Source organism: Paenibacillus sp. G34, from assembly GCF_056856875.1.
The window spans coordinates 4,613,716-4,729,058 of sequence record NZ_CM166469.1 but is presented as its reverse complement, the minus strand read 5'-3'; the positions used below and the strand labels follow the sequence as shown (position 1 = coordinate 4,729,058).

The window sequence follows — 115,343 nt, the reverse complement described above, 5'->3', positions numbered from 1 at the left end:
TGGTTTGTTTGGGATTGCACTGTTCGTCGAGTATTTCGAGATCGGTCTGACGATTCTTGGCGCTGCGGTCAGTCTTGCCTTCCTGAACTTGCCTGTATTGACACGGGTAACAGAGGAAGCTGTTCGAGCGGTACCAACCGAGCTTCGTAACGGTTCGTTTGCACTGGGTGCAACGCATCTGCAGACGATTCGGCAGGTCGTACTTCCGGTTGCGCTGAACGGAATCATGACAGGCATCTGTCTGACCGCAGGCCGTGCTTTTGGGGAAAGTGCCGTTATTATTCTGACCGCGGGTGTATCCACGTCCGGCGAGATGTGGGATTTCAATCTGTTATCGCCAGGCGGAACGCTGGCGGTGCATCTGTGGTATATCCAGTCCGAAGCTATTGTGCCGGATGCGGAGCAGATTGCCCAGAAATCTACGGCGGTGCTGATCTTTGTCGTGCTGCTTATCAATATTTTGTTCCGTGTGCCGCTGTGGTTTAATTCGCGTAAAAATCAAATGTAACTTAAAGCCGAAATCTGTGTGGGCAAAACGGTATGTCTGTTATAAAAATCGTATATTCTAATTCATCGCCAGGAGGGCACATGGTGCAATCGATTATTGAAACGAATAAGCTGAACTTATTTTACGGTACCTTTCAAGCGCTGAAAGAAGTATCTATTGAAATTCCGGAGTGCGCCATTACGGCATTTATCGGTCCATCCGGCTGTGGCAAATCCACCTTGCTACGCACTCTGAACCGTATGAATGACCGTATACCTGGTACACGAATTGAGGGAACCGTAGCTGTTGGTGGAACCGATATTTACAGTGGTGATGTGCATGTAGAGACACTGCGCAAGAAGATCGGTATGGTCTTCCAGTCACCGAATCCTTTTCCGAAATCCATCTATGACAACATTGCATTCGGACCAAGACAACACGGGATTCATGGCAAAAAAAAGCTCGATGAGATCGTCGAACGCAGCCTGCGTTCCGCCGCTCTCTGGGATGAAGTCAAGGACAACCTGAAGCGCTCAGCGCTTAGTTTGTCAGGTGGACAACAGCAACGTCTATGTATCGCTCGTGCTCTGGCCGTGGAACCGGATATTCTGCTCATGGATGAAGCGACGGCTTCCCTTGATCCCGTCTCCACCTTCAAGATTGAGGAATTGACGCATGAGTTGAAGGAGCGTTACACGATCGTGATGGTTACCCACAACATGCAGCAAGCCGCGCGTGTCTCCCAACAGACCGTGTTTTTCCTGAACGGTGAAGTTGTAGAATATTCCCCTACGAAGAGCATGTTCTCCGAACCCGTCGATGTGCGCACACAGGATTATATCAGCGGCCGATTTGGTTGAGATGGTGCTGCTTAAGCAGTAGACGAGAGCCTTTCAGATGTGGTCTGAAAGGCTCTTTTGTCGTTTACATTTTCCAGGGGAGACGAGGGTACTTGTAACGAAAAACGGTGTTGTTCTCATGTCTAACATAAATCCATGGAGGCGGGACGGGGGTGCCAAACGCTTTGTATAAAGTTGTTCCGTCATCACTTGTTGAATATGCTTCTATGTTGTCCAGAAAATCTTTCCCGTGCATCTTTCCTTGATAAGACAAGGTCTGCCCCTGCGTGCTAATATGAGGTGCACCTGAGATGAATCGGTAGGTTGTATTGATCAAGCCAACCTTTTGGGAGGATAACATCATGAATTCGCTCAGGAGTAGTATGCTGATGAAAAGTATGAGAATTGCACTCTTGATCCAGCGTTTTTTCTTCATTTTGCAAACCTCCAGTATCATTTTCGAATTTAAAAATTTGTTTGAGCTAAATACTTGTTGAACACTTAGCTCGTAGATAAAACCAACCGATATATAAACAAGAATCACAATACTTTCGTTTGGGGTTGAAGATCATTAAAATTTGGATGGTTGTGCCTTCACATAAGGCGATGAGAATCGGGCTTGAATCTTATGATCGGGATAGTGACAGGATGGAGGCTTATATCAAGGGAAAGAACGAGCATTGGGAACCGCCAGTCTTTGTAACGCAGCGAAAGGGTAACAAAAGTGATTGCATTAAATACTTGATTACCTTTCTGGTTTTCTCAAGAAAAGCAAAGGAGGTTCTCACACCGTTAATCGGCAAGGATGTCGAATTTCTCCCATTAATCCATGCTGAACAAGAAATGTTCGCTGTTAAGGTGAACCGGATACAAGATTTTATTGATATGAGTAATCCTGTTGAGCGAAAGACGGGATACGGTTTTTTCTCAGAATTCGTACATATTCTGCCGGAGCGTATTGAAACAGATGCACACTTGTTTTGTTTACCGCAGCATCATCACCTTCAATTTTATGCCACAGATACATTTAAACAAGTGGTGGAGGAAAATAAACTTAAGACTTTTGAATTCATTGAGCTATGGGATACAGAAAACACAGAGGATATGCGAAAAGAACGTCTAAAAGCCTATGATACATACTATGCAGACATTGCTGCAAGACAGCAGGTGACTTATGAAACGGCAAGAAGCATCGTTGAAACAGGGACCATTTGTCGTCATGATGATCACATTTTAATACAAAAGAGCGGGATGTTTCTGATTGGAAAAATATTGGATAATGAATCGATTCAGTGGATAAGCCCAAAGTATATCCCGCCGATTTATTTAGTGTGGCAATGGTATGTATATGAGGCTAATGAGCTGGAGAGAGTGAAACAGGAGTATTTTGCAGAAGTTTCTTATAAATTTAACGGGCCTAGAGGTAACAAGGTCTTGTTTAAGGACGAACACCTGGAACAAGCTATTCGGTCAAAGCTTCAAGTGTTTAAAGAAGATTTGACGGATATTAATCTGCTGGAATTGAAAGATATCATCAGCTATTACTTCAAAGGACCAGTGTATCATCTGGAAGGCATTCAGTATGCCAAAAATCTGCGAAGTTACAGTGTGGAAGAAAATCCTAATTTTGATCTTGCTGAGCTCTGTTATCTGCCTGAGAGTGTCGAAACATTATGTGTCAACAATATGAAATTAAAAAGTATATCGGAATTGACCAGGTTAACCCATCTGTCTAATCTGGAAACCATTCACATTGAAAATAACAAGCTGGTCGATTTGTCTCCATTGTTGACGTTTCCTCATCTAGACTGGATCAGAGCCGATTACAACCAAATAGAAGACATCACGCCACTTAATCAGCTCAAGAAATTACGTAATTTGATGTTGAGCTACAATCCAATCAAGAATATTCATTTGTTAGCTTTACCAGAGCTTCTCAACTTGCGTATTGAGGGAGTGCTTACGGAAGATTGGGGGTTTTTGCTGACACAGTTTCCAAAACTGGAGAGTGTATGGATTACAGAGAATGGCATGTCAGAGGCTTCACGCAAAAGTATGAGAGCAGTCATCAAAAGTAAGAAGTTTGAGATTGTATGGGAATTAGTTGGTGGAGGTAGCAGGTGGTATAACAGGAAGAAATAGAAGTGAAATTTCTGCTAGATTTTTAGACAGTCTCTTTTTCTCTTTTAAAGATTTATACAAGGAGTGTATGAAATGAAGTTTTTATTTGAATTAATGTTATCTATGCTCATGTTAACGAATGGTTCTACTGGTGAGCCGATAACCCGAGAGGATATCCAAGCCTATCTTACATTACATCAGTTGAAATATGCAGATGTTAAAATTGTGAATGATCATTCAGCACTTCTGGTTAGTGTAAAAGGAGAACATGCCAGGGCTTCTATACTTACTAAATCATCAAAGAATACACTTGTGTTGCGGCCTAATGAGTATGTGTGGAAAGAAGATGAGGAAGGCGTCTCTGTGGAACAGTTGGGAGAATATCTATGCATCGCTATCCATGACAAAGCACTCAGTCATGAGATGGATTTTGTTAATATTATCTATACAGACGATAACATGGTTGAGAGGAAAGACCGTTATTATTTTAATGGAAAACAAGCACTCATTATTCCAATTCCCTTACAAAAGGAACACCTTGTTGTAGCCGTTTACGGCAACGACGGTTTCATCCATGATATGATTAAACATGTACCGCAAGCATGGAAGTAAACCATAGGGGACTGAATGAAACATGAATAAAACGGAGCGACAGCTCGCTATTACGTTGGAACTACAACGAACAAAACTGATCAGGGCGGAGGATCTGGCCGCTCAGTTTGAGACCAGTGTTCGTACAATATATCGCGATATCCAAGCTTTAAGCGAGGCCGGCGTGCCCATTGCAGGTGCTCCGGGTCATGGGTATTCTCTGATGGAAGGGTACTTCCTGCCACCGGTTAGTTTTACTGCGGAGGAAGCCGTGTCGCTGCTCATGGGAGCGAAGTTTATCGAACAGAGATGGGATACCGCGTATGGTATTCAGGCCAAGTCTGCACAGCGCAAAATTGAAGCCATTTTACCAGAAGCCATTCGTAAACAATCCTCACGTGTACAGGAAACGATGCGCGTGCTTCATCCGATGGGACCTGATACAACTGGCATGGTGAGAAGCTACCTTAACGATATACGTAACGCGATTCTGGAGCAACGTAAAATCAGCTTGATGTATCTGAAAAAAATGCCGGGATCAGACGGAAAACGCTCGAATCAGCGTGTGGTATCTCCTTATGGACTCACCTTGGTGCGGGAAAATTGGGTGTTGATCGGCAGATGTGATCTGCGGCAGGATGTTCGTCATTTTCGTTTGTCCCGCATGTCGGAGCTTTCTGTTCTGGAAGAAAAATTTGGTCTGCCGCCAGATTTTGATCTGAATCGGTATCAGCCGCCGGATGATCGTAACGAACATGTGCTTGTTCGAGCAAAATCAGAAGTTGCTGACAAAATGATGGAGACTCTTCATTTTTATATTGACCGTGTGGAGGAACACGAGGACGTGGTTCATTTCGACTTTCGTGTCCGCTATCCTGAGGAAATTCTGCATCATCTACTTGGTTTGGGTGGAGATATCGAAGTGATGGAGCCGGAGTCCCTGCGTGTACGTATGAGGGAGATGGCGGCAAATATCTTGAAGCACTACTGACATACCCTTGTCAGTAGTGTTTTTTTATACTGGAATTATTCAAGATGAAGAGGAGCTGTATGCAGGATGACAAGCACAAATGAAATATTAAATTCTTTCGAGACTACAGTAGAGAGGTATGTAGCAGAATTAAATCTTCTAAATATGGATGAGTTACTACGAAAAGAGGATGAAGAGGAATGGTCGATCGGTCAGATGTACATGCATTTGATCCAATCTGCGCTGTTCATGCAGCTGCGTAACATTGACCATTGTTTGGATAGTAATGAGCACACCGTACATTCAGATGAGGTGAAAACAGAGCTGGGCAGTCAGGTATTCGAGGCAGAACAGTTCCCTCCTGTTCGGGTTAAAGTACCCGCTTCTCCGCAATATACACCATTGCAGCCGGAAAATAAGGAACAACTGGCCCAGGGACTTCAGCAGGTTGTGGATCGGATGCGAGCTACAGCAACTGTTCTTGCTCTAGAAGAATCGGCCACAGGCTCTAAAGTTCTTCATCCAAGGTTGGGAGCTTTAAACGCTCGGGAGTGGTTCCATTTGATCGATATGCACTACAAGCATCACTTTTTACAGCTGGATCGCTTGAAAATGAATCTGGTAATGTAAATCGAATAGTCAATTATATAAGTCTAAACATCTATGTGCACTTTAACGAGAAGGCTTTATACATTTGCAATTTTTACAAACAGTATGAAAAGAAGTGGCTCATAAATTGTTTATGAGCTCTTTTTGTGCGCTATAGATCAAGCTGGATTGAATCCAAATCGCAATAAAGAATTCAATGGCAGGATGTGATATCTAAAGCAGGGGATAGTTAAGGGTTGTCGAATGAAGTAGTAATACTTCAAAGGAGTTGTCAGTTTATGCGGTATGATCCGGATGTATTAACGGCTCAGGATGTTTTTGAATATGAGTCTCATGAGGTAAGAAGTGTATTACGGTCTGTTAAATATAGCATAAGGGTAGGAGACCTTTTTTTTATTATTACTCCTTACGAAGATAAAATGTATGTTGTAGAAGAGATCGAGGAACATTATGACAGTTGGACTGTTATCTATAATGGAGGAAGAAGAGTAGCAGAGAAAGATGTATTTCCCCTATTCACTGTAGGTTCATTAATAAGCATGTTGTCTTATGATAATGATTTTGATTTACGGACTGCTGGAGCTAAGTGGATTGTAATTATTGATCATTGCCATGAGTATGCTTCAGAGGAAAGTGAGCTTCTTGTTACATTTTTATGGTATGTGCTTGTTGATTTAAGTGTACGTGGACTAATTAGTCGTGATTAAGCAGACGAGAGGAAGATACCTGTGGCAGTCCAGAATACCAATCCTAAAGTAGATACGTATTTAAGCAAAATCAAAACCTGGAAGAATGAATCTGTGAAGCTGAGAGAGATCATCTTAGACTGTGATCTGACCGAAGATTACAAATGGATGCATCCGTGCTACACCTTGAACGGGAAAAATGTAGTACTGATTCATGGCTTCAAGGAGTATTGCGCCATAATGTTTCTCAAAGGCTCTCTGCTCAAAGACCCCCATGGTATTCTGATTCAGCAAACGAATAATGTGCAGGGAGGTCGCCAGATTCGTTTCACTAACCTGGAGCAGATTATCGAGCAGGAAGAGTTTCTGAAAGCTTACATTCGTGAAGCGATCGAAGTGGAACAAGCGGGTCTGAAAATAGAAAAAAAGGAAGTAGAACAATTCGCGGTTCCTGAGGAACTTCAACAACAATTCGATGCGAATCCTGCCTTCCAGGAGGCATTTGAAGCGCTAACCCCTGGACGCCAACGGGCGTACCTGTATCACTTTTCACAGCCAAAACAATCCAAAACCAAGACATCTCGCATCGAAAAATGTATGCAACCTATTATGGAGGGAAAAGGGTTGAATGACTGATGCGTAAGTGAGCGTGTGTATGCTCATAAGTATTGATAAATCATTTTCCTATAATCGGCTGTAGCATCTCGAATAACTCGATTCCTCACAACTTGTAGCCCCACTTCGTGCCCTGTAACTCTAAGCTCTAAATGCAAACGATCTCCACGGAGCTAATTTGGTGGATTTATCGCGTGATAAAATTCTAACGATCCTCAGGAACGCTATTTAAGCCAAAATAGGCTTCCAATCCTGAAAAAAGCTGAATTTCATCAAAATAACGTCCATACGGATCGTTAGATTTTAAAACTGCCCGAAACAGGGCGAATAGGCTTTCCTGTGATCGTTAGAATTTTTCAGCTAGCTACGGCCTTCTTTTGAGACCGACTTGTCCCGCTTCGCAGTAATTTGCATACGCGACCAGCCACTGGAACTTCAAATAACCGGACTCAGTGCGCCACATTCTCGGGAAGAGCCGCAAACTGTACCAGTATCTGAGAGTAGACCCTGAGATGTACACCTACCCCACCAAACCAGCCAAACCGGGACTGGTACAGCAAACTCATGGTGGCATCCCCATCCTGATTGAACTGTGGGAGATGCCCTGCGCTTCGGTAGGCACGTTCATCGTATCCATCCTTTCTTTCCTCCTGGCAGTAGGGCATGAGGTGAGATCGACGGCAACGGGGGATATGGATTGGTAAATAGTTGAACATCGTGAGTCCGTAGTTTTTACGGCTCTTTTTTGTTGTTTGCTATTTCAGGGGGAAATGATTCAAAGCGTGACGCTTCGAAGCTTTGTGTCCAACAGCCATGGTTGCATGTATTTATACCAGTGTTATATTAACAATACAAGAGATTAGTGATGAAGGATGAGCGTGGATGATGAATCTGGAAATCAGAGAGTTTATATACAAGCATTATTTGAAGAAAGGTCTGGAGCTTGAAGAGAATCAGGTCACAGATGCTGGCACAATCTATGCATTGGATGTCTATCAAGTATCCGTTAGAATCAGGAAGAGAGTAGCCCGAATTACAGCCATGATGATAGAGGACGAGGAAGAGCGGAATTTAAATGCTTCTAGCGACATGGAAGAGAAGGCCATCCATTTATTTTACAGTACGGGTGTTCGAAAAACAGATATGGATTTGAAGCGAAGCGGATTATTGGAATCGGATATACAAGTGTTGTTGCACCGAGGTTTTATTATTCGTATGGTACAATATGAACCCGATGGAAAGACGGAAAAACGAAGTGGATACAGGATGGGCTACAAGTTATACCAGCTGCTGGAACTAAAAAAGGTGCAAGAAGAAGAAGAAAGCCAGGTGTTAGTTGAGGCTTGGTGCAGTGCTTTAATAACTGTGCTGAATGCTGTAAAAGAGAACTCGATCACTTCCCCGGAAGCTTCACCGAAAGTGAGTGAAATAGATGAGTACCGCCAAGCCTTCTGGCGTTTTGTGGAGAGGTTCGTTGCAAAATTGAAGCAAACATCTGGCGTTAACGAGATAGCAGACTCTTTAGAGATAGATCGTTCAGCCTGGACACATAAGAAACTTTTATTGTATGTCGAGTTTGTTGTAGCTGTTGCCGAGATTATAGCCATCAGGACCTCTTTTGACTGGAAAGAGATTGGGGCGCGACATTATCGTGCGATCGGTGGCTCCAAACGTTTTGATATACACAAGCTTTCTTTCCTGGAGCAATTCGAGCAGAATCTCGGATTTCCGTTGCATGTCATCGGATTGTCCAGTCAAGGTGTGATTACGCCTGTCTATTTTGCAGGTCAATTAAGTGGAACGGGTGGATTTCAGTATCCACAAGGTTTTCTGCATGCGACGACGGATTTGACGGTATTTAGCACTCATTTCTATACGACATGTCGTGTTCTCTGGATCGTGGAAAATCGTGCGGTTGTTACACGGATGGTAGCGGAGCCTGATTTCTTAATGCGTTCAGATAGTTTGGTGCTCGGCATAGATGGTCAACTACGAAGCGGACACCGTAAGTTTATTGCTGATGTGCTGACTCATTCCAAACATTTGGAGCAAGTTGTGGTTTGGTGTGACGTGGATGATGCGGGGTTAGTTATCTCCAAAAATGTGCAATCCTTATTGCGGTCTCACACAGCTTTAATCCCAAAATGGATTCTTCCAATTCATTCCGCCGATCAAAGGGAGCAATTCCAGAGCGAAACTCACCGTTGGGATTCTTTTGAGATTGAAATGGAGAAACGGCTTGCTCTTGGGCAAGATGGAGAGCAGGAAGCCGAGATGGGAGGTATGGAGCGTTGGATGAGCTGGTTAGCAGCAGTAACAGTATGATCTCGATTCTGGGCGCCGATACGCCGGATCATCTGCAAAAGGAAGCATTAAGGGATATCGTCAAGCTGGCTGGTGTGTTGACTGAACTGCGTGAATATTTCGAGGAGCCCTTGAAAGTGTTGGGGGTTCTGAAGATGTTGAATCTGATTCAGCGTGAAGCCCTTGGACTGGATGAGCCATTGGAGGATCAGGAGGCTCTTTTCTATCGCTTTCGGAATCGTTATGGGACTGAGCCTAATATTCCGATGGAGCGTCTGCTGAATGTGCTGCAAAAATATAACTGGATCATTCGCGGTAAGAAACGCCTGACGATGATGGATGCGGGAAAACGCATGATGGATATGCTCATCCGGCTTGCGAATGATTCGCTTGCATATTACATGCAGGATGAGATTGCCCGTTCCTTGTTTCAAGCCAAGCGGGATGCAGACCTGAGTGAGGCTTATGACGACAAAGGTATCTCAGGAGGTAACCGACTTGCAAGCATGATTCGTAATGTTGAAGATGCTGTAGACAAATTAAAAGAACGCCAACTGGAATTTCTTGCGGATCGACATGCGCTGCCACAGATTCAGATTATTGTGGAGCTTATGCAGGAATTAGATGCCCGGATGGATGAACGTCTGGAACGATTTTCTACATTTGAAGAAGGTCTTTCATTTGCCCCGATACTGAAGCGGGGGACGGAAGTGATGTTCGAAGGGACTCAAGTATCGATGGGCACGTTGAACAAGTTTTTGAAATTTTCACATTTGCAGCAGACGGAGGTTGGACAAGAGATCTCTCCACAAGCGATTCGTCAATTTATTATTCAATCGTTTCTCAATCGTTCGGATTCGGAATTGCCGAGTGGTCACGAGATTTTGAGTTTTCTGGAGCAGGATCGTATTCCCGGCGAGAGACTGGATGGGATGTGGGTCCCGGTTCAATTTGCTTCTCCCATCTCCAACCGTCAACTGACCGATACCGTGCACTATCTGGAGAACTATGTCCCTTCTACGGAGCCTGTTTATGAATATGCTGAGCCGCAGTATATTCAGGCAGAGGAATGGACGGAAGAGGAGCTGGAAGCCAGGTTGCAGGAAGTGGAATGGCATATGACCAAGACGAACATTCGAACGGATGAAGTGGAGCGTGTACTTGAGGAGAAAGAGCGTTTGGGATTACAGGAGCTGTTGCTGGAGGCGGGATCGCAGCATTGGTCAGATGCAGTCAATGCATTGCTGGCTGTCGCAGCACTTACAGGTGCTCAGAAAGCGTCGATTGACGAGGATGCAGAAGTGAAGCCCGAAGGTTTAACGGAAGAATCGGTTCAAGACAAGGAATGGGAGATTGTAGAGAAAGGAAGGGGTACATATGCCGTTCGACGAACTGGAGGAGTCACACAGTCAGCTTCCACTGGGGGCGATGGAACGACTGACCGCGGTACTGAGCCCGGATGAGGAATATGCGTTTGTGCAGATCATGTTTTCTTCTTCTGCATCCGTGCGAAGTGACAGTTTTGGATTGTCCAAGCGCGAGGTAATGAAGATTTTGAAGTTAAAGCAGGAGGATGAGCAAGGACTCGTTTCTTTTTTGAAAAGGGTAAATCAATCCATCAGCCGTTATTTTCAGGTCGTCTATGACGAACGCAGAGACCGGATCGTGGCCCTGATTCATGTCCCGGCCAGACAGGCCAGAGATTTGCTTTCATCTGAAAGCCTTGCGCTGTTGATGTTCATTTTTTATCATCAGGAGGTATTACAGAACGAATATACGTTATTTGCTCAGTTGCTCGAAGCCTTCGGGCATGAATCGCTGGACGTGCGGCGTAAAATTCTGATGAATCTGGATGCGCTAATGAAACTGGGAGCCGTTGTAAAATACGAGAATCCCTCCAACGAGGAGGCGTACGCGCTGACAACAATCGGAAGTCGTTTGTTCTCGGATTCGTATTTGAAGCGGTTTGCCGAATTCAGTCATTCCCAGCAGCTTCATATGGATGATGTGTTGAAGTTTTTTAAACGTTACAATCTGACGGCAGGTGCAGACTCATGACACCTTGGGCTATTCGTTTTAGCGGCATTCGGGATTTTGTAGATTTCCAGCTTGAACTGGGTGACAGACAAGATCATGTTTTTATTGGTGGATCTAATGGATCGGGTAAATCGACAATCAGCTTTTGCATGGGCGCTGTGCTCGCTTCACAAAAAGTGCTAGTAGATGGTTTGCGTTCTCGAAACTTGCCGCCTGATCAGGTCTGGAGAGCAACGATTGAACTGGTGTTTGAGAACAAGGGAAATCATCAAGTGGAAGCTGCCGATTATGTGGGCTTTAGTCTGCATATGGAGCAAAAACCTGGAGATCCCGTGAAGAAAGAGTTTTGGATATGTGAAGGCGAAGAAGCGTGGAACTGGCATAAGGAAACACGCTATACCGTAGGGGATAGCACCAACCATCTTCATGAGTATCGCCATCAGTTGCAGCATAAGTACAAAGTAGACCCTGACACGTTTTATCTGATCTGGTACCAGCAAGATGTGAATCAGTTCGCAGTGATGCGCCCTGAGGAACGATTCCGTATTTTTAGCGAGATGACGGGTATTGACCGGATGCAGAAGCATTGGGAGAGTGTAAAAGAAGAGCAAAAAGAAGCGCAGCAAGCGTTACAAACAGCAGAAAGCAACCAGCATCAACATAAGCTGAATTTGGGTAATTGGCAACAGGAGAAGGATCGTTTACTCAGTCGTAATGAACGGCGCTTGCTTGGTCTTCAACTTACGTTAACGGCTTCTGCTACGCTCCGTGAGAAGTATGAACAGGAATATCTCAGGCTGAAGGACAAGTTGGAAGAGATTGAGGATCGTCATGGTGAAGAAATCGACAGATGGATGAAGCTGGAGCATGACCATAAACGTTATGACGAGGAAATGAAGCAGCGCACTCTGGAAAAGGAAGCCATGGATCATGTGCTGGATGAATTGGAAAGCCAGGTTAATCACCTTAATGAAGAACAGGAAGCACGGGTGCTGGAGCACCGGGAGTTAGCGGATCAGCTACAGGAGCTGCAGGAGCGCATTAAGAATGTACCCTATGCAGAAGCAGAGGTAAGAGAGCAACAGCAAACCCATCAGGGTGAGCTGGATCGGTTGGAGCAAGAGCTCGTAGAAACGAAGCAGGCACATCTTTATGCGGACGAAAAGTGGGATGCGTTAACGCAGGCTTCGGCTAGGCTTAATTATGAACTCAGGCAGCATGAGATCAATCTGAAAGAAGCCGAAGCGATGGTTGCGCAGTATGGCTCAAGCAGCAATCTGGAACTGGAAGCGCAGCAGTTAGAGAAGAAACGAATCGGATTACAGGACGAGCGGCGCAAGCTGGAAGATACGCTTCAATTGCTCCGTCAGGAGAGACAAGCATTAACCCGGGATGAGGTCAGAAGCCTCAGGCAGGATACATCCATTCGAAAATTGGAAGAACGGGGATTCACGGTATATACGTTAAGAGATCTTCTCGAGATGGATGAACATTCACCACTTGAACTGGAAAAAAGGCTGGAGCCCATCAAATATACGTTGTTTGTGAATGGGAAAGGCTTCCGAGCGCCAAACGATCTGTATCATGTCGAATTGCCAAATATAGTTCCCGAAAGAGCGCTTGATGTGTTGGAGGAGCAGGGACTGAGAGTCAAGCAGGGGCTGGATGATGTTCGGTATGCGGCGGCGCAGAAAGCGCTCTGGTGGATTTATACGCTGAGTATGAGGGTGGAGGATCAGAAGTCTGGTCTGCAGAATGGACAGTTGCTGGATGCATGGGGCCGCCGGGGGCCGCAGGAAAAAGAACAGTGGCTATTGAATCCGCGCGGCGTTGCGCTCCGATTAAGACAAACGGCCGAAGAATTACTTAAGCTGGAGCAGTCTCTGCACGATATTCATCAGCAATATGATATATGCGAAGAGCGTTTGACGATGATTCGATCCATACTGCATCAGATCCGGACTGCCGAGGCGATCATCGCGGATGTGGCTCGCAGAGATTGGGCCAAGCAGGAATCGGAGCGTACGGTGGATGAATTGCAACGCTGGAAAGAGAAACGGGATCAGCTCCAAACTCAGCAAGAGGCACTAGGTCAGCCTATCGTGATGCTGCGGCTAAAGCTCCAGACGCTGCAAGAGTACATGAATATTTATCATGAGGCACGTGATCAAAACGTGGAACTGGAACGTCTGCGGCAATTGGGGCATGAACTGGAGCGTAGCAAGTCAGACCTTAAACAACTGAAGCGCAAGTTAGAGGACAAGCTGGCGGAGAGTGATCAGCTGGAACGAACGCTGGAATCTACGGCCCGAAGACTTCGGGATAAAGCGAAATTTATGACAGCAGCCCTTCGAGTTCTGGATGATCTGAAGCTGGAAAAGCAGCAGGTGAGCGAGCGCTGTGGTGTGGCTGAGCAAGCTTATGCGGCCGAACAACAATTTTATTTGAATTGGGCAGAGCAGCTTCCCGCTGTATTGGCAGCTATTACAGAAGAACAACCGGACTTTCCCATGAAGATGCAATGGAATGAAGCAGAGGCGCGACATGAGAAAGAAATGGCTTTAACGCAATTACAGCTCGCTTGCAGAGAGACGGTAGATGAAAATGCACTTGAGAACTATGAGAAAGTGAAGCAGGAATATGACCGTGGAGCCCAGGAAGTGCTGGAGGCGCGTTCACTTTTGCAACAGCTCGAAGAGAGTCTGGAGAACTTGGAGGAAAAACTGATCAATACCATTCATTATGAAGTCAGACGAATCCATCAGCGCTTTGTGCAGTATATGGACAAGTTCTCCTTCGATGGTGAAGTCAGCTGGGACATGCAGGAGCAGAAGCAAGGGAATGTAAAGTATTACCTGCATATCAAAGCCCGAAAGCAAGGACATCGAGGCACATTGGAAGAGATCAGCATGAAGGGCAGAAGTGGTAAGGTGGGCAAGGGAGTATCCGGTGGTGAGGAATCATTAGGTTCACTGCTATTTGCACTGTCCCTCATGAAAACCATTGACGCGAATCCGGGTTACATTATGCTTGACGAATTCGACAGTGCTTTGGACGAGAGTAGGAAATCCAAAGTATTTGAACTGTACCGTGATGAATTGGCACGCAAAATGATTATTTTGTCCCCCAAATCCCACGAGTCTGATTATTTGAATTATTTCAGCGAAGCCTTCGCCGTGTACCACGACGCCAGGATTACACGCAGTTCATTAATTCGACTCAAGAAAAAAGCTGGAACGGTGTAAGGGGAACATGGTCATTCGTTGTGCTTGATCTATAGGATAGAAAGATAGTAGTATGAATAATGCATGACCACTCATTTGGAGAGTGGTCATTTTTTGTTGACAGAGACGTGAAGGCTATGATGAGCGTATTGGGCCAACTGTTCTCACCACACATAATTAAGAACCTCATCTACCTCTTTGATGCGTGTGACAGAGGGATTCTGGATCAGATTACCTTTGACCATAACCATTGACATGTTGGATAAAGCTTCGATCTGTTCTAGCGGATTGTGATCCAGTACAATCAAGTCGGCCTGTTTGCCGATATCCAACGTACCCGTCAAATCATCGATACCGAGAATTTTGGCATTCGTGCGGGTGACCATGTCGATGACCTCTTTATTGGTCAGTTTGGTCTGTCTCATGTAGTGATCCATTTCTCTCCACATATCATAGTGGGTCACGTAGGACATGGCCGCATCGTTTCCAATTCCAATAGTGATGCCGTTGTCGATGGCCTGTTTCACCCCTTTGAGCATGGAGTCGTAGACGAGTCTGGCGTTTTCTTGGACCGTTGCACTTAACTTGGTCACACTTGAATCGAGCGAAGCGGATGGATAAGCGGCCTGCAGGGTAGGGATTAATGCGGTGTAACCATGAAGAGCCTTGGGGTTATTTTGATACAAATGAATAATCTCGTCATCCATCTCAGCCCCATGCTCAATTGTATCTACTCCCCCTTGAAGCGCAACGCGCACACCTTCCGTGCTCTCCACATGAGCGGCAACCTTCATTCCAATCTTGTGCGCTTCATCGCAGACCGCTGCGACCTCGTCCACCGTCATCTGCAGACGTCCAGCTTCGCCAACCATCTTGGCATCCGTTACGCCGCCCGTCACACAGATTTTGATCCAGTCCACACCGTTCTTCACATTAATTCTTGTATTTTTGCGCATTTCCCAAGGTGAGTCACCCTCCAGTGCCAAGTAAGGAGCACCATGTCCACCTGTCACACTCAGGAAAAATCCCGATACAAGCAGATTCGGACCTACCCACTCCCCGCGGTTAATCTCATCTCGCAGCTGCACATCGGTATAAAAGAATTCGCCCACACTGCGCATGGTTGTCACACCCGAATGGAGTGCGGTAAGAGCGTTGCGTTTCATGCGTTTCTTCAAAACATTTCGACCGAATCGGGTATTCAAAATCCGATGATAGGCAAAATTCAGCAATCCTTCACTGACGGAGAGGGTGAGCGGTTTACCATCGGCAAACAGATGTACATGTGCATTGATCAGCCCTGGCATCACATATTTACCGGTAAGGTCGATTGTTGTATAGTGACCGGGGATATGCAGTTCCTGATCTGGAGCGATGTTCTCGATAAGTCCTTGTTCGTTGACGAGAACCGTTATGTTTGGCTGTAATTTACGGCTGGAGTCGCCGTGGATCAGGTTGACATTTTTCAAAGCATAAGCGGTGTTCATGGTGTGTTCCTCCTTGGGTGTGGGTGGTGTTACATGATGTTACATGTTGAATCAGTTGAGTGATGCGGTTCTGTACTATTTGTTTTCTCTGTGCAAAGTGTTCTTGTGGTCTAAAAGTGAATTTATAATTCATTTTTGGGTTAAAAAAATAGATCAACTTGCCTATGCTTATTTTTTTGCGTGCAAATCAGAGGAAAGTACAACTGATCTGCACGCCGTGCGACGAGTAATGATCTATAGTAAAAGGTGGGGTCTAGACTGGCTGGCGATCAAGCACTATTCCTTATTCGTTCAAGCTTTTCATGCCGTATAGTCGGTATACATACAACGCTTCAAAGATTTGCTTGCGGCTGTCCTCGCTCATGTCTCGTTTCAATAAATCCAGATTCATGTCGATGACGTTATGTGCCAAAATGTTCAGCAGAATCAGGTTCTCCTCGGTGCCGATCTCATAGTGTTTGTATTGATTTTTGAGATAGGCTTTCTTCGTTTCAATCATCAGCTCAACCAGCTCGTTCTTGGCGTTGGTGTAGATGGTACCTTTGTTCTTTTCAAAAATAATAATGATCTGATTCCGATACTTCCGCAGCACATCTATTTGTTCTTGCATAAGGAGGGATCGCTGCTCACTGTTCGTTTCCTCAAACGCGTTCTGGTTATCAAAATGAATCGTCTCCACCAGTACCTTTTTCAAATAATCCACCAAATCCGGCGGAACAACGGCGTAGAATAGCTCCTTCTTATTCTTGAAATAGGTATAGATATTGCCGACCGATATATTGATCTCATTCGCAATATCGTTCATTTTGGCATCCGCATAACCCTTCTCAAAAAAGACCTTAAGCGCCGCGTATTCAATCTCTTTCCTGACTTCGTCTTTCTTGGCCTGCACCATCGGGAACGACTCCTTAAAAGTGAATAGATGATTCGTTATTAGGATAGACCTTTTTGGAGGGGGTGTCAAATGGAGAGTCAGTTTTAAAATAAAATTCAGCAGGTGCGTAGAACTACATGGATTAGTACTTTACTTTTAAACATTAAATGACAATAAGTCGGAATAGGTTATCTTGATTAAGAAGGGTTTTTAAGGAAATGTGTCGAAATAATGCAGTTATAAGGACAAATAATATGTTTTTATTTGTTTTTCTTGAGTATAGGGGGAGTTAAAGTTGATAGAAGGAATTTCTCAAAACTATCATGGCATGTTTAATTCGTATTACCATAGAATTAAGTCTAGTGTAGATAGTATATGTGAGGAGAATCAATATAAAAGATATAGTCATGGTTTTGCTCATTGGTATTTGTATTTTATTGAAGGAGTCAGTGCCAACGAGATAGCTGAATCAATTACAGATGGGCATAATGATTGGGGGATAGACGCTGTAATAATTGATTATGACAAAGAGATAATAAAATTGTACCAGTTCAAATTTCCAGATAAAGAGGAAAATATTCTTAAAAAAATTTCTCAAGAGGATATTTCCAGTTTTTTGAGGGGTTACAATATATGTTCAAGCGGAAACGTACCAAGTAATTTAAATGAAGATTTAAAAAGTAAAGTTGATGAGATAAGTGAAAGTAATATTTTCACCTATCAATTAACGTTTGTATCATATACTGATAATTTAAGCGAAACAGCTGAATTCACTTTGGAAACAGAAATTGAAAAAATTAAAGGAACAGGTAATGATGTGAATTTTTCTATTTACGACAAGACCTATTTAACAAATGTTATTTATGAGAAAGGTAAATTAAAAGAAGAGTTTACCGTTGAATTAAAACAACATGGCACCAGCACGGGAATTATGCTAGATGAAGATTCAAGCTCGTATACTATACATGCGTCTTTAATGGAACTTGCTGATTTATGTGAGAAATATGGTGACATTATCTTTGATGAGAATGTAAGGTTATTTCATGGAGTAGAGAATAAATTTAATAGAGGCATAATTGAAACAGCATCGGGAGAAGATGTTAGTCATTTTCACTTATATAATAATGGTGTAGTAATAGTTTCACCTAATGTAAAATATGCTGACCCAAGGAAAATATTGAAAGTAGTAAATCCAATGGTTGTTAATGGTTGTCAAACTATGAGTAGTCTGTTGGAAGCTAAAAAATTAGGAACATTAAGAGATGGGTTTGTTCAAGTTACTGTCATTGAAATAAAAGATACAATAGTAAAACAAAATGTATCAATTTATTTAAATTCTCAAACAGAAATTAAGGATAGTTATCTTATTTCTAACTTTCCAATTATAAGATCTTTAGAAGAAGATTTGAAAGAATTAGGATATGTTTTCGAGAGACAAGCCAATAAACTTTCATTATTGAAAAAACAATTAAACCGTAAAGAGAAGATTGAACTCTTGGGAGCAAATTTTAGTAAGGCCATTGAACTCGATTTAGCAGTACAGCTTCAAGCTAGTTTTTATGAGAATTTAGCACCCATGGCTAAACTAAATAAGGCAAAACTATTTGAGAAGAAGCAACTAGAAGTTATCCTCAAAAATATTAATGCGGAAAGAGTAATTTTTGCTTATGAAATTTATAATAAAATGATGGATATAATTGGTGCTTATAGGAGCTATAGAAGGAATAAGAATAACAAAATTATAATTAATTATCTTGAAATAAAAGTAGAAGATATAAATAAGTACTCTTTCTTAAATACTGGTGATTTCTTCTTACTATCTCTTTATTCGTTAATAAGTCAGAAGAAGTTTGGTAGTTTACCACCTATAGACAAAAAAAATAAAATAAATTTTGGTGAATGGACTACTAAAGCAATTAATGAATTCGATACTATATTCAAAGATTGTATTCAGATCATCTTTGAAGAAATAAATAATAGTGAGGGTAAACAAGTCGCAACTCTTACAAAAAATAAAGATTTTCATAGAAGTTTAGTCCAAAGAGTTAATGAAAAATATATTTCTTGATAAAAAGAAGTTGAATGCTTAATTTTGTTTCTAATTTTGATACTCATACACGTACCACATTCTTCTATATCATATGTTAACCTCTTCTTATAAGGAGTGGTGACATGACAAGTACCCACGGCGAAGAGCTTGCTTCGCAGTACGCACAACTCGTAAAGCAAGAAGATGATTACGTCGATCAACTGGTCACGTGTAACAAACTCATCCTGGATGCGATGGACATTATCGCGAAACGGGCAGGGGTGTTGCATATGGACACGGTTAAACAGGCGGCATATCACCTTCATGCGATGGAACAGGATCTGAACCGCAAGTTATTTGAAGTCAGGCTGGAGAAAAGCATCTTGGCCCATCACATGAGCCAGTCTACATAACCGTTTGAACGAAAGGACAGTACAGGATCATTCCCAAGATGATCTTGCCCTGTCCTTTTTATCTTTTATCCGCCCCCAAACCATTCCCAAATAAACATTGACTTTCCACACCAATCCCCCTAAACTTCAATTATTAAAATACTTTTAAAAACTATCCTCCAATACTTTCTCGAATATCGGTCACCTCTACACATACAAACGAAAGGAGGCACGCAACAAACGATGTTACCCACATCCCACAACACCCAACAGGTCAAACGCATTAACGTTGAAATTGTAAAAAACACACTCCGGTCCATGGGAGTAGGTACGAAGGCTTCCATTGCAAACCTGACCAAACTCAGTGTGGCAACATGCGGTACAATTTTGAACGAATTACTCCAGACGGGGGAGATTATTGATCTGGGCCCGGATGAGTCCAGCGGGGGCAGACCAGCGAGTCGGTATCAGTTTAATGTGGACTATGCGAGTGTGCTGTGTCTGATTATTCGTACGGAAGGCGGCATTCATTCGATCACGCATACATATGCCAACCTGAACGGAGAGATGGCGGACGAACAGACGCTTGTTTTAGATGAGATTAATGTCACGGTGGTGAAGGAACTCATTGCTGAACTGATCGAGCAGCATCACAATGTGCAGGCCATCGGAATCGGGATACCAGGGGTTGCGCACAATGGGGTAATTGGTATCTGTGACGTACCAGAGTTGGCAGGTCAGCCGCTCGGTTTAAGACTCAAAGAGCAATACGAAGACATCGAAGTGGTCATTGGCAATGATATGAATCTTACGGTGTACGGACTGTACAATGAGCAGCAGTTTGAGCAAGAGAAGAATTTTGCGGTAGTAACGTTCCCTGAAAATCATTTTCCGGGGGCAGGTTTTATTATCGATGGTCGGCCACTCACCGGGAATACGCAATTTGGGGGCGAAGTGTCCTTTTTGCCGTTTGGCGTGTCACGGGAAGAGCAACTGCGCATGTTGAAAACGACAGACGGATTGCAGGAACTCGTCGTACAGACGCTGGTCTCCATCATTGCCATCATTAACCCGGCGGCCATTGTGGTGACGGGCGACACGATGGACCCGGCGATGCGAGATGGCCTGATCCAAGGCTGCCGGGATCACCATATTCCACAGGAGCATATGCCTGAGCTAATGATTCGCCGCGACACCCGGCGCGAGTATGTTACTGGGCTGGTAGCTGTAACACTCGAAAGCCTGACCTACCGCATTCAGGTAGTTGAGAAGCAGTGGTAAGGATCGGAACGTTGATAAGAAGGATGATCTCTCTTCGGATCAATGAATTGTAATAACTCTTTTATATAAAATGGACGATTTCATTAAACATGTAACGGAGAGGACAGAAAAAACCTGAAGAAGCGAAGCTAAAAGCTTTCTGCAAGAAAGCTACATCGGAAGCATAGGCTACGCCTTTATCACCGGATTTTCCCTTTAGAAAAGGGAATACAAAAAAATCTGGGGATAAAAGCGATTGGAAGGTTATTCTGTCATCGGAGTGGCCAGGTTAATGATCCTTGTTTCAACTTATATGGACACAATGGAGGAACTTATTTTGAATCAGCAAGCAAGTACACAAGGCAGCAAACGAAAGTTCAACAAGCTGTACGCCATGCAGCTGGCAACGATCTTTTTAGGATTTATCGTATTTGGTATATCGGAAAATATTAAAGGCCCAGCCATTCCGCGCATTCAGTTTGACTTCAATCTGGATGAGAAACAGCTCGGGACGTTGTTGTCCCTGAACGCTCTGGGATATCTGATCGCCTGCTCGTTCACGGCTATACTGGTTCGCAAATGGGGCATTAAGGCGGTCAGCATTATTTCATTTGCCTCGATGATTCTGTCGGGTGTGTTCATCTATGTATCGCATACGTATCCGCTCTTTGCGTCATCGTATTTCTTCATGTACATCGGTAACGGGATGCTGGAGATTGCGCTGGCGATACTCGGGGCGCGTATTTTTGTGAAAAATACAGGCACGATGATGAACCTGTCCCATTTCTTCTATGGACTCAGTTCAACGGTGGCGCCGTTGCTGGCGACAGGCGTAATGTCGCTGACGGTATTTGGGCACCTGCTGGACTGGCGTGGCATGTATCTGGTGATGTTGTCGCTCTGCCTGCTGCCGATCATTGCGGCACTGCGTAGTAAATTTCCAGGGGATGATCTTGTCCATGAAGATCGAACCTCACTTAAGACGTTAACACGTGATCCGGCCCTGTGGCTGATGGTGCTTATTCTTTCTTTTGGCGTAGTATCCGAACTGGCGGTTGGGGGTTGGCTTGTTAACTTCCTGGAGAAAGCCTACACATGGGATACGGTTAAAGCTTCGGGGTTATTGTCTGCATTTTTTCTTACGTTCTCGCTGGGGCGTTTGCTGCTTGGGCCGTTGACGGATCGGATTGGATTTGTGCTCTCGTTGATCTTGTTCTCTGCTTTCTCGGCGGTTTGCACGTTTGTGGCGCTTGCAGGTGGGGAGAGTCTAGCGATTTTCTTTGCGATATCGGGCGGAGGTATTGCGATGATCTATCCAACGGTCATGGCCTTTATCGCCCGCAGATATCCGAACGGCAGTGATACGGCAATTACGTTTACGGTGACGCTCATGGGTGTCGGCAGTGTCATTGGTAACTATGTGATTGGTTGGGTCATTGAAGGGGTGAAAAATATGTACGGTGCCACCACGGAGCTCGGCTTGCTGCGCGGGCTTCAGGCGGGATATGGATTTATTGGCTTGTGTGCTGTTATTTGCGCAGCGTCTGGCGTGGTGTTGTATGTTTATTTGAAAAGAAAACAGGAACTAATTTAATATACGTTCAGCCTGTTGAAAAAAATGAAAATAAACGTCTTTCCACTGGAAAGGCGTTTTTAATCCTTCAAAACTAATTCTAAACTAGCTAATCCGTTTCAATATTTCGTTTGCATATGCCGTCCAATCTTGGTGATCTGTATTGATTTCGATGGTTGGCAGGAGAGACAAAGCGGACTGTTTACGAAGTTCTGATTGAGTATGTAAAAAATCTTTGGCGGATTTTCGGATTTCATCTTGTGTCTTGTTTTTCCATTCGTGAGGCGTTCGGCTCTGCATTCGTTGTTCGATGTTCTCGGATGAAACGGTTAGTAATACGCATTGAGCCCCGAGCTGAAGTAATTCATTCTCAATGTTTTCGATCTCGTGTACGGGGTCTGTGGAGAAAGCCACTCTATGATTTAAATGAAACCTTTCCAATACAAAGAATATTCCTCTGGACGCATTAGATGCATCTGGACCTAAATATGCTGCCCAATCATTTAGCTTTTTTAACATGCTAATCCGCTCTTTCAACAAATCAAGGTGTTCATTGCGATTCAAGCTTTTGTATTCTCCATGGACATTGTTTAATATTTGCGAATAATGTTCACTGAGCACAATGATACTTCGCTCTGATGATTCATTGTGTGCATGAAGCTGCTTCAATGCTTTTAGAACAGAGGTCTTTCCTGCATGTGAATAACCCTCTAAAACAATTCCTCGAATATGGCTCATACTAACCTCCATCTACAAAAGTGTTATTACAACAAATAAGGAAAAAGTATATAAATACTCTTTCCTTATTTGTTTCGCAATGTATTTGCTAAATTTAACACGAACATTCCAAGTAAAATGAATAGAATCCCTTCAATTTTATAAGACCATATCTCAGATTGGATAAAGTCTCCAAAAATATCAGTGGTGTCTGATTTTACATTCTGATATTTTGCCAATACGAACATCGCTTTGTCCATACCCCAATCCGTACTTCGAGCGATGAATAGAAATCCAAGAATAAGTAAGACAAGAGAAACAATAAGTGCCAACAACGAATTTATTTTACTTTTCAAAGTCAATTTCTCCTTTGGTAATATATTCAAGCTAATGCATGCGCTATTATACTACCAATAATATAAAATTATGTCTAGTTACCAACGAGTGGTATCTTTCCAGTAAAAGTATAATCCTGCCTGTTGGGGCAGGTATCTGAAAGGGTGTTCCTAGCTTTGTAGTAATCTTTGCTTCGCCCGGCCCCATCTGTACTTCTTTTACAAAGAGAAAAGCCCCAGCGATTCGTACAGTTGCTGGGGCTTTGCATCTATCTCGATAAGTGGGTGAGTAACAAAGTGTTGCTCTGATCACCCATTGCACTTTCCTTACTTCAACAAGCCATTCACTTGTCTAAGCCGGTCTTTTTTTCCAACGTTTCAACAGCATGTATAGTCCAAACCCAATCAGGAAGATCATGCCTGCCGGGATGACATACGGTTTAACAACCTCGCCGACTTCTTCCCATTGTGCACCCAGTTTGTAACCGAGGTAAACGTAGATGGATGTGATCGGAAGCATGGCTAGAAAGGTAAAGATACTGAATTTGAATACGTTCATTTTCGCCATACCGCAAGGGATGGAGATGACGGTTCGAATACCGGGCACAAAGCGGCCATAGAAAGCAACCCCGCTGCCGTATTTTTCAAAAAATTTATCGGATGCTTCCACATGGTGGGGGCGAATGAGGAAGTATTTTCCGTATTTCTCCACCATCGGTCTGCCGCCGTAACGTCCGAGTGCATATAATGTTAACGGGCCAAATGTGCCACCAACGGTTCCTGCCAGAATAGCTAACCATAGTTTCATATCTCCGAGATATACCCAATAACCCGCCATGGGAAGAACAAGTTCAGCAGGGACAAATTCAAAGGACAAGGCAATAACCAGTCCTGCGTAGGACAAATCCTTAAAGAACAGTATAAATTGCGTGATCCACTCCGTCATGCTTTCCCTCCACGAATCTATCTATTTTTGATATAAGTAGACATCTCTCTCTTCAGAGTACCAAGGGCGAATAGCGCTTGTCAAAACTCACAGGCAAAGACCATTTATCCTTTCACCACCGCATATGTTAGCCTATACATAAGCCTGAGACAGCCCCTAGTTAGATACGAACAATCGCGGTCTAAGGTTTCTTATTTACTTATAATCGTTCTGGAGCCAATATGAATCTAGGTGACGAAGATGCTCTGAAAATGTTTCCAAATATAGTATGATAAGACTATCGCTAGATTTGCCACACAGAGCCTGAATTAGTTCTGAAGCGATCAGACGAAGGCTAGTATAGTGTTCAAGAAGACCATCCTATACATATAGAGAAGGAGAACCGAACATGAGTGTACAATCACAAAGGATCATCGATCAGATTCGTATTGTTGAATACAATGCTTCTTATGCGGCTAGCTTGGCAGATATGTGGAACCAAAGTAATGAGAGCTGGGGAGGCGGCACAAGGCAGCGGACCGAGGAAGCGATTCGTCAGGAGATGGAGAACTCCTCCAATCTGCATGTTTTTCTGGCGGTTCATGATGAAGAGGTCGTCGGTTTTTGCAGCTTTGCCCACTATCGTTTTGATGAGAATGCACTATATGTCCCGCTGCTCAATGTACGCCCCGACTACCACGGTTACAAGATTGGCCGTAATTTGATCTTAAAGGCAGTGGAGAAAACGGTGGAGGCCGGATGGCCGCGTCTGGACCTGTTCACGTGGGCAGGCAATACAAAGGCGGTTCCGATGTACAAGAAATGTGGTTTCTTTTGGGAGAAAAAAGACGATAGCGTGCATCTGATGAACTTTATCCCGACCGTATTGCGGACTGAGGCGCTAACACCTTACTTTGAAACATTAGATTGGTACGCTGACAGCACCCGTGAACTGGTGATCGAGCCGGATGGACGGCAGGAGCGAGGGTTCGATTTCTTCGATTATACGTGGCAAAAGGGAGACCTCTCCCTGCGGGCCTCTTTTGAAAAAACAGGCCGCGGGCTGGCCGCTCTCGAAACGCCGGATTACAGCATCCACACCGAAGTAGACCACCATGATCTGGTATTTGGTTCGAGTTATCCCGTGCGTTATCATATCCAAAATAAATCCGACTCCCATCTTGAGTTTAAGATTGAAGGACAGGACGACAAAAATATCCGTTTTGCTATGGATGTTGTGCGAACGTTGCAACCAGGCGAAACCATCACGGTAGAGGGAGAGTTTTACCTCGATCCGGTGACCGAAGAACAAAACAAGAATAAAACGCATCCGGTCATTAGCAGTACTTGGCTTATTTGCGGCAAGAAAGCTCAGTTCCGTCTTGGCGTTCATCCTAAATTCCCGGCGAAGATTACGCCGGTTCTCCCCGTGAAGGAACTCTATCCGGGTATTCCGGCAGAGCTAATCCTGAACGTGGAAAACAATGTGGATGCGGAAACCGAATTTGTTATGGAACTGCCAGCAGACGATTTTCTAGAGTGGACAGAGCGCAAACTGCGCTTCACAGTACCTGCGAAGGGCAAACGCTCGGTGTCCGTTCCGTTTACACTTCATTCATATGGCATCTATGCACAGGATGTGGAGGTTACCGCTATTCCAGCGGGGGAATCAGCGATTTTTTTTACAAGAAAACTCTCAGTGCTGATGAAGGGCATTGAAGGAAGATATGGCGGTGAGGCGAACGGCCAGTGGATTGCGGTGAACGGGGCCTATTCCCTTCATATGAACAAACATGATAACGTCATGTGGATCGAATACCCTGGGTCGCGTCACTCCTTCTGGTGGAATTATCCGAAGCTGGGGAAACCGTACTCGGAGGAGTTGTCCCTGAAAGAAGCCAAAGAAGTACGGATTGTTGCTGATGGAACGTATCAGGTTATGGAAGCGGCCTATGAATTGGAAAATTTCCCGGGATTACTGCTGAAGACGGTTGCCAAACTGTCCGCTAACGGAATCGCTACGTTCTCCCATGAGGTTGTGAATACACGTGATACAGCATGGGAAGAAGAACTGTTCCTGATGGATCACTTCGGTTTCTTCGGCAATCGGCTCATTCTGCCCTATCAGGGTCGTTTTGTAGATATGGGGGATGATTATGCCGGGGATCCAAACCATTGGGATACGGGACAGATTACGGAGAACTGGCTATTTTGCAAGGAAGAGTACGGAGCGTGCGGCATCTACTGGGACCCTTCACTGAAGCTGATCAAGCCCGAATATACGCTGGCATTACAGCATGAGCTTGGACGTTTGGAGGCCGGAGCTTCGGTAGCCACGAAGGAAACAGTATTTGCGCTTAACACATTTGCCAAGTGGACGGATTTCCGCGCATTCGCCCGTAAACAACCTAATGGAGTTATTCCGATGCTGGACAGTCATCTGGATGTGACGTTGAATGATGGCAATCCATTTGCTGCGGACGTACTACAGGCTGAATTGGTTGAGCGTAAGCTTGTTCCACTTTCAGGTACATTGGAGCTACACGTACAGCAGGGTAAGGAACCCAAGATTAAAGCTCGTGCGATTGAGTTCGATGCGACGGAGCAGTTGAACTCGGATAAGCTGGAGTTTTCGCCTGAGGAAACGGTAGTGGGAGCGCCGAAGGCAACGACAGCGGACCGCCTTGACCCGCAAGGGTCTGACACCCCCGACAGTACCAACCCATATGAGCAACTGAATATATGGAAAGTACGGGGCGTGTATCGTGGAGAAGATCGGATTCAGGAACGAATCTCTCTTTGGTTCCCGCAGACACGGTCTGAAGTGCTACAACGGATTGAAAAGGGAGTAGACGGTTCAGAGACGTTATATACCGTCAACAATGGTGTGTTATCTATTACGGCTGATCCGGCATTTGCTGGTGTTATACACTCGCTGAAAGTTCAGGGAGAAGAGTGGCTGGACAGCTCATATCCAGAACCTGCCGCTCGTTCGTGGTGGAATCCTTGGTATGGCGGAATGACTGTAGATATTCCAGGGATGAACGGATTTAGCCGTCAATTGGAACAAACGAGTATATCGTGGTCGGAGCAGAAGGATCAATTCGGCAATGTGTGGAAAGGTTTGAAGGTGACCACCCGCATCGAGAAACATGAAGCGAACCGGGGAATAACGGTTCAACAGCATGTTCTGATGTTACCTGGGGTTCCTGTACTCTGTACCTTGCTCGCTGTGACCAATAAGTCTGGACTGACACGAGCGAATTATGCTCTTACAGAAGGTCGTTTCTTTAAACCTTCGGATGTGTATACAGAAGGTTGGGTGGAACAACCGGGTCAAGATCGTTTTCCGCTCGGCAAAGTAGACATTGGCCTGCCTTTAAAAGATATTTTTCGGACAGGCTCGCTCTCACGTCAAAACATGCTACACGCGGTGAATCGTTACCCGAACCAGAATGCTTGGGCGTTTGCGAACAATCTGGTAACAGGACATCATGTAACACATGAGCTCACGATACAAGATGGCGAAATCGTCTGGACGGAGCCAACGTATCTTGTTCTGGGGCCGATCCCGCTCCATACGGCGGATGTGCATGAACTGTTGAAGCTAAACTTTGTAACATCAACAAGCGAAGAGGAGGCTTCCGATGCCCATCATTGATATTCACATCCATCTATCCGATATCGACAGCTTTCACCGTACCGCAATTGACCTGTCCAAAGTAGACTACAGCGCGGCAGGTCTCAAGGCAGAATTTGACCGAAATGATGTCCTTCTTGGCATCGGTATGGGGGTGAGCGAGCAAACGAAGGGGGCTTTCCCGGATTCCAGTTCCCCTAACCCGATGGGACTGGATCTGGAAGAACAGGTTCCATCGTTTCTGATGGAATGTGTAGGCATTAACCCTAACCGACTGGACGGCAAACAAGCTCAAGACGAGCTGGACCGGATCGAAGCCAGATTGCAATCGCCCGAAGTTGCAGGAATCAAGCTATATGCCGGATACTATCATCACTATGTGTATGACAAAATCTATACCCCGGTCTATGAGCTGGCGGCAAAATATAATCTGCCTGTGGTCATCCATACCGGGGACACCTATTCGATGAACGGGCTGCTCAAATATTCGCATCCGTTAACGGTGGACGAGCTTGCCTTGCAACAGCGCGGCGTAAACTTCATGATATGCCATCTCGGTGATCCCTGGGTGATGGATGCGGCCGAGGTGGTGGCGAAGAATCCTAACGTGTACGCGGATTTATCTGGGCTTGTCGTGGGGGATCGCCCTCACTTTGAACGCTTTATGAACGAACCGCTGTTTATGGATCATTTCCGCCGGGCTTTGGTCTACTCGGATCATTATGAGAAAATGCTGTTCGGCACCGACTGGCCGCTTGCGCCTATTGATTTGTATGCTGAATTTGTTCGCAGACTTGTGCCAGAACAGCATCATGAGAAAGTGTTTTACGAGAACGCGTTTAGCCTGTTTCCACGTATTAGTCAGCGTATTACGAAGCCATAGCAACCCCCAAACAAGCTCTTGCCATTCTGCTGGCGGGAGCTTGTTTTTCTTTTCGATAGAGAGATCACTGTTCCTTGAACTCACCACCATTCATTCCAATTTGTAATAAATTTAGATCATTACAATTTTTTTTGTGCAAATGCTACTTACACTGTCAGATTATTGGCTCCATGCCGATATTAAAATATCAAACTTTATATGGGTTCATACAAAATCAGGATGAATGGTGGAGGTATTCATGTTTTTTGCAAAAGCAGGACAGCGCCTAAGGAATATGTCTTTTCGGGTCAAATTACCATTAATGATCAGTCTTCTCGTGTGTATCGTACTGACCGTAACGGCTGTGCTGTGTTATAAGGTAGCCGAAGGCATTACACAAAAAAAGAGTAAAGATGAAATTCATGCCAATTCGGATCGAATTGGAGCAGGGCTGTTCACCTCCCTGCAGTTATCTAAGCAAGCCGCATTTCTAATGACGAAACATAAGGACTTTGAACAATTGCTGGCGATTCGGAGTGCGAATCAAGGGCAGGAAGATAGTTCCTTTTTCGAGGAAAATCAGACTTTAATCAATGAATCCAATGATATATTAGCTCAAAGTTTAGAAGGTATAGAGGGCGCCGTTGTGCTTATGCTTATCGATACGAACGGCACAGTAGTCGCAGCAAATGACCCGAAGGCCTTGGGTGGAGATCGAGCCGATCGAGCCTATTTCAAGGAAGCCATTCAAGGACGTCAGGTCATTAGTGAAGGTATCATTTCCAAAACGTTGGGTACACTTGGCACAGTCTTTGCCTCCCCGATGTATGATGAGAATCAGCAAGTAAACGGGGTTCTTATTGCTACGATATCCACTTCATTTTTCGTGAACCAATTGCAGAACGTTAAGATTAACGATGAAGGTAAAGTAATTGTTCTGGATCGGGTGGGTAAGGTGATGTATCACTCGGCAGATGCGGATATGGCAGGGAAACCGCTAGAAACCGGGGAATACAAGTCTCTTGTGGATTTGGCTCCAAGTGATAAATTACAACAGGGCGAGGTAAGCACAGACGAGAAAGTGGTGTTTTATTCCAAAATTCCACAATCGGATTGGACCATTATTGTTGAGGATTCTTATATAGACGTCAATCAACCATTAACAAGCATGGCGAATAAAATGTACATCGTGCTATTCAGTTCCATTGCCTTTTCAATCATTGTAGGGATTCTTCTCTCACGCGTGATGACCAGACCAGTCGCGTCCATTACTACGTTGTTTAAACAGCTTGCTGGTGGAGATTTGACGGTACAGGCGAAGGAGAAATACAGTGGGGAGTTCGGCGAACTAGCGGATAGCTTTAACACGATGGCTGAAGGAAACAGACAACTGATTGCCAGTATGAACGCTTCTATTGGTGTTTTGAATAAAAGTACAGCGGAACTGGATCAGTCTGCACAGCAGACATCTACATCGATTACCGATACCACAGCCACTGCACTTGAAATATCCCGGGCGATGGAGTCGCAGGCTAACGATACTGAGTCGATCGTGGATCAATTTATGAACGTGGGTAGCAAAATTGTAAATGTAAACGAGATGTCCCAGTCTGTCATGGCTAAAGCGGATGAAATTACGGATGCATTCCGAGATAATCATGAAGTGATTGATGCCCTTATCGCCGTTAATGATCGGAACGAAGCAGAGGTGCATAACATCTCCAAGATAACCGTTCAACTCGCAGAGAGCTCATCCGGTATTCAGCAGATCACAAGTACCATTGCCGAGATTGCAAATCAGACCAAACTTCTTGCACTAAATGCTTCCATTGAGGCGGCGCGAGCAGGGGAACAGGGCCGAGGATTTGCCGTGGTGGCCTCCGAAATACGCAAGCTGGCAGAACAGACAACTTCGCAATCCGAAGATATTCATCGCATCGTTATGCAGACGATTGAACATGTGGAGCAGAATAACCAGAGTGTACAGGCCATCGAGGCTATTGCAGAGCAGCATAAGAGCAGCGTGATGCAAACCAAGGAAACCTTTAATTTTGCAACGCGAAATATGCAAAATATGATGAATCAGGTGCAGGCGATTGCCTCCGAGATCGAATCCATCGAGCGGGATAAAGACGAAGTCCTTGGCGCTGCACAGAACTTGTCCGCTTCGGGCGAGGAAGTGTCCGCATCCATTGAAGAAGTCACCGCCACCATGGAGGAGCAGTCCGGAATGACCGAGCATTTGGCGGAGCTGGTGCAGACTATTGATGCTTTGACCAAACAGCTCGCTGAGGAATCGGCACGATTTAAAACGAGCTAGCAAGGATGGAATGAAATATACCCAACTTTAAAACTTCAATGATCTCATAAAAATCTTAGAATCTTAAAAAGCATAAAAATCATAAAAACATAAAAATCATAAAACCTCCTATCCACTATGGGGACGAACCCCTGTTTGTGAGACAGGGATCAGTCCCCATAGTGGATTGGGAGTTTTTTTATGTTGTATTGCTCACACGATAAGAATATCCATTAATATAAGGGAGATATTCTTATTTTTTGCCCAGCTCCGATACCAGTGTGAAGTTATTGATGAACCCTTCTTTTTGCAGGAAAACAGTCTCAACCTTGTCCGTTTTCATATCATAATAATAAACACCTCGCTCAGTACTTCCATTGCCTTTTTCCCCGAGAAAATAGAACCCGTTACCGCTTTTGTCCAGAAACAATTCGCTACGGGCCTTGATCGGCAGATGAAGTTCCTTTCGTTGTCCTGACTTCAGATCCACCAGACTATATCCGATGGGCAATTTGTTAATGTATTTCGCAGTTGCGATGAGAAGCTGGTTTCCTCTGGCGGATAAAGTGAGAATCTGTTCGTCTTTGAGTTTGATGATTGCACGAGTTTGCTTGGACACGGGATCAATTTCGATAACAGTATGACTTGGTGGGACCATCGGTTTTTGGGTTTGATTTGACTTTTCCATCTGCTCGTATTGTTCTTCCTCAGAGTATTGGATGGCGTATGCTTTTTCTGTTTCTGGATCATAGGCGATGTCCCATGTGGTTGTATCTGAATCTTGCTCATTCAATATCGAAATTTCATGTGTGTCTTTATCCAGAAACATGACTTTGACCGGACGTTCTCCTTTTTGCACAGCAGCCATCATTAAGGTATTTCCAGTAACATTCGGGATGATCGCATTAATTGCAAATAAATTAGAGCTTAATTGCTGCACTTGCCGTGTTTTCATATCATAAGCGAATAATTCGTCCCCCTTATTTTGGCCTTCTCCCGAATAATAGGTGGTGTCCTCGGCCAAAGAAACCACGGTCAAAGGATATTGAGAGTTATATGGCAAGTCAGACATTTTGTTGAGAGCTTTGGACTGTAAGTCGTATGTATACACATTCATTTTCATTCCATCCGTGGAATCTGCCCCATTGACGTATTCAGTGTTAGTAATCGAAAGGTATTCGTGAGTCTGCGTTTCCCCAGGCTTAATTGCTGGTGGAGGGACTTTAGTGCTGCTTTCACCGCTACTGCATCCTGAACTAAACATGACTGAGATTATGAGTACGAAAATAGCTTGGTACAGGGTATGACGTTTTCTCATCGGTAGTCCTCTTTTCTTTGGTCGTACAGATGTTTAGGAAGCTTGTAAATTAAACGTTGCAAGTCGGAGAATGGTTTGGTTATCTATCAAAAACTCATAATTTCTAGATGTTTTGCATGAAATGTGATATCTTCAATTTATTCCAAATTATTCTTGTCGGATTAAAAGGATATTATATAAATCTTTGGGGGTAAACGATGTTTTTATCTGAGCGATTACCATTAGCAGCAAGCCTGTATCCAGAGGAGGCAGCATTATTACATCAAGGTCACACGGTGAGTTATAGCGAGCTTAATGAACTTGTCGAGAAGATGAGCAATGCATTTTATGCAGAAGGGCTCCGTGCAGGGGATCGTTTTGCCTTATTAGGTGACCCGAATCCTAAACTTGTGGTCGCATTATATGCGGCGGTTGCTATTGGAGCTATACCACTCGTGCCTTCTCCATTGTTAACCGTTTCTGAACTGACCGCCATACTGCAAAATGCAGAGCCGTACATGATTATTCATGATGAACATCATCTCGAAAAAGTTAAATCCTTAATCGATCTTCTGGAGTATGGTCCACAATGGTTCTCAACGCATGAGGAAAATACTACGACCAGATCGCTGCCAAGACTTTTGGAGAGGGACTTCGCAACTCGTCCCACAGAAGTTGTTAATCAAAGTGTCGAAGATACAGCAGTATTGATTTATACAGGGGGCACGACAGGACGGCCTAAAGGGGTGATGCATTCGCACCGGGGAATGGCTGCCTGGAACCAACTCACACCATCCGCCGGCTTTGGTCATGATATCGGGCGCAGGGTACTTGTGCTCAATCTGTCACATCTGGTTGGACAGTTTCAATTGTGGGCAACGATGGCAGCCGGGGGATGTCTGGTGTTTCTGGACGAATATCCCGGGTCGGTACACCGTATTATTGAAGCGGTTGAACGAAACCGGATTACACACCTCAGTACGGTAGGACAGCTGCTTCGCGACCTTACTTATGAGGTATCTGTTACAGGTAAATCTCTGAGAAGTTTAAAAGTGATAGGGTGCGGAGGGTCGATCATATCCCCTGACACGCTTCGGAATGCAGTGTCCCAATTCCCCGAAGCAGTTATTGTGAACAACTACTCACAAGCAGAATGCGGGATGTCGATAAGCCGTCTTTTTCCTTCAAGTCATCTAGGAAATACTCACCGGCTCCGCTCCGTAGGCCGTCCCCTCGACTTGGCTTCTCAGGGTGAACAAGCTTTTGACGTTCGAATTATACATACAGATGGTAGAGATGCAAAGGTTGGCGAATCGGGTGAGATTGTAGTTCGAGGTCCACAAACGATGAAGGGTTATTGGCGCCAGATCGAAGCCTCAATCGAGACCATGACTGAAGGCTGGATACGAACCGGAGATGTGGGATGTCTGGATGAAGAAGGCTATTTATATGTCATGGATCGGCTGAAGGATATGGTTATTGTGAACGGCTCCAATGTGTTCTGCGCTGAAGTGGAACAGGTCATTATGAGCCATGAGGCAGTCATTGATGCGGCAGTTATTGGAGAGAGGCTTCGAGATGAAGGAGAAAGCGTGGTTGCGTTTGTCGTTTTACAGGAAGGTCGAAGTTTGGATCTGGCTCAGTTAAGAGCGTTTTGCAAGTTACATCTTGCCCGTTACAAATGCCCAGCACAATTGCATATTATAAAGAAATTGCCCCGGACCTCGGTAGATAAGGTGGATAAAAAGCAGCTGAACCATTATCTTGCTGTTCAATAATCTGTACGTATCAGATAAAAAATCATTCCAAAGAAACTACGGTATATTTTATATGGATATTGAAACAATTCCTTAATTTGTTACGTCAGTATAGGGAGTTTATGTAAAAATGAGATAGAAGGTGGAAATGTTGTGAGAAAAAGAAGTGAATTATTCATCTCCTGCATGTTATGTCTCTTACTTATTCCCCCAGTTGCTTCGGCTAAAGCAGCACAATTGAAGGGGCATGTGCCCCAAACCTTCAAAACAGAGAAAAATACTTCAACCAGAGATACATTTAAAAAACATAAAGTAGATGATGCTAGTACTAAGAAATGTATTGTTATTCTGGAGCCACTCCAAATACTCATTGATGAATACAAACGTAACAAAGAAAAAGAGTCAATTGAAGTAAGCATTATGCTCAAATATGACTTGAATATCTCTAAGAATGACTTTTTAAAAACAAAATTTTCTGATTACAAGGATTCAATCACAGATCAGACAGGATTTGGAGGCTATAGTTTTTTCGCCAAAATGACCATTTCAGAAATCGAGAAAGTGAGTACATGGGAGGAAATCTCCACCATCTCGATTCCATCGGATAAGGTATCTATTTATTGATTCATTAGTTAATTGAAAGAACCTTAATTTCGCGTGTTTTATACAAACCAAGCGAATTAAGGTTTTTATTTTTCCTCAAACAATTAAATATCTACTTGTTCTTCAGTGAGCCACATAAACTTATAGATAGATTGCTGAGAAACTGTTCCAATAAGGTTAAAAGTAAGCCGCTGAAGTAGACGCAGTTCTAATCTCGAAAGGGAACAAGGAAAACCATCTTTCATAACAAAAGCCGATCCAACCTCTATGGATCGGCTTTTGCAATTGGCAAATTTTTCATCCTACAATCCAATCCGCAGATTCAGACGTTACGTTGGTCACATCCCGCAGATCATGCACCTTTACGTTGCTTCCGTAAATCATCGAATCACTGCTCAGACGGAAGGAAGGGAAATTATTTTCGGATTGCAGTCGTAAATAGGGTTCAAAGTAAATTTGTTGCTGTTTATTAATCACAAACGGAAGCGAACCCGCCTCAATAGGTACATCATCGCTATCCCGCTCATTTAAAATTAGCAATACCGTAATACCATCACAGCCGCAACCATCGGTATCATAAAACAACTTGAAAAAGCCCGGCTGGTCGCCCAGTTGTTCAACCAGTCTTGCTTCTGCCTGCGGACTCACTTGAATGATCATGGCGTCGTCACACTCCTTTGTTTCCCAATGAATTCGCTTACAATTTAATATATGGACCACAATTGCCGATTAGAAGGTAAAATAATATATAAGGAAAGGGGAGATACGATGTGAAAATACGGCTACTTCATGATGAACCCATTGAACAATATGCATATTTGAATGCGATCCCCGGTGGCGAGGTCATTCAAGCTCAGCTTCCGATCTATCATGGTTCATTAGATGGCTTGCCAGAAGGAATCGATGCACTGATTGTCGCTTCAGATTTGCAGGGAATTGTACCTGTAACGGAGAAGAAGTCTGGTGCTGCATCTGACATGGAGTCTGTGGACAAGCTTTTGGGTGAGATGTTGCCTGCCTATATTCGTCTACTGATGGAGGTGGAATGGCCTGAGCTCGATCCGCAGAAGACGGGTGTGCTGTTATGTGGAGATATGTATGCCCTGCGCGGGAAAAGGGGAGCGACTGGCAATCCGGTTCCCGTCTGGCTTGCCTTCAAGGCAGCCTTCGGCTGGGTTGCCGGCGTCCACGGCAACCACGATGTAACCGATGATGCAGACGCTCATCGGTTACACCGCAGCGAGGGCATCCATTGCATGGATGGCCCAGCTGCGATCATTAGCGCTGGCCGCCCATCGGGTGGCCTTGCGCCCCACGCCGCCAAGGCGCGTCAGCTGCGTATCGCGGGCCTTGGCGGCATCATCGGCAGGCCGGACAAGCCGAACCGGCTGCCGGCAGAGCCGTACCTGCAATCCGTGCGCAAGCTGCTGAAGCAGCAGCCGGATTGCTTGCTCTTGCACCAAAGCCCGGGCATCGCCGAGCTTGGGCTCAGGGGTGAACCGCTCATCCGGCAGGCCTTGGAGGCCGGGCCGGAGACGCTGGTGTTCAGCGGGCATACCCATTGGGATACGCCGCTGGTTCAACTGAACAACGGCACACAAGTGGTGAATGCCGACAGCAAGCTGTTTATTTTCACACGCTAGGACGCTTGTGGAATGAAATGCATTTCATTCGTGATATCTTATCTGGTATGATAAGCAGGTAAATAGAGAAAAAAAGGAAGGTTCCCCCCCTATGACATCGATCACCATATATGATATTGCGAAAGAAGCAAACGTATCTGTATCGACCGTCTCTCGGGTGCTGAATGATACGGCTCCGGTTCGTGCCAGCACGCGAGAGAAGATAATGTCGATTATCGAGAAACATCAGTTTCAACCCAATGCACAGGCACGCAGTCTGATTAAGAAAGAGACGGGCACCATCGCCATCATCTTGCCGGATATCACGAACCCCTTTTTCCCCGAGGTGTTTTGGGGGGCAGAGAATGAGGCCCGGGGACTTGGTTACACGTTCTTTTTGTGCAACACAGCAGGAGACTATACTCGTGAGTCTGAATATCTCTCTATTTTGCGGGAGAAACGGGTGGATGGGATTATCTTTCTCGGCGGACGTATCAACTTACAGGTCTGTCCGGATAACATGGCACAGGAATTGATGGATATGAGCAGGCATATGCCTATTGTGCTAGTGAACGGTAACATTGCCAAGAGTGGGCTTCACCGGGTATATACGGATGAGGGAGCTGGAGCAGCTATGGCTGCAGAGCATCTGCTTGAGCTGGGGCATCGGGAGATCGCTTTTGTCGGGGGAATGAAGGAGTTATCTACCACGATGGTCAAGGTTAAAGCGGTACAGAAGAAACTGCGTGAACATGGAATTGAGATCCCGAAAGAACGCCAGTTATTAGGTGGTTTCTCCATCGACGACGGCAAGCGGGAGATGTCCAAACTTCTGGAGCAGGACAATCCACCAACGGCAGTGATCTGTGTCAACGACAATAATGCGATCGGTGCGATTAAATCGACCATTGAGTATGGCTTGTCCATCCCGAAAGATATTTCCATCATCGGTTTTGATGACACACCTCTTGCAAGTGCCGTAATCCCTGAGTTGACAACGATATCCCAGAATACGTATCAACTGGGCAAACAAGCCGTAGATGTGCTGCATGAGCTCATTAACCAAGGGAAACCGAAGAAACAAAATGTATTGGAACCTAGACTGATTATCCGCCAGAGTACAGGACCTGCCGCCCGGTAGTAGGTCTGTATCTCAAAAAAAGAAAGCGTTGACATTTCCTTGAAGTGTGAAATATAATGAGGGCGTAAATGGGACCCTTTTCCTCATGTGGAACGGGTTTTAGTTTTCCTCTTAATGAAACCGATTTCATGAAATGGGTTTCAAAATTAAACGCGTTAACGGCGTATTCAAATGATCAACATCATATTAGATGATCAAATGCATCATGAAGGAAGGAAACGACGATGGCGGATCGTGAGCAGCATTCCAGAGGCAGACGAGTTTTTTTATTTGCAGGTACAGCCTTGCTTGCCTTGGTAGCCGTAGGAGGAGTTGCTATCAATCATTATATGAATCCATCCCCAAAGGTACTTGTATTTCAGGAAGATCCGGTGCATCTGAAGCTGGAACAGTCATACGATCATTTTGAAGGCTGGGGTACGTCACTGGCTTGGTGGGCTAATGATCTAGGGGGCTGGGAGAACCAAAGCAAGGTTGATGAGGTTATGGATTTGATATTTGATCCAGCCAAAGGCTTAGGGCTTAACATCGTTCGTTACAATATTGGTGGTGAGGAAAACCCGGAGATGAATGCACTTCGTCCAGGCGGCGATGTACCTGGTTTCCAGCCTGAGCCGGGAAAATGGGACTGGGAAGCGGATGCAGGTCAGCGTTCCGTACTACAGGGTGCGATCAAACGCGGGGTCAGCATCGCCGAGGCATTCTCCAACTCCCCTCCGTATTGGATGACGATTAGCGGTTCGGTCACTGGCGCTGAGGATGGCGGTAACAATCTGCGTGAGGATCAGTATGATGCGTTTGCTGACTATTTGACCGAAGTGGTGAAGCATTATCGGGATACATGGGGCATTACGTTTCGCTCCCTTAATCCGCTCAATGAACCTTCTGCCAACTGGTGGAAGAAAGGTAATCAGCAGGAGGGAAGTCATTTCAGTACCGAGAAACAGGCTGAAATGATTAAGAAGACAGCTGCTTCCCTCCAAAGTAAAGGGCTGGATGGCACGGTAATCAGTGCCGCGGATGATAACAGCATCGATGAGACCGTATTTAATTTCAGCTTGTATGACCAAGACACGATTGATGCGGTGAAGCAGATGAATACCCACTCGTATAACGGCAGCAAAATGGAAGAACTGCGGACTCTCGCCGACAAACTAGGCAAAAAGTTATGGATGTCCGAGTACGGAACGGGTGGAACTGAGCCACATAACCATGAGGATATGACCTCTGTACAGGAGCTTGCAGACCGGATCATGTTTGATCTGAAAGTTATGCAGCCTTCCGCTTGGGTATACTGGCAGGCCGTTGAGGATGAAGGAGCGAAAAACAACTGGGGCTTCATCCATGCGAATTTTAACGGTGACGAGCAATACGAGATGACTAAGCAATACTACGCTATGGCTCAGTTCACCAAGTACATTCGTCCAGGCGCGGTTATCATTCCGACGGATGAAGGCAGAACACTTGCAGCTTATGATACCAAGGCACGAAGACTTGTGCTGGTGATTCGAAATGAGCTGTCCGCAGAAAGCAAAGCGTTTGACCTGACCGGTTGGGATGTAGCAAAAACCACCTCTGCCCAAGCGTACCAGACATCACCGGATCGCAATATGGAGAAGCTGGAGGATATCCCGGTATACGCCAATGGCATTGAAGTGCCTACAGCAGATAACTCCATTACCACCGTGGTGCTTGAAGGTGTTATGCCATCTGCAGAGTAATAGCACAAAATAACAGCGATCTGCAAGTTATTCTGGCACCGGAGTGTGACGTGTGAACTTGAACGATCTGGTTTGAATGAATGATTTACACATTAACGGAGAGGGCAGAAATAACTGGAGGAAGCGGAGCGTTCACATTTATCACCGGATTTTTCCCTTAAATAAGGGAATCAAAAAAAAAATCTGGGGATAACAGCGATCTGCAAGTTATTCTGTCATCGGAGTGTTCCGTGTAAATATGTACTTCAACAGAGAGCTTTCTTTATTCATTAAAAGAGAAGGAGGGGATTGCGTTGACAGAACCAACGTCCCTTTTGTTTCAGGAACAAGAGAATAACAAGCTTGGCAGCAAGAATGATGTCCAATCGGAGCTGACGTATGATGCGCGCAGCTTTTATCTAAACGGTGAACGTATTTTTTTGAACAGTGCAACGATTCATTATTTCCGCATGCCGAAGGAGGAATGGCGTGATGTTTTAATGAAGGCTAAGCTGGCAGGCATGAATTGCATCGATACCTATTTTGCATGGAACGTACACGAACCGGAGGAGGGACAATGGTCCTTCGAAGGGGATAACGACTGCGGTGCCTTTCTTGATCTGTGCGCAGAGCTGGGCATGTGGGTCATCGCTCGACCGGGACCGTTTATTTGCGCGGAGTGGGATTTCGGCGGTTTCCCGTACTGGTTGGGTACGAAGGATGGCGTGAAATTTCGTGAAAATAACGAAACGTATCTTCATTATGTACAGCTTTACTTCGATCAGATCATGCCTGTTATTCGCAAGCGTCAGTTGTCTGCCGGAGGTACGGTGATCCTCGTCCAGGTCGAAAATGAATACGGGTATTTGATGGATGATGAGGCGGCAAGCGCACATATGACAACGCTGAGAGACGGGATACTGAAACGAGGGATAGACGTACCCCTGATTACATGTGTTGGCGGAGCGGAAGGAACGATTGAGGGAGCGAACTTCTGGTCTGGTGCAGATGGACATTATGCCAACTTACGAATGAAACAGCCAGACACACCGAAGATCGTTACTGAATTTTGGACCGGCTGGTTTGAAAACTGGGGAGGGCCTTCCGCAATCCAGAAGACCGCATCACTGCTGGACAGAAGAATCATGGAAATTCTGCAAGCCGGGTATACCGGGATCAGTTATTACATGTTCTATGGGGGAACTAATTTCGGTGGATATGGGGGCAGAACGCTGGGTGACAGCGATATTTTCATGATCACATCGTATGATTACGATGCTCCGCTGAATGAATATGGACGTGTGACGCCGAAATATGCCGTGACGAAAAATCTGTCTTATTTTGTGCGTGCATTCGGGTTACTGCTGATGGAATCGGAAGAAATTGCGTCCGAACAGATTCAGGTAAGGCATCCGAGCGGTATATCCGTGCGCGGAAGGCAGGCAGATCAAGAGAAAATCTGGTTTGTAGAAAGTCACAAGGATGAACGTGAGACAGTGAACATTACACTTGAGGAAGGCCGTACTTTGCCGGTATCGATACATCCGGGACAGATTGTTCCTATGCTGGATCGCGTGCAAATTGCTGAACAGGTGTATTTGACTGCTGGGGCTTTAATATCCGGTAATGAAATGATTAACGGAGAACTGACGTTGTTCATCACAGCTGACAGAGGACAACGCACAGTGCTTGAATTGGAAATGGGAGCAAAGCAGGCATTGGGCGCAGGAGATGTGATCCTAAAAGACAGTACGGTGCAAGTGCTGGTTGAACAGGATTTGGCGAGAAATTCATATCGTTTTGACCTGTTTCACTTTCAGGAGCCGGGAACAATGCGTGTGGAGGCCAATGGAACTACCATTCGTTTCATCATCCTGGATCGCGAAACTATGGATCGCACATGGCGAGTGGAATCGGCCGATCGCCAAAGCCTGCGTTATGCCATCGGCTTTGACGATGTAAATGTCATGGCGTCCGGGCAAGTTCAGGGAATGCTCTCTGATCCGGAGCGTACAGTGATGTTGCTAGGTGATTGGCAAGATGGCGAACAGGCAAAGACAGGACGCGAGTTCTTTAATCAAGAAGTGGCCGCACAGCCTGAATCCGCATCGATCGCAGTAAAAGATCAGCCTGCTTGGGTGATTCCTCCTGCACCGCTGGCTCCGGTGTTGTCTAAATCTCTTGAATTCTCACGTGTTACATTAACGGCCAAGCAGCGCTCTGCGAGCGGGCATCCGATGGATTTTTCCGAGTATGGTCAGGACTTTGGTTATATGCTATATGAATGTGATTTTGACAGTGCGATGGGTGGAATAGTGAATCTCGTACTGCCCAAGCTACAAGATACTGCGAGAATTATCGTGAACGGTGCCGAACAAGCGCTTGTACGTCAGGTTGGTGCAGCAGCAGTTCCAATCCAGGTAATTCAGGGACGAAATAAACTGCAGATGCTCGTACAGCACATGGGTCGACTGAACTTTTCCCCGTATCTGGGTGAACGTAAAGGTGTGGCAGGAGCGGTGTATCTTGGTGGTCAAGTACAGGATATTCGCCGCGATTGGCAGATGGAGTCAGAGACAGGTACAGGAACAGAAACAGGAACTATTCATCTGGATGAAGTGAACTCTATTCAGGGAGGAACGGTGCTCAGCCGAAGTTTTACGATGGATGGCATGGATCGGGCGGTACTTGTGGGGGCCTTGAGTAAAGGTTTGCGTATTAACGGTATTGAAATCCCGATGCCTGCTTATCAGGACTGGTTTGCGTTCCAGACACTGGATCTGTCCAGCTATGTGAAGCCTGGAGTCGTAAATACGCTGGAAATGCCATATAGTCGGTCACCGCTCAATCGACTTGAGCTGATCACTTATCTTCATCAGGGTGAGCTTCAGGATTGGCGAATGGCAGGTACAGATGCGTTGCTTCCTGTGTCATGGGAGTCATATGATCTCTCAGGTAATACACAAGGAGGGATTTCACCGGGAGCTTCATACGGTCAGCCGGTATGGTATCGCTGGCGATTTGCCAAGCCTGTCACAGATGAACACCACCAAATAAACCTGATGCTTCGGCTAACTGGTATGAGCAAGGGAACGATCCATGTGAACGGTCATCATCTGGGCCGATACTGGCAGATTGGACCGCAGGAGGACTATAAAATTCCGGTTGCATGGCTGAAGGAAGAGAATGAATTACTCATTTTTGATGAGGAAGGCAGAACACCCGAACGGGTACGATTGCTGCTGGATGAGAAATCACGATATCCGTGGGTTATGGCGGGACAATAGAAATAGTAACTAAAACAGCATATAAAAAATAGTAACTAGAACATCATATATAAAAAAATAGTAACTAAAACATCATATGGTAATATAAGTGAAACAGATTCGAAAATAGAAGTGAAATAGATGTAATAATAGAAGTAAAGAATAGAATTGAAATTTAGAAATCAATGAAGAGCCCTGCATCTAAGATGTATGAAGCAGAGCAAGCCTGAAACAACATTAATCAGTGAATGCCTTAGGCCGCAAGGATTTCCCTCATTCTTATATAACCTGGATCACAGCAGAACTTGGTAAGGATAGCTATTACTTGGTATGGACAGCTATTAATAGATATTATTTTATCACAGGGGCTTTATATGAGAATGAGGGGATTTATGCGTGATTTTCAAGAAAGAAAGTAACAATGCTTGATCTCGATTCTAGTAAAGTAAGATACCCCTTATTTTTGTAAGCGTATACATAATATGCATATGGTGTGTAAACTTGTAGAGGAGGTGATGTTTCATGTGAATGGGACGGGAGCAGATACCGTTAGGTGCTGCTTGACTAATGCAAGTATGTTTAAACACGCTTCGTTCAGTCATAAGGCAGTTCAATATGATCTTATGCAGGATAAGGAGTTGGGTTCATGTTGAAGAAAAGGAAAGGCGCAGCGAAGAAGTGGGGCAGACTGAAGATCGCACTTATACTCACACTAGGATTGTTGATGATTCTCACTGTCGGATTCCCGAATACAGTCAAAGCAACAACAAGTGTCTATACGATGACGGCCTTTACCAACACGAGCGAGTCCAACATGTATATCTATGAATCATATAACGCGAAACATTACGGTTTGCTGAAGGGTCCAGCGTATACGCCACCTGCATCTGATTTGATTCGCGATCCCAGCATCATGAAACACACCGATGGCTTGTATTACGTGGTTTATACCACGAACTGGTCAGGTAATACAATCGGCATCGCATCCAGTCCGGACAAGATAAATTGGACGTTTGTCCGTAATATTACGCTGTCTACTGGGGCCCCAATCGCCCATACCTGGGCCCCGGAGTGGTTCAAAGACACGAATGGCAGTGTGAATATCATCGTATCCCTCTCTCCTGGCAATTATGAGAACTTCAAGCCACATGTCATTACCGCATCAGGCAGTAATCTGGCATCCACACCCTGGTCTGCGCCTGTGGTGCTTGCAGGTCTTGCTCCCAATTACATTGATACCTTTGTTGTGAAGACAGGTTCAACTTATCACGCATTTACCAAGAACGAAACGACTAAATATATTGAATACGCCACGTCCAACTCTCTAACAGGACCATACACGTTTAAAGGCACAGGAAATTGGGCCGGATGGGGTTCGTGGGTAGAAGGACCAGCGCTGATCCAATTGGATAACGGTTCCTGGCGGATTTATTTTGATGGGTACGCAGATCACAAATATTATTACAGCGACTCGGCGGAGAATTTTCAGAGCTGGAGTGCGAAACTGGAGATCACGGGTTTGTCTGGCATGGTTCGCCATATGACAGTACTGAAGGAATCCGGTCAGCCTGGTGATATCCGCAAGCTTGAATCGTTTAACGTACCGGGCAGTTTCATTCGCCACTACAACTATCAAGCTCGTATTGATTCAAGTGTGAGTCCGGCAGAGGATGCTCAATTTCGAATCGTTCCTGGTCTGGCGAATGCAATGGGTATCTCATTTGAAGCGATGAATTATCCTGGTTATTTCCTGCGCAATAATAATGGCAATATACTGCTGGTGAAAAATGATGGCAGTGCTGCATTCCGAAATGATGCGACATTCAAACGGGTCAACGGGCTGGCGAATGCAAGCTGGACTTCGTACTCCTTATTCAACAATCCAAGTCTGTATCTAAGGCATTACGACCAAGTGTTACGGCTGACCCCTGTAATAACGGCTCTCGATAAATCCGATGCCACTTTCAGGGAGGCCGTTCAATAGCTCCATTGGCATGGCAAGTGTCAAGACTTAGCGGACGATTTCAATTGAATGGTGGGTTATACCCAAATATTTTCACCAAATTGACTTATCTAAAATATATAAGGAGTGAAGCTTATGAAGTGGTTGAAACGAATGAGTGCAGTGTTACTGAGCGGAACGTTGTTGGCTGGCAACTTGGGTTCAGGGACAGAAGTGTCGGCTGCGGGAGCTTATACGGCTGTGGCTGATCCGTCGAAACAGTATCAGACGGTTGAGGGCTGGGGAACATCGCTGGCCTGGTGGGGCAAGGTGGTTGGTGAATATTCGAATCGCGATGAATATGTGGAGGAAATGTTTAATCCATCGACGGGGATTGGCATGAACATTCTGAGATATAACATTGGAGGCGGGGATGATCCATCATCCAATGTTCTTGAATATCGTAAAGCGGTTCCTGGTTTTCAACCTTCTCCAGGTGTGTACGATTGGAATGCCGACGCAAATCAGCGTTATATGTTGCAAGCTGCGAAGGCACAAGGGGTCAACATCATTGAAGCTTTTGCTAACTCCGCACCTTATTGGATGACGATTAGTGGCGGTGTCTCGGGTGCGGCGAATGGCGGTAATAACCTCAAGCCGGATTATTATGATGATTTTGCTGATTATTTGACGGAGGTTGTGAAGCATTTCCGGGATCATTGGGGCATTACATTTGATACGGTGACCCCGCTGAATGAACCCATCTCGAATTGGTGGAAGCAAGGGAATGATCAGGAGGGCATGCATTTCGACCGGGCTGAGCAGAATGCAATTCTAAGTCAGGTTCAGGCATCTCTGAATGCCAAAGGGCTAACGACCAAGCTGAGTGCACCGGAAGAAAACAATCTGGATGATACCAACACCTCTTATAAAAGCTATAGTAATGCCGTCCAGTCAGCGATCAGCCAAATTAACACGCATACGTATAATGGCAATAATCGGGCAGCAATGCGTAATACCGCAGCATCAGCAGGCAAACATTTATGGACATCCGAATACGGAGATGGAGATGCGAGTGGGCTTACGATGTCACGCATCATATTAAAGGATATGCGCAACATGGGGGCTACGGCTTGGGTGTACTGGCAGGCTGTAGATAGTGCGGAAGGCTGGGGATTTTTCAAAAATGTGCTCAACAATACGAAAACGACCAGTTATACGGTTAATCAGAAATACTATGTTATGGGGAATTACAGCAAATTTATTCGTCCAGGTTACAAAATCATCGGCATGAGTGATGCGAATACCCTTGCAGCGTATGATGCTGCATCCGGCAAAGTGGTACTCGTTACGACCAACTCGGAAGCCACCGATACTTCGGTAACCTATGATTTGAGCCGCTTCTCAAGTGTAGGTTCATCCGTGCAGGCATATCGAACTTCGGCGACGGAGAAATTACAACCATTAACGAACATAACGATGCAAAACAAAAAGTTCACAACAACGGCTAAAGCCAATTCGGTAACCACTTATGTGATCTCTGGCGCAGCCTACAGTGGCAGCACGGGGTATGAAGCAGGGGCTATTTACAAACTTGTTAACCGTAACAGTGGCCTTGTACTGGATGTGAATGGTGCTTCATCAGCTGGAGGAGCGACCATTATTCAATGGAGTGATAGCGGAGCAGTTAATCAGCAATGGAAGCTGGAGTCTGCAGGCAACGGATATTACAACATTCGGAACGTTGGGAGCGGACTGTTGCTTGATGTCAATTCCGGTTCCACACAGGGCGGAGCAGCGCTGATTCAGTGGCAAGCTAACGGAGGTTATAACCAGCAGTGGCTGCCGATTGATGTAGGCGGATATATAGTTTTTGCGAATCGTAACAGCGGCCTGACCGTCGATATCAATCAAGGATCGATGAACGCAGGAGCGTCCACCATCCAGTGGGAAGATAACGGTGGAGCGAATCAGCAATGGAGTTTAGTTAAGGTGAACTAGAAATGATCTCCCCGTTAATAGCGTGATGAACGAGGAACAGCTTGCTTTTAGCAGGCTGTTTTTCATTTCCCATACTGTGCAGCCATGGCTTGTAACTTGGTGCGAATCTGGTCACGAACCTGTGGGGGATGCGTCACATGGGCATCTGTTCCCAGGCTGAGAAAGAAACTGACCACCCATGGAGTATAACTCGTGGCCATCTGAGCGTGGATTGTTCCTGAGCCATCTTCGTTAACCTTTATGGACTGCGATAACCACACATCAGATTGACATCTTCGGACGCCTTCTGCTGACAGTAACACTTTAAGCTCTAGTGGAGTTTCCTCATCATTTCTCATGATCCATCCTTGTATGTTCTCTCCAGTCAGATCTACTTTTTGACTTTGATCCACTTCACATTGCAGTCCGCTAATTCGATCAACCCGAAATACACGATAATCTACTGCGCGAAAACAGTAGGCCTGACAATACCATAAACCATTCATTGTATACAAACCAAGGGGTTGAATTAGTCGATCCTGTGTATCGTTCGCTTGATACTGGATTTGTATGATTCTCTGTTCCAAGGCTGCATCCAGTATCTCCTTCAAGTAGGGAACATCTAGTTCATGCAGTGGTACCCAGAATGTGAGTCGTTGCTGCATGCGTTCAATTTTATGTTTGAGGTCACTGGATAAATAGTGGAAAAACTTGCGTAACGCACTTTGTACTTCATTGTTAAAAGGGAGAGATTTATAGTTCTGTAACGATTGAGCTGCAAAAAACAAAGCCATAGCTTCATACTCCGTAAAACTGATGGGAGGCAACACCTTTTCTCTTAAAACACGATAACCACCGTTAGGACCAACCTCGGAATAAAGGGGGACGCCAAGTTCGCTTAATTCTGCTAAATCACGAATCATGGTTCGACGTGATACTCCACACTCATCTGCCAGTTCTTGTACGGTAAACGTTCTGCGTTCATTCACTATCATGATTAACTGAACAAGCCGTTGTGCTTTGTGCATATATACTCCCTAGATTTAATTTATAATCATGCCATTACTTGTCACTATTATCTATTATGCTTAATTTCGAAGTCAAGACGACTTGCCTTCAATGCGTAATGCAGACACTTGGGGAGGAATAATAATGAATGAAGTAACGGTTATTGGTTTAGGAGCGATGGGGGGAGCTATTGCTCAAACATTACTGGAAAAGGGATATCAGGTGACCGTCTGGAATCGTACATCGACAAAGGCAGATTCCCTTGTTGAAAAAGGAGCGGTACTCACGTCTACGGCAGCTGAAGCCATTCGTGCTAGTCAAATATCCATTATCTGTGTGTCTGATTATCAGACTTCATATGACGTACTGGATGTAGACGATGTACATGCGGCCTTGTCGGGGCGAGTGCTCATCCAACTTACTACAGGAAGCCCTGAACAGGCCAAAAAGCAGGAAATCTGGGCAAACACCCATGGGGCTACATATATAGATGGAGCAATAGCCGCTGCGCCTACCCAGATCGGAGGATCTCATGCAACCATCTTCACTTCTGGATCGATGGAAGCTTTTGATCAAGTAAAGCCGGTTCTCGGTGCACTAGCAGGTCAGGTACCTTATTACGGAGAACAGGTTAGCGCGGCTGCTTCAATCGACCTGGCATTCCTATCCTATCTGTTTGGGTCCTATCTGGGTTTCTTCCACGCATCACGAATTCTGGAGTCCGATGGTTTGCGTATTGATGATTTCGGTTCTATGATTGCTGGAGTTTCGCCTATGATCGGCTCCATTCTTCAATACGAAGGCGAGGTCATTCAACATTCCAAATATGAAAATCCACAAAGTTCTCTTCAAATGTCCATGGTAACCGTGGGGCTGCTCATGGAACAGGCACGTGAGAAGAATATGAATAACGAGTTTCCGTTGTTCTTGCAAAACATGTTTCATAAAGCTATAGAAGCTGGTTATGGCGAACAAGACATAGCATCACTTGTGAAAACGATGCGTTAAAATGAATAGATGGCATTTATCTTGAAGAATGAATGCACATATCTATTAAACCGTTAAACCGAAATGATATAAAATAAGTTATAAACCACTCTCGGCCATTCCCGATTAGTTAGGGGATGGTCTCTTCACTCTTCTTATCTCATTGTAATCATTTTATGATATGACTTGGTTACATGAAGTTTAACGTAGTAAAATAGCAGAGGGACTATAACATACATAATTGGAAGATACATCGCAATTAAAGGAGAATACGTATGAATACATTATTTGCATTTGACAACTTTCCGCAAATGGAGACAGCGCGATTTGTGCTCCGTGAAGCAATAGACAGTGACAGTGGGGATTTGCTGGCACTGTACTCCGATGAGACTGTCGTCGAATATATGCCCTTCACGCCCTTCGAATCCGAACAGGATGCGCTGGATGAGATGAGCTGGTATAAGAAGATTTTCAAGGAACAAACGGGTCTACGCTGGATGATTGAAGATAAGGAATCTCATCAAGTGATTGGAACATGTGGATATCTGGGTTACGAAGAGCAACATCATCGCGCAGAGATCGGTTATGATCTGCTTTCATCGTGCTGGGGCAAAGGTGTGATGACTGAGGTTGCTCGTGCTGTGCTGGAATTTGGATTCAATCAGATGCAATTAAACAAAATTGAAGCGAAGGTGGACCCGGGAAATGAGGCGTCCATTCGTCTACTGCATAAGCTGGGATTCCAGCAGGAAGGTCTGCTACGGCAGCATGAGTATGAGAAGGGCAGATACGTTGATCTGGCTGTCTTCTCGAAGCTGCAGAGTGACAACTAGCCACTGTCTTCCATTTCCGTGTTCATCCCCATATTCATCTACAGATTCAACTCCCCATCCCAATCCTCATGCCCAACATGTGATGTCTTGTCCCGTGAATTGGGCTCATGTTATATTGGAGAGATGTGAGGAGATGAGAATATGAAGCTGGTGTCCTGGAATGTGAATGGGCTTCGAGCGTGTGTGAATAAAGGATTTATGGATTATTATCATCAAAGCGAGGCCGATATTTTCTGCCTTCAGGAGACGAAATTACAGGCTGGACAGATCGAGATGGATTTGGGCGAAGACGTCTATCAGTACTGGAATTATGCAATCAAAAAAGGATACTCCGGCACGGCTGTATTCAGCCGCATCAAGCCATTGTCTGTTTATTACGGTATGGAAGAAGACAGTGAGCCGGAAGGACGGATGATTACACTGGAGTATGATGCCTTTTATCTGATTAATGTATATACACCTAATGCCAAACGTGATCTGACTCGGCTGCCTTATCGTTTGGAGTGGGAAGACCGCTTTCGGTCGTATGTTTTGCAACTGGAGCAGACGAAACCTGTAGTCATCTGTGGGGACCTGAACGTGGCTCATCAAGAGATTGACTTGAAGAACCCGAAGCCGAATATGGGCAACTCCGGATTTACGGATGAGGAGCGCGGCAAGATGACCGACCTGCTTGCGTCAGGATATGTGGACAGTTTCCGTCATTTGCATCCAGATCAAACCGATGTGTACAGCTGGTGGTCGTATATGCCTAAGGTCAGAGAGCGGAACGTGGGCTGGCGCATTGATTATTTTATAGTGTCCAATCAGCTTGCACCAAGAGTAGCCGAAGCCTATATCGACTGTCATGTCATGGGCAGTGATCATTGCCCGGTAGGCGTTAAGCTGAAACTGTGAGAACACATACTTAGCAAGCAAGTAGAACCTGACAACCGTTTGTATCCCGAAAAAGGGATGCGGGCGGTTTTTTTTTACGTCATACTGTGCCTTAGAGGTAGGGGAGAGGAACTAGACTTTGGTTGGGGAAAGGACTGGACTCCGGATTGTTTCAATCCCTCCATTTCTTGGGTACGATTGAAACATACATATATTATAAGTTGAATGGTTCATTAATACAGAACGGGCAAAAGTATAGGTCTATCCCGTGTGAAAAATATGAAATGGTTCAAGCAGTTCAAGCGTAAACAACCTGTAAACAGAAGGAGGAGGGTTGGTTGAAAAAGTTCAAAGTCTTCACCCGATTCCTATCCATACTTGCAGTAAGTTGTCTGATATCCTTGACGGTGTTATCGTTATCAGTCATTTGGATTAACATACCATAGAAGCTGTATCCGTTACACAGCAGCAGACACTGAGCTCGACTAAACGAAGGAGGAATGTGCAATCAGCATACAGAAGCATACTTCAGATGTAAGAAAGTGATTTGGAGAATGACAACATAAAACAACTAGAAGGAGTGATTTCTAATGGTGAAAAAGAAAAAAGTTCTGCTGGCCTGCGCTGCGCTGGCTATGATGGTGGCTTTAAGTGCGTGCAGCAGTGCTGCTGACGAGCCCAAAGGTGAGTCTGAAAAAGTAAATAGTGAGGCAACATCTGGAACTGCTGAGCCAGCTGCCACAGAAAATACAAGCGAAGCAGCGACAGGTACAGATACAGGAGCCGCATCCACGCCGGCAACTTCGGAATCATCTGCAAATAAAGGTGAAAGTAGTGCGGTGGACGGCATGCCGGAACACTTGCCTAAAGATTTCCCATTACCAGACGATGCCAAGATTACGACAGCGACTTCTGGAGAGGATGAAGGGAAGAAGTCAGCAATGATGATCTTTACCACGGAACAGGACATGAAGACAGTATCGAAACTGTACAAAGATTATTTTGCAGACAAGAAGCTGGCAGACTCAGGACAGTTGATTGATGAAAAAAATATTGTTATTCAAGGGACCGAACCGGACACAAAACAGAATTGGTCTCTGATCGGTGGAGCACTGGCGAGTCAGGAAGGTGTCGTTGAACTTACGTTAACTTGGTCTGAATCTTAAGAAGTTACATCGTGGATAGAGAAGCATTTGTTTTGGAAATTCAATCAAAACAGAATCTTTATTCATGAAGTTGTTTATTTACCCATACCTTGTGGTGGTACAGCGTTAAAGCTGTCCCTCTGCAAGGTATTTTTGATTTACATCTGGAAACCTGACAAGTTACATGTTATGTTATATCCTTAGATAGACTTATAGACAAAAGATTCAGACAGGGAGAGGATTAAACATGATTAAAGTTGGTATCGTAGGTTACGGTAACTTGGGTAAAGGTGTAGAAAAAGCAATTACCCAGAATGATGATCTAGAGCTGGTTGCTGTATTTACACGTCGTAATCCAGAACAGATGGTAGCTGAAGGTACAGAAGTTCGCTTTGAGCATATCTCTGCGGCTGAGCAGTACATAGGCAAAATCGACGTCATGATTTTGTGTGGGGGTTCTGCGACGGATTTGCCGGAACAGACTCCTGTGATCGCTAAATTGTTTAACACGGTAGATAGCTTTGATACCCACGCAAAGATTCCTGAGTTCTTTGAATCTGTGAATGCGGCGGCTGAGCAAGGCGGACATGTAAGCGTGATCTCAACAGGTTGGGATCCAGGTTTGTTCTCCATGAATCGTCTGCTGGCACAATCTATTTTGCCTGAAGGAAAAGAGTATACGTTCTGGGGCAAAGGGGTTAGTCAGGGTCACTCCGATGCCATTCGTCGTGTATCGGGTGTTAAAGCCGGTGTGCAATATACGGTACCTGTGGAAGAAGTGATTAACCGTATTCGTTCTGGTGAAACTCCGGAATTGTCCACACGCGAGAAACATCTGCGTCAATGTTTTGTTGTGGCAGAAGAAGGTGCGAACCAGGATGAGATTCGTGAAACGATTGTGAATATGCCTAACTATTTCTCAGATTACGATACGACGGTTACCTTTATCAGTGAAGAAGAACTGAAATCCGAGCATGCAGGTATGCCGCATGGCGGTTTCGTCATTCGCAGCGGAATTACAGGTAACGGGCAGAAACAAATTATCGAATTTGGGCTGAAGCTCGACAGCAACCCGGAGTTCACCGCGAGTGTGCTTGTGGCGTATGCCCGTGCAGCACAGCGTTTGAGCAAGGAAGGACACAAAGGTGCGAAGACGGTATTTGATATCCCGCTCGGCCATCTCTCTCCGAAATCGGCTGCGGATCTGCGCCGTGACTTGCTGTAATCTTAGTCTGTAATATGCGTATAAAAATAGCACGTCCTTCGGTGGAAGGACGTGCTATTTGCGTTGTGCGCCTCTAACGCCAATGAGAAGGTTTGCTTAAATGGTCAGGTAGCAAGGTATCCGCGTTTCCCATAGCAGCGTTCAGCTGAGACTGTGTCAGGAAAATCCCGCCTCGCAGATCGGCTCCGCCGAGTTCCGTATCCCGCAGGTCTGCACCAATCCAGTCGGCATTTCGTAAATCGGCATTACGCAGATTTGCTGCAATCATGAGCGCGCCCCGGAAGCTCGCACCTCTCAGGTCTGCTCCTTGCAGATTAGCCCCCAGAAAATCCATGCCGCTGCGTTTCTTGCCTTTGGCCTTACCTTGAGCTTGTGTTTTTGCCGGAGCGCCGCTGCGTACGATCTCACTAGCCTGAATTAGCAAGGTGTTCACGTTTGCGCGATGGCTCGTGATGTCCAGTTGCAGCAGAGCTGCCGGTTCCAGATCACTCAGACGCGCTACATCTGGATAGACTTTTTCAAGTGAGGCATGCAGCGAAGACGTATCCGGCCGCATCATAACCTCTCCCATGTAACTGATCAGTTCATGAATTTGACGAAGTACAGGCAGGCAATCATACATTTCACGGGCCGTTTCGGGGTGAGTACGCCAGCTTCTGTCCGCATACGTAATCTGTGATAGCTTCTGGCCTGCACCAAAACAGTCATAGACGGTGCAACCCTTGAAGCCCTTCTGCCGAAGCTGGGTATGGATACTGCATCGGTAATCCTCCCGCAGATTAGGGCAAGGTGTGCCGCTGGACTTGTCAAAAGCGAAATCCGAGGATTTCCCATAAGGCAAGGCCACGCAACATAACCCGTAACACTGCTCGCAGTCTGCTTGCAGATGAGGATTCTCACTGGGGTTTAAAGAATGGTTAGACAACATACACACTTCCTTATCATCAAGAAAAAATTGAATTTAAATTCAAATGTACCGATAAATCATGTCATGTTCACTTTACCATTGGAAGGAAGTCACTTCAATTGAATAATAAGATCTATGCAGGGTAAGAAACTTAGTAGACTTATCGATCAGAAAGTTGTATGCAACATTGAACAACTACACTATAAAATTTCGTGGTGCTTGATACCATGCTACTTATTCATCTTCACTCTTTGTATATGTAGGAATTTGTGTCTTACTGTGTTTATTTATTAATTCATCTAATAATTCAGATTGTTTGATCACCAATGGGTGGCCTATCCCGTAAGAACTAACTAGTTCATACAAAACGGATCGTTCGTGTTCCAATTGCTCTTTGATAGAGTTACTTGACAAATCAATCACCTCTATACTAATCCTAACCACTTCTATTTAAATTTACTAATTTAGTAGATATACAAAAACTCAAAATAAAAAACCTCCAATCAGGAGGTTCTGAAGATTATAATCTTTTTTTACCAGCCGCCAGCACCATGTCCATTCGCTTTAACAGCGGTTACATCTGTTGGTGGTTTAGGATCATTGTTATCGGCCGATACCTGATTAAATGGTGTACATACTAAAATGGCTAAAGCTACAACAAAAGAAATGACAGTCAACTTCTTCATGTACCTCATTCTACCTCCCTCAAAATTGCTTTGAATCTATCTAGATCATCATCTGTGGCTAATTGCCTCATTCCTTCGAACAAACAAAAGCATCTGATCAAGTAACGATCATTATTTATCTTAGCAGAGATTGCCAAACTATCTAACAGATAGAGTATACCAAAACTAGGTCTATTAGAATTTTTATAATATTCGGCTAAATCAGCCAAGAGGATAACGAATCCATCGTTAATAACTTGGGAAGTGTATGATCCTACCTTTTTTTGAGAATTGATCTGATTTTGAATCACGTCTTGATAACGATCTATGATGTGGTCTATGTTATAAGAATATTTTAGTGCTGCCTTAACAACCTTGAATAGTCCTATAAGTAGTTCATTATCATTATTTGCTAAGGAATTGATATAATCATCGATAAGGCCAGTTTCCCCTGTCATCACTCTATAAAGCATTCGGTTAGCACTTGCCCAAATTAAAAATTGTTTTTTCGTTTGTTCAGCCTCTTCATCAGTTTCAACGATCCAACTGTGGTCCTCAAATTTATCTAAATGAAAGAATGCTTCCTCATAGTTCCCATCCTCTTCAGCAACTGTCCCTAATATTACATGGGCATATAGAATATATCCGAATAAAGCTTTTCTGGGTTCTGTTCGGTTGAGTTCATTCCCTTTCCGTTTATGTTTTAGATCGTATAGTACTCTAGCTATCCTGCCCATTTCAGAGCTCAGTTGCTTTGCCTTCTTCCACTTCTGTAAGGATACATACAAGTTAGCTAAATCTTTCAGGGCATCAAGTTGCTCTATTTCACTCAACCTTGTAACAAACGGTTCAAATACAAGAGCAAGTTCGTAGTTGAATTGCTGATCATCACCTAAAGATGCCTTGAAAATCCTATACTGGCATATGGCCAATCGTTCTGCATGTTGGTACCGTTCTTCTTCAGAGACTCTTCTATAAATGATGAGTGAAGCAGAGAGATTACCTTCCTCATAAAGAGACTCGGCAAAATCAAATAAAGAAGAAATATAGTAAGACTTCTCCAGCATAAAATCAACAACTTTTTCAATGCAAGATAACTTGTTTAATTGCGAGCACCTAATCAGAAATGGCCGTATTCTTCTCCAATCTGTTGATGGATCGAGTAGCAGCTCATCAGCATATAAATCATAGAAAGTGCCCTCTTTTAAACCCATCGTTAATGTCATTTTATCAAGTGCATTAATCGGAACTGGCTGAGAACCGTTGATGAAGCGACTAAGAGTTCCAGAATTTATACCAGAATTCTCAGCAAAATGATATATAAGTAACTGATTATGATCTATGTAGTTTAACAACTGAGAACGGATAGTTTGTTGATTTTCGATATTCAAGGAAGATTCCACCTCCATCTATAAAAAACCATTATTTATAACTTTTACTCTTTATAGGTAATCATATGGATTATTCTACCATTGGTCAATGGTTCTTGCAAAATTCTTTGTTTTCTTCAATATTGCAGAATTTGTTTTCTTCTCTAAGAAGTTCCCAACTAGCTAAAGAATAAATAATAGGAATCCGCTTATGTAACCGACCCCTGATTATGATTATTTTCTTCTGAATTTGAATTCGATCTCACTCCTAGAAGATTTGTCTTATCGCTATTATTCAATTGATAAGCGAATTCAACAATTTACGATTTCTTCTTGGCAAATATATTTCTACATTATTATTCAGTAAGATAATATAATATAATTCCCAGGCGTATTCATGCTTGCAAAAACTTTCGAGACGTAGTTCATAGTTATTATGCTGGATTGATTGGGCATAAAAATTGATGGCGTACTGGCTCATGATTTTTTAAAGCGAACTCATTTAGATTATTTGATGCTCGGAGCCTTCAGTATATAGAATAGTTCTGTGCTCATCTTTGAAAACAGTATTAAAGCAAGAGAAAATATGGACTTACCACGTATGGAGGTAGCGGAACATGAATGAATTCAAGATACGTCAAGCTACCCGGGAAGATCGGGAGCAGCTTGCGGATTTACGGGCCGTGGTGTTATATGATGATTTGACACGTTTGGGTCGATACGACGAGATTCGGGTGAGGGAGCGTTTTCGAAATACATTCCAGCCGGAACATACACAAATTTTGGAATTGGACGGCGTTTTAATCGGATGTGTGTCATTAAAACCGGGAGATGGAGAGTTTTTGTTGGAGCACTTCTACATTGATCCGGATTATCAGGGCAGGAAACTAGGCACAAAGGTGCTTAACATGTTGCTTGAACAGGAAGCAGTCAGCGGCAGAAGAGTGATCTTAAACGTGTTGCAAGGAAGTCCGGCGAAGCGTTTATACGAACGATTCGGATTTACGGTCGATCATGAAGATGAAGTGGATGTGTTCATGTCTAGAACGCACCAAGGCATTGGCGAAAGCTCGTTAGGTTAAGGATATTGCACGATAGATTGCATCGTACAAAAAAGAAGCCTCTTCTCTGCATGGCCGCTAGACGACCATTGCATGAGAAGGTAAGGCTTCTTTTTGTATGAACCATTAAAAAATGCGGTAAAAAAGGAGTTACACTACGCCTTGGGCAATCATCGAATCGGCTACTTTGAGGAAACCAGCAATGTTTGCTCCAGCAAGCAAGTTGCCTTCGCAGCCGTATTCTTCAGCCGCTTCTACGCAGCTTTTATAAATGTTTTTCATAATGTCATGCAGTTTGGCATCAACTTCTTCAAATGTCCAGGACAACCGCATGCTGTTCTGTGACATTTCAAGAGCGGACACGGCTACACCGCCGGCGTTCGCAGCTTTTGCAGGGCCAAACAGCACGTTAGCACCAAGGAATACATCAATGGCAGCCAGTGTGGACGGCATATTTGCGCCTTCACCTATGGCTTTGACACCGCCTTGAACTAGAAGGTTCGCTGCTTGCTCATCGATTTCGTTTTGCGTTGCACACGGCAGTGCGATATCACAAGGGATAGACCAGATACCCTCGAAACCTTCGGTATACGTCGCATGCGGGTGTTCTTTGACGTATTCGCTGATGCGCAGACGCTCAACCTCTTTCAGGCGTTTAACCGTATTCAGATTAATGCCTTGTGGATCATGTATGTAGCCCCCGGAGTCACTGCACGCCACAACGCGAGCACCAAGCTCTTGGGCCTTCTGGATGGCATAGATGGATACATTGCCGGAACCGGAGACTACAACGGTACTGTCCTTGAAACTTAGACCTTTGGATTCAAGCATTTCATTAACGAAGTATACGCAGCCGTAACCCGTTGCTTCTTTACGTGCGAGACTTCCACCGTACAACAGACCCTTGCCTGTCAATACACCTGCTTCATGACCGCCACGAATGCGTTTGTACTGACCAAACATGTAACCAATTTCCCGAGCACCTACACCAATATCACCCGCAGGTACGTCTGCGTCTGGACCGATGTATTTGTACAGCTCTGTCATGAAACTTTGCGTGAAACGCATCACTTCCTGATCCGATTTTCCTTTAGGATCAAAGTCAGAACCGCCCTTGCCGCCGCCAATTGGCAGGCCAGTCAGTGCGTTTTTGAAAATCTGCTCAAAGCCCAAAAATTTAATAATGCCCGAATATACCGAGGGGTGGAAACGAAGTCCGCCTTTGTAGGGACCAATCGCGCTGTTGAATTGTACACGGAAGCCGCGATTCACCTGAACTTTACCTTGATCATCGACCCAAGGCACACGGAACGTAATAACCCGTTCCGGCTCAACAAGTTGCTCTAGCAGACTGTGGTTTCTGTATTTGGGATGTGCTTCGATGACGGGGATCAGTGAATCCAGGATTTCCTTAACAGCCTGATGGAATTCATTCTCGTTTGGGTTTCTCGCGATAACTGACTCATAGACGGAATGAACATATGCTGCGGCAGTAGTAGCTTGAGATGACGTTGAACTTTCTTTAGTAATCGTGGACACTTTTTCAATGCACTCCTTTATCGTGTTAAAGTCTGTAGATACCTATTTGTATAATTTGCATAAAAGTTTGTAGTTAAATATACAGGAAAGGAAATAAAAATACGAGACAAAAATCCATAAAATGTTTTTTATGAGGCAATTAAAATGTTCTATAGATCTATCATTAAATGTAAAGAATATCGTGGAATGTTGGATAATATACCCAAAGTATAGAATTAAAACCCAAGTTAGCAGAATTGATTGGATTAATAATTTCATTTTGGTAAGATGGTAAGAAGGGCTCGTGATCGGGGCTCTTTTATTATAAAAAGGAGGACAACAGGATGATGATGGAAAACAACAAGCGAATCAACGTGGAGAACAAGGCGTGTATAGGAGGTGAAATCTACTATGAACCGTAGGACTCCACTTGACAATTGCAGAGAAATGCTGGTGAGTCAGCTGTTGATCTTGGGCGAAGAGAAAAGAACTTTTCTTGACGCTTATTTTGACGTGCGTAATCCCGAGCGTGTACAGCTCGATAAACAATTGATGGCCTATACAGAACGAGTCGAGCAATTGCTCACTGGACCGGATGAGTCTCTGAGTTCCGTAGTGTTGATTGGCAGTCAGATTGAACTGGAATATGTTGATTTTCATACTTCGGATAAGTTAACCATTGTTATGCCGGAGGAAGCAGACCCGGACGAAGGACAGATTTCATTCCTTTCTCCTGTGGGACGTCAACTTCTACTGGGGAATAAAGGGGAAGTGAGAGCCATCTCTACGCCTTCGGGTTCCATGAAAATACGTATAGCGGACATTCAATGGGCTTTTGAACAAAGTTCAGAGCCGGTGCAGGAGCTTGAGCAGGCTGATGAGGCGAAACAAAATCCGCTGCAAGGCTTGACTCAGGGAGGTGCGAATCATGCACTTTAAAGAAACGGATCTGCCAGGCATTGGACGTAAATACTGGCTACACACCCGTAGCGGGGAGCATCTTGTCATCGTGGTTCATAATGATGAGCGGCGTGATTTGTTCCATATGGAATCCGGAGATCAAGCGGAAGATCTCGGAGATATGGTCTCTCTGGTGACCCTTGACGATGATGAGGCAAGAGCCGTAGCTGCCATAGTCGGTGGCATGACGTATAAACCTCAGTTCCAGAACGAACGGGAAGTTATGCTGGAAGGGCTGCTGATTGAGTGGCTACGTATCGAACCCCATGCGGCTTGCATTGGAAAGACGATTGGAGAGATGAACATCCGTCAGGTTACCGGTGTGGCAATCTTGGCGGCTGTTGACAAAGAGAAACAGAAACAATTCAACCCTGGGCCAGAGTATGTGTTCACCAGTGGAGCGACAATTGTTGTTGCCGGTGAACGTGAACAGCTCAAGCAGCTCAAACAATGGTTGACCGACGGGCGGATGTAGCGTATGGATATGCTCATATTTGAAGTGGGGGTTGCCATTGCGCTGATTACACTTACGGGATTAATATCTGCACGACTACGATTTTCGGTTATTCCATTTTACATTCTGGTCGGTATGGCCGTTGGACCGCATGCACCACAGTTTGGCATTGTGGATTTACGATTTATCGAAAGCTCGTCTTTTATTGAATTTATGGGCAGGCTGGGAATTTTATTTTTATTGTTTTATCTGGGATTGGAATTTTCGGTCTCACGGTTATTAAAATCGGGGAAAGCCATTCTCACCGGTGGCATATTCTATGTGGCTCTCAATTTTGTCTCAGGCTTGTTGCTTGGCTGGTTCATGAATCTGCCACTTCAGGAAACCATGGTCGTATGTGGGATCATGACCAGTTCGTCAACAGCTATTGTAGCCAAGGTGCTTGTGGATTTAAAACGTACCGCGAATCCGGAGACGGAAATTATTATGGGCATGATTATGTTTGATGACTTGTTTATTGCCATTCATATTTCCATTCTGACTGGACTTGTGCTTAGCGGAGCAACTTCATTTGGAAGTGTGCTGCTGGTATCTCTCTCGGCTTTGCTGTTTATTGTACTGTTCCTCATTATCGGAAGGAAGAGTATTAAATATATAGATAAGGCATTGAACATTAAGTCTTCGGAGTTATTTTTGCTTACGATCATGACACTGCTCTTCCTCGTAGCGGGATTCTCGGAAACTCTGCATGTCGCTGAGGCGATTGGTGCGTTAATGATTGGACTTGTGCTTGGGGAATCCAGGCATGTCAGCCGAATTGAGCAGCAGATTATGCCGTTCAAAGACTTTTTTGGGGCTTTGTTTTTCTTCAGCTTTGGCCTGACCATTGAGCCATCCTCCCTCGGTGGAGCTGTAGGGATGACGCTTATTGCTGTCGTGCTGACGATTCTGAGTAACTTCGGTGCAGGTATGATCGCAGGTAAAATGGCGGGAGTGTCGAACAAGGCCTCTTTAAATGTGGGCTTTACACTGGTCTCTCGGGGGGAGTTTTCGATCATCATGGCGAACATCGGTAAGGCCGGAGGTCTGATGGCTTCCATCCAATCCTTTGCTGTGCTATACGTGTTGATTCTGGCTGTACTGGGACCAATTCTGACGAAAGAGTCTCCTCGCCTGTATGCGAGGTTTGAACGATTCCGGAATCGGGAGAAACGCAAGGAAACGGGGTAAGGGTAAGAGAAGTGCGTCGCACATTACGGGAGAATGGAATTTCTCTCAAGGTGCGGCGCTTTTTTATGTGTGATAAGCAGGACTTTAGATGTGATTTTCTGAAAATACATTTAAATATTTTAAAAATTATGTAAAATAATGTTATTCGTTGTCTATGACAATGAAGAACAATATTTAGAATCACAGCCAAAATGATAGGGAGGGAATAACACAATGAGCAAGAAAAGTAGATTCCAGCGTTTCAGAAGGTCTGCCACAGGTATACTTCTCGGTCTTGTTTTGTTTGCTTTACCTGCATCTGCTGCTTGGAATGATACATATCAAGGTTATGCTACGTACACGGGATCGGGTTACTCGGGTGGTGCTGTACTGCTTGATCCGATTCCAGCAGACATGAAGATTACCGCACTCAATCCATACCAGCTTAATTATAATGGTGTCAAAGCTGCTTTAGCTGGAGCTTATCTTGAAGTACAGGGGCCCAAAGGGAAAACTGTGGTTTATGTAACGGATTTATACCCGGAAGGAGCCAGTGGTGCTCTGGATCTCTCACCGAATGCGTTTAACCAGATTGGAGATCCCAAAGCAGGGAAGATCGATATCAGCTGGAAGGTGGTCAAAGCGCCGATTGAAGGGAACGTATCTTATCGCATCAAGGAAGGTAGCAGTCAGTGGTGGGCAGCCATTCAAGTCCGTCATCATAAATATCCTGTGCTGAAGTTTGAAGTGAAGCAGAAGGACGGCTCATGGCTTAATCTCGAAAAACAGGATTATAACCATTTCCTTGGCACGGGATTAGGTAAGGAAGAATTAAGTATTCGGATCACCGATATTCGTGGTAAAGTGGTGTATGATTCCATTCCGGCTCTGCCAAACGATGGATCAGGCGGTGCATATATCGTACCGGGTAACGTGCAGTTCCCGGATTAAATGTAATGTGGCATCAAAATAAGTATGATCATAGATGAGTCTTAAAGTCGTACACCGTACGGCTTTTTTGATGTAGAAAAAGGAGCGTACATATGAGAGAAAGCTTGCCATCCTATAGAACAACACATTTATATTGGAAGCAGTATCAGACTTTTTTTCCCGAAGAAGTCAGGTTGGATGAAAACAACTTCCCGGAAGAGGACTGGTGGGAAAGCCACGGAGTCCATGTTCATATGGACAGATTTCCTGTGCCAGAATCCTCTGTCAAAATACTGTTTATTCATGGCGCCGGGGGGAATGGCAGGTTACTCGCTCCTTATGCTCGAATGATGCAGCAACATGGATACGAGGTCATATCACCTGATCTGCCGCCATACGGTCTAAGCTACGCACTGAATGGCACGCGGTTGAACTATGAGTTATGGATCACACTGTTAGATGCCCTTATAGAGAGGGAGTATGAGAAAGACGGCAAACCTTTCGTTGTAATAGGTAGTAGCATTGGAGGAATGCTGGCCTATCATACCAGTGTAAGGAACAAACATGTGCAGGGATTGATCGCAACAACATTTGTAGATACGAGTGATGCACATATGCGTGATCAGATTGCTCCGAATCGGTTCGTCAGTCGCGTAGGTAAACGCATGATGGACCTTTTCCCTGGCGTATTAGATGCTGTACGAATCTCGGTTAAACGGGTTTCTCGAATGGATCTGATTACGAACAACAAAGATCTAACCCGTCTCATTATGAATGATCCACAGGCGGCGGCTACGTCTGTTCCTCTGGAATTATTAAGAACTTTCCTGAATAAAACACCAGAAGTGAGCCCGGATCAATTCAGTCAGTGCCCGATTTTGCTGGTTCATCCTGAGATAGACCCGATGACTCCGTTACACTTCAGTCAATCTTTTTTTGATCGTCTGACCGTGGCGAAGGAGTGTGTCATTTTGGAGGGAGCAGGTCATTTTCCGATAGAGCAACCGGGTCTGAGGCAATTGGAGGAAGCGGTTCTTCGATTTTTGCGAAAAATTCAATAGCTATGATAACGTGCCCTGATTTATGGAATGAAAATGCGGTGACTTCAGGTCAAGTGAACCGATGAATGGGGTAATCATAAATAGAGAAGAGTATGAGAATAACCCATCACATGTCATTCCATTGAATGAAAGGCAGGGATTCAACATGAAAGCTATTGTCATTGAAGCATTTGGCGGACCCGAACAATTAAAGGAAAAGGAAGTACAAAAACCGGCATGCGGTGTGAATCAAGTATTGATTCGCACACATGCCACATCAGTCAATCCGGTTGACTTCAAAATAAGACAAGGTCACTTGAAAGAAGCAGCGGATCAGCTGCCGATGATTCTGGGCGGTGACGTAGCAGGTACCGTGGTTGAAGCGGGATCAAACGTGACTCGTTTCAGAGAAGGGGACCGCGTATTCGCCCGTCCACGTCAATTCGGCACCTATGCGGAATATGTTGCTGTAGATGCAGATATCGTGGCTCGCATTCCCGAGCAACTCAGCTTTGAGGAAGCAGCAGCGATTCCACTCGCCGCGATGACAGCTTGGCAGGCACTTGTCGATCATGGTCGTTTGGGCAAAGGACAAAAGGTGCTTATACATGCCGGTGCCGGTGGAGTAGGCACATATGCCATACAAATTGCCAAATCGTTGGGCGCGGAAGTGGCTTCCACCGCGAGTGCAGCGAACGAAGAATTACTACGCTCGTTGGGTGTAGATCATTTCATTAATTATAAGGAACAAGATTTCTCGCAGATCCTCTCAGACTATGATGTCGTGCTGGATACGATGGGCGGTGACATCCAGCGAGACAGCTTCAAGGTGTTAAAGTCTGGAGGACGTCTCGTATCTCTGGTACAACAACCGGATGAGAAGTTGGCGAAGGAAGCTGGCGTGGAGGGTAACGTGTTCATGATGGAGCCAAAAGGGGATCAACTGGAGCAGTTGGCTGAGCTAGCGGCTGCCGGAAAACTGAAATCGATCATTGATGAGACGTATCCGCTGACTGAGCAAGGTTTGCGTGATGCTCACGAAAAAAGTGAATCCCACCATACACGGGGCAAACTGGTCATTACCGCGGATTAATCTGGAAATGGGTGAGTTGCCCGGGTGAGCCGAAGATCGTAATGAGAAAATGGGTAATATACCGCAACAAACGTTTCTTAATCTAAAACCACAAGCCATTCTCTATACAAGAGAGTGGCTTTTTGTCTTTCTTGCTTGGTTATATGCAGTTTACAGACTATAGGAGCGGTCAAAGATCAATGCATTATGGTGAGTACATACTCTTCAGCGCAGATGGGTACTGGACGATATGAATTTTTACTTTTGAGAGCGCTTTGCAAACATATCTAGAAATGGTGACCAGTCCAGATGGAAAAGAATATGTTAGAACTCATCATGATGCTATACCGGAGAACAACCTCATTAATTTCAAAAAAACTTAAAAAAAGGACTTCTGAAATCTCAGAGGTCCTCTTATCTATTAAATGATAAACAAAAAAGACACTCGTCTGAGCATCCATATGCTGGTATAATTTAAGTTGTACATCCAATTTGTGGTGGGTATAGACTAGCCTCCAGTGGGAGGTGATGTCTATGAACTTCGCTTTTTCCGATGTTCTCATGTTCGCGACGTTTGTTATTGCGCTCCTGACGTACATTGACCGTAAAAGGAAGTAACCCGCCACAGGTTGCGAGCCGAAGTGCGGGTTACTTTTTCTGATTGTGCAACACTCGGAGGTAATCCCACCACAAAAGCTGTGCAGGAGTAGCCTGGCCGGGCTATTCCTATTTTTGTCTTACTTTTATTTTATTAAACATTTGTGGACTTTACAACCATTAGAATGCTGAAAAGTTACTTTTAAAACGCTCGGCCGCCAGTCTTTTCTACATTTTTTCTTCACTTTTTTAGATATCTTCTTCCTCATCACCACGGAGTTTTCTTATTTTTATATAGCAGTATGTAAAGAATCCATGTCCTAGGTAAGGAGAAGACTTGTATTGTCCTTCTAACAAATTAAATCAGCTTCTTCACCAATGTGCAGCGTTGAGATATAATAGGGGAAATTGTTTCCATACTGCATATGAGGTGAAACGGATGACTAACGAACTTATTCAAGCCATTCAGTTGTTGAAAGAAAAGAAGTGGGTAGATCTGACACATACCTTTGGTCCGGCATCTCCACATTTTTCTGCTTTTGCTGCTGCGGAGTTTGAGACGCTGTTTAATCATGATCAAGGGTTCTTCGCTCAAAGCTTCAAATTTCCTGGTCAGTACGGAACCCATCTGGATGCACCGATTCATTTTGTGCGAGATACGCGTTACCTGGACGAACTGGGACTCAAAGAGCTGGTGCTGCCACTCGTAGTCATCGATCAGTCTGCTGCAGTGAAAAACAATCCCGATTTCATCTTGGAAGTAGAACATATTATTGAATTTGAGAGAGAGCATGGCAAGATCGAAGCAGGTAGTTTCGTAGCTTTGCGAACCGATTGGAGCAAACGCTGGCCGAACCATGAAGACTTTGACAACAAGGATGCCGATGGCAACAGCCATGCACCCGGTTGGTCTGTTGCTGCATTGAAGTTCCTGTTCGAAGAACGGGACATTAAAGCCATTGGCCACGAAACGTTTGATACAGATGCAGCGGTAGATTATCAGAAGAACGGTGCCCTATTAGCAGAGTATTATGTGCTTGCACAGGATACATACCAAGTCGAACTGTTAACGAACCTCGATCAGGTTCCAGCTACAGGAGCTGTCATTTTCAATATCGTTCCAAAAGCGGAAAAGGCATCTGGCTTCCCTGTGCGCTCATTTGCTATCCTGCCTTAAAGTTCTGTAGACCAAAACGTAAATGTAAGCTACTTTAACATTATAAAATATATGTAGTGAATCAAGGGAGGCTTAATAGGCCTCCTTCTTTTGCTTTGAACTCTATTATCTATTGATGACTAGAAGACGAATCGGAGCTAAATCGTTCAGAGATGTTTTTCTTCGTTTTTCGCCGCCGCATCCATCGCTTCAACAAACCTTCTTCTTTACGTTCTTGTAATGTTTCCTTCATGCCCTGAATCATGAACTCGGATCGGCGTCTGTCGTCGCGGCTAATCTTACGTAATTCCTTGATAAATTTGTCGTCCATAGTATTATGCCTCGCTCATTCAGTATATAAAAACATTATACCGAACATACGTTCTTTTATCAAGTTTTACCATCTAAAAGCATTCGTATTGATTAGGTTGACTCTGCCAGTGAAAATAAGCACAGGTTTATTCCCCTGTTTGTGAGAGGATGGAACAATAAGTTTGTTTATTCATTTCAATGGCCTGCGCAAACAGAGAATACGAAGGGAGCGGTTCGTAATGAGAGAGCGATCATATCTTCTTGCAGCGATGCATGGTTTGTTGGGACTTGGGGCAGTGGTCGGAGGGTTCATGCTGATCTTAGACCCATCGGGGAAATTGTTGAATATGCCTGTTTCTCTACTGGAACGCTCTCCTTTTTCCGATTTTTTAATTCCTGGAATGATCTTGTTACTAGTCCTTGGTGTACTCCCTATCGTTATTTGCATTGCTCTTCTGAGACGAATTCATTGGCCGTTGACGGAGAAAATGAATCTTTATCCCGAACGCTACTGGGCGTGGACGTTTTCCTTGTACACGGGCTATGCTCTGCTCATCTGGATCATCGTGCAGGTGTATATTATTCAGACCATGTCCTTCATCCATTTGTTCTATTTTGCCTGGGGATTGGGCATTCAGATGGTTACTTTGCTGCCCGACATACAACGAAGATACACCATATGATCAGAGGACGAGGCGCTGCTTTGTTAAAATGGTAAGTCCATTTTTTTCATATTGACAAGAAGAAATGATGCCTACATACTTACGATATAAACTTTATAAAGTATATTTATTAAACGGCGGAAAATAATCGCATCATGAGAGGGGCAATGCAGTTGGCAACCTGGTTTTTATTGATTATCTATTTGGCATTCATCAGTTTGGGGCTCCCGGATTCTCTGCTGGGTTCAGCATGGCCGGTCATATGGCCTGAGATCGGTTCTTCAGTTGGAGCAGCCGGGCTTGTATCCATGATTGTTGCCGCTGGAACGATCGTCTCCAGTCTCGCAAGCGGTCGTATGATTCGCAAACTGGGTACAGGAAGCATCACATTACTGAGTTGCTTGCTTACAGCGGTGGCTCTACTAGGATTTTCCCTGGCGCCTTCTCTGACTTGGTTTGTTATGCTGGCAATTCCACTTGGACTGGGTGCGGGTGCGGTAGATGCGGCGTTGAATCATTATGTGGCAGAACATTATGAGGCTCACCATATGAACTGGCTACATTGCTTCTGGGGTGTAGGTGCAACGGCGGGACCTTTCATCATGGCAGCTTCTATTGCAGGTCAGCACTCCTGGAGAGGTGGTTACGCAGTCGTTGCCGGTATTCAATTTAGTCTGGTCATTGTGCTTTTGCTTACCTTGCCATTGTGGAAACGTGTGGCTGCGACCCGCCAGCCCCCGGATCGGCTGAACAGCAATGAGGAGCATGAAGCGGACGAGGGTTTAAGGATAAAGCTCTTGAAAATAAAAGGAGTTAAACCTACACTTTTTGCTTTTCTGTTCTATTGTGGGGTTGAGATGACCGTTGGACTCTGGGGGGCAAGTTACCTTGTTGGTACAAGAAATATTTCGGCAGAAGTGGCTGCCGGCTGGGTTTCGCTTTATTATGCGGGGATCACATTCGGAAGGCTCATTACAGGATTTCTCACCTTAAAGGTATCTAACCTGCTGCTTATACGGTACGGTCAATGGATTACCATAATCGGCGGAATTGTCCTATTGCTGCCTTTGTCTTCCGGGTTTGCTGCTGGAGGTTTGGTGCTGATCGGCCTCGGTCTGGCTCCAATCTATCCTGGACTTTTGCATGAGACCCCCACCAGGTTTGGTAAAAGGAGCGCAGCCAGACTCATGGGTTATCAGATGGCGGTTGCTTATACCGGAACCACATTGCTTCCACCGCTTTTTGGATTGCTGGCATCAAAAGCAGGGACGGCTTCTTTTCCAATCGTTGTTCTGCTGCTGCTTATTCTTATGCTCGTTTGTGCAGAAATTGTCAATCGCTTAGTCGTGAGACCACAACAATTACACAAGAATTAAGGAGGAGAGAAAGATGGCTTATGTCATTATGGCTATTATCATCTGGGTAGGTGTTTATGTGAATATGGCTGTGTCCAAACAGCCAATAGACGTAAAACCTGTGCGATCCATTGATGATCTGTTTGAATGAGCACCATGTGTTGAAGCAATGTATTATGTTATGATATGGAGTACGATAACATGAATACGATTGCTTTGGTCTTTTGAACCAGAGTAGAAACGAGAGGGTTATGAAAAAAGCGAACGCTACAATGATGAAACACATCAATTTGAATATAGTGCGTGAAGTTATGCAGCAGATCAAGACGGCAACCAAGCCGCAACTTGCGTCACGGACCAAACTTAGTGTGGTTACCATTAACGCGCTGATTCAGGATTTATGTGATGGCGGAGAGCTGATTCAGGATAAAATCATTCCATCCAACGGCGGGCGTCCTGCTCAGGCCTATCGATATAATTACAATTTTAAGCTTGCGTTGGTCTTGTCCATCAAAGAAATGAAAGGCCAGGAATTGATCTCGGCTACGGTTATTAATCTGGAGAATGAAATTGTACTGAAGGAAGAAAGCATATTGCCTGTTTTTGATAAACAGCATGTGCTGCAACTCATTGCACGTCTCGTTGCGGCGTATCCTTCCATCCATATCATTGGAATGGGGATTCCAGGACAGGCTGTGGATGGTAACATTACGGTGAGCAGTCATGAGGAACTTATTCATTCCAGTCTGATTCGTGAGATCGAGAGTGAGTTCCAAATCCACGTTCTGGTAGAGAATGATGTAAATGCAGCGATTAGCGGATACTACACACAGCATCATATGGATACGAAGGGACAGGATGTGGCAGGCATTTATTTTCCAAATCGTTATCCGCCGGGCATGGGCATGGTTTTGAACGGACAAATCATTCGTGGCAAAAACGGGATGTTCGGTGAAATTAAATATCTTCCTTACTCCCCGGACTGGAAGAAGGAAATGAGCAAAGAGGATTTCACAGAACAGGTTTGCCGGATTCTGCAAACGGTTAATGCTGTTATTGCCCCACATCAGATTGTGATCTATCAGGAGCGTGTGGAGAGGGAAGCGCTGGATTCAGCGTGGAGACAGTACACAGAGCAGCACGTTATGGCAACATTGCCTGAGATTGTACATCAGAACTCGTTCCAGGAAGATTTTGAGGCAGGGTTAAGGGGAGTGGTTCTTCAAGCTTTGAAGTCCTCGATTGGTTCTGAAACTTTATAATCCGCAGCACAAGTTCTGTGTTTTTTTGGATTCAGTTCATCTGTTAGAGTGAGTCTGCGAATTTGTCCAAAAACTTCTTGTTGACATGGAACCAGTTACACGGAATACGATTCTATTATGGCAAAGGGAGAGTTCAATACACTTTATAAACAATGTTTATAAATATATTTTAATAACATATTAATAAAGATTTTTCATGAATATTTTTTAGGAGTGGAGTGCGAAAATTCTTCAAGACTTGTTCCATATATCTCTGTTGCCATAAATCTAATGAATCATTGGAGGAAGACATCATGATTAAACTGGTTGTAACCGATTTAGACGGAACGTTTCTAAACAGTAAAGGAACATTTGATATGGAGTTATTCAACGAAGTTCATGAGGAGATGAAACGTAAAGGCATTACTTTTGTAGCATGTACCGGAAAGCAATGCGAACGGGTGGAGAAATTATTCGGCCAACATGGAAAAGATGTTTGGATTCTTGGGGACAGTGCAGCCAGAATCAAGAAGGATGGGCAGGTGGTTCGGGAGTTTAGCATGGAGCCTGCACTAGCATTGCAAGCCATTCAGGAAATTCAATCATTTGATCCCCAAATGACCATTATCGTTTGCGCAAGTGATGCTGCTTATGTGCATTCTTCCATTTCGGATGAGATGTATGACGTTGTGAAAGGCTCGTATGAGCAGGTCATCAAAACGGACTCTTTTGCAGGTATCAGCACTTCTTTTATTAAAATTACGGTATTCGATACCCAGGGACGTTGTACAGCACTGCGAAAACATGTAGAACAGACGATGGCAGGGCAAATCTATATTGTTGACTCTGAACCGAGATGGCTGGATATTACGGCACTGCATACGCACAAAGGTGAAACGGTCAAAACATTGCAGGAGATGCTGGGCGTAACTTCACGTGAAACGATGTCCTTCGGTGATGGCGAAAATGATGTGGAACTGATGGCTATTGCCGAATACAGCTTTGCTGTGAGCAATGCATGCGAGAATACCAAACGTGCCGCGCAATTCATAACGAAATCCAATGATGAAAATGGTGTTTTGCGAACGATTCAGGCGATCATGGATTTGCAGGAATAATCTATAGATGAGGGGGAATCGCGATGCGTGAAGAAGAGAGAATTATGAAGGGCATGTTATTCAGTCCGGCTGATCCGGAACTGAAGGACATCAAAAGAAAAGCTCATCATCTCAGTCAGCGTTATAGCCAAACCTTTGAAGAACAAACGGAGGAAAGACAGCAAATCGTACAACAGTTACTGGGGGAGATGGGGGACGGCGGATTTATGCAGGGTCCGATTTTCTTTCACTATGGCGTGCATACGCGGATCGGCCATCACTTTTTTGCGAATTACAATCTGACCATACAGGATGATGCACAAGTGACGATTGGAGACTACGCTAGCTTTGGTCCCAATGTTACTATCGTTACGCCTGTTCACCCTTTGATTGCGAGTGAACGGAGACAGATGCTGAATCAACATGGTGAGCTGAAATCACTCTGTTATGCCAAACCGGTCACCATCGGTAATGATGTGTGGTTGTCCGCGAATGTGACAGTATGCGGAGGCGTCACGATTGGAGACGGATGTGTCATTGGGGCAGGGAGCGTGGTTACACGTGACATTCCACCGCATTCGCTTGCAGCTGGTGTGCCGTGTAGAGTGATCCGCAGCATTACAGAAGCGGATAGCATGAGGCATTATCCCGACATTTTGGCAGATTGCCAAGTGCCGGAATGATAGATAGGAAAAGGCTGTCACCAGGATCAACAGAGATCTATCGGTGACAGCCTTTTGTGTTCTGGCAATTATTTTGACGCGTTATACTTGCCCAGGAATTCTTTCACTTTGGCTGGATCAGCCTTGAGTTCATTCCCGGTTTGTACAAGCGGGCTTACGGTGGAGTAAGCTTTGATTTTGTTGTTTTTGTAGAATTGCAGAATCTCATCCTGATTAATGGAATAGAGTACCGCCTTTCTCAGATCACTGCTCTTGGCCACTTCACGGTTGGCTGTGTTGAACAGCAGATACGATACGGCATTGCTTGGAATGCTTTGCAGCTGCAATTTGCTGTCATTTTTGATAATATCGTATTTCGTCTCAGGTACACCGTAATACAGGTGGATTTCACTGCTGCGAAGGGCTGAGAGAGCACTGTCTGCATCGGCAATGAAGCGTACGTTTACTTGATCAATCTTCGGTGCGAAGTCCGAACCTTTGCGGTATCCCGGGTTTTTCAGGAACACGCCTTCGTAGTCATTTTTATAAGAAAGGATGTAAGGGCCGCTTGTATAAAGTGTGTTGTTATAATTGGCACCCTCGGTCACGGTGTTCTGATCGCCATAAGGAATATCCTTGTTCACATCGAAGGACGCGACATCATACGTATTGATGCTTTCGACTTGTTTCTTGGATACGATCCCAGCCGATTGGTGTGCCAGATAATTAAGCACTTGCGGGAACGGTTCAGTTGTAGTTACCTTAACCACCTGATATTTGCCTGCACCGTTATTCGCTTGTTTTTTATCGCTAACCAGTTCCTTGATATCGCTGTCGAGTCCTTGATTCAGAGCTTCCAGCACGGTTCCGCTACCCCCGGATTGTTTCGCTGACTCCAGTGCGCTCAGGTCTGTAACGAGTTCCGCTTGTTTGATATGTTCATGCAGACTGTACGTGCGGTGATCCGGAACGGAATCTTTATTTTTGGCACGGTCGAGGGAGAAGATGACGTCATCTGCGCCTACACGTTCTCCGGTATCGACAGCCTTTTTGTTTTCGATTTTAGCAAAATTGATATCGTCACGAAGGACAAAATAGTATTCGGAATTGCCATCTGCAATCGTGAAATTACGTGAGAGCGATCCATCCGCTGTCAGTTGATCGTCATCCGTCAGGTTCACCAGACGAACATACATATTGGTATTGATTTGGTTGATGGAACCGTCGTTTCCTTTGATCGGATCAAGGGAAGTCAGTACAGATGCTGTTTGTGTCAGAATCAACGGATCTTTACTGTTTTTGGAGCTGTCTTTGAACTCAATCGGTTCCCACGCCATGGCACGGGATTTGGACAGACGAACGGTATCGACATTCAGAATGTCTTTGTTCACCGCCTGACTTTTCAGGGAAATATACAGTGGAGCGATGTACGCTTGGTCGGTAACCAAACGGTCTTCCAACTTTTTATACGTTTCTTTGTATTCATCAGGTGTCTGAGTAGCGGCCTGATCGATCAGCTTATCGATCTCTTGATCCGCGAGGATGCTGTAATCTCCGCCTGTTTTGAAAAGAGAACGAACGGCATAGTCCGGATTGCCCGTTACCGTTGTCCAGCTGGACAATGCGATATCATAGTTGCCTGCGTCTTGCTGGGACTTAAAGCTACCGTAATCCGGTTGCAGGTTCAGCTTCACATTGAAGCCGTTTTTGGTCAACTGATCACGGATAATGTTGACATCATTTTCGGATGAACTCATGGCGAGCAATTCGATGTCTACCGCTTTGGCTGTAGTCTCTGTTGTATCGGAAGGTTGGTTCTGCTCCTGCGATTCGGTTTTGGTTTTCACATTGCAGCCGGAGATCACCAGCACGAGAATCAGCAGCAAGGCAAGAAGTGTACGTTTTTTCATGAGAATACCTCCAATGTATTAATAGATGTGATATATGATTTTTTTTTTTTGAACTATTTCATTTACACAAAAACGGAGAGGACAGAAAAAACCTGGAAAAACGGAGTGCTCGCCTTTATCACCGGATTTTTCCCTTGAGAAAAGGGAATCAAAAAAATCTGGGGATAACAGCGATTGCAAGGTTATTCTGTCATCGGAGTGCTTCGTGTAAACCTCTTTTAGTTCAACTTAATAAATCCATCGTCACGCCTTCTCAAGCTTGGGATCAAGCGCATCCCGCAGTCCGTCACCGAGAAAGTTAAACGAAAGAACAAGCAGAATAATCGCCAGTCCCGGATAAATCGCTAGATACGAATGAGTCTCCAGATAGGTGCTTCCCAGCTTCAGAATGTTGCCCCATTCCGGAATATGCGGTTCTACACCCAGCCCGAGATAACTCAAACTGCTGGTTGCAATGACAGCTCCACCAATCGTCAGCGTGGATTTGATAATCATCGGTGCGAGCGAGTTGGGAATAATGTGTTTGAAAATGATTGTACGATTGGTATATCCCAGGGCACGCGCCGCCTCGACAAACTCAAATGTAGATACATAGAGCACACTGGCTCGCATCGTTCGAGCATACGTTGGAATGGAGCCCAGGCTTAATGCGATGATCAAATTCACGGTGTTGGCACCAAAAGCTGCAATGATCGCGATGGCGAGCAAGATCCCCGGAATGGCGTACAGGATATCCAGCAGTCGCATGATGATGTTATCCGTATGTCTTCCGTAGAAACCCGAGAAGGCACCCAGCACACCGCCAATCACAACCGGAATTAGGGTTGACATCAAACCGACGATCAAGGAAATTCGTGCACCAAACACGATTCGGGAAAATAGACATCGACCGAAATCATCCGTTCCTAGCGGATATGCCAGAGAAGGTGACTGAAGCAGGGCCGAGTAATTATTTTCCACCGCCATGCTGTAGTCGAAGGTAAAGAAACTGCAGATGGAGATCGAGAACAGGAAAGTGATGAAAAAGAGTCCGGACATCGCGGTCATATTGGGAGCAAGACGTTCCCACAGATCATTCCAGAAATTCGTTCCATGTTTCCCTTGTCTACTGAGCCGGCGAAGGATCGAGATCCCCAGCAGCAACGCGAAAACGTTGCCCGTAATTACGCTAACGATCATGATTGCGCCCACACCTGCCATCCAGGAAGGGAGAGGGGAGCTCGAATCATACCGGGCTACGATAACTAGTACAATTAGATCAATGACGAGAATACATAACAGGGCTGCCATCGAAGGCAGAAAGGTATCCGCAACATAAGGCTTGAACACATTCAGAGCCGATACACCGATCACAAATAACTGGGTTAACAGTGCGTATACAGCAAATGTATATTCAATACTTTTTCGTTTTCGAATCAGGTGGAAGGCAGCCGTTACAATGAAAATATTACCTGTCAAAGCAGCCAGCAACTGTACCCATGCGAGTCTACGTGTCAGAACACGTATAACCCCGCGCTGTATTAAGTCCTGTCTGATCCGAATAAGAAGCAGACTCTGAATGAGCGTGAAGAACAGATAAATGCCGGCCACTCCAGCTATAAATGGCTTGAACGCCTGCCCGCTCCAGTCATAACTGTTCAACAACAATAACAGAGTCAGCAGAACTGAAGTGATCCAAGCGAAGCTGGCTTGACTGTATTCCTGCGAAGACTTGAGCCGGAAACGCATTTCCTGTGTAAGGGAGCTTGATTTTGTCATAGTACACCTGCTTTAATATTGTTTCATTTTGGAGCGAACCCTTGGATCGATAAATGCGTAAAACAGATCAACCACAACATTCACAATGGAAATCGTGATCGCTGTGTAGATTACTCCGCCCATGATACTCGGAATATCGGGTATGAATTGCTTATCCACGATGTAACTTCCCAGTCCGCTGATATTAAATACCTTCTCTGTTACAGCGGCCCCGCCAAGCATAGCTCCGAATTGAAGACCCACGACAGTAATGATAGGAATCAGTGCGTTACGCACCGCGTGCTTCAGCATCACTTGGCGCTCACTTAGCCCCTTGGCCCGGGCAGTCATGACATAATCCTCGTGAATGACCTCCAGTGTGGATGAACGGGTCATCCGTGCAACCGCAGCTGTAAGTCCCGTACCTAGTACGATGACCGGCATAATCATGGACAGCCAGTTCTGTGGATTAAAGGTAGCAGGAAGCCACTGCATTTTAATTGAAAAATTCAGGATGAAAATTAGTCCCTGCCAGAAGTTTGGGATAGACAATCCAATCAGAGCGATGAACATAAATGTGTAATCAAACCACGAATTAGGCTTAAGCGCCGAGATAATGCCAATAGGCAAAGCAATGACAACGGCGAACAACAAGGAAATTACGGCTAGTGTCAGCGTAATCGGGAACTTTCGGGCAATGGTATCCGTCACGATCTCATTTCCTGCAAACGACTTGCCAAGATCAAACATGGCAACACCCTTGATATTATTCCAAAGCTGTGTCAAATAAGGCTGATCCAGGCCATACACATGATTAAAGGCTGCAATCTGCTCTTGTGTCGCCGTTACGCCGAGAATGTTGGCAGCCGGGTTAAACGGAGACAAGTACAGAATCGTAAATACTAGTGTTGCTACACCCAGAATGACAAAGATGGTCATGAGCAGTCTTTCAAATATGTACTTTAGATAAGCATTACCATATACCAGCAGAGTCAGATACATTAGACAGCCCGGGATGATCGATAAAGCAAGAAACCAAAGTTTCTCTATTAACATACCGAATGTATCTTGAATTCCGAGACGATGCCGTCCCTTTTCTTCTAACTTGTGTGACGTTCGTTCCAGCAGTTCCTTCTGAAACGTTTCCTCAAGCCAGCTCTCAGCCTGTTGTTTGAATGCTGCCTCGCTGACCTCTTGCTTGAAGAAGCGATGCTTGCGCCTCAGTTGTTCTTCCAGTTCCAATCGTTTGGTGTCACGGTAGGATGAGGTATGCATCTCCTGTTCAGCCTGTCGTTTTACAGCTGACCAGTCATCTTGTTTACGCTTGGAACGCCAGACCATATAAACGATCAGATTAATCGGTAAACCGAGAATGATCAATACATATCGATAGACGGGATGAAGCAGCATTTTTCCATAAACATAACTTAAGTGATCCACCATACGGGAGGTGCTGTGACGTTCTACTCCAGAAGTCAAACGGTAATACCTCCTTTCGCTAAGGTTTAAATTGCATTATTCCGATCAATATAGTATATATTATTTAGGGCATGCTTAATTGTCAAGGTTAAGAATTGGTTACATATAAAAAGATGGAGCAGGCATGAAAGGAATGGTGCATACGTGGAGCCATTGTTGAAAGTGAATGATTTATCCGTCTCTTTTTACACGGGAGAGAGTGAGTTTCAGGCGGTTAAGCAGGTCAGCTTTGAACTGCGGAAAGGGGAGACACTAGGCATTGTTGGAGAATCGGGCAGTGGTAAGAGCGTAACCGCACGCTCCATTATGAGATTGCTTGCTTCTCCCCCTTCACAGTTGAAATCGGGTGAGCTTCTATTTAAAGGTGTGGATCTCGCCGGGAAATCACAAAAAGAGATGGAACACATTCGCGGCCGGGATATCGGGATGATCTTCCAAGACCCCATGAGCTCGCTTAATCCAACGATCAAGATTGGTCAGCAAATCTCCGAAAGTTTGATCAAACACCAGAAGTTATCGAAAAGAGAAGCGAAAAAACAAGCTATCGCCATGATGGAACGAGTAGGTATTAAACAAAGTGCTATCCGCTATAATCAGTATCCACATGAATTTTCCGGTGGCATGCGTCAGCGGGTGATGATTGGGATTGCCCTTGCCTGCCGTCCGGAACTATTGATCGCCGATGAGCCGACAACGGCTCTGGATGTAACCATTCAAGCTCAGATTTTAAACTTGATGAAAGATATGCAGGAGCAACTGGGAACGTCCATCATTCTCATTACACATGACTTGGGTGTAGTTGCTGGCATGTGTGACCGGGTGGTTGTAATGAAAGAAGGAGAGATTGTGGAGACGGGCACCACGGCGGAGATTTTTGCGAGTCCTAAACATCCGTATACCATCCGTCTGTTGAACGCACTGCCTAGGCTGGATGAGAAGAAGAAGCCGAAGCTAGTCTCGCAGGTACCCAAAGATATGGAAGATGATCAGCCGTTGCTGGAGGTCAAATCTCTCAAACAGTATTTTAACCTTGGCAAGGGCAATACGTTAAAAGCGGTGAACGATATCAGCTTTCATATCCGTCAAGGGGAAACACTTGGCGTTGTAGGAGAGTCAGGCAGCGGGAAATCTACCACGGGACGAGCGATTCTGCGTCTGCATGAGCCAACGGGGGGGGATGTGCTGTTCAGAGGCATTCCGTTGCAGCGACTCTCGCCTGGTGAGATGAAAACAATGCGACGACATATGCAGATCATTTTCCAAGATCCGTATGCTTCACTAAATCCCAAAATGAGAATTATGGACATCATTGGCGAGGCACTGGATATTCATCAGCTTGCAGGTAATACTGCACAGCGAGAGAAGCGAGTGGAAGAACTGCTGGAGATGGTGGGGCTAGAACCGTCACATGCACAGCGATATCCGCATGAGTTCTCGGGAGGACAACGCCAGCGAATTGGCATTGCAAGGGCGCTGGCGGTAGAGCCGGAGTTTATTGTTTGTGATGAGCCTTTGTCGGCACTCGATGTCTCTATTCAGGCACAGATTGTGCAGTTGCTTGAAGAGCTGCAGCAGCGCTTGGGTCTGACATATTTGTTTATCGCACATGATCTGTCGATGGTGAAACATATCAGTGATCGGGTCGCTGTCATGTATAACGGCAAAATTGTGGAGCTGGCCGAGAGTGAAGAACTGTATGCCAATCCGCAGCACCCGTATACGAAGGCCTTGCTATCGGCCATTCCGGTTCCTGATCCGGCGGTAGAGAAGAATAAGCCACGTGTGGCTCTTGTGGATCAGGAGAAGGAAACCGGCGGTACAGGAGATCGATATAATCTGGAGCATTCCCGCTGGGTTGAAGTGAAAGAAGGACATTGGGTGGCGCTGTCTGGTTAAACGAATAAAGAACCCCGGCATGATCTGTTTAGATCACAACCGGGGTTTTAGTTTTATTTGAATTGAACCGACTTTTTAATGTTGTCGATCTCGGCTTTGCTGTCTTCGTCGAGATATGTGAAGATGAAGTTGAAGGCATAACCTTCAATAATTGTGCTGTAGTATTCTTGAGTGATTTTGCTTCCGTCCCCTGCATCCGTCGTGATCTGCATCAGATTCATTTCTTTGCCACCGATGGTTTCTTTGGTAAAGTCCTTGTATTCATAAGGGAAGTTGCTGTCTTCCATGAACTTCTTGGTAGCTTTCAGGTAGTCCTCCCCTGTACGAATGCCTTGCAACAAGCTAACTTTCTCGGCAATGGCCATTGCAGAAGGGCCGATCTGGCCGCCATCAAGCGGATATTGGGATGCCATGAGCAGGTTCAATGTCTTGGTTTGAGACAGTTCCATCTGCTTTTTCTTCTTTTCATCGTCACCGGCAATGACTTCTGAGGAAGCACTCGTCAGTTGGTTCATGCCCTCGGCATCCTGATACTCCCATGCCTCAGGGAATTTTAGGGATACGCCAAAATAGTCATTCGTGTAAGAACCCTTTTCTGTTGTTCCCAGCTCAACTTTTGATGTGTTGTCGGTTTCTTTGTTATCTTCGCTGGAAGCGTCTGTTTTGTCGGCATCGTCGGTTTTCGCTGTGCCGGCATCAGCGCCTGCGGTTGTTTCAGTCGCGGCAGGCTCGTTTGATTTTGCATTGTTACCTGCCTTGTCTCCGCAGGCAGCGACTACGATCATCATCATAATGAGCATAGCGAATAAAGATGTTTTTTTCATAATAGACATAATACCCTCCTGAGATGTGTGAGTTATTCTCTCTTTGTTGTGCTTGCTAAAATTGTAGCACATGTGTTCTCTATTGCCACCTATAGGAAACTATAGGGGTCTCCTATAAATAAGACAATTGACTAGCCATTGAAACAGCTTCTGTGCTGGATTGAACACCTAATTTGTTGAAAATGACTTTTTTATGATAATTGACCGTACATTCCTTGATCTTTAATTGCAATGCAATCGCCTTCACCGTCCATCCGCGGGATATCATCTCTAGAATCGTTAACTGCCGCTCTGTGAATTCGACTTGGGGCTGTTTTTGCTGATGTGCCGCGCTGTGGCTCTGGTAACGGTTCTGCATATTAGCCGGGATCAACTTGGCTATGGCCATGAGTTCACGCTGCATATCCGCATTTATTGTAGACACATCGAGATAACCGAAATGCTGTGACCCCATGTACAGAGGAACGGCATAACAGTGCCAGCTTTGAAAAAAAGGACTTTCATGCTGCTCAGGCAGCAAAAATACAGGCGTATTGCCCTCTATTGTTCTGGAGATGGCATTAACACCACAGCTCTGGGCTGAAAAACTCAGTCCTGGTTGAATGGGGGATTGCTTTACATGCGATTCCAGATTAGAGCTGTAGTCCATAGACAGAAACACGCCGTTAACGTCTGTTAGCAGGAACAGATAGGTACCTGTCAAATCCTCTTTGATATCCGAAATACTGCGGCGGAACGATTGAATTAGAAAATGGTTGATTTTGCATAGTCGGTCTATTCCGCTTTGTGCTAAATATTGAAAGGAAGCAGGGGTTCCAGAATGAACTCCCGTACCGTATTTCAATGGCCGTGAGGCCGATGTATGGACAGACATGTCATTTCTCCTTACTGTATTGCGTTGATTAGCCGATCGTTTTGATTACATTGCCTTCCTGATCTTTAATCTGTGTGGGTACAATCTCAATCTGAAGTGTGCCCAGCGATGGAATCTCGAACGAACTGGCTTGCGGACGAAGCTTCCATATAATCTCATCTACTGCCTCCTGATTCACAGTCAATCTGACATCTCGCTCCGTTTCCACCATAGATGCATGCTCCCCAGCTTCAAAGACAATGTTGATATCCGGCCCGATCAGGGACAACGTTGCTTTTTTGGCGATTCGGCTCCTCAGGATGCTGGCTAGAAGAGTTGCCTGTTGGGCACCCAACTGAAGCTTGGCAGGGATGTTTTTCTGTAGCAGTTTTTTGCGCGGAGACTCCCAACTCAGTTGTTGTATGAATAAAAGGCGGTGCTTGAACCGTCTTCCTCAATGCCGCGTTCCGTTGCTTTGACAACTGAAGGGATATCTGCGTAGGAATTCCTCATCAGATCCGTTACATATTTAGGCATATAGCTTTCACAGGCAGCCAGGAAACCGCGGGTATTCCAGCTTTGGATCATCTCCAGTTCACGGCAGGTCATACCGACCATTTGAATAAATCGAACAGAACCATTCGGTGTGCTGAGTTCAGGTAAATCCGGATCTTCTATGAATGCAAGTGCAGTCAAGAGTGTATCGGAGTTCAGGCAGATCGGACCGTTGGCATCCAGATAATCTCCAGGCTGAAACAGGTTACCGCTGTTAAAGACATATCGCCCCATATTTTGGAGTAGATTGAGTGCCCAGGCCGGCGGCTCTGCTTCATTCTCACAGCGTGTAAGGCGAAACGTGAGTTCAAAACCATATCCACTTTTGGTTGCATCATCGCTCTCTTTGTCGTAGAGCTCCGAGAAACCATAGGTTACAAAATGCCAATGAGGCATCGGTGTATCTACTGCATAGGCACTTATCCCATCCAGTGGGTCAGGTCCGCCAAGCATATATGGAATGGCTGTGCCATAATGTTTAGGTTCCTGTTCTCCGTACAATTGCTGCACCGCTTGGTCAATGGCATCCCAGCCAGATGTGTTTTCTTCTTCAGTCATGATGTGTTCCTCCTTGATTGTTCTCTCCCTGAAAATCATTTAAAATTAAGTCTACTAGTTATAATAGAGGCTGCAAGCGGCTTAAGGATGAATTCTTTGAGATAGGACCAGGGGGTTACATAGCTTAATGAGAAGGAGAAATGTTACATGAGTATGCAAGATATGTATTTGTCTGCATTTACGCAGGAGCACTGGGACACCTTCGTTGAACTATTTGATGAATGGTACGCTACATTGCCCAATGAATGGAAAGAAGAGGCAAGATTAAAAGGAATTCCAGAAGATATAAGCCGGGTTCTTTTGTCTGAAATGAGAGACTCTGCGTTGAAATGGATAGATAAAAAGGTTCCAGCTTTGGGGGACGAAAGTCCTGCAAGTTATCTGGAAACGGAGGAAGGAGCCAATGCCCTACGGGCAGCAATTTTGCGAATGCCACGTTAGAAATAGCTTTAGAAATGATGTTAGAAATAAGATGATACTTATTATAAATACGTTGTTAGGTGTTAGGTGATCTTAGTGAGGTCGTAGGCCGCATAGTTTTCGTGAATTTGATTTTACAAAATAAATATGTTACGCTTACATCACAAGAGCAAAACAACAGAATATGTTATAACATCTTTTGATGGATTGTAACTGTGAAGACAGGCAAAACCTAAACTGATGGTGAAATGAAAGCTCCTTTTTTTGGCGCTATTTTACCCTGAGTTTAGGTTTTTCTTGTTTTCTGCTCTGTTTTGGAGTTGCTCTTACGTATGGAAAACCAAAAATTATTTCGAAAAGAGGTTGTTATGATGACCACGGCAAAAAAAGGATTCCCTGAAAACTTCCTGTGGGGTGGCGCTACAGCTGCGAACCAACTGGAAGGCGCATTCGATAAGGACGGAAAAGGTCTCTCCACAGCGGACATGATCGCTCATGTGCCAAAAGAAAAGCGTACGGGTGGACATGCCATGGAAATTTCCTCTTCCCGAATCGAAGAGATTCTTGCTGGCAAAATTGAAGAACGTTTCCCGAAACGTTTTGGAATTGATTTCTACCACCGTTTTAGAGAAGATATCGCACTATTTGCAGAAATGGGCTTCAAAGTATTCCGTTTGTCCATTCACTGGGCACGTATTTTCCCGAACGGTTATGATCAGGCACCGAATGAATTAGGTTTGAAATTCTATGATGAAGTATTTGATGAACTGCATAAATACGGCATTGAACCGCTCGTAACACTGTCTCACTATGAGACTCCGCTTGGTTTGACGCAAAAATACAATGGCTGGGCAAGTCGTGAAGTGATCGGACATTATGTTCGTTACGCTGAAACGGTATTCAACCGTTATAAAAACAAAGTGAAATACTGGCTGACATTTAACGAGATTAATGTGATGGTGTTCAGTCCGTACACTGGCGGCGGTATTCTAATTGATAAAGTGGACAATAAGCTGCAAACAACGTATCAAGCATTGCATCATCAATTTGTAGCAAGTGCTATGGTGACGAAGCTTGCACATGAGATTATTCCTGGCTCCCAAGTGGGTTGTATGCTTGCGCGTATGGAAACCTATCCAGCGACTTGTAATCCAGTGGATGTACAACTGGCTCAACATGAAAATCAGCTTAACCTCTTCTTCACAGACATGCATGCTCGTGGTAAATACCCGAACTACATGGCGCGTTATTTTGATGAGAATAACATTGTTATTCAAAAAGAAGCAGGCGATGATGAGATTCTGTTGAACAACACGGTAGATTTCATCTCCTTCAGTTATTACATGTCCGTGACCAAATCGGCTTCTGCAGATGCGGCTGAGACAGCAGGTAATCTGACAGGTGGCGTGAAAAATCCTTATCTGGAAGCGTCCGACTGGGGTTGGGAGATCGACCCGATCGGTCTGCGCGTAACGTTGAACAACTTCTGGGATCGTTATCAAAAACCACTCTTTATCGTAGAGAATGGTCTGGGTGCGTACGACAAAGTGGAAGAGGATGGATCGATCCATGACTCATACCGCGTCGACTACCTCAAAAAGCACATCGAACAGATGAAAGAGGCTATCAAAGATGGCGTTGAACTGATTGGTTTTACGGCATGGGGCCCGATTGACCTTGTGAGTATGTCGACATCCGAGATGTCCAAACGTTATGGCTTTATCTACGTGGATCTGGATGATGAAGGCAACGGAACACTTGCACGCTCCAAAAAAGATTCATTTGATTGGTACAAAAATGTCATTGCGAGCAACGGTGAGCAACTGTAATTCCTTCGCTCTGAAAGAGAATATACATCCGCAATAAACACCTGAAACAAAGAGATATGCAGTGATGACATTCTTAGGATTGTTACCGCACAGGAGCGGGCAAAACCTGACTTAAAGTGTGATATGAGCTTTCGCTTCATACAACCCTTTTGGTTGGCGTTTGTCCGCTCTTTACTTTGGAATCATAACATCATATGAGCTGGAGGGGTTTTTTTGAACAAGTGGAATAAAGGGTTTAAACACGTTTCCTGTATGTTAGCACTAACGCTGAGTTTGAGCGTGATCTGGCCTGGGACAACAGGTGCAGCAAGTGCAGAAGTGACGCAGATTCAAGCCAATACGTTTGTTGGTGATCCGGGAGAGATGGTTGAATCTTTCGACATTACGGTTGCAGACGTGGAAAAATACAAAAATCTGAAGGCTTCGGACTTCGATATTACAGGGAATTATGATGGTTATCCGTTAAATGCTGCAAAAGAAATTGTGCAAGACAATTATGACGAAGATGGCATCACATTGTCCATGAAGGATAATACCATCCACATGACCGTGAAACCTTTCAAATATCCTGGAGGACTGAAATCCGAGTTTGCCGTAACCAGCAAAACATATCCAGAGCTTTCTTTTGATAAAAAAAGTGTTACTCAGGTGAAAACACGTACGGTGGATGAGTTTGAAAAATCAGAATTTACTGCAAGCAACGGTGTAACGCTATCCTATAACTTGAAGCGTAGTCCATCCAAAGAAGCGAAGCCGCTTATGGTATGGCTTCACGGCGGTGGTGAAGTTGGAACAGACGGGCGTAATCATCTGACTGCAAATCGCGGTGCGGTAGTCTGGACTGAATCGGGGTATGATACTTCTGTACTGGCTGTGCAATATCCTGAGAATTATAGCTTCAAAATTTACAACAATGCAGAACAGTTACCGATTATGAAGGCCTATTTTGTTGCTCAATATGAGTTGATTCAAAAGCTTGTTGCCGAAGGTGAAGTAGACCCTGACCGGATCTATCTGTCTGGTGTATCCAGTGGCGGTGGAGGTGCATTCCGCTTCCTGATGCAGTATCCTGACCTGTTTGCTGGAGCAATGATCGTTGCTGCCAAAGATACCGTTGCGGACTATACGGGTTCCGTCGATGCATTCAAGCAAGAGCTGAAAGGCATTGTGGATGTGCCGATGTGGATTATGCACGCTCAAAATGATCCAACAACAGATAGTCGTACTAGCTCACTCGCCTATCAGGCATTAACTGAAATGGGTGCTAAACAGGTGCATTTAACGTTATACGATGATGCATATATGGATGGTCACAGATTCTACGGCGGGTTGAAACACTGGTCATGGGTACCTGCTTTCAACAATAAAGAGGTTATCGCAAGTCTGTTTAAACTTCATAAAGGTACAGCTGGAGAGCAGACAGGTGCTTCATTAGAGCATGGTGTACAACCTGCGGAACCTGTAACTCGTGCGCAGATCGCAGTCGTTCTAGCTGATGCTCTGCAACTTCCAGCAGCAACTGAAACATATCCTTATGTGGACAGCGCTCCCGACTGGGCTGCTCAAGCCATTGCGAAGGTGACTAAGGCGGGACTGATGAAAGGCATTGGCAATAAAATGTTTGCTCCAGAGAGCGAAGTAACACGAGCGCAGATGGCAGTTATTGTAGACCAGATCCTGACTAATAAGGATTGGAAGCCTGCTACAGATTCAGTGGAGCTGATGTTTGGCGATGTCGACAGTAAGCATTGGGCACATGCGGCGATTCAGAATAGTGCTCGTGCTGGTGTAATGACGGGTGTAAGCAAAGGGAAGTTTGATATAAAGCAAATCGTAACAGGTGCACAGCTTGAGCAGATCATGGAGCGTCTAGAGCAAGTGGGCACAAAATAAAGTTTTGAACGGACAGAAAATAAATTTTATATAAGTTGAACTATTTATTTACACTTGAACGGAGAGGACAGAAAAAACCTGGAAAAGCGGAGCTAAAAGCTTTCTGAAAGAAAGCTACATCGGAAGCATACGCCTCGCCTTTATCACCGGATTTTCCCCTTTGGAAAAGGGAATCGAAAAATCTGGGGGTAACAGCGATTAGAAGGTTATTCTGTCATCGGAGTGGATTGTGTAAAATCTTTAATTTATATAGACATTCAATGTTGAGAGGATGAACGCAAATGACTACACCATTTCCGAAGGACTTCCTATGGGGCGGCGCAGTAGCAGCCAATCAGCTGGAGGGAGCGTATAATGCCGATGGTAAAGGTTTGTCTGTACAGGACGTTATGCCACATGGTATTACAACGCCAAGAACCGAAGGCCCTACCGAAGATAACTTGAAATTGATCGGTATTGATTTTTATAATCGCTACAAAGAGGATGTAAAATTGTTTGCCGAGATGGGCTTTAAGGTGTTCCGTACATCGATTGCCTGGTCTCGCATATTTCCCAAAGGGGACGAACAGGAGCCGAACGAGAAAGGCCTTCAATTCTATGATGACCTGTTCGATGAGTGTCACAAGTACGGCATTGAACCGCTCGTAACGATCTCTCACTACGAGACGCCGCTGCATCTGTCCAAAACCTACGATGGCTGGGTCAATCGTAAAATGATCGAGTTTTATGAACGCTATGTTACCGTGCTATTTAACCGCTTCAAAGGCAAAGTGAAATACTGGTTAACCTTTAATGAGATTAACTCCATTTTGGAAGAACCATTCATGAGCGGTGGGATCTATACACCGAAATCCGAATTGTCCAAGCAGGATCTGTACCAGGCAATCCATCATGAATTGGTAGCCAGTGCGCTTGCGGTCAAACTCGGTCATGAGATTATGCCGGAAGCAAAAATCGGGTGCATGGTGCTAAGTATGCCGACATATCCGCTCACACCGAATCCAGATGACGTTGTTGCAGCGATGCACGCAGAGCAGCGTAATGATATTTTTGCCGATATCCATGCACGTGGGTATTATCCAAAATACATTAATCGTTATTTCAAAGCGAATAACATCAACATTAAGTTCGAAGACGGGGATGCAGAAATTCTCAAGCACACTGTGGATTTCATCTCTTTCAGCTACTATGTGAGTATCTGTGAGACCGGAGATCCGGAGAAACGCAAAGAGGGCAGAGGAAACCTGTTTGCAGGCGTGCAAAACCCGTACCTGAAAGCAAGTGAATGGGGCTGGCAGATCGACCCTCAGGGCTTGCGTGTAACCCTCAATAAATACTGGGACCGTTATCAAAAACCGTTGTTTATTGTCGAAAATGGTTTGGGTGCTGTCGATGAGCTCATTACGGATGAACACGGGAATAAAACAGTCCATGATGACTACCGTATCCAATACTTGAATGATCACTTGGTACAAGTTGGAGAAGCGCTTGAAGACGGTGTTGAAGTGATGGGATACACCTCATGGGGCTGCATTGACTTGGTAAGTGCATCTACAGCAGAGATGAAGAAACGTTATGGTTTCATCTATGTAGACCGTAGTAATGACGGTTCAGGAACACTGGAGCGTTATAAGAAAAAATCGTTCCACTGGTACAAAGAAGTTATTAGTACCAATGGCGCAAGTCTTATCGATAATAATGCAAAAGCATAATTCCAAAGTCATTGTTGTATGAGTGCATCTTATGTCGCATTAACGCACATTAACCGCTTTCAGAAAAACGTTGTCACATACGATTTAATATGGTAAGATAGGCCCAAGGCTAAAGAATACTGGATTGTTACTGTTCAATCAGGCAAAACCAGAGGCAGGCATACTTCATGACCTGTTTTGGTTTTGCCTTTTACTACTTTGACGGTGCAAGGTGATGTGAAGAAATGAAAATTGAGAAGGTGCTCAACAACAATGTAGTCACTGTAATTGACCCGGGAGGTAACGAACTGGTCGTTATGGGGCGTGGAATTGCCTTCAAAAAGCATACTGGTGAATTCATCGATGAGAGTCTTGTCGAAAAAATATTTTCGCTCGAAAGCAAAGAAGTATCTCAGAAATTGAAGACGCTCCTGTCTGATATTCCGGTTGAATATGTGGAGTGCTCGGATGAGATTATTCGTTACGCTGAGACGGTACTAGGTGAGAAGCTTCATGAAAGCATCTACATTTCACTGACGGATCATATTCATTTTGCTATTGACCGACATCGTCAAGGATTGCAGATCCGCAATGCATTATTTTGGGAGATCAAGCGTATGTACCGGAAGGAATATGCGATCGGTCTCAAGGCATTGCAGATTATTGAAGAAACGTTAGGTGTTCTTCTTCCCGAGGACGAATGTGCATTCATCGCGATGCATCTGGTTAACGCCCAGATGAATGGTGAGATGAGAGAAACGATCAGCATTACGAATATCGTGAAGGATATTCTCAACATCGTTCGGCGCAGTTTCGTGATCGAGCTCGACGAAGATTCACTAAGTTATTACCGATTCCTGACCCATCTAAAGTTCTTTGCTCAACGCGTATTGCAAGGTACAGCGATTGAGGACAAGGAAGAGGATAATCCGCTTCATGATCTGGTGAGCAAACAATATCCGGAAGCACATGCTTGTGCAGTCAAGATTAACGATTATACACGTAAAATCTATAATCGAGTCTTGTCGAAGGAAGAAGTGTTGTATCTCACGATTCATATCGAACGAATTGTCCGAAATGAACAAACAATCGAATAATTTGGGATTGTTACTGCAAAAAAGGCAAAACCTAAACGTTGAAACATGATAAGCTAATCTGCTTTGTCATGATTCGGTGTTTAGGTTTTTTTAAACCTTCAATACACATAAAAGGAGCAAAACACAATGGATAAACAACAATTGTCCAAAGATATTCTGAAGCTTGTTGGTGGCGAAGAAAACATTGATCAAGTGACCCACTGTATGACAAGACTCAGATTTAACTTGAATGACAACAAAAAAGCGGATAAAGAAACATTAAAAAATACACCTGGAGTTATGGGTGTTATGGAGAATGGCGGACAGTTCCAGGTGATCATCGGTAACGATGTACCGAAGGTATACAATGCGTTGGTAGGCAACATGTCCAAAGGTGCAAATGCTGGATCTTCTGCGGCTTCTACAGGCCCGAAACAAAAGAGAAATCCGATCAGTGCTCTGTTTGACTTCATCTCAGGCGTATTTACTCCAATCCTCCCGGCGATTACCGGTGCTGGTATGATTAAAGGGATCGTAGCGATCCTCGTGGCGTTTAGCTGGTTGTCAGAGAAAAGTTCAACTTATATCATCTTATCTGCTATTGGTGATGGTGCCTTCTACTTCTTGCCAATCATCCTCGCCATCAGTGCTGCGAAGAAATTGGGAAGCAATATGTATATCGGTGCAGCACTTGCAGCCGGGATTATGCACCCAACCATCACAGCTTTATTGGGGGCAGGTAACACATCGTTTGCGGGGATTAAAGTCGTCGCGGCAACCTATTCTTCAACGGTTATTCCAATTGTTATTGCGATCTGGATTGCTTCTTATGTGGAAAAAGCGGTTGACCGCATTACCCATTCATCGGTAAAACTCATCGTCGTACCAACGGTCACATTGTTGATCATGGTTCCACTTACATTGATTGCGATTGGACCACTGGGTTCCATTATCGGTAATGGTATGTCTGGCGGTATTGCTTGGTTGTTCGATAATGTGTCCATCCTTGCAAGTATTCTGATTGGTGGTACAATGTCATTGTTAATCATCACAGGTATGCACTATGCCTTGTTGCCAATCATTGTAGGTTCTATGACACAATTTGATTATGACTTTATTATTCCTTTGATGCTTGCAGCAAACTGGGCTCAAGCAGGTGGAGCCCTTGGTGTAGGACTTCGTTCCAAAAATGGACAAACAAAATCACTGGCTTATTCCACAAGTCTGACAGCATTTATGGGGATTACGGAACCAGCGATGTATGGTGTTAATATGAGATATAAAAAACCGTTTATTGCTGCGCTCATCGGTGGGGCAATTGGCGGTGGCTTTATGGGTATTGTTAAGGTAAAAGCATTTGTACTAACAGGCCTTGTAGGTTTGCCAGGACTTGCAGCATTTATCAGTCCGTCCATCAGTACATTGATTTATGGTATACTGGGTGGTTTCATTGCGATTGCTTCTGCAGCGATAATTACGTACATCTTGGGATTCCAGGAAAATAATGCGCCACAAGCAGCTGCAACTTCAGCTTCTACAGAAACTACAGAGCCAGCAACAACGACAGATTCTGTTGTAACGGAAGAAACACAAGCACAAGATGAGCAAGTCTTCAGTCCGATTACGGGTGAAGTGAAACCGCTTAGTGAAGTTCCTGACCCTGCGTTTTCTGAAGAAATTATGGGTAAAGGTTTTGCAATTCAACCGACAGAAGGCCGTGTTGTTTCTCCAATCAACGGAACGGTATTCTCATTATCGAAGAGCGGACATGCCATTGGTCTCGTAAGTGATACAGGTGCGGAAATGCTGATTCACATCGGGATTGATACGGTGAAGTTGAAAGGCCAATTCTTCTCTCCTAAAGTTCAGGCAGGCACCAAAGTTTCAGTGGGTGATGTCTTGATGGAATTCGACCGGGAAGAGATTGAAAAAGCGGGTTATACAACGATTACACCAGTAATCATTACGAATATGCATCAATATGCTTCTATTGAGTCTGCTGGTCGTACAACCGTTAAGGAACAAGAACTGTTGTTCACGGCAAAAGCATAATCAATATAACAAAACAAAGCAGCTGTTTCCTGGAAAGTACCAGTGGGAACAGCTGCTTCTTTTATTACTTATAATGAAGATGTACCTATTTTTTATGTACATTTTACGATGCCTGTAACAATCTGAATTAAATTCTTCTGAGCAAATAACATGAAGCATTATTTGACGATAATTTTGCCTTGTCCTGCGAGCATGCGCATTTCCCTGGACAGGCGATCCTGATCTTCAACTGCGACTTCAAGTTGCACACCGTAACGCCATACCGTGTTGTGTTCCATCCTCCAGCGAAGTGTGCCTTCAATATATAATAAATCTTCGAACAGCTTCAAGTTGATGCCGATGCGAATATCGTTATGTTCTACAGGGAGGGACAGTGGAAAAGCAAGCTGACAGCCCGAACGACTGATATCACGTAATTCGGCCTGAATAGGCTTGGAAAAACCGTCCATGCCATTAATGCTCAGGATATAGATTTCGAAATGCATAGGTTCTTTCAGAGTATAACGAAAAGGTTCTTTCCTATTATTAATTGGCATAGCTTCCTCCATCAAGTTCAAAAAAATTCCGTTATGGATATATCGTCAATTGTTAATCAGAAATGAAGAGTAACGTTACAGAGATGGTTCGGGAGTTCGATTTTATGTGTGGTACGAGCTTGTTATAATAAAAAAATGAAGGAGAGGATGAGCTTGCAAGGAACATTTCAAATGGATACAGATACAGCTACGTTATGTTGTTATGATCTGGCGTCACTGGAGCATCGTCTTCAGGATACAGCCGATTGGTGGTCGATCCCGGATGATGAATTGGAGGAGGTCAACGCAGGTCACTGTCTGTTTCTGAATCTGGGGGAGGATGGAACGTATGAAGTACATTGGAAGGTGCAAGACCATCATTTGGAATTGGGCCGTGAAACAGAGCAAGGGAAGACATATTATTTGCAAGTACCTTCGGGCAAGGTTTACTTAGGGGCAGCAGATGATGTCAGTGGCGGTGAACTGGAGCCGGATGAGTCATCCCAAGGAATCTTCTTACAACTAAACGCTGGAAATTATGCTTGCACTGTGTTTAAAAAGGAAAATCAGATATCGGTTACGATCCAACCTAGTGACCAAGGGGAGAACAGGTTACAGGATTTGATCCGAATATAACATGGTCCTGCATGAATTAATTAAATTACATACCTATATAAGTTGAACTATTCTTTTACACTTTATCGGAGTGTTTGGTTTGAAATCTGTAGTTCAATTTATATAGATCTAAGTCATTTTTAGGAGAGGTGTATATGCAGCATTGGATGGGTACGCCAATCATGGACGTATCTGTTTTACACCAGCGGATAAGGTCACTGGCGGCACTTGATATCATTCTGTCTGAGGAAACATGGCTCCGCGTCCATCGTTATCACCATAACATTCTTCAGCCAGATACAGCGTGGGGAAGTGTGTATAACGGGGCAGGTGATCATCTGCATGTACTGTTTACGAATATGGGCACGTTACTAAAAGGGTTTGATCATGAATCCCGGCTCAGTCCGCATAATCGTGATGATGGTGAAATTTACCCAGGGATGTATGACGAGGTGCCAAAGGAGCTCATGCGTATTTTGAGTCAACAAGAGGAAGTGCTGGAGATGGAGGATGTGACCTTCTGTATGTGGCAGGAAGGTCACAGTCTGGGATGGAAGGCAGGCAGATGGATTGAACTTGCGATGACTCAGGAAGACGAATCGGATGCTGAGGGTGGAGTAGCATTTCTGCTCGGTTATATCGAGTACACACCGGAATCATACATCGATTGGGCGGAAGGGTACTACGATATGCAGGCTATGTCTTTGACGGCTGTAACCCAAATATATAACGATACACCGATTAGTGCTGACCTGATTCGAAGATTAAATCCGGAGCGTGACGTGTCGTCTGCCTTGGATGAACTACAGCAATCTGGATACGCAGTGCAGCGAGGCGGAGCGGAATAGGCAACGTTTGAGGAGGAATCTCATGGGTTGGGAGTATGGAATCAGAACGAAAGAACCTGTCATGTTACCTGTGATCATTCAGCGACTGGCAGCTTCACTTACTTACAACAGGATGTACAGTCTGAAGCAACACGCCGATGGTTTTAGTCTTTTGCGTGACGATGCATCCTGGCCAAGCGCTTTGGAGGTCGGAGTGGAGGAGGCCAGTGGGGTGGATGAAGTAGCGGATGGTGAACGATATATCTATTGTCTGTTTCATATCTGGGGTGAGCAAGGACGAGCCTGGAAGGAGCAGATGGAGGGTGTGACGAATCAGTATCCAGGAGTATTTAAATGGTTTGAATTGTGATTACAAAGATGTTGAACGGGCGAAGGAGTGAACGTTGTGGCGAGAAGATCAAAAAGTAAAGTTCCGGTGCTCCTTTATCGGTACGAAGGCCCGGAAAGGAACATTGGGTTTACCTTATCTCCTCTATACCTGAATGAAGAAGATGTGCATGAGATAAGGCAAGAAGATATGCTGTTTATCTATGATGAGGATTTCAAGCATATTCGTCCAGCAATTAATCGTGCTTTTCCTTTAACGGACCCGCAAAGTGGAGAAGAGCTACAGACGTTTGATCCCTGCTGGGATAATCCGATGGTGAAAGAGGTATGGGTGGGGATTTTGTCCGAGTTGGAGCAGGTGAAAGGTGTTGAACCGGAACTGCGGGTGTTCCTAGATTCGTTGACAACCTGGATTCAGAACGTGCTGGTGTCAGCTGACGGAATTGAAATTACGGGCAATCTGTAAGTAGATGTAATTCGATTACGAGTGCAGGAATAGTAGCTCCTATCTATGGATGGGGAGCTTTTTTTATTCAAAAAATAATGAAAACGGTTTGGGCGTTTCATCCGTCTTATACCAGAGAGAGAGAGAGAGAAGGAGGGGAACAGGATGGATAGCGAGACAGGGATGAAACAGATGAACTGGATACATGTGCACGATGAATCTTTGTTTGTTAATTCCGTTATGGAGCACCAGGATACATTGTTATCCATAGCTTATAGCTATTTGCGCAATCGGCAGGACGCGCTGGAAGCAATACAAGAGATGACCTGCAGGGCCTGGATTAAACGTCGTACGCTAAAAAATGAGAAGGCATTTAAATCATGGATTATTCGAATTTTGATTTATGTCTGTATTGACGAACGGCGCCGCCGCAAGCGAACTATACTTCAGCCGGATGAGAGCATGGAGAAGAATATCCCGGCTTCGTGGATGATTAGTGCCCGAGATAATCGTATAGCCATGCAGTCTCTTTTGCTGAAAATAAAACCGAAGTATCGGCATGTATTGTTGCTCAAGTACTACAACGATATGACACTTACAGATATTGCTTCAATCTTTGGCAAACCCGAAGGCACAATTAAGACATGGCAGCATAAGGGTCTTGAGCAATTACGGAAGCTGATGAAGAATAGGAGGGATTGGCATGACCACTAGCCCGGAGGAAAAAGCATTGCTGGCAGATGCATATGAGGTTAACAAACAGCGTAGAGAATTAGATTCGGCCAATACGGCTGCTGCCATACAACGCGGCTTGGCGGAAGCCAGAACGAGTAGATCGAGTAAAAGAAGACGAGGACAATGGATCGCGGTGTTATGCGCTGTATCACTTGCTGTGGCGGGTATTTTGTTCGCATCACTTGGAGACCTCGGGCAGCAACGGTTAACCTCTTCCGAACCTGAAGTTCATTGGGGGGGATTGGAGCCTTTTCGTGGATTGCTGCGCACAGATCAGGAGAGTGCTACCCTTACCTCAGCTCTTAACCATAATTATGTTCAACGTGTTGATCAGACGGTGACGATGGGAAAATACACGTTTACGCTGGATGCGTTGATGGCGGATGAGAATCGAGTTATCCTCTTATACTCAGCCAGGACGGATACACCGAGTGGTGTATATTCCTTGGCGAACACGAAATTGACGGATGCTTCGACAGGACATGTGATTGATAACGGCAGCATTAGCAGCATTCATTTCTCAGATCAGAATAATGTCCTCCGAGGTCGTACCACGTTTGACCGAAGTCGCAGCACGGCGCTTCCGGAAAAATTAAATTTTGAATTTCAGCTTTCCTCTGTCGTTCCTGATCGCCTCGATGATGAAAAGGGCAAGGAAAATGGAATAGAACGGGAGAAGCAGAGGGAGAATTCGCAGGAACGTAAGTACGAATTTTCTAAAAAAATGAATGTTATGGTTGCATTAGACCCTAAATTTTCTATTCCTAAAACGGAGATTATTCCTGTGAATCAAACGTTCAAGTTCGGGGAGTACGAAGTGTTGATATCGGACGTGGAAATTTCGCCGCTGGTAACACAGGTAAGGCTCGATTATGATCCCAAAGAGCAGCTTGACTATGAGAAGGAATCGTTCATTAGTGATATTATTCAGCCGTTTGAGATCGTGACAACCTCCAAAAAAGGGGAGAAGACAACCTTATCCCGAAGCGGAGCCCGTGGAACAGGCAATGGCATGACGTATTCGTTCGCCAGTAATTTTCTTGATGAACCCCAATCGATCGTATTAAAGTTGCAAGGAAAACCTGGTAAGGTTTATCGAAATGTACAAGATGTTGCGAAAGATCGATTTGAAATCAAAATTAAATAGATGCTTCAGGATAGATGAGATGAGTTCATGAGTTAGGCGTGACATGGTCTCATCTTTCTTTTTTTTCACGATATCTGACCTGCTGTTGCAAAAAAGATAAAATAATTGTCTTTTTGCAATAATGGTATTGTCACAATGCAGGTTACAAGCTATAATCGAGTTGTTTGAAGGGACAAATTACAAAGGATGGTGATATTTTGAAGAAGTTTTCATTATTTTCACTCGCAGTCACTTTATTGTTGTTAACGGTTTCAACAGCCCCTGCTACATATGGTGCAGCTAACTTTCCCAACACGGGCACAAATGGTTTGACTGGTTTTGCTGGTAATGCGAAGAATGAGAACGGTGTATCCAAGGCGGCGACAACGGGAGGCAAGAACGGTCAGGTCGTGTATGTCAGTAATCTGAATGATCTGAGAACACATATGGCAGGCTCTACATCCAAGATTGTCGTTGTTGAACAGAATATTTCTTCATCCAGCTTGCAAAAAGTTGAATTTGGTTCCAACAAAACATTGGTAGGTTCTTTTGACAGACATACGTTAACGAACATTCACTTCAGATCCACTTCGGGATCAAGCAATGTGATCTTTCAAAATCTGACGTTTAATCACTCTGCGAACATTAATGCGAACGATGATATCCAGATGTACATTACTTCCGGCTCCAACTATTGGATCGACCATGTTACATTCTCGGGCCACAACTACAGTTCTGGCGGCAGTGATCTGGATAAGCTTCTGTATATCGGTGACCGCGCAGACTATATCACGATCAGTAACTCCAAATTTGCGAATCACAAATATGGCATTATTCTAGGACACCCGAATGACGGCAACAGCAGCTATAACGGTGTGCCTCATGTGACGATGTCCAATAACTACTTTGAAAACTTGTATGTACGTGGTCCTGGACTCATGCGTTATGGTTTCTTCCACATCAAAAACAATTATGCTAACAACTTTAACCAGGCGATTACGATCGGAGAAAAAGCGCGTATTTATTCGGAAAACAATTACTTTGGCGCAGGGGCTGAAAAAGGCGGCATTCTGGACGACAAAGGTAAAGGAGAATTTACGGATAAAGGTAGCACACCTGCTCTGAACAGCCCGATTTCTCCAAAAACCAACTGGAGACCAAGCAATAACTACAGCTATCAGGTTGAAAGCGCGGCATATGCACGTGAGTTTGTTACGAAATATGCCGGATCATCGAATACAACACTGGTATTTGGCAAGTAACAGCCGGAAGGTATATGAGATCCTATACTTTATAAAAGATGGAGTAAAGAGTCTGTTATATGCGTGCCTACGCATGAGCAGGCTCTTTGTTTTGGAACCACTAATCAGATGAGCATATATTAAGATATATTTATTAAGACATATTAATTTTAGACATAAATTGCCGATATACATAAAGTGGCACTGACTGCACGTTTATGAAGTTAATATGTACTATGCTAAAGGCGCAGGGGTTACAGAACTACGTATAAGCAGGACTATGGACTAACAATAAACTTACAGTGACCTACATATGTTAATTTTTTTAACTTACATAAAGGACGGGGTAAGCATGAATCGTATCGATGAGATCACTTGGCAGAGAAACAAACTAGTAAGTTACATGATGTGGGCCATAACGGCCATCAGCGCGGGGATCACGATTATTGTTCCCGATCTATGGCTGTCCACGCTACTCTCCATTGTAGTTACTTTAGCAGTTACCGTATGCAATTTTATGAAAAAAGGTATACATATCATTCCATGGTTTGTGACCGTAGCGGTGATCGCCAGTGGAATTTACGTAAGTCGTGACGCGATGAATGCCGTGCAAGGCATTCTTATTGTTTCACCGCTGCTCCTGTATCCGAATAGTAAGCACTATAATATTGCCTTTTCGGTTATGCTTGCCTTTTTCACGGTTCAACTTGTTGTTGTGTCATCGGCGAGCATAGAGTTGCTCTTTGCTGACTTGATTAATTTTAGTATGTATATCGTAACCGGAATTATCATGATCACCGTGTCAAGGGTGAACAAACGATTGTTCATGGATAGTGAAGCACGGGGAGCGCAGGTAGAAGAGTCACACACTCGTGTGGAAATCATGTTGGAACGGGTAAAAGAAGCTGTTGTAGGGCTGTCACGCTATACAGAGCAATTGAAACAAAAAGTGGAAGAGACTGGAGCCATCACCAACGAAGTTACGGTTGGATTCAGTGAAGTTGCAAGAGGGGTCGAGTTTCAGGCGACCAGTATTGCTGAAATCTCCGAATCGTTATCTCAGTCTGACCGTCATATTAAGGACGTAGCGTCTTATTCCGAGCAGATGAAAGAGCTGTCCGCAAGCATGGCCTCAAGTACACAGACGGGTAGTGCGCAGATGGGTCACCTGAACGAACAGATGCATGAATTGTACAAGACAATAAATACGACTGCTGATGATATGAAGAAATTCAATGATCAGAGTGAATCGATGACGTTAATGCTGAACAGTATCTCCGATATCGCCACTCAAACCAACCTGCTTGCGCTGAATGCAGCTATTGAAGCAGCACGGGCAGGTGAGCATGGACGCGGATTTGCTGTCGTTTCGGAGGAAGTCCGCAAGCTGGCTGAAAGCTCAGGCCAATCGGCGAGTGAGATTACCTCGATCCTCACCAGTCTGAGAACACAGACGCAAGCATTGACAAGCCGATTTGAAGGGGTTCGTCAGTTGCTGCAAGTTGGGGCAGAAAGTGTTCTGACAACGGAACGGGTATTCCAGTCCATTAATACCAATTCACAGAATGTGTTGACCCAGGCTACAGAAATTGAAACAAGTTCAGCAACGATGAAGGAATCCTCGACTCGGGTGGTTAATGAGGTATCCGAAATTTCCAGTGTGACTGAGCAATCCAGTGCTGCAACGGAAGAGATTCTGGCGAGTATGGAAGAACAGCGCAATCTGACGCAAAATATGGTGGCAAGCTTTACCGAACTGGAGAAGCTTATTGTTAATTTGAGTGGTCTGGTATCGGATCAGCATACTGCCTGAGCAGACTGAATCCTAGGTAGATGTTATACCTACTACATTGATAGTTTAGACTGGGGCTATCTGCTTAGCTTTAAGTCATGATTTTCTCTCCCTAGGCATGTATAACCTATCAGATTGATTTTATTCCAAGTAGGCCCGTCCGTGCATAATTATGCGCTGTACGGGCCTTTTTGACGTTCATAGGTCCCTTGTAGCTCTACATTTTTTTAGATAGAGTAGAGGTATAGAAGATGACGGTGAAACGCCTCTGGAGTTTGGGGCCGCGGGCCGAAATAGAAAAGTAGTCAAGGAGAGATGATCTTGAATTGGAAAGATATTAGTAAAATCAAAGATGTAGAACACCTATGTGAAGTTATTACTTCATCCTCATTGGATGTCAATGAACGGGATGAGCGTGGACGAACACCGCTTATGATTTTTTTGACCAATCGTACCCCGCTTGAAGGCATTCGCTGTTTGCTCAAAGCCGGGCCGGATCTGGAAGCAGAAGATAAACTGGGAGATACTGCTTTGAAAAAAGCGGTAAGGTTCAAGCAGCCCCAAGCGATCAGTCTATTACTTGAACATGGTGCAAAACTCGATTCCCCGAAGGGTATCATGGCAACAGCCTGGAACCTGGCAAGAGAACAGAATCCGAGCATTGCCGATATGCTGTTGGATACACCTGGAGCCATACGTTTAAAATTGACAGATGAAGAGCAGCAGATTGTTGATGATATTATTTACGAGGAGTCTTCCGTTGCAGCCTGTGAGAAAGTTCGGATATTGGATTCAGAAGTGTTGGTACATGCAGTGGTGACAAGTTTTAATTGGGATGATAGTCCCGAACCGATGGTTGCAGCAGCTGAGCATCCGAAATGTGCCGAGATTACAAGGCTGGATATGGTTGAATTGATGGAGGCCGAGTACTGGCTGGAGATGGATCTGGAAGAAGTGAACAGCAGAGTAGATGGGCCTAAGTATCGACACCTCGCAGCATATTTGACTAGAAAGGACTGATTCGGAATAGTGCATGACTCCTTCCATGAGCAGAACAAAAAGCTAGAGCAGCTGCAACAGGAATTGAAGGCGAGCAATATCGAGCATTTTTACATGATCGAGCCTGGAAAAAAGCAGTGCCAGCAGTTGGTACTGGCAGGCAGTTTTGATTTTTCATATTATCACAATGTGGAGATTACCTTCAGTGAGGTAGAGTTCATTCTGTGTCCCGGGACGATATTTAACGTGGAGTTGTTTCGGCTTGCCACAGAAGAAGAGATCACTCAGTTAAATTCCATTATGTACGGATATGAAAGGAATGGCACCGTATTTTGCCTGGAAAATGAATTCGAACAAGAGCGATTTTATATCGTTGCGAAGCAGATGACGTATCATTTCGGCATGGTATATTACTATGATCGACCGAATTTACAACCGGGAGAGCGGATTGCCGAATTCGTAACCAAATCGGAGAACATTCGTGAGTAAAGCTACTATGATATGATGCACACCATGGAGGAATCAGAGGTTGAAGAAAAATGCTGGCGAATACGGCTTGGTTAGCAATGGGCATCAGATGAAAGAGGAAGGTGTCATGGACAACGGAGGACGTGTTCAGTTATATGATCGACATTCAATTCATAGCATGGATTGGCCCGATACCGAGGATGCAAAATACGCACAGGCATATTTAGAGCCGATGATCTTGAAGGGAACAACAGAATACATGGCTAACGTAAATACCACGTTGCTCCTTGCCCGTATGGACGACCTTGTGCTGCCGATTACCGTGAATGAGGAGGAATATGATAATGCTTATGTCTGTTCCCCGTATACTCACTATGTGCGATATGCCAAGCAGGAACTTACCATGTTACAGAAGCCAATGCTGGAAAAAGGACTCTCCGTGTTGCTTAGTTTGATAGGCTGGGGCATGAAAAAATCCCGGATCAATAAGGTTGTACATGTGAACAACTGGCTGTTATCGACCAACCTGTACCCTGCCATGACTGGTGAGCAGGCAATACATATCCTGAAAGCGGTGAGGGAGCGCTATCCGCAGCATACGGTGATCTTTCGTTCTCTGGGCTCCGCACTGCACTCGAATCTTATAACAGGGCTTCAGGAAGCTGGATGCCGCTCTATACCGAGCAGGCAGATTTATCTGTATCAGGCCCATGATCCGAATTTCGGCAATGCCAAGTCGCGCTGGTTGCTTAAACGGGATCAGGCATTACTGAACAAACATGGCTATGAATTGGTTTCCGGTGAAGATATTACGGAATCAGATATCCCGCGAATTGTGGAACTGTACCGGATGTTATATCTGGAAAAGTACTCCTATGACAATCCGCAATTCAGCGAGAGTTTTATTGCTACAGCCAGAGCGAACGGAACATTAAGTCTACACGGCTTGCGTAAGGAAGGCCGCTTGGATGCAGTGATGGGTTATTTTTGCCGCAACGGGGTGATGACCACGCCACTGTTCGGCTACGATACCAACATTCCCCAATCTGTCGGTTTGTACCGCATGTTGTCCGCTTGTCTCATTGGACAAGCCCAGAACAACAGAGTGTTACTACATGAGAGTGCTGGTGCGGCCCAGTTCAAACGGAATCGTGGTGCGGAAGCAGATTTCGAATACTCTGCAGTGTATGATCGGCATCTCTCATTCCGCAGGCGGTGGTGCTGGGCATTACTAGACCGATTGTTGAACAGCATAGGCGTGCCACTGATGCGCCGCATGAAACTGTAAAATAAACTTCTATTCCAGATGCTCAGCAAGTTGCAACTCGAACCCATCCGGGTCTGCGATATAAATAAAACGCAGACGGGGGTTCGGCTGCACAGGTCCGCGCAGAATGGGAACTTGCATCTCAACCAGACGTTCCATAGCTGCCTCAAGTGACGTTACTTCGTAACCGATCGAGATGCCAGCTTCCGGCTTCAGGATCTGTTCACCGCCCTCGATTAATTCCAGCGATGTCTCGCTGGTGAGATCAAGTCCAAGCATGGCGATATGCTTCCCGCGGCTTTCGAATCTGCGCTGAACGGTAAGTCCAAGCAGATGGTGGTAGAAGTGAATGGATGCTTCCAGATTACTCACGCGTAATGTAATCCAGTTCAGTTTGGTTAACATACTTGTTCTCTCCTTTGTTTTGCTCTATGTCGGTTCATGTTTATTATACAAGAACTAAGCAGGTTTATCTGGATTTATTGAAAAAATTTACAAAAATATATATGTAAGCGTTATTTCAAAGTGTATAATACAAGTTAAATTGAGAGGAGGAATGAAATGAAGACAAAGGCGTTTAAAAAAGTGAGTTCAACCCTGCTGGCAACGATGCTTGTGATGACGACGGTTCCTTTTCAGCAGGCTGCTTTTGCACAAGAACAACAGATTGAGCAGGGAGTAAGTTCTGAGGTTGCGGCGGTTTCTGGGCAGAACCTCAAGGTGCTTCAAACCGATTTTGAGGATGGGACACTTCAAGGCTGGCTTCAGCGTGTTGGCAGCGAAAGTTTGACCGTTTCAGAGCAGGCAGCGCATCAAGGTACTCGGAGTATGCTTGTCTCGAGCCGTCAGCGCTCCTTTCATGGGCCGATGCTGAAAATGAAAGGTCTGTTGAAGCCTAATTCTACGTATAACATTTCATTCTATGTCAAACTTACGGAGAAACCAGCTTCAGATCAGACGATTCAGCTAACGGCCTACAAGAAGAATGGGGCAGAGAGTTGGAACATGCTGGACAAGGTCACGATCCCTAAAGATGACTGGCAACAATGGCATAAGGTTACGGCCACGTACCAATACAGCGATAACCCTGAGGAGCTGAATTTCTTTATTGAAACACCTTATATCTCTGATGAAACGGTAGATACCTTATCCTTTTATGTGGATGATGTAACGATTGAGGAAGCCGCACCACTCGCTATTGAGACCGATATTCCTTCCTTACAAGATCTGTACCAGACCGAGTTTCCGATTGGGGCCGCGGTGTATCGCTGGCAGCTTGAAGGAGCTTATGGTCAATTGTTAACCAAACACTTTAATAGTTTGACTGCAACGTATGAGATGAAACCGAAGTTTGTGTCTCCTTCCAACGGTGTGTATGACTTCCAAGCCTCAGATGAATATGTGGACTTTGCACAGAAAAATCAAATGGGTTTACGTGGACATGCTTTGCTTTGGCATATTGATGCAGCGGAGTGGATGTTCAAGGATGACCAGGGGAATCCTGCGAGCAGGGATTTGCTACTCAGTCGGGTCCAAAACTATGTAGATACGGTCATGAAACGGTATAAGGGCAAAATCTACGCCTGGGACGTTGTGAACGAAGCGATTGCAGATAGCAACGGGGATGCCAACGGAATGCGCAAAAGCCCGTTCTATGAGCTGATCGGTCCGGATTATGTTGAGAAAACGTTTGAGTTTGCACGCGCCGCCGACCCGGATGCGAAATTATACTATAACGAGTACTACACCGAAATTCCTGAAAAAAGAGAGCATATGTATCAACTGGTGAAAAAGTTGAAAGAAAAAGGGCTGATTGATGGTGTCGGTCTGCAATCCCACTATAATCTTGAATCTCCGCCGATTGATGAGATTGAGAAAACAATCAATCTTTTTGCGGGTCTAGGTTTGGATATCCAGATTACCGAGCTCGATGTCGATAGTGGTATTCCTTATGGCGAGAAGCTGCCACAGGATGTTGCTGTGAAGCAGGCCTATCGTTATAAAGAGCTGTTTGACCTGTATCAAAAACATAGTGATGTCATCTCATCGGTAACCTTATGGGGTCTGCAAGATGAGAAGTCGTATAACAACCAGGCGTTTTTGTTTGACTCAGCGTTGCAATCCAAACCGGCCTATTGGGGTTTAGCTGACGAATCCAGCCTGCCTGTTTTGACGCAACGTGCGGTTACATTGTCCGGGAAACCGAACACAAAGGCAGCGAAACAAGATCCTCTGTGGAACAAGGCTGTTTCGACAGCATTGAAAGGCAATGCAGGTTCAGCTTCTTTCCGTACACTATGGGATAAGAATAACCTTTATGTTCTGGTTGATGTGAAGGATACAACGAAACATTCGAAGGACAAGGTGGAGCTGTTTGTGGATTTAAATAATGGCAAAACCCCCGTATACGAGGCGGACGACCAGCATATCACGATAAGTCGTGCAGGCAAAGTGACTGGAGCGAAGAACTATCGCGTTCGTGAAGCGGCAGGCGGGTATCAGGTTGAATTATCCATACCATTGACTAATGCAACAGGTTCGCTTGCACGTGAAATTGGACTGGATGTTCGGGTGACGGATGGCGGAACGAGTGAAGCAGAAGGGCAGCATGTCTTGTACTGGAATGACCGTACATTATCGCAAGAGAAGGATACGAGCAAATTCGGCGTCATCCAGCTGGCGAGTATGCCTAAATCCGCCAAAGCACTGCAAGGAACCGTAACGATTGATGGAGAAAAGGATGCAAAATGGAATAAGGTTACGCCATTCCATATTACACCACTGAATCAGAGCGGAGGAGCATCCGCTGAGGCCCGTGCGATGTGGTCTGGTCAGGATTTATATCTGTTTATTGATGTCACTGATCCACAAATTATAACCAACGCTACTGATCCATGGGATCAGGATTCCGTTGAGATTTTCTTGGATGAGAACCATCAACGTACCCCTTTCTATCAATATGATGACGCCCAGTTCAGAATCAGTGCAGATAACGTTGCTACGTTTGCAGGCAGTGCCTCTTCAGGACGACTCCAAAGTGCCGTGAAGAAAACGTCCAAAGGATATCAAGTGGAGGCAAAAATCAGATTACAGTCCCTCATTCCGAAGGAAGGTCAAGTCATGGGATTTGAACTTCAAATTAATGATAATCAAGGAAATAACAACAAGAGCACAGCGAAATGGAATGATCTCACCAATGATAGCTGGAAGAACACTTCCCAGTATGGCATTCTGACATTTTCAAAATAAACCGATAGGGTGACCGTGGAAGAATAAGTAAGAGAGTCGCATATTCATTCAATCATTTATTAATCATCAGAACAAACCCCCAACCCTGACAAGTTTGTCTCGTCAGTGTTCGGGGGTTTGTTTATTCGCTATGCCGCTTTTATTGGATCAGATCCACAGCACCTTGCGGTACAAAAGCATCCACGCCGTTATACACAATTACGCCTTCAAGTTCTGTCTTTTTACCGTTTACAAGAGCAACATTTTTGTAGATTTGCAATTCAAGCTTGGTGTTGCCTTTCGTTACGAGAATCTTCGGATTTTTTACATCCGTCAGATCCAGTTTGGTTGTGGCACCTTTGGCTGTAAACGCCTGTTTGGCAGGTACGAACAGTTGCCTGCTTACACTGTCCAGATCCAGATTGAGGACACGTGCCATGTATTTGGCTACATCTGTATTATCAATGACACCGAATGGACGATCATTGTTAGGGGCATATGTGTATAGGACTACGTCTCCACCGGTGTGTCCGCCTGTTGTCCAGCCGATACCCGCACGTTTGCTGATCATTGGGCCTACGACATAGTTCAGGCTGCCTGGCTCGGCGGCTTTAATTGCAGCAACCTCTTCGGAAGTCAGATCGGAAATGCCGTAGTATTGTTTCATGACTGCTTTGATGTTGGTGCGTTTCGCATCCAGTTTCGCTTCTACACCTTCACCTGTCAATTTAGCCTTTTTCAAAGGTCCGATAAAAGTAGACAACGGCTCTTTGTCATACGTGCCTGTTGTAGATGCATTACCAATCGTAAGTCCACCATTTTGATGGTCAGATACGGCTACAACAGCAGTTTTCCCATCGGCTTTGGCGAAGTCCATCGCTACTTTTACCGCATCATCAAAAGCAAGCACATCGCTGATAATCCCAATTGGATCATTGGCATGAGCAGCCCAGTCTACCTTGCTGCCTTCGACCATCAGGAAGAAGCCGTCCTCGTTTTTGGAGAGAACTTCAATCGCTTTGGATGTCATCTGCGCCAGACTTGGCTGCTTGGCAGGATCACGATCCATGTTGTATGACATGCCTGCTGGAGAGAACATGCCCCACAGTTTATTCGAAGTAGATGCTTGCATCGCCGCAGGTGTAGTTACATAATCGTAGCCGAGTGCTTTGATGGAGGCAACGAGATTGTTACCATCTTTACGTCCAGCTGGTTCCAGATACTTACTGCCGCCGCCCAATACAACATCGATGCCATTGAAGACTTGTTGTTTGCTGAGTGCGTCGTAGTTCTTACGATCAGGGTAATGTGCCGAGAAGTCTGCTGGTGTTGCATGCATAATTTCGGATGTAGCTACAATCCCCGTTGCTTTACCCGCAAGTTTGGAAGCTTCCAATACGGAAGCAACAGGTTTTCTTTCGTCTCCTTTTGCAATCGGTTTTTGTCCAGGCATGGTGGCCTTGTCCGGCAATACACCGACAAAACCGGTATGAGATTTATGTCCTGTGGCAAAGGCTGTTCCTGCAGGAGCCGAGTCCGCAATCGGCGCATCCGCGGAGTGTGTACGCACCATACCGCTTGCCATGGAATCAATGGTCAGGGAGGAACCTTTATACCAACGAGCCAGTGCAGTAGCGTCATTAGCCATACCGTCAGGAATAAGAATGATTACATTTTTGATGGGTGAAGCAGAAGTTGTTGAAGTACTGTCTTCCATAGCCCAAGCTGCACTACTGCCTCCCAGCGTAGCCGTAACAATGGTGGTGACCGCGAGCATCATTTTGGCTGCACGAGCATTAAAGCGATTTAACATGAACATCCTCCTAATAAATATGTATAGTTTATCCAGAACCCAGTGTATAGGGCAATTGCTAATGGAACATCAGCTTTAGGTTAATTAATTGTAAAAATTACGATTATAAGTCAAAGCTTACATAATAGACGAACTGGACAAAACGATAAGCACTCTTGTATGGTAAGGATGAAATCGGACATGCATGAACAAAAGTCCAATGATCGTTTTGAGGTGATTCAACATGAAAGAATGGTCAGAAGCCATTCGGTGGTGGAATGATAAACAAGTGAAGCTTATCGATATCCGCCATAGTGTATTGCATCCGGGGCAGGAACTTTCGACAACGATTTTGCCCACACGAGCTTTTTTGATCATGAATAAGGGTGAAGCTGACATCCAATTCGGGACGGACAGGTTTACATCAGATCAGACACTCATTTTACATGGTGAAAAAGGTACATCTCTGCGTATTCGCTGTATGCAGCGAACGCTGGATTATTATTTGCTTCTATATAAACCGCAATTGACTACGGCTAGCCTTGATCTACCGGGAGATCAAAATATACAAGGAGACAGTATGTGTTCGCGGCACGAGTATCATTTTGCAGCATCCTATCCATTAACGATTCTTGCGATCGTGGAAAAAATGGCTGACTCATGGACGAGTGGTGAGGAACTGGATCGGTTGCAGGTTACCGGATTATTCCATCAGTTTGTGTATGAGCAATTTCGCCAGTGGAAGATGGCGCGTCAGCAGAAGGTCGAATCGCTGGAGCTTGCAGATCAGATTGAAGGCTACATTCAGGAGCACTATGCACACACAATCTCCATGGAAAATATGGCTGCACATTTTCACTACAGCACACATTATCTGGCCCGAGTATTCAAGCGTAAGTTCGGATGCAGCCCGATGGATTATGTGATCCAGACCCGAATCAAGCGAGCGAAAACGTTGCTCACTGAGACGGAAGCACAGATTCGCGAGGTTGCTGAAAGCGTTGGATATAAGGATCTGTACTATTTTAGCCGCATTTTCAAGAGAACGACAGGAGAGACCCCGGCACAATATAAGCTGCACAGTCATCGAATTAAAGGTTCAAATCGTACGAACAAGAGGTCGGAATCGTTCATTGCTGACAGGCACAAGCATAGTTATATTGGTAATAACGATAATCATTATCAATACAACACATGGAGCGTGGACGAGTTGAACCTTCGATTTAAGCCAACATTGGCGGTTAGTTTATTATTTAGTTTATCGCTGCTGCTCGCAGCATGCGGGGCGGGAACTGAACAGCCACAGCCTGCAACAAGTGCGGAACCGATACAGGAGTCTAGTCGAACGTATACGGATGCTACAGGAAGACAGGTTGAGATTCCAGCGAAGCCTTCCAAACCTGTGGTCATTACATATGGTGGATATTTATTACCTTTGGGTGTGAAACCGGCTGGAGTCAATACGGAGACACTTGAACTGTATCCAGAAGAAATGGCTAGTGTACCGGATATCGGATCAGGCAACGGCAACGTTGAAATGATCTCAGGTCTGGAACCGGATGTGATCATTGTACCGGACTACACTAGCAAGGAAATTGTAGACACGTATGCGAAAATCGCACCAACGATTACGGTGGCTTGGGGCGGTGATCCAGATGTGATCAATACGCTGAGAACGATGGGCGACATTATGGATCGTAAAGATGAAGCCGAGCAATGGATTGCAAAGTTTGAAGCGAAACTGAAGAGCATTCGCAGTGAATTGAACATCAATATTAAACCGGGTACAACAGCGATGTCGTTTGTGATCTACAATAAAGAGGTATTGCTTGGCGGTGAAGGCGGTACGTTGGGCAAGCTGATCTATGAGGATTTTGGATTCTCCATGCCCGAGCAGTATAAAATCTATTCGGATGGCGGCACTGTGCTGTCCTTGGAAAAACTGGCAGACAAGCCTGCCGACTACTTCTTCACTCAGATGGAAGATGAAGAGATGGATCAGATGATGGAACTGTTTGAGGAACCGGTGTATCAGAGCATTCCCGCGATCAAACATCATCGAATTATCAACGTGTCCAGGAACTACTGGAACTATGGGCCGTATCTGGCGGATAAAGGTCTGGACAGCTTGATTGAGCAAGTGAAAAACCTTCAGTAGCTGTAAAAACTGTAAAGCTGTAAAAGCAATAACTGAGCGGTCAGCTATAACAGCATGATCTCAACGAAATATCTGAACTTAAAACCATGAATGGTTCCATCCGGATGTGTTCATGGTTTTTTTATAGCGTGAGTCGAGAACTGTAAGCAGTGATACTTTTCTAAAAAGATATTGCTAGCGCTTTCATTGTGTGCTAATATCACGGTAATAACAGGATTGTAACCGATCTCAGGGCAAGACCTGTTCCAGTTCATTCGCTTTGTTCGGAAAGATCAGGCGATTGATTGCGTTTTACTATATAAGATGAATGATTTCTTTTACACGTCTGTCATCGGAGTGGATTGTGTAAAATCTTTAGTTTAACTTATATTGAGTGACAATAATTCCATATCACACCTCATTATTCTCAGGGTTGTTACGTATTGCAGGCAAAACCTGAATTGAGGGCAACAGACGATGTGATCCAAAGTCTGTGCGCCTTTGATTCAGGTTTTTTTATATAAAAATTCGCCTGAATGTCATAACTGAAGGGTTGCAACAGTTCATGTCAGCAGAAAGGAGGGCCGCTCTTTCATTTATCCCAAATCAAGAAATAGAATGATCCAAACCTTGGAATACTGTACCGAGCGGTGCAATATTTCGAAAACTATTTATCCATCATACACGACTAGACAACGAGGAGAATAACCAATGAAAAAATTGAAACGTTCTATTGCAGTAGCAGCGATTCTAAGCATGTGTGTATCGGGTCTACCCGCTTATGCAGCAGGGAATACAGCTCCATCCTTGTCCCCGGCTATGGACAAACTGGTAAAAGCAGAGCTTATTCGCGGGAATGGGCAAGGAGTGAACGCGGCTTACCTGAGTAAACATGCCACACGTATTCAAGCCGCAGTGCTTTACTTGCGTTTATCTGGTCTGGAAAAAGAAGCGCTGGCCTATCAAGGAACCGAAACGTATACGGATGCCGCTCAGGCAGGCAAAGTGTTGCAACCCGTCGTTGCATACTTGAAGCAGCATCCTTATTTAGCTGGTGTGTTCACGGATACGGAACATTTTGCGCCTAATGCTCCACTGACAGCAGAGGAATATGCAGATTTGCTACTCAAGGCGCTTGGTTATGAAGCAGGAACGGATTACACATCAGGAGAAGCTTCCGCATTTGCGGCAACCCATGGTATCAAATCCCTTCAAGGAAAAGGAACGACACAACTGACCAACCGTTTAATGGCTGAAGCCACGGCACAGGCTTTGCAGGCTCAGCTCAAAGATGGCACAGCTACGCTCGAACAACTCTGGTCCAAACATAAACAGGCGGGAGCGTTTAAACCTCAAACGTTGCAACAAACAAAATACGGTGTCATTGATGGTAAAGCCTATGATCAATACGGCACGCTTGGCTGGCTTGGTGTCCCATATGCGGCACCTCCTGTAGGTGAGCTACGCTGGAAAGCACCACAAGAACCGAAGGCTTGGACAGGCACAAGAGAAGCCAAAGAGTTCGCGGCAAACAGCTTGCAAATTTCCGGTAAAACGACAGCGGGTAGTGAGGATTCCTTATATCTGAACATCTGGCGTCCGAATACAACCAGCACCAAACTGCCGGTCATGGTATTCCTGCACGGCGGCGGTAATATGACTGGATCAGCCAAGGACTTCCAGGGAGAACAGCTTGCACGCAATACAAACAGTATCATTATCTCGGTAAACTACCGTTTGGGAGCACTAGGTTTCTTCCAGAATGCTGCGCTAAAAACAGGCAATGCTCTGGATGATTCCGGCAACTATGGCTTGCTTGATGCATTCCGTGCATTAGAGTGGGTTCAGGATAACATTGCAGGTTTTGGTGGGGACACCGGAAATGTGACACTTGCGGGTCAATCTGCCGGGGCGCGTGATGTTCTAGCGACGCTTATCTCACCGCTTAGCAAGGGATTGTATCAAAAAGCGATTGCATTCAGCGGTGGTTTGACGACAGCTTCACCTGAAGAAGGACAACAGAAATCCGAGGATGCGATCGTGAAGCTGCTTGTGCAAGAAGGCAAAGCTGCAAATAAAGGCGAAGCCACGGCTTGGATCAGCAAGCAAACACCTACGCAGCTGGAAACGTACCTACGTGCACTGCCTGCGGATAAACTGGTGACAGTATTTGGTGCAACGGCTATCCGAATGCAACCATTCCCGCATTTGTTCCGTGATGGTACGGTCATTCCAAAAGAAGGTTTTGAAGCGATCAACAGTGGCAAATATGCGAAAGTTCCTGTGCTGCTCGGCAGCTTGGAAACCGAATTCTCCGCTTTTGCATTCGGTGATCCCAACTTTGCTCCATCCATCGGTGATGGAACATTGCTCAAAGATCAGACGAAAGCGGCTCAATATGCCGCTGCGCTTAAATACGGCAGCGAGGCATACGCGGGCTTTAATGCGGAACGTGTAGCTGAAAAGTTAACCAGTGCAGCTGGTCAGCCGCCAGTATATGCATATCGTTTTGCATGGGGAACCCAGTCTGGCGTCATCTCGGAATATCTACAGACGATACTGGGCGCTCCACATGGTGCTGATATGGACTTTTACACAGGAAAAGCAGCGGGTATTGCAGCTTACTTCCCTGAAGGTTACTTCAGTGATGTCAACAAGCCGGGACGTGAGCAATTGTCTGCTGCGATGGCAGCTTACCTGAAACAATTCCTGTACACAGGTAATCCAGGCACAGGCGGAACGTCTGCGCTTGCTGCATGGACACCATGGACGAAAGATGCGAAGGCACCGATTATGCGTCTGGATGCAAATAACACTACCGCCGAGATCGGCATGTCCTCTCAGTATAATCAGGGCAAAGAAGCGGTGATGGCCAAGATGAAGAAAGAATTGCCTGAAGAGACATACAAACTGTTGACGGAAAAAGTGTTTGCAGGTCGTTTCTTCTGGGAGTAAATGAAAAACAAAAAAAATTAAATTAAGAAAAATGACGGCAATTAATTTAAAATGAGAAGGAAGGACAGGGGAGTATTGCTCCTGTCCTTTTTCTGTTGCCTTTAGAATTGTGACTACATAACTCTGACTTTATGTTCCCTACCATGCAACCCTTGACTTTCCCCTGCACGGGAGACTGTATACTCACGTTAAGCTAATGGATTGGAGATGATACATTGTTCAAAATCAGTACGTTTGCCAAACTCAGCAAGCTTTCTTTGAAAACGCTGCGCTATTATGACCAGATTGGTATCCTCAAGCCGCGTAAAGTAGACGAGGACACAGGCTACCGATATTATTCCGCAGATCAGTTGCTCGAACTTAACCGGATTCTGATCTATAAGGAATTGGGCTTTACACTACCGCAGATCACGCAGCTACTGAAGGAAGACATCTCGCATGAGCAGATTCAGGGCATGTTGAGACTGAAGCGAAGTGAGATTCAACAAATGATTGATATGGAACAAGCCAGGCTTGTCCGCATTGAGGAACGCATCCAGCTTATGGAAAGCGAAGGACAATGGGAGACAGGCCAGGAGATCCGAATTAAAGCCGAGGCTGCTCAGACCTTTATGTTCTTTACTGCAAACGGGGGAGAAGAGCGTATTCCTGAGCTGCTGGGTCATCTGGATTCACTGCTAACCAAAGACCTGCGCCAATGGATTCAGGGCCCACAGGTTGTGTTGTGGCGAGAGGTGGATGGAAAAGAGGATGAATTCGAATACGAAGTCGGTTACTTCTTAACGGGTGAGCCTCCTGCAGTTGCTGAGCCATTTCAGCTCCGGAATCTGCCGCCGGAACCGATGGTCGCCTCTATGGCGTTTCATTCGCATTCCACATTTGATGGGGCAGCCTGCGTGCATTTAGCGCGGTGGATCGAGAAAAACAACTACCAGATCAAAGAGAACGAGCCGGGCAGGGAATACTATTTGCCCTTATCCCCTGAACAGGATGCACAGTACATCGAGATTCAGATTCCTATCACATGTAGATGACGATATAAGTTGAACTAACGGTGGTTTACACGGACACTACGATGAGGCTTAAGTGAAAATGAACATATAGAAGATGGAGTGAGAAGGGTTGAAAAATAAAGGCACCATTTACATTTTGGCACTTGCTGTGTTTCTGATCGGTACTATTGAATACATTATTACCGGAATTATTGAGATGATGGCTGCGGATCTTGGCGTATCTACGGCGGAAGCGGGCATGCTTGTCACGGTATTTGCCCTTGCAGCAGCTATCGTTGCGCCTATTCTGATCGCTGCAACAATCAATGTCGATCGCAGGAAACTTTTACTGTTCACCTTTGGGGTATTTATTGCCAGCAATGGTATCATGATGTTGGATCTCTCGTATGAGGCGATGATCTGGATACGCATCATTCAGGGAGCAAGCGGTGGCATGACAACGGTCGTTGCGATGGCGGCAGCAACAAGGCTTGTGGAGAATGAAAAGCGTGGTAATGCGATTGGAATTATTCTGATGGGATTAAGCAGCTCACTTGTGCTTGGTGTGCCGATCGGTACATTTTTCAGTGAAATGTTTGGCTGGAGGATGTTATTTATTGTCATAGGTCTGCTCAGTGTTATTCCATTTCTGATTATCTATCAAAAGGTTCCTTCCATCCGCGAGCAAGAGAAGGTAACCGTAAACATGCAGCTCTCGTTGCTGAAAAACAAATCGATTATAATCGCATTGATGATGTCACTGTTATATGTGGGCGGTTACGCAACTTTGTTCACGTATATTACGCCGTATTTGCAAACGACTTCGTCACTTACCATGACCGAAATTAGCCTGATCTTGTTTTTGGCAGGGATCTGTAGTTTTATGGGTTCGAAATTGGGTGGACAACTGGCGGATGCCAGAGGATCGAAGTTCACCATTTTTCTTGGGTTAGTGTTGCAAGGTCTGACGCTTCTATTATTTGCTGTAACGGGTGCACATCTGATCTTGTTGATCCTGGTTCTGATGATATTTATGTTGGCTACATGGAGCATCTCTCCTGCCCAACAATTATATCTGGTGACGTTAGCCCCTCGTAGTCCGGACATTGCGCTAAGTTTGAATACGTCATTTATCCAATTTGGCTTTGCACTGGGTTCCGGATTGGGCGGGATTGTGATCAGCCGTTCATCGGTTCTGGCATTGAATTGGGCAGGTTTTGCTGCGGTAGGTTTAGCTGTTTTATTAGCAGTACTACAGTTTAGGGGAGCAAGCAAGAGTAAAAGATTAGCGACTTCTGGACAGGAGATCAATACGCAGTGAGTAGCGGCGAAGTATCGAAAATTGGTCAGATAAAGTCAGAAGGTCAAAAATAGTCAAATCAAAAGAAAAATCGATCTATTTTTATCTAATTAACCAAGACGGCAGATCATCGCGCTATATCGCTTTTAATCGACTTTGATCCTTGGCGGTGTCCTGATTAAAATAATAGATGTAAGCAACAACAAACCCAACCACATTTAAGGAGATGATGTTCATGTTTGATCTGATTCCATTTCGCAGAAGAAATGATGAGCCGTTCGGACAGATGCTGAAATCCTTCCATGACATGGTTGACAGCTCATTCTTCTCTTCGTTTGGAACCGGTATGCAGCCATTCCGCACCGATATTCGGGAGGAAGATGGCAAATACCTTGTTGAAGCTGAACTGCCGGGCATTGCCAAAGAAGATATTGACATTCAGGTACAAGGTAAGGAACTTGTCATCCGTGCCAAACGTAACGAACTGGTCGAACAGAAGGATGATGAGGGTCGAATGATTCGTCAAGAACGTCGTGCTGGGGAATTTGTCCGCCGTTTCTACGTGGATCATATTGATGAAGAGAATATCAAGGCACGACTGGAAAACGGGGTGCTGAAGCTGGACATTCCAAAACGTCCAGGCGATGAGCAAGCACATAGACGCATTCAGATCGACTGATGAAGGCATAATTATAGTCACAGGATTGCAAGGTAGAATTCAAGACGTAAAATGAAATGCAAAAGTAAATACAGAAGGACTTAACATCCGAGAACGGATGTTAAGTCCTTTTGTTATGTAATACATGTTTCATGTTCCACAGGCAGGAATGAATTCCCCGTGAGGAGAGGAGGAGCCTGTACATGATAGGAGCCTGTTCCTGACAGGAGTATTGATTTTAATTTTCAGCAGCGGCTTGCATAAGTGCATAAATTTTACGCGTCGTATTAACGTTTCTCACCGTCATGTACGAATAGATCTTCGAGCTGGCGAGTTTATTCATGCCGCTCCTCGTTGCTTCCTCTCGACTAACTGAATACAGAAGCGCACCAGGTACATACATAAGCTCGCCTACACCGGGTTTCAGGGGCAGCTTCTCCAGAATATCAACATCGTTAATTTCCTCCCACAAAAAGAAAACATCACTTTTGGCCTGATCATCATTCGTCCAATCAGAAGGCAGTGCCTGTATGACCGATGTGATCTCATCCATATCTCGGACTAGCACTTTAATCTGTAAGCCAAAATCCGCAGCAATGGCCTGTTCCAAAATGGCAGATATTTCAGCGTGGGCATCACTTCGTGCCTGATCATCGGCAAAGATGATATTACCAGAATTGATGTAGGTTATCACTTTGTGCATTCCAGCTTGCTCAAAGGTTTCCTTAAGCTGCTTCATGCCGATTTTGTTATTGCCACCTACATTAATGCCACGTAGCAAAGCAACGTAGATCATGTATACATCCTCCTCACTACTTGAAAAGTTTTAAAAAATGAAAAACGCTACTGACATACTGTTGGCAAGAGAGGGCTTTTATACTCAAGATACACATCAAGCAAGCGAGGTTATGTAAAAGATTTTAGTAATCTTTGATTAACCCAATATAAAGGAGGACGTTATTCATATGTCAGTCATTGGACCCGATTTTATTTCACTTCAGGTGACCAATCTTGAAAGCTCGGCAACATTTTATCAAAATCATCTTGGTCTGGTCCGTTCACAAGCTGGACCGCCTCACGCAGTCGTTTTTGAAACAAAGCCCATCGCATTTGCACTTCGTGATCTTATGCCAGGAGTAAAACTTGGTACAGACACGCAGCCTGGGCTTGGTGTTGCTCTGTGGCTGCATGCCCCTGATGCACAAGCCATCCACGACAGGCTTCTCGCAGCAGGTGTAAGAATTACATCCGCGCCAATCGACGGACCATTCGGGCGCACTTTCACATTTGCTGACCCAGATGGCTATTTAATCACCCTTCATAGTAAAGCCTGATATTACTCCCCAAGTGGTACACAGCTATAATGTAATGCTGTTACTGTGAGGGGAGTTTTTTTAGTCCCTTATTGTTTATAAAACCATCCGAATTGTCTTCCTCATTCTCATATACCTCATAAAGATAGATACTCGATAAGATGTTTTGTGTGTGCTTCTCCGAGCAGTTCCCTTAATTTTGGCTGCACCTGGGCAAGGTATTCGGGTTTGGTTTCGTAGGTTTCTTCGTCCTTCACTTCTCCCCCCAATGAACGTGCGTTTTCAATCAGGATGGCAAGAGCATTGAAAAAGTCGGCTAGGGAATCCGCAACTCGTTTTGGTTCTCCACCCTCAAAGGCAGCGTAGAGAGGAGAATGGGGAGCTTCTACGTCAACGATGATCGGATCATCATTCACATTAGCGATTACAACATGATGTGGCGGCCAGGAATCGGATTCTTCGAAAGGTTCTTGCATACCGACCCAGCGAAACCCCAATTGCTGACGATGCAGATGCTCGGGAGAAACGAAAAAGAGCAGAGCGGCATCGCCGATTTCGACAGCTGCGTTTTTCATTTTCAATGTTCCTTCGGCTTGAGCATCTACCATCTCATAGTGACTATAAAAGAATTGGAGTTCCGGCGAAAGGGAAATACGTTTGTCCACTTCCGGCTGAACAGGGAGCAACCGCGACCGAAGATCGTGATTTTGGAAAAGACCGTAAGCTTCATTATATAAGTCTTGTTGTTCTACGAAACGAGTTAAAGCTAACTCCAGTTGTTGCATAGGTTCGTTCCTCCTGACAAGTTATACCTATTATTTTATATCAAATCGGCAATGGCTTACACCCTAAAAATGGCCAGATGGGGATTGTTGAGAGAAGTAGTGATACATACAAGAAAGAGGAATCGTTGAAATGAATCCGTTTACAAAATAGATGGGAATTGATATTATGTTATTTAATACGGATTGTTACTGTTGCGAACAGGCAAAACCTGAGTATCGATATGTGGGAGACCGAATAGGACCTCGTACATATGGATATTTGGGTTTTTTTTCATTCAACAGGCCATAAGAAGGGAAGAAATGCGACGTACAAGACGTGTACTTAAACAGTATGCTGTTGTCCAAATAGGAAGGGGATGTCGTATGTATGAGTAAACGAAAATGGTCGATCAGATTTGCCACAGGGTGCCTTTGTCTAATACTTGTCCTTAGCGGTTGCGCGGCACAAACACCTCAAACTGCCACAGAGAAACCGAAACAGGAAACAGAGCAGAAAACAGAAGAAA

At 44.9% G+C, this 115,343-nt stretch carries 97 protein-coding genes and 1 pseudogene (2 of these 98 only partly in view); 72 read left to right on the top strand and 26 right to left on the bottom strand.

The genetic code is table 11. The features are described from left to right. Both pstA and pstB read left to right on the top strand, forming a co-directional pair. Window positions 1-508: the 3' portion of a phosphate ABC transporter permease PstA gene (pstA, locus tag AC1VYS_RS21460; protein ID WP_464677963.1), read on the top strand. 401 nt of this gene lie to the left of the window's left edge; only the last 508 of its 909 coding nucleotides appear in the window; its start codon lies off the left edge, out of view; it ends in the stop codon at window positions 506-508. A gap of 80 nt (window positions 509-588) precedes the next feature. Next, window positions 589-1,347 carry a phosphate ABC transporter ATP-binding protein PstB gene (pstB, locus tag AC1VYS_RS21455; protein ID WP_482911392.1) on the top strand — a complete coding sequence of 253 codons (759 nt, stop codon included), beginning with the start codon at window positions 589-591 and terminating at the stop codon, window positions 1,345-1,347. A gap of 64 nt (window positions 1,348-1,411) precedes the next feature. On the opposite strand, the gene AC1VYS_RS21450 is transcribed toward pstB, so the two are convergent. After that, window positions 1,412-1,762: a hypothetical protein gene (locus AC1VYS_RS21450; protein ID WP_482911391.1), complete on the bottom strand. Its 351-nt coding sequence runs from the start codon at window positions 1,760-1,762 to the stop codon at window positions 1,412-1,414. Between the two features lie 212 nt (window positions 1,763-1,974). Here AC1VYS_RS21450 and AC1VYS_RS21445 point away from each other — a divergent pair, with 212 nt between their 5' ends. From AC1VYS_RS21445 to AC1VYS_RS21395, 11 genes are all read left to right on the top strand, one after another. Beyond that, window positions 1,975-3,468: a leucine-rich repeat domain-containing protein gene (locus AC1VYS_RS21445; RefSeq protein WP_482911390.1), complete on the top strand. Its 1,494-nt coding sequence runs from the start codon at window positions 1,975-1,977 to the stop codon at window positions 3,466-3,468. Between the two features lie 72 nt (window positions 3,469-3,540). After that, entirely contained in the window at window positions 3,541-4,059 is a 519-nt protein-coding gene (locus tag AC1VYS_RS21440) for a hypothetical protein (protein WP_482911389.1), read from the top strand. Between the two features lie 22 nt (window positions 4,060-4,081). Further along, window positions 4,082-5,029, top strand: coding sequence for a helix-turn-helix transcriptional regulator (locus tag AC1VYS_RS21435; protein WP_482911388.1), 948 nt, complete (start codon window positions 4,082-4,084; stop codon window positions 5,027-5,029). A gap of 66 nt (window positions 5,030-5,095) precedes the next feature. Next, window positions 5,096-5,638 (top strand): DinB family protein, encoded by a 543-nt coding sequence (locus AC1VYS_RS21430; RefSeq protein WP_482911387.1) that lies wholly within the window; start codon window positions 5,096-5,098, stop codon window positions 5,636-5,638. A gap of 257 nt (window positions 5,639-5,895) precedes the next feature. Next, a complete protein-coding gene (locus tag AC1VYS_RS21425; protein WP_482911386.1) occupies window positions 5,896-6,324 on the top strand; it encodes a hypothetical protein in 429 nt (142 codons plus the stop codon). A gap of 21 nt (window positions 6,325-6,345) precedes the next feature. Beyond that, window positions 6,346-6,939, top strand: coding sequence for a YdeI/OmpD-associated family protein (locus tag AC1VYS_RS21420; RefSeq protein ID WP_482911385.1), 594 nt, complete (start codon window positions 6,346-6,348; stop codon window positions 6,937-6,939). A gap of 431 nt (window positions 6,940-7,370) precedes the next feature. Next, on the top strand, window positions 7,371-7,622 hold the full coding sequence (locus tag AC1VYS_RS21415; RefSeq protein ID WP_482911384.1) for an allophanate hydrolase-related protein: 252 nt from the start codon (window positions 7,371-7,373) through the stop codon (window positions 7,620-7,622). A gap of 178 nt (window positions 7,623-7,800) precedes the next feature. Beyond that, complete coding sequence (locus tag AC1VYS_RS21410; protein ID WP_482911383.1) at window positions 7,801-9,243, top strand: hypothetical protein; 1,443 nt, start codon at window positions 7,801-7,803, stop codon at window positions 9,241-9,243. Beyond that, the gene (locus AC1VYS_RS21405) at window positions 9,210-10,685 is read left to right on the top strand and encodes a hypothetical protein (protein WP_482911382.1); all 1,476 of its coding nucleotides are present in this window, start codon (window positions 9,210-9,212) and stop codon (window positions 10,683-10,685) included. The genes AC1VYS_RS21410 and AC1VYS_RS21405 overlap by 34 nt, the downstream gene beginning before the upstream one ends. Next, window positions 10,600-11,280 carry a hypothetical protein gene (locus tag AC1VYS_RS21400; protein ID WP_482911381.1) on the top strand — a complete coding sequence of 227 codons (681 nt, stop codon included), beginning with the start codon at window positions 10,600-10,602 and terminating at the stop codon, window positions 11,278-11,280. The genes AC1VYS_RS21405 and AC1VYS_RS21400 overlap by 86 nt, the downstream gene beginning before the upstream one ends. After that, window positions 11,277-14,504, top strand: a complete 3,228-nt coding sequence (locus AC1VYS_RS21395) for a chromosome segregation protein SMC (RefSeq protein WP_482911380.1) — start codon at window positions 11,277-11,279, stop codon at window positions 14,502-14,504. The genes AC1VYS_RS21400 and AC1VYS_RS21395 overlap by 4 nt, the downstream gene beginning before the upstream one ends. 143 nt (window positions 14,505-14,647) lie before the next feature. On the opposite strand, the gene AC1VYS_RS21390 is transcribed toward AC1VYS_RS21395, so the two are convergent. Together AC1VYS_RS21390 and AC1VYS_RS21385 are read right to left on the bottom strand one after the other, a co-directional pair. Next, window positions 14,648-15,970 carry an amidohydrolase family protein gene (locus AC1VYS_RS21390; protein WP_482911379.1) on the bottom strand — a complete coding sequence of 441 codons (1,323 nt, stop codon included), beginning with the start codon at window positions 15,968-15,970 and terminating at the stop codon, window positions 14,648-14,650. Window positions 15,971-16,253: 283 nt separating this feature from the next. Continuing rightward, entirely contained in the window at window positions 16,254-16,865 is a 612-nt protein-coding gene (locus AC1VYS_RS21385) for a TetR/AcrR family transcriptional regulator (RefSeq protein WP_482911378.1), read from the bottom strand. Between the two features lie 274 nt (window positions 16,866-17,139). Between AC1VYS_RS21385 and AC1VYS_RS21380 the strand changes: the two genes are divergently transcribed. The 4 genes from AC1VYS_RS21380 (at window position 17,140) to AC1VYS_RS21365 (ending at window position 22,119) form a co-directional block, all read left to right on the top strand. Continuing rightward, window positions 17,140-18,912, top strand: coding sequence for an AIPR family protein (locus AC1VYS_RS21380; RefSeq protein ID WP_482911377.1), 1,773 nt, complete (start codon window positions 17,140-17,142; stop codon window positions 18,910-18,912). 104 nt (window positions 18,913-19,016) lie between these two features. After that, window positions 19,017-19,286: a hypothetical protein gene (locus tag AC1VYS_RS21375; protein ID WP_482911376.1), complete on the top strand. Its 270-nt coding sequence runs from the start codon at window positions 19,017-19,019 to the stop codon at window positions 19,284-19,286. Window positions 19,287-19,508: 222 nt separating this feature from the next. Further along, window positions 19,509-20,546 (top strand): ROK family protein, encoded by a 1,038-nt coding sequence (locus AC1VYS_RS21370; RefSeq protein ID WP_482911375.1) that lies wholly within the window; start codon window positions 19,509-19,511, stop codon window positions 20,544-20,546. A 373-nt stretch (window positions 20,547-20,919) separates the two neighbouring features. Further along, on the top strand, window positions 20,920-22,119 hold the full coding sequence (locus AC1VYS_RS21365; RefSeq protein ID WP_482915083.1) for an MFS transporter: 1,200 nt from the start codon (window positions 20,920-20,922) through the stop codon (window positions 22,117-22,119). Window positions 22,120-22,203: 84 nt separating this feature from the next. Here AC1VYS_RS21365 and AC1VYS_RS21360 read toward each other — a convergent pair whose 3' ends face one another. From AC1VYS_RS21360 to AC1VYS_RS21350, 3 genes are all read right to left on the bottom strand, one after another. Then, a complete protein-coding gene (locus AC1VYS_RS21360) occupies window positions 22,204-22,836 on the bottom strand; it encodes a hypothetical protein (protein WP_482911374.1) in 633 nt (210 codons plus the stop codon). Between the two features lie 65 nt (window positions 22,837-22,901). Then, a complete protein-coding gene (locus AC1VYS_RS21355) occupies window positions 22,902-23,171 on the bottom strand; it encodes a hypothetical protein (protein ID WP_482911373.1) in 270 nt (89 codons plus the stop codon). 331 nt (window positions 23,172-23,502) lie between these two features. Then, window positions 23,503-24,096: a DedA family protein gene (locus tag AC1VYS_RS21350; protein WP_123062763.1), complete on the bottom strand. Its 594-nt coding sequence runs from the start codon at window positions 24,094-24,096 to the stop codon at window positions 23,503-23,505. 388 nt (window positions 24,097-24,484) lie between these two features. On the opposite strand from AC1VYS_RS21350, the gene AC1VYS_RS21345 reads away from it, so the two are divergent. The 3 genes from AC1VYS_RS21345 (at window position 24,485) to AC1VYS_RS21335 (ending at window position 30,897) form a co-directional block, all read left to right on the top strand. Continuing rightward, window positions 24,485-27,736 carry a GNAT family N-acetyltransferase gene (locus AC1VYS_RS21345; RefSeq protein ID WP_482911372.1) on the top strand — a complete coding sequence of 1,084 codons (3,252 nt, stop codon included), beginning with the start codon at window positions 24,485-24,487 and terminating at the stop codon, window positions 27,734-27,736. Beyond that, on the top strand, window positions 27,723-28,598 hold the full coding sequence (locus AC1VYS_RS21340; protein ID WP_482911371.1) for an amidohydrolase family protein: 876 nt from the start codon (window positions 27,723-27,725) through the stop codon (window positions 28,596-28,598). Before AC1VYS_RS21345 ends, AC1VYS_RS21340 begins: the two co-directional genes overlap by 14 nt. Before the next feature lie 238 nt (window positions 28,599-28,836). Beyond that, the gene (locus AC1VYS_RS21335) at window positions 28,837-30,897 is read left to right on the top strand and encodes a methyl-accepting chemotaxis protein (RefSeq protein ID WP_482911370.1); all 2,061 of its coding nucleotides are present in this window, start codon (window positions 28,837-28,839) and stop codon (window positions 30,895-30,897) included. 232 nt (window positions 30,898-31,129) lie between these two features. Here the strand turns inward: AC1VYS_RS21335 and AC1VYS_RS21330 are convergent, their stop codons facing one another. Beyond that, entirely contained in the window at window positions 31,130-32,194 is a 1,065-nt protein-coding gene (locus AC1VYS_RS21330; protein WP_482911369.1) for a hypothetical protein, read from the bottom strand. A 197-nt stretch (window positions 32,195-32,391) separates the two neighbouring features. Here AC1VYS_RS21330 and AC1VYS_RS21325 point away from each other — a divergent pair, with 197 nt between their 5' ends. Both AC1VYS_RS21325 and AC1VYS_RS21320 read left to right on the top strand, forming a co-directional pair. Continuing rightward, window positions 32,392-33,951, top strand: a complete 1,560-nt coding sequence (locus AC1VYS_RS21325; RefSeq protein ID WP_482911368.1) for a class I adenylate-forming enzyme family protein — start codon at window positions 32,392-32,394, stop codon at window positions 33,949-33,951. A gap of 132 nt (window positions 33,952-34,083) precedes the next feature. Beyond that, window positions 34,084-34,554: a hypothetical protein gene (locus AC1VYS_RS21320; protein WP_482911367.1), complete on the top strand. Its 471-nt coding sequence runs from the start codon at window positions 34,084-34,086 to the stop codon at window positions 34,552-34,554. Window positions 34,555-34,830: 276 nt separating this feature from the next. Here the strand turns inward: AC1VYS_RS21320 and AC1VYS_RS21315 are convergent, their stop codons facing one another. Further along, window positions 34,831-35,193: an iron-sulfur cluster biosynthesis family protein gene (locus AC1VYS_RS21315; RefSeq protein WP_482911366.1), complete on the bottom strand. Its 363-nt coding sequence runs from the start codon at window positions 35,191-35,193 to the stop codon at window positions 34,831-34,833. A gap of 110 nt (window positions 35,194-35,303) precedes the next feature. Here AC1VYS_RS21315 and AC1VYS_RS21310 point away from each other — a divergent pair, with 110 nt between their 5' ends. From AC1VYS_RS21310 to AC1VYS_RS21285, 6 genes are all read left to right on the top strand, one after another. After that, entirely contained in the window at window positions 35,304-36,176 is an 873-nt protein-coding gene (locus tag AC1VYS_RS21310) for a metallophosphoesterase family protein (RefSeq protein ID WP_482911365.1), read from the top strand. A gap of 91 nt (window positions 36,177-36,267) precedes the next feature. Next, window positions 36,268-37,296: a LacI family DNA-binding transcriptional regulator gene (locus tag AC1VYS_RS21305; protein ID WP_482911364.1), complete on the top strand. Its 1,029-nt coding sequence runs from the start codon at window positions 36,268-36,270 to the stop codon at window positions 37,294-37,296. Window positions 37,297-37,520: 224 nt separating this feature from the next. Further along, entirely contained in the window at window positions 37,521-39,017 is a 1,497-nt protein-coding gene (locus AC1VYS_RS21300; RefSeq protein WP_482911363.1) for a glycoside hydrolase family 30 protein, read from the top strand. Window positions 39,018-39,310: 293 nt separating this feature from the next. After that, entirely contained in the window at window positions 39,311-42,283 is a 2,973-nt protein-coding gene (locus tag AC1VYS_RS21295; RefSeq protein WP_482911362.1) for a beta-galactosidase, read from the top strand. 625 nt (window positions 42,284-42,908) lie between these two features. Then, complete coding sequence (locus tag AC1VYS_RS21290; RefSeq protein WP_482911361.1) at window positions 42,909-44,246, top strand: AbfB domain-containing protein; 1,338 nt, start codon at window positions 42,909-42,911, stop codon at window positions 44,244-44,246. A 114-nt stretch (window positions 44,247-44,360) separates the two neighbouring features. Further along, complete coding sequence (locus AC1VYS_RS21285; protein ID WP_482911360.1) at window positions 44,361-46,205, top strand: RICIN domain-containing protein; 1,845 nt, start codon at window positions 44,361-44,363, stop codon at window positions 46,203-46,205. A gap of 62 nt (window positions 46,206-46,267) precedes the next feature. On the opposite strand, the gene AC1VYS_RS21280 is transcribed toward AC1VYS_RS21285, so the two are convergent. Then, the gene (locus AC1VYS_RS21280; RefSeq protein ID WP_482911359.1) at window positions 46,268-47,212 is read right to left on the bottom strand and encodes a helix-turn-helix transcriptional regulator; all 945 of its coding nucleotides are present in this window, start codon (window positions 47,210-47,212) and stop codon (window positions 46,268-46,270) included. A 124-nt stretch (window positions 47,213-47,336) separates the two neighbouring features. Between AC1VYS_RS21280 and AC1VYS_RS21275 the strand changes: the two genes are divergently transcribed. The 5 genes from AC1VYS_RS21275 (at window position 47,337) to AC1VYS_RS21255 (ending at window position 52,258) form a co-directional block, all read left to right on the top strand. Beyond that, a complete protein-coding gene (locus AC1VYS_RS21275; RefSeq protein WP_482911358.1) occupies window positions 47,337-48,200 on the top strand; it encodes an NAD(P)-dependent oxidoreductase in 864 nt (287 codons plus the stop codon). A 254-nt stretch (window positions 48,201-48,454) separates the two neighbouring features. Beyond that, window positions 48,455-49,012: a GNAT family N-acetyltransferase gene (locus tag AC1VYS_RS21270; RefSeq protein ID WP_482911357.1), complete on the top strand. Its 558-nt coding sequence runs from the start codon at window positions 48,455-48,457 to the stop codon at window positions 49,010-49,012. Window positions 49,013-49,153: 141 nt separating this feature from the next. After that, complete coding sequence (locus tag AC1VYS_RS21265) at window positions 49,154-49,909, top strand: exodeoxyribonuclease III (RefSeq protein ID WP_482911356.1); 756 nt, start codon at window positions 49,154-49,156, stop codon at window positions 49,907-49,909. A 569-nt stretch (window positions 49,910-50,478) separates the two neighbouring features. Then, a complete protein-coding gene (locus AC1VYS_RS21260) occupies window positions 50,479-51,054 on the top strand; it encodes a hypothetical protein (protein WP_482911355.1) in 576 nt (191 codons plus the stop codon). A 226-nt stretch (window positions 51,055-51,280) separates the two neighbouring features. After that, complete coding sequence (locus AC1VYS_RS21255; RefSeq protein ID WP_482911354.1) at window positions 51,281-52,258, top strand: diaminopimelate dehydrogenase; 978 nt, start codon at window positions 51,281-51,283, stop codon at window positions 52,256-52,258. Window positions 52,259-52,331: 73 nt separating this feature from the next. Here the strand turns inward: AC1VYS_RS21255 and AC1VYS_RS21250 are convergent, their stop codons facing one another. The 4 genes from AC1VYS_RS21250 to AC1VYS_RS21235 all read right to left on the bottom strand — a co-directional run bounded on the left by AC1VYS_RS21250 (window position 52,332) and on the right by AC1VYS_RS21235 (window position 55,221). After that, window positions 52,332-53,186: a pentapeptide repeat-containing protein gene (locus AC1VYS_RS21250; protein ID WP_482911353.1), complete on the bottom strand. Its 855-nt coding sequence runs from the start codon at window positions 53,184-53,186 to the stop codon at window positions 52,332-52,334. Window positions 53,187-53,399: 213 nt separating this feature from the next. Next, entirely contained in the window at window positions 53,400-53,588 is a 189-nt protein-coding gene (locus AC1VYS_RS21245) for a Spo0E family sporulation regulatory protein-aspartic acid phosphatase (protein WP_482911352.1), read from the bottom strand. Window positions 53,589-53,698: 110 nt separating this feature from the next. Continuing rightward, on the bottom strand, window positions 53,699-53,851 hold the full coding sequence (locus tag AC1VYS_RS21240) for a hypothetical protein (protein WP_482911351.1): 153 nt from the start codon (window positions 53,849-53,851) through the stop codon (window positions 53,699-53,701). A gap of 5 nt (window positions 53,852-53,856) precedes the next feature. Then, complete coding sequence (locus AC1VYS_RS21235; protein WP_482911350.1) at window positions 53,857-55,221, bottom strand: helix-turn-helix domain-containing protein; 1,365 nt, start codon at window positions 55,219-55,221, stop codon at window positions 53,857-53,859. 596 nt (window positions 55,222-55,817) lie between these two features. Here AC1VYS_RS21235 and AC1VYS_RS21230 point away from each other — a divergent pair. Then, window positions 55,818-56,282 carry a GNAT family N-acetyltransferase gene (locus AC1VYS_RS21230; protein WP_482911349.1) on the top strand — a complete coding sequence of 155 codons (465 nt, stop codon included), beginning with the start codon at window positions 55,818-55,820 and terminating at the stop codon, window positions 56,280-56,282. A 129-nt stretch (window positions 56,283-56,411) separates the two neighbouring features. Here the strand turns inward: AC1VYS_RS21230 and gdhA are convergent, their stop codons facing one another. Continuing rightward, window positions 56,412-57,800, bottom strand: a complete 1,389-nt coding sequence (gene gdhA, locus AC1VYS_RS21225; protein ID WP_482911348.1) for an NADP-specific glutamate dehydrogenase — start codon at window positions 57,798-57,800, stop codon at window positions 56,412-56,414. A gap of 390 nt (window positions 57,801-58,190) precedes the next feature. Between gdhA and AC1VYS_RS21220 the strand changes: the two genes are divergently transcribed. From AC1VYS_RS21220 to AC1VYS_RS21190, 7 genes are all read left to right on the top strand, one after another. Beyond that, the gene (locus AC1VYS_RS21220; protein ID WP_482911347.1) at window positions 58,191-58,718 is read left to right on the top strand and encodes a GreA/GreB family elongation factor; all 528 of its coding nucleotides are present in this window, start codon (window positions 58,191-58,193) and stop codon (window positions 58,716-58,718) included. Then, window positions 58,708-59,214, top strand: a complete 507-nt coding sequence (locus tag AC1VYS_RS21215; RefSeq protein WP_441924391.1) for a cation:proton antiporter regulatory subunit — start codon at window positions 58,708-58,710, stop codon at window positions 59,212-59,214. Before AC1VYS_RS21220 ends, AC1VYS_RS21215 begins: the two co-directional genes overlap by 11 nt. A gap of 3 nt (window positions 59,215-59,217) precedes the next feature. Beyond that, window positions 59,218-60,423: a cation:proton antiporter gene (locus AC1VYS_RS21210; RefSeq protein ID WP_482911346.1), complete on the top strand. Its 1,206-nt coding sequence runs from the start codon at window positions 59,218-59,220 to the stop codon at window positions 60,421-60,423. Window positions 60,424-60,636: 213 nt separating this feature from the next. After that, complete coding sequence (gene exlX, locus AC1VYS_RS21205) at window positions 60,637-61,353, top strand: expansin ExlX (protein WP_482911345.1); 717 nt, start codon at window positions 60,637-60,639, stop codon at window positions 61,351-61,353. Window positions 61,354-61,445: 92 nt separating this feature from the next. Further along, complete coding sequence (locus AC1VYS_RS21200; protein WP_482911344.1) at window positions 61,446-62,393, top strand: alpha/beta hydrolase; 948 nt, start codon at window positions 61,446-61,448, stop codon at window positions 62,391-62,393. A 121-nt stretch (window positions 62,394-62,514) separates the two neighbouring features. Next, the gene (locus AC1VYS_RS21195; RefSeq protein WP_482911343.1) at window positions 62,515-63,465 is read left to right on the top strand and encodes an NADP-dependent oxidoreductase; all 951 of its coding nucleotides are present in this window, start codon (window positions 62,515-62,517) and stop codon (window positions 63,463-63,465) included. A gap of 1,015 nt (window positions 63,466-64,480) precedes the next feature. Beyond that, window positions 64,481-65,218, top strand: coding sequence for a cyclase family protein (locus tag AC1VYS_RS21190; protein WP_482911342.1), 738 nt, complete (start codon window positions 64,481-64,483; stop codon window positions 65,216-65,218). Window positions 65,219-65,327: 109 nt separating this feature from the next. Here AC1VYS_RS21190 and AC1VYS_RS21185 read toward each other — a convergent pair whose 3' ends face one another. Continuing rightward, window positions 65,328-65,528: a hypothetical protein gene (locus tag AC1VYS_RS21185; RefSeq protein WP_441924375.1), complete on the bottom strand. Its 201-nt coding sequence runs from the start codon at window positions 65,526-65,528 to the stop codon at window positions 65,328-65,330. A gap of 220 nt (window positions 65,529-65,748) precedes the next feature. Between AC1VYS_RS21185 and AC1VYS_RS21180 the strand changes: the two genes are divergently transcribed. From AC1VYS_RS21180 to AC1VYS_RS21160, 5 genes are all read left to right on the top strand, one after another. After that, window positions 65,749-66,192 carry a hypothetical protein gene (locus AC1VYS_RS21180; RefSeq protein WP_482911341.1) on the top strand — a complete coding sequence of 148 codons (444 nt, stop codon included), beginning with the start codon at window positions 65,749-65,751 and terminating at the stop codon, window positions 66,190-66,192. Between the two features lie 152 nt (window positions 66,193-66,344). After that, window positions 66,345-67,547 carry an MFS transporter gene (locus AC1VYS_RS21175; RefSeq protein ID WP_482911340.1) on the top strand — a complete coding sequence of 401 codons (1,203 nt, stop codon included), beginning with the start codon at window positions 66,345-66,347 and terminating at the stop codon, window positions 67,545-67,547. Window positions 67,548-67,801: 254 nt separating this feature from the next. Continuing rightward, window positions 67,802-68,788 (top strand): ROK family protein, encoded by a 987-nt coding sequence (locus AC1VYS_RS21170; protein ID WP_482911339.1) that lies wholly within the window; start codon window positions 67,802-67,804, stop codon window positions 68,786-68,788. Window positions 68,789-69,081: 293 nt separating this feature from the next. Next, window positions 69,082-69,885: an HAD-IIB family hydrolase gene (locus tag AC1VYS_RS21165; RefSeq protein ID WP_482911338.1), complete on the top strand. Its 804-nt coding sequence runs from the start codon at window positions 69,082-69,084 to the stop codon at window positions 69,883-69,885. A gap of 23 nt (window positions 69,886-69,908) precedes the next feature. Next, window positions 69,909-70,547, top strand: a complete 639-nt coding sequence (locus AC1VYS_RS21160; RefSeq protein ID WP_482911337.1) for a sugar O-acetyltransferase — start codon at window positions 69,909-69,911, stop codon at window positions 70,545-70,547. A gap of 68 nt (window positions 70,548-70,615) precedes the next feature. Here AC1VYS_RS21160 and AC1VYS_RS21155 read toward each other — a convergent pair whose 3' ends face one another. From AC1VYS_RS21155 to AC1VYS_RS21145, 3 genes are all read right to left on the bottom strand, one after another. Then, complete coding sequence (locus AC1VYS_RS21155; RefSeq protein WP_482911336.1) at window positions 70,616-72,436, bottom strand: ABC transporter substrate-binding protein; 1,821 nt, start codon at window positions 72,434-72,436, stop codon at window positions 70,616-70,618. Between the two features lie 243 nt (window positions 72,437-72,679). Beyond that, a complete protein-coding gene (locus tag AC1VYS_RS21150; protein WP_482911335.1) occupies window positions 72,680-74,194 on the bottom strand; it encodes an ABC transporter permease in 1,515 nt (504 codons plus the stop codon). Between the two features lie 12 nt (window positions 74,195-74,206). After that, complete coding sequence (locus AC1VYS_RS21145) at window positions 74,207-75,583, bottom strand: ABC transporter permease (RefSeq protein WP_482915082.1); 1,377 nt, start codon at window positions 75,581-75,583, stop codon at window positions 74,207-74,209. 213 nt (window positions 75,584-75,796) lie between these two features. Here AC1VYS_RS21145 and AC1VYS_RS21140 point away from each other — a divergent pair, with 213 nt between their 5' ends. Beyond that, complete coding sequence (locus tag AC1VYS_RS21140) at window positions 75,797-77,548, top strand: ABC transporter ATP-binding protein (RefSeq protein ID WP_482911334.1); 1,752 nt, start codon at window positions 75,797-75,799, stop codon at window positions 77,546-77,548. 53 nt (window positions 77,549-77,601) lie between these two features. Here the strand turns inward: AC1VYS_RS21140 and AC1VYS_RS21135 are convergent, their stop codons facing one another. The 3 genes and pseudogenes from AC1VYS_RS21135 to AC1VYS_RS21125 form a co-directional block, all read right to left on the bottom strand. After that, window positions 77,602-78,381 carry a hypothetical protein gene (locus tag AC1VYS_RS21135; RefSeq protein WP_482911333.1) on the bottom strand — a complete coding sequence of 260 codons (780 nt, stop codon included), beginning with the start codon at window positions 78,379-78,381 and terminating at the stop codon, window positions 77,602-77,604. Window positions 78,382-78,484: 103 nt separating this feature from the next. After that, window positions 78,485-79,246: a helix-turn-helix domain-containing protein gene (locus AC1VYS_RS21130; protein ID WP_482911332.1), complete on the bottom strand. Its 762-nt coding sequence runs from the start codon at window positions 79,244-79,246 to the stop codon at window positions 78,485-78,487. Window positions 79,247-79,274: 28 nt separating this feature from the next. Further along, window positions 79,275-80,338, bottom strand: a pseudogene (locus tag AC1VYS_RS21125) (suppressor of fused domain protein). Between the two features lie 147 nt (window positions 80,339-80,485). Between AC1VYS_RS21125 and AC1VYS_RS21120 the strand changes: the two are divergent. The 6 genes from AC1VYS_RS21120 (at window position 80,486) to AC1VYS_RS21095 (ending at window position 89,299) form a co-directional block, all read left to right on the top strand. Beyond that, window positions 80,486-80,779 (top strand): antitoxin Xre/MbcA/ParS toxin-binding domain-containing protein, encoded by a 294-nt coding sequence (locus AC1VYS_RS21120; protein ID WP_482911331.1) that lies wholly within the window; start codon window positions 80,486-80,488, stop codon window positions 80,777-80,779. 350 nt (window positions 80,780-81,129) lie between these two features. After that, window positions 81,130-82,587 (top strand): glycoside hydrolase family 1 protein, encoded by a 1,458-nt coding sequence (locus AC1VYS_RS21115; protein ID WP_482911330.1) that lies wholly within the window; start codon window positions 81,130-81,132, stop codon window positions 82,585-82,587. A gap of 213 nt (window positions 82,588-82,800) precedes the next feature. Next, window positions 82,801-84,480, top strand: a complete 1,680-nt coding sequence (locus tag AC1VYS_RS21110) for an S-layer homology domain-containing protein (RefSeq protein WP_482911329.1) — start codon at window positions 82,801-82,803, stop codon at window positions 84,478-84,480. 281 nt (window positions 84,481-84,761) lie between these two features. Continuing rightward, the gene (locus AC1VYS_RS21105) at window positions 84,762-86,192 is read left to right on the top strand and encodes a glycoside hydrolase family 1 protein (protein ID WP_482911328.1); all 1,431 of its coding nucleotides are present in this window, start codon (window positions 84,762-84,764) and stop codon (window positions 86,190-86,192) included. A gap of 224 nt (window positions 86,193-86,416) precedes the next feature. Next, window positions 86,417-87,268, top strand: coding sequence for a BglG family transcription antiterminator LicT (gene licT / locus AC1VYS_RS21100; RefSeq protein ID WP_090915167.1), 852 nt, complete (start codon window positions 86,417-86,419; stop codon window positions 87,266-87,268). A 126-nt stretch (window positions 87,269-87,394) separates the two neighbouring features. Further along, window positions 87,395-89,299: a beta-glucoside-specific PTS transporter subunit IIABC gene (locus AC1VYS_RS21095; RefSeq protein WP_482911327.1), complete on the top strand. Its 1,905-nt coding sequence runs from the start codon at window positions 87,395-87,397 to the stop codon at window positions 89,297-89,299. A 158-nt stretch (window positions 89,300-89,457) separates the two neighbouring features. Here AC1VYS_RS21095 and AC1VYS_RS21090 read toward each other — a convergent pair whose 3' ends face one another. Beyond that, window positions 89,458-89,835, bottom strand: coding sequence for a PilZ domain-containing protein (locus AC1VYS_RS21090; protein ID WP_482911326.1), 378 nt, complete (start codon window positions 89,833-89,835; stop codon window positions 89,458-89,460). A gap of 135 nt (window positions 89,836-89,970) precedes the next feature. On the opposite strand from AC1VYS_RS21090, the gene AC1VYS_RS21085 reads away from it, so the two are divergent. The 11 genes from AC1VYS_RS21085 to AC1VYS_RS21035 all read left to right on the top strand — a co-directional run bounded on the left by AC1VYS_RS21085 (window position 89,971) and on the right by AC1VYS_RS21035 (window position 99,698). Further along, a complete protein-coding gene (locus AC1VYS_RS21085) occupies window positions 89,971-90,450 on the top strand; it encodes a DUF6386 family protein (RefSeq protein ID WP_482934409.1) in 480 nt (159 codons plus the stop codon). A gap of 134 nt (window positions 90,451-90,584) precedes the next feature. Further along, window positions 90,585-91,277: a hypothetical protein gene (locus AC1VYS_RS21080; protein ID WP_482911324.1), complete on the top strand. Its 693-nt coding sequence runs from the start codon at window positions 90,585-90,587 to the stop codon at window positions 91,275-91,277. Window positions 91,278-91,299: 22 nt separating this feature from the next. Further along, window positions 91,300-91,626, top strand: a complete 327-nt coding sequence (locus AC1VYS_RS21075; protein ID WP_482911323.1) for a hypothetical protein — start codon at window positions 91,300-91,302, stop codon at window positions 91,624-91,626. Between the two features lie 36 nt (window positions 91,627-91,662). Next, window positions 91,663-92,070, top strand: coding sequence for a hypothetical protein (locus AC1VYS_RS21070; protein ID WP_482911322.1), 408 nt, complete (start codon window positions 91,663-91,665; stop codon window positions 92,068-92,070). Window positions 92,071-92,214: 144 nt separating this feature from the next. Further along, on the top strand, window positions 92,215-92,763 hold the full coding sequence (locus tag AC1VYS_RS21065; protein ID WP_482911321.1) for a sigma-70 family RNA polymerase sigma factor: 549 nt from the start codon (window positions 92,215-92,217) through the stop codon (window positions 92,761-92,763). Next, the gene (locus tag AC1VYS_RS21060) at window positions 92,753-93,931 is read left to right on the top strand and encodes a DUF4179 domain-containing protein (RefSeq protein ID WP_482911320.1); all 1,179 of its coding nucleotides are present in this window, start codon (window positions 92,753-92,755) and stop codon (window positions 93,929-93,931) included. Before AC1VYS_RS21065 ends, AC1VYS_RS21060 begins: the two co-directional genes overlap by 11 nt. Before the next feature lie 197 nt (window positions 93,932-94,128). Then, window positions 94,129-95,172, top strand: a complete 1,044-nt coding sequence (locus AC1VYS_RS21055) for a pectate lyase family protein (RefSeq protein ID WP_482911319.1) — start codon at window positions 94,129-94,131, stop codon at window positions 95,170-95,172. A 331-nt stretch (window positions 95,173-95,503) separates the two neighbouring features. Next, window positions 95,504-96,964: a methyl-accepting chemotaxis protein gene (locus tag AC1VYS_RS21050; protein WP_482911318.1), complete on the top strand. Its 1,461-nt coding sequence runs from the start codon at window positions 95,504-95,506 to the stop codon at window positions 96,962-96,964. Window positions 96,965-97,258: 294 nt separating this feature from the next. Further along, window positions 97,259-97,963, top strand: coding sequence for a DUF4274 domain-containing protein (locus AC1VYS_RS21045; RefSeq protein WP_482911317.1), 705 nt, complete (start codon window positions 97,259-97,261; stop codon window positions 97,961-97,963). 93 nt (window positions 97,964-98,056) lie between these two features. Continuing rightward, window positions 98,057-98,431: a hypothetical protein gene (locus AC1VYS_RS21040; protein ID WP_482934408.1), complete on the top strand. Its 375-nt coding sequence runs from the start codon at window positions 98,057-98,059 to the stop codon at window positions 98,429-98,431. Window positions 98,432-98,471: 40 nt separating this feature from the next. Then, entirely contained in the window at window positions 98,472-99,698 is a 1,227-nt protein-coding gene (locus tag AC1VYS_RS21035; protein WP_482911315.1) for a GNAT family N-acetyltransferase, read from the top strand. A 9-nt stretch (window positions 99,699-99,707) separates the two neighbouring features. On the opposite strand, the gene AC1VYS_RS21030 is transcribed toward AC1VYS_RS21035, so the two are convergent. Then, window positions 99,708-100,082 carry a VOC family protein gene (locus AC1VYS_RS21030; protein ID WP_482911314.1) on the bottom strand — a complete coding sequence of 125 codons (375 nt, stop codon included), beginning with the start codon at window positions 100,080-100,082 and terminating at the stop codon, window positions 99,708-99,710. A gap of 156 nt (window positions 100,083-100,238) precedes the next feature. Here AC1VYS_RS21030 and AC1VYS_RS21025 point away from each other — a divergent pair, with 156 nt between their 5' ends. Beyond that, window positions 100,239-102,926 carry an endo-1,4-beta-xylanase gene (locus AC1VYS_RS21025; protein ID WP_482911313.1) on the top strand — a complete coding sequence of 896 codons (2,688 nt, stop codon included), beginning with the start codon at window positions 100,239-100,241 and terminating at the stop codon, window positions 102,924-102,926. 139 nt (window positions 102,927-103,065) lie between these two features. Here the strand turns inward: AC1VYS_RS21025 and AC1VYS_RS21020 are convergent, their stop codons facing one another. Continuing rightward, window positions 103,066-104,718 (bottom strand): alkaline phosphatase, encoded by a 1,653-nt coding sequence (locus AC1VYS_RS21020; protein WP_482911312.1) that lies wholly within the window; start codon window positions 104,716-104,718, stop codon window positions 103,066-103,068. Window positions 104,719-104,941: 223 nt separating this feature from the next. Between AC1VYS_RS21020 and AC1VYS_RS21015 the strand changes: the two genes are divergently transcribed. The 5 genes from AC1VYS_RS21015 (at window position 104,942) to AC1VYS_RS20995 (ending at window position 112,760) form a co-directional block, all read left to right on the top strand. Further along, window positions 104,942-106,855: an AraC family transcriptional regulator gene (locus AC1VYS_RS21015; protein ID WP_482911311.1), complete on the top strand. Its 1,914-nt coding sequence runs from the start codon at window positions 104,942-104,944 to the stop codon at window positions 106,853-106,855. A gap of 690 nt (window positions 106,856-107,545) precedes the next feature. Further along, window positions 107,546-109,789 carry a carboxylesterase/lipase family protein gene (locus AC1VYS_RS21010; RefSeq protein WP_482911310.1) on the top strand — a complete coding sequence of 748 codons (2,244 nt, stop codon included), beginning with the start codon at window positions 107,546-107,548 and terminating at the stop codon, window positions 109,787-109,789. Window positions 109,790-110,004: 215 nt separating this feature from the next. After that, the gene (locus AC1VYS_RS21005; RefSeq protein ID WP_482911309.1) at window positions 110,005-110,823 is read left to right on the top strand and encodes a MerR family transcriptional regulator; all 819 of its coding nucleotides are present in this window, start codon (window positions 110,005-110,007) and stop codon (window positions 110,821-110,823) included. Between the two features lie 88 nt (window positions 110,824-110,911). Further along, on the top strand, window positions 110,912-112,102 hold the full coding sequence (locus tag AC1VYS_RS21000; protein WP_482911308.1) for an MFS transporter: 1,191 nt from the start codon (window positions 110,912-110,914) through the stop codon (window positions 112,100-112,102). Window positions 112,103-112,316: 214 nt separating this feature from the next. Further along, complete coding sequence (locus AC1VYS_RS20995; protein WP_482911307.1) at window positions 112,317-112,760, top strand: Hsp20/alpha crystallin family protein; 444 nt, start codon at window positions 112,317-112,319, stop codon at window positions 112,758-112,760. Window positions 112,761-112,977: 217 nt separating this feature from the next. Here AC1VYS_RS20995 and AC1VYS_RS20990 read toward each other — a convergent pair whose 3' ends face one another. Then, window positions 112,978-113,535 (bottom strand): DUF1697 domain-containing protein, encoded by a 558-nt coding sequence (locus tag AC1VYS_RS20990; RefSeq protein ID WP_482911306.1) that lies wholly within the window; start codon window positions 113,533-113,535, stop codon window positions 112,978-112,980. Window positions 113,536-113,704: 169 nt separating this feature from the next. Here AC1VYS_RS20990 and AC1VYS_RS20985 point away from each other — a divergent pair, with 169 nt between their 5' ends. Beyond that, the gene (locus tag AC1VYS_RS20985; protein ID WP_482911305.1) at window positions 113,705-114,073 is read left to right on the top strand and encodes a VOC family protein; all 369 of its coding nucleotides are present in this window, start codon (window positions 113,705-113,707) and stop codon (window positions 114,071-114,073) included. Between the two features lie 116 nt (window positions 114,074-114,189). On the opposite strand, the gene AC1VYS_RS20980 is transcribed toward AC1VYS_RS20985, so the two are convergent. After that, window positions 114,190-114,837 carry a hypothetical protein gene (locus AC1VYS_RS20980; protein ID WP_482911304.1) on the bottom strand — a complete coding sequence of 216 codons (648 nt, stop codon included), beginning with the start codon at window positions 114,835-114,837 and terminating at the stop codon, window positions 114,190-114,192. A 367-nt stretch (window positions 114,838-115,204) separates the two neighbouring features. Here AC1VYS_RS20980 and AC1VYS_RS20975 point away from each other — a divergent pair, with 367 nt between their 5' ends. Next, window positions 115,205-115,343 carry the start of a DUF1593 domain-containing protein gene (locus tag AC1VYS_RS20975; protein ID WP_482911303.1) on the top strand. The gene runs 1,496 nt beyond the window's last position, so the window shows 139 of its 1,635 coding nt (coding positions 1-139); its start codon is at window positions 115,205-115,207; its stop codon lies off the right edge, out of view.

Coding starts and splice junctions, on each gene's coding strand:
- pstB (WP_482911392.1), top strand. CDS start 589: ATGGTGCAATCGATTATTGAAACGAATAAGCTGAACTTATTTTACGGT.
- AC1VYS_RS21450 (WP_482911391.1), bottom strand. CDS start 1,762: ATGAAGAAAAAACGCTGGATCAAGAGTGCAATTCTCATACTTTTCATC.
- AC1VYS_RS21445 (WP_482911390.1), top strand. CDS start 1,975: ATGGAGGCTTATATCAAGGGAAAGAACGAGCATTGGGAACCGCCAGTC.
- AC1VYS_RS21440 (WP_482911389.1), top strand. CDS start 3,541: ATGAAGTTTTTATTTGAATTAATGTTATCTATGCTCATGTTAACGAAT.
- AC1VYS_RS21435 (WP_482911388.1), top strand. CDS start 4,082: ATGAATAAAACGGAGCGACAGCTCGCTATTACGTTGGAACTACAACGA.
- AC1VYS_RS21430 (WP_482911387.1), top strand. CDS start 5,096: ATGACAAGCACAAATGAAATATTAAATTCTTTCGAGACTACAGTAGAG.
- AC1VYS_RS21425 (WP_482911386.1), top strand. CDS start 5,896: ATGCGGTATGATCCGGATGTATTAACGGCTCAGGATGTTTTTGAATAT.
- AC1VYS_RS21410 (WP_482911383.1), top strand. CDS start 7,801: ATGATGAATCTGGAAATCAGAGAGTTTATATACAAGCATTATTTGAAG.
- AC1VYS_RS21400 (WP_482911381.1), top strand. CDS start 10,600: ATGCCGTTCGACGAACTGGAGGAGTCACACAGTCAGCTTCCACTGGGG.
- AC1VYS_RS21395 (WP_482911380.1), top strand. CDS start 11,277: ATGACACCTTGGGCTATTCGTTTTAGCGGCATTCGGGATTTTGTAGAT.
- AC1VYS_RS21390 (WP_482911379.1), bottom strand. CDS start 15,970: ATGAACACCGCTTATGCTTTGAAAAATGTCAACCTGATCCACGGCGAC.
- AC1VYS_RS21385 (WP_482911378.1), bottom strand. CDS start 16,865: ATGGTGCAGGCCAAGAAAGACGAAGTCAGGAAAGAGATTGAATACGCG.
- AC1VYS_RS21375 (WP_482911376.1), top strand. CDS start 19,017: ATGACAAGTACCCACGGCGAAGAGCTTGCTTCGCAGTACGCACAACTC.
- AC1VYS_RS21370 (WP_482911375.1), top strand. CDS start 19,509: ATGTTACCCACATCCCACAACACCCAACAGGTCAAACGCATTAACGTT.
- AC1VYS_RS21365 (WP_482915083.1), top strand. CDS start 20,920: ATGCAGCTGGCAACGATCTTTTTAGGATTTATCGTATTTGGTATATCG.
- AC1VYS_RS21360 (WP_482911374.1), bottom strand. CDS start 22,836: ATGAGCCATATTCGAGGAATTGTTTTAGAGGGTTATTCACATGCAGGA.
- AC1VYS_RS21350 (WP_123062763.1), bottom strand. CDS start 24,096: ATGACGGAGTGGATCACGCAATTTATACTGTTCTTTAAGGATTTGTCC.
- AC1VYS_RS21345 (WP_482911372.1), top strand. CDS start 24,485: ATGAGTGTACAATCACAAAGGATCATCGATCAGATTCGTATTGTTGAA.
- AC1VYS_RS21340 (WP_482911371.1), top strand. CDS start 27,723: ATGCCCATCATTGATATTCACATCCATCTATCCGATATCGACAGCTTT.
- AC1VYS_RS21335 (WP_482911370.1), top strand. CDS start 28,837: ATGTTTTTTGCAAAAGCAGGACAGCGCCTAAGGAATATGTCTTTTCGG.
- AC1VYS_RS21330 (WP_482911369.1), bottom strand. CDS start 32,194: ATGAGAAAACGTCATACCCTGTACCAAGCTATTTTCGTACTCATAATC.
- AC1VYS_RS21325 (WP_482911368.1), top strand. CDS start 32,392: ATGTTTTTATCTGAGCGATTACCATTAGCAGCAAGCCTGTATCCAGAG.
- AC1VYS_RS21315 (WP_482911366.1), bottom strand. CDS start 35,193: ATGATCATTCAAGTGAGTCCGCAGGCAGAAGCAAGACTGGTTGAACAA.
- AC1VYS_RS21305 (WP_482911364.1), top strand. CDS start 36,268: ATGACATCGATCACCATATATGATATTGCGAAAGAAGCAAACGTATCT.
- AC1VYS_RS21300 (WP_482911363.1), top strand. CDS start 37,521: ATGGCGGATCGTGAGCAGCATTCCAGAGGCAGACGAGTTTTTTTATTT.
- AC1VYS_RS21290 (WP_482911361.1), top strand. CDS start 42,909: ATGTTGAAGAAAAGGAAAGGCGCAGCGAAGAAGTGGGGCAGACTGAAG.
- AC1VYS_RS21285 (WP_482911360.1), top strand. CDS start 44,361: ATGAAGTGGTTGAAACGAATGAGTGCAGTGTTACTGAGCGGAACGTTG.
- AC1VYS_RS21280 (WP_482911359.1), bottom strand. CDS start 47,212: ATGCACAAAGCACAACGGCTTGTTCAGTTAATCATGATAGTGAATGAA.
- AC1VYS_RS21275 (WP_482911358.1), top strand. CDS start 47,337: ATGAATGAAGTAACGGTTATTGGTTTAGGAGCGATGGGGGGAGCTATT.
- AC1VYS_RS21270 (WP_482911357.1), top strand. CDS start 48,455: ATGAATACATTATTTGCATTTGACAACTTTCCGCAAATGGAGACAGCG.
- AC1VYS_RS21265 (WP_482911356.1), top strand. CDS start 49,154: ATGAAGCTGGTGTCCTGGAATGTGAATGGGCTTCGAGCGTGTGTGAAT.
- AC1VYS_RS21260 (WP_482911355.1), top strand. CDS start 50,479: ATGGTGAAAAAGAAAAAAGTTCTGCTGGCCTGCGCTGCGCTGGCTATG.
- AC1VYS_RS21255 (WP_482911354.1), top strand. CDS start 51,281: ATGATTAAAGTTGGTATCGTAGGTTACGGTAACTTGGGTAAAGGTGTA.
- AC1VYS_RS21250 (WP_482911353.1), bottom strand. CDS start 53,186: ATGTTGTCTAACCATTCTTTAAACCCCAGTGAGAATCCTCATCTGCAA.
- AC1VYS_RS21240 (WP_482911351.1), bottom strand. CDS start 53,851: ATGAAGAAGTTGACTGTCATTTCTTTTGTTGTAGCTTTAGCCATTTTA.
- AC1VYS_RS21230 (WP_482911349.1), top strand. CDS start 55,818: ATGAATGAATTCAAGATACGTCAAGCTACCCGGGAAGATCGGGAGCAG.
- AC1VYS_RS21220 (WP_482911347.1), top strand. CDS start 58,191: ATGAACCGTAGGACTCCACTTGACAATTGCAGAGAAATGCTGGTGAGT.
- AC1VYS_RS21215 (WP_441924391.1), top strand. CDS start 58,708: ATGCACTTTAAAGAAACGGATCTGCCAGGCATTGGACGTAAATACTGG.
- AC1VYS_RS21210 (WP_482911346.1), top strand. CDS start 59,218: ATGGATATGCTCATATTTGAAGTGGGGGTTGCCATTGCGCTGATTACA.
- exlX (WP_482911345.1), top strand. CDS start 60,637: ATGAGCAAGAAAAGTAGATTCCAGCGTTTCAGAAGGTCTGCCACAGGT.
- AC1VYS_RS21200 (WP_482911344.1), top strand. CDS start 61,446: ATGAGAGAAAGCTTGCCATCCTATAGAACAACACATTTATATTGGAAG.
- AC1VYS_RS21190 (WP_482911342.1), top strand. CDS start 64,481: ATGACTAACGAACTTATTCAAGCCATTCAGTTGTTGAAAGAAAAGAAG.
- AC1VYS_RS21185 (WP_441924375.1), bottom strand. CDS start 65,528: ATGGACGACAAATTTATCAAGGAATTACGTAAGATTAGCCGCGACGAC.
- AC1VYS_RS21180 (WP_482911341.1), top strand. CDS start 65,749: ATGAGAGAGCGATCATATCTTCTTGCAGCGATGCATGGTTTGTTGGGA.
- AC1VYS_RS21170 (WP_482911339.1), top strand. CDS start 67,802: ATGAAACACATCAATTTGAATATAGTGCGTGAAGTTATGCAGCAGATC.
- AC1VYS_RS21165 (WP_482911338.1), top strand. CDS start 69,082: ATGATTAAACTGGTTGTAACCGATTTAGACGGAACGTTTCTAAACAGT.
- AC1VYS_RS21160 (WP_482911337.1), top strand. CDS start 69,909: ATGCGTGAAGAAGAGAGAATTATGAAGGGCATGTTATTCAGTCCGGCT.
- AC1VYS_RS21155 (WP_482911336.1), bottom strand. CDS start 72,436: ATGAAAAAACGTACACTTCTTGCCTTGCTGCTGATTCTCGTGCTGGTG.
- AC1VYS_RS21150 (WP_482911335.1), bottom strand. CDS start 74,194: ATGACAAAATCAAGCTCCCTTACACAGGAAATGCGTTTCCGGCTCAAG.
- AC1VYS_RS21145 (WP_482915082.1), bottom strand. CDS start 75,583: ATGCTGCTTCATCCCGTCTATCGATATGTATTGATCATTCTCGGTTTA.
- AC1VYS_RS21135 (WP_482911333.1), bottom strand. CDS start 78,381: ATGTCTATTATGAAAAAAACATCTTTATTCGCTATGCTCATTATGATG.
- AC1VYS_RS21130 (WP_482911332.1), bottom strand. CDS start 79,246: ATGTCTGTCCATACATCGGCCTCACGGCCATTGAAATACGGTACGGGA.
- AC1VYS_RS21120 (WP_482911331.1), top strand. CDS start 80,486: ATGAGTATGCAAGATATGTATTTGTCTGCATTTACGCAGGAGCACTGG.
- AC1VYS_RS21115 (WP_482911330.1), top strand. CDS start 81,130: ATGACCACGGCAAAAAAAGGATTCCCTGAAAACTTCCTGTGGGGTGGC.
- AC1VYS_RS21105 (WP_482911328.1), top strand. CDS start 84,762: ATGACTACACCATTTCCGAAGGACTTCCTATGGGGCGGCGCAGTAGCA.
- licT (WP_090915167.1), top strand. CDS start 86,417: ATGAAAATTGAGAAGGTGCTCAACAACAATGTAGTCACTGTAATTGAC.
- AC1VYS_RS21095 (WP_482911327.1), top strand. CDS start 87,395: ATGGATAAACAACAATTGTCCAAAGATATTCTGAAGCTTGTTGGTGGC.
- AC1VYS_RS21090 (WP_482911326.1), bottom strand. CDS start 89,835: ATGCCAATTAATAATAGGAAAGAACCTTTTCGTTATACTCTGAAAGAA.
- AC1VYS_RS21085 (WP_482934409.1), top strand. CDS start 89,971: ATGAAGGAGAGGATGAGCTTGCAAGGAACATTTCAAATGGATACAGAT.
- AC1VYS_RS21080 (WP_482911324.1), top strand. CDS start 90,585: ATGCAGCATTGGATGGGTACGCCAATCATGGACGTATCTGTTTTACAC.
- AC1VYS_RS21075 (WP_482911323.1), top strand. CDS start 91,300: ATGGGTTGGGAGTATGGAATCAGAACGAAAGAACCTGTCATGTTACCT.
- AC1VYS_RS21065 (WP_482911321.1), top strand. CDS start 92,215: ATGGATAGCGAGACAGGGATGAAACAGATGAACTGGATACATGTGCAC.
- AC1VYS_RS21060 (WP_482911320.1), top strand. CDS start 92,753: ATGACCACTAGCCCGGAGGAAAAAGCATTGCTGGCAGATGCATATGAG.
- AC1VYS_RS21050 (WP_482911318.1), top strand. CDS start 95,504: ATGAATCGTATCGATGAGATCACTTGGCAGAGAAACAAACTAGTAAGT.
- AC1VYS_RS21045 (WP_482911317.1), top strand. CDS start 97,259: ATGATCTTGAATTGGAAAGATATTAGTAAAATCAAAGATGTAGAACAC.
- AC1VYS_RS21040 (WP_482934408.1), top strand. CDS start 98,057: ATGATCGAGCCTGGAAAAAAGCAGTGCCAGCAGTTGGTACTGGCAGGC.
- AC1VYS_RS21030 (WP_482911314.1), bottom strand. CDS start 100,082: ATGTTAACCAAACTGAACTGGATTACATTACGCGTGAGTAATCTGGAA.
- AC1VYS_RS21025 (WP_482911313.1), top strand. CDS start 100,239: ATGAAGACAAAGGCGTTTAAAAAAGTGAGTTCAACCCTGCTGGCAACG.
- AC1VYS_RS21020 (WP_482911312.1), bottom strand. CDS start 104,718: ATGTTAAATCGCTTTAATGCTCGTGCAGCCAAAATGATGCTCGCGGTC.
- AC1VYS_RS21015 (WP_482911311.1), top strand. CDS start 104,942: ATGAAAGAATGGTCAGAAGCCATTCGGTGGTGGAATGATAAACAAGTG.
- AC1VYS_RS21010 (WP_482911310.1), top strand. CDS start 107,546: ATGAAAAAATTGAAACGTTCTATTGCAGTAGCAGCGATTCTAAGCATG.
- AC1VYS_RS20995 (WP_482911307.1), top strand. CDS start 112,317: ATGTTTGATCTGATTCCATTTCGCAGAAGAAATGATGAGCCGTTCGGA.
- AC1VYS_RS20990 (WP_482911306.1), bottom strand. CDS start 113,535: ATGATCTACGTTGCTTTGCTACGTGGCATTAATGTAGGTGGCAATAAC.
- AC1VYS_RS20985 (WP_482911305.1), top strand. CDS start 113,705: ATGTCAGTCATTGGACCCGATTTTATTTCACTTCAGGTGACCAATCTT.
- AC1VYS_RS20980 (WP_482911304.1), bottom strand. CDS start 114,837: ATGCAACAACTGGAGTTAGCTTTAACTCGTTTCGTAGAACAACAAGAC.